This window comes from Pseudomonas sp. GV047 (assembly GCF_003058245.1).
Taxonomy (GTDB): domain Bacteria; phylum Pseudomonadota; class Gammaproteobacteria; order Pseudomonadales; family Pseudomonadaceae; genus Aquipseudomonas; species Aquipseudomonas marginalis.
On the sequence record NZ_QCWA01000003.1, the window covers coordinates 230,687 to 346,029 of the forward strand.

Annotated in this window: 94 protein-coding genes and 2 pseudogenes (2 of these 96 running past the window's edge); 55 read left to right on the forward strand and 41 right to left on the reverse strand. The window is 61.9% G+C overall.

Features of this window, described 5'->3' with window-relative positions:
• Nucleotides 1–504, forward strand: partial view of a TonB-dependent receptor gene (locus C8K58_RS09445; protein WP_108573637.1) — the final stretch only. The gene continues 1,596 nt to the left of window position 1, outside the view; the window shows 504 of its 2,100 coding nt (coding positions 1,597–2,100); its start codon lies off the left edge, out of view; it ends in the stop codon at nt 502–504.
• 180 nt (nt 505–684) lie between these two features.
• Here C8K58_RS09445 and C8K58_RS09450 read toward each other — a convergent pair whose 3' ends face one another.
• The 13 genes from C8K58_RS09450 to glnE form a co-directional block, all read right to left on the reverse strand.
• Nucleotides 685–1,611 (reverse strand): ABC transporter permease, encoded by a 927-nt coding sequence (locus tag C8K58_RS09450; protein WP_108573638.1) that lies wholly within the window; start codon nt 1,609–1,611, stop codon nt 685–687.
• Nucleotides 1,608–2,594, reverse strand: coding sequence for an ABC transporter permease (locus C8K58_RS09455; RefSeq protein WP_108573639.1), 987 nt, complete (start codon nt 2,592–2,594; stop codon nt 1,608–1,610). Before C8K58_RS09455 ends, C8K58_RS09450 begins: the two co-directional genes overlap by 4 nt.
• Complete coding sequence (locus C8K58_RS09460; RefSeq protein ID WP_108573640.1) at nt 2,587–4,110, reverse strand: sugar ABC transporter ATP-binding protein; 1,524 nt, start codon at nt 4,108–4,110, stop codon at nt 2,587–2,589. Before C8K58_RS09460 ends, C8K58_RS09455 begins: the two co-directional genes overlap by 8 nt.
• Nucleotides 4,110–5,096, reverse strand: coding sequence for a sugar ABC transporter substrate-binding protein (locus tag C8K58_RS09465; protein WP_092359401.1), 987 nt, complete (start codon nt 5,094–5,096; stop codon nt 4,110–4,112). The genes C8K58_RS09460 and C8K58_RS09465 overlap by 1 nt, the downstream gene beginning before the upstream one ends.
• A gap of 307 nt (nt 5,097–5,403) precedes the next feature.
• Nucleotides 5,404–6,282 carry a DUF3800 domain-containing protein gene (locus tag C8K58_RS09470; RefSeq protein ID WP_098480491.1) on the reverse strand — a complete coding sequence of 293 codons (879 nt, stop codon included), beginning with the start codon at nt 6,280–6,282 and terminating at the stop codon, nt 5,404–5,406.
• 72 nt (nt 6,283–6,354) lie between these two features.
• Nucleotides 6,355–7,812 (reverse strand): lipopolysaccharide kinase InaA family protein, encoded by a 1,458-nt coding sequence (locus tag C8K58_RS09475; RefSeq protein ID WP_108573641.1) that lies wholly within the window; start codon nt 7,810–7,812, stop codon nt 6,355–6,357.
• A complete protein-coding gene (locus C8K58_RS09480; RefSeq protein ID WP_027604951.1) occupies nt 7,812–8,564 on the reverse strand; it encodes a lipopolysaccharide kinase InaA family protein in 753 nt (250 codons plus the stop codon). The genes C8K58_RS09475 and C8K58_RS09480 overlap by 1 nt, the downstream gene beginning before the upstream one ends.
• Entirely contained in the window at nt 8,561–9,295 is a 735-nt protein-coding gene (locus C8K58_RS09485) for a lipopolysaccharide kinase InaA family protein (protein WP_027604952.1), read from the reverse strand. Before C8K58_RS09485 ends, C8K58_RS09480 begins: the two co-directional genes overlap by 4 nt.
• A complete protein-coding gene (gene rfaP, locus C8K58_RS09490) occupies nt 9,295–10,101 on the reverse strand; it encodes a lipopolysaccharide core heptose(I) kinase RfaP (RefSeq protein WP_092359403.1) in 807 nt (268 codons plus the stop codon). The genes C8K58_RS09485 and rfaP overlap by 1 nt, the downstream gene beginning before the upstream one ends.
• Nucleotides 10,098–11,222, reverse strand: coding sequence for a glycosyltransferase family 4 protein (locus C8K58_RS09495; protein WP_108573642.1), 1,125 nt, complete (start codon nt 11,220–11,222; stop codon nt 10,098–10,100). Before C8K58_RS09495 ends, rfaP begins: the two co-directional genes overlap by 4 nt.
• The gene (gene waaC / locus C8K58_RS09500; RefSeq protein WP_027604955.1) at nt 11,222–12,283 is read right to left on the reverse strand and encodes a lipopolysaccharide heptosyltransferase I; all 1,062 of its coding nucleotides are present in this window, start codon (nt 12,281–12,283) and stop codon (nt 11,222–11,224) included. The genes C8K58_RS09495 and waaC overlap by 1 nt, the downstream gene beginning before the upstream one ends.
• A 1-nt stretch (nt 12,284) precedes the next feature.
• Nucleotides 12,285–13,319, reverse strand: coding sequence for a lipopolysaccharide heptosyltransferase II (waaF, locus tag C8K58_RS09505; RefSeq protein ID WP_108573643.1), 1,035 nt, complete (start codon nt 13,317–13,319; stop codon nt 12,285–12,287).
• A gap of 54 nt (nt 13,320–13,373) precedes the next feature.
• Entirely contained in the window at nt 13,374–16,313 is a 2,940-nt protein-coding gene (glnE, locus tag C8K58_RS09510; protein ID WP_108573644.1) for a bifunctional [glutamate--ammonia ligase]-adenylyl-L-tyrosine phosphorylase/[glutamate--ammonia-ligase] adenylyltransferase, read from the reverse strand.
• A gap of 383 nt (nt 16,314–16,696) precedes the next feature.
• On the opposite strand from glnE, the gene aceE reads away from it, so the two are divergent.
• The 4 genes from aceE to msrA all read left to right on the forward strand — a co-directional run bounded on the left by aceE (nt 16,697) and on the right by msrA (nt 24,719).
• A complete protein-coding gene (aceE, locus tag C8K58_RS09515; RefSeq protein WP_065940828.1) occupies nt 16,697–19,342 on the forward strand; it encodes a pyruvate dehydrogenase (acetyl-transferring), homodimeric type in 2,646 nt (881 codons plus the stop codon).
• 11 nt (nt 19,343–19,353) lie between these two features.
• Nucleotides 19,354–21,003: a dihydrolipoyllysine-residue acetyltransferase gene (gene aceF / locus C8K58_RS09520; protein WP_108573645.1), complete on the forward strand. Its 1,650-nt coding sequence runs from the start codon at nt 19,354–19,356 to the stop codon at nt 21,001–21,003.
• Nucleotides 21,004–21,305: 302 nt separating this feature from the next.
• Complete coding sequence (locus tag C8K58_RS09525; RefSeq protein ID WP_108573646.1) at nt 21,306–23,999, forward strand: bifunctional diguanylate cyclase/phosphodiesterase; 2,694 nt, start codon at nt 21,306–21,308, stop codon at nt 23,997–23,999.
• 72 nt (nt 24,000–24,071) lie between these two features.
• Nucleotides 24,072–24,719, forward strand: a complete 648-nt coding sequence (gene msrA, locus C8K58_RS09530) for a peptide-methionine (S)-S-oxide reductase MsrA (protein WP_108573647.1) — start codon at nt 24,072–24,074, stop codon at nt 24,717–24,719.
• Between the two features lie 76 nt (nt 24,720–24,795).
• Here the strand turns inward: msrA and C8K58_RS09535 are convergent, their stop codons facing one another.
• The gene (locus tag C8K58_RS09535) at nt 24,796–25,632 is read right to left on the reverse strand and encodes a 23S rRNA (adenine(2030)-N(6))-methyltransferase RlmJ (RefSeq protein ID WP_108573648.1); all 837 of its coding nucleotides are present in this window, start codon (nt 25,630–25,632) and stop codon (nt 24,796–24,798) included.
• Between the two features lie 175 nt (nt 25,633–25,807).
• On the opposite strand from C8K58_RS09535, the gene C8K58_RS09540 reads away from it, so the two are divergent.
• A complete protein-coding gene (locus C8K58_RS09540) occupies nt 25,808–27,085 on the forward strand; it encodes an O-acetylhomoserine aminocarboxypropyltransferase/cysteine synthase family protein (protein ID WP_108573649.1) in 1,278 nt (425 codons plus the stop codon).
• Here C8K58_RS09540 and C8K58_RS09545 read toward each other — a convergent pair.
• The 3 genes from C8K58_RS09545 to putP form a co-directional block, all read right to left on the reverse strand.
• Entirely contained in the window at nt 27,071–27,796 is a 726-nt protein-coding gene (locus C8K58_RS09545) for a DUF4123 domain-containing protein (RefSeq protein WP_108573650.1), read from the reverse strand. The genes C8K58_RS09540 and C8K58_RS09545 overlap by 15 nt on opposite strands.
• Nucleotides 27,771–29,825 (reverse strand): type VI secretion system tip protein VgrG, encoded by a 2,055-nt coding sequence (locus C8K58_RS09550; protein WP_098480496.1) that lies wholly within the window; start codon nt 29,823–29,825, stop codon nt 27,771–27,773. Before C8K58_RS09550 ends, C8K58_RS09545 begins: the two co-directional genes overlap by 26 nt.
• Nucleotides 29,826–30,028: 203 nt before the next feature.
• The gene (putP, locus tag C8K58_RS09555; RefSeq protein ID WP_027604965.1) at nt 30,029–31,513 is read right to left on the reverse strand and encodes a sodium/proline symporter PutP; all 1,485 of its coding nucleotides are present in this window, start codon (nt 31,511–31,513) and stop codon (nt 30,029–30,031) included.
• Between the two features lie 460 nt (nt 31,514–31,973).
• On the opposite strand from putP, the gene putA reads away from it, so the two are divergent.
• Both putA and C8K58_RS09565 read left to right on the forward strand, forming a co-directional pair.
• Nucleotides 31,974–35,927 carry a trifunctional transcriptional regulator/proline dehydrogenase/L-glutamate gamma-semialdehyde dehydrogenase gene (putA, locus tag C8K58_RS09560; protein ID WP_098480497.1) on the forward strand — a complete coding sequence of 1,318 codons (3,954 nt, stop codon included), beginning with the start codon at nt 31,974–31,976 and terminating at the stop codon, nt 35,925–35,927.
• A gap of 153 nt (nt 35,928–36,080) precedes the next feature.
• Nucleotides 36,081–37,883, forward strand: coding sequence for an acyl-CoA dehydrogenase (locus C8K58_RS09565; protein WP_098480498.1), 1,803 nt, complete (start codon nt 36,081–36,083; stop codon nt 37,881–37,883).
• On the opposite strand, the gene C8K58_RS09570 is transcribed toward C8K58_RS09565, so the two are convergent.
• Together C8K58_RS09570 and C8K58_RS09575 are read right to left on the reverse strand one after the other, a co-directional pair.
• A complete protein-coding gene (locus C8K58_RS09570) occupies nt 37,880–38,170 on the reverse strand; it encodes a cell division protein ZapA (protein WP_017526490.1) in 291 nt (96 codons plus the stop codon). The genes C8K58_RS09565 and C8K58_RS09570 overlap by 4 nt on opposite strands.
• Entirely contained in the window at nt 38,167–38,397 is a 231-nt protein-coding gene (locus C8K58_RS09575) for a hypothetical protein (protein ID WP_003187970.1), read from the reverse strand. Before C8K58_RS09575 ends, C8K58_RS09570 begins: the two co-directional genes overlap by 4 nt.
• 290 nt (nt 38,398–38,687) lie before the next feature.
• Here C8K58_RS09575 and C8K58_RS33055 point away from each other — a divergent pair.
• The 5 genes and pseudogenes from C8K58_RS33055 to selO form a co-directional block, all read left to right on the forward strand.
• Nucleotides 38,688–39,443, forward strand: a pseudogene (locus C8K58_RS33055) (MCP four helix bundle domain-containing protein); the annotation flags it as partial.
• Nucleotides 39,435–40,298, forward strand: a complete 864-nt coding sequence (locus C8K58_RS33060) for a methyl-accepting chemotaxis protein (protein WP_370671258.1) — start codon at nt 39,435–39,437, stop codon at nt 40,296–40,298. The pseudogene C8K58_RS33055 and the gene C8K58_RS33060, both read left to right, overlap by 9 nt.
• A gap of 233 nt (nt 40,299–40,531) precedes the next feature.
• Nucleotides 40,532–42,274, forward strand: a complete 1,743-nt coding sequence (locus C8K58_RS09585; RefSeq protein WP_027604969.1) for a potassium/proton antiporter — start codon at nt 40,532–40,534, stop codon at nt 42,272–42,274.
• Nucleotides 42,275–42,326: 52 nt separating this feature from the next.
• The gene (gene mscK, locus C8K58_RS09590) at nt 42,327–45,710 is read left to right on the forward strand and encodes a mechanosensitive channel MscK (RefSeq protein WP_027604970.1); all 3,384 of its coding nucleotides are present in this window, start codon (nt 42,327–42,329) and stop codon (nt 45,708–45,710) included.
• Nucleotides 45,711–45,758: 48 nt separating this feature from the next.
• A complete protein-coding gene (selO, locus tag C8K58_RS09595) occupies nt 45,759–47,222 on the forward strand; it encodes a protein adenylyltransferase SelO (protein ID WP_108573651.1) in 1,464 nt (487 codons plus the stop codon).
• Nucleotides 47,223–47,240: 18 nt separating this feature from the next.
• Here selO and C8K58_RS09600 read toward each other — a convergent pair whose 3' ends face one another.
• Both C8K58_RS09600 and C8K58_RS09605 read right to left on the reverse strand, forming a co-directional pair.
• On the reverse strand, nt 47,241–47,642 hold the full coding sequence (locus C8K58_RS09600) for a type II toxin-antitoxin system HigA family antitoxin (RefSeq protein WP_027604972.1): 402 nt from the start codon (nt 47,640–47,642) through the stop codon (nt 47,241–47,243).
• A 6-nt stretch (nt 47,643–47,648) separates the two neighbouring features.
• The gene (locus tag C8K58_RS09605) at nt 47,649–47,936 is read right to left on the reverse strand and encodes a type II toxin-antitoxin system HigB family toxin (RefSeq protein ID WP_027604973.1); all 288 of its coding nucleotides are present in this window, start codon (nt 47,934–47,936) and stop codon (nt 47,649–47,651) included.
• A 235-nt stretch (nt 47,937–48,171) separates the two neighbouring features.
• Here C8K58_RS09605 and trxC point away from each other — a divergent pair, with 235 nt between their 5' ends.
• A complete protein-coding gene (gene trxC, locus C8K58_RS09610; RefSeq protein ID WP_027604974.1) occupies nt 48,172–48,606 on the forward strand; it encodes a thioredoxin TrxC in 435 nt (144 codons plus the stop codon).
• Nucleotides 48,607–48,683: 77 nt separating this feature from the next.
• Here trxC and C8K58_RS09615 read toward each other — a convergent pair whose 3' ends face one another.
• A complete protein-coding gene (locus C8K58_RS09615) occupies nt 48,684–49,454 on the reverse strand; it encodes a ParA family protein (protein ID WP_027604975.1) in 771 nt (256 codons plus the stop codon).
• A gap of 337 nt (nt 49,455–49,791) precedes the next feature.
• Between C8K58_RS09615 and C8K58_RS09620 the strand changes: the two genes are divergently transcribed.
• From C8K58_RS09620 to C8K58_RS09715, 20 genes are all read left to right on the forward strand, one after another.
• Nucleotides 49,792–50,511, forward strand: a complete 720-nt coding sequence (locus C8K58_RS09620; protein WP_027604976.1) for a beta-ketoacyl synthase chain length factor — start codon at nt 49,792–49,794, stop codon at nt 50,509–50,511.
• The gene (locus tag C8K58_RS09625) at nt 50,487–51,299 is read left to right on the forward strand and encodes a 1-acyl-sn-glycerol-3-phosphate acyltransferase (protein WP_027604977.1); all 813 of its coding nucleotides are present in this window, start codon (nt 50,487–50,489) and stop codon (nt 51,297–51,299) included. The genes C8K58_RS09620 and C8K58_RS09625 overlap by 25 nt, the downstream gene beginning before the upstream one ends.
• Complete coding sequence (locus tag C8K58_RS09630; RefSeq protein WP_027604978.1) at nt 51,277–51,546, forward strand: phosphopantetheine-binding protein; 270 nt, start codon at nt 51,277–51,279, stop codon at nt 51,544–51,546. Before C8K58_RS09625 ends, C8K58_RS09630 begins: the two co-directional genes overlap by 23 nt.
• 9 nt (nt 51,547–51,555) lie before the next feature.
• Nucleotides 51,556–51,810, forward strand: a complete 255-nt coding sequence (locus tag C8K58_RS09635) for an acyl carrier protein (protein ID WP_003187949.1) — start codon at nt 51,556–51,558, stop codon at nt 51,808–51,810.
• Nucleotides 51,807–52,352 (forward strand): hypothetical protein, encoded by a 546-nt coding sequence (locus tag C8K58_RS09640; RefSeq protein ID WP_065925689.1) that lies wholly within the window; start codon nt 51,807–51,809, stop codon nt 52,350–52,352. The genes C8K58_RS09635 and C8K58_RS09640 overlap by 4 nt, the downstream gene beginning before the upstream one ends.
• Nucleotides 52,349–54,019 (forward strand): acyl-CoA synthetase family protein, encoded by a 1,671-nt coding sequence (locus tag C8K58_RS09645; RefSeq protein ID WP_108573652.1) that lies wholly within the window; start codon nt 52,349–52,351, stop codon nt 54,017–54,019. Before C8K58_RS09640 ends, C8K58_RS09645 begins: the two co-directional genes overlap by 4 nt.
• A gap of 185 nt (nt 54,020–54,204) precedes the next feature.
• A complete protein-coding gene (locus C8K58_RS09650) occupies nt 54,205–54,939 on the forward strand; it encodes a glycosyltransferase family 2 protein (protein WP_065925691.1) in 735 nt (244 codons plus the stop codon).
• Nucleotides 54,936–55,871 (forward strand): glycosyl transferase, encoded by a 936-nt coding sequence (locus tag C8K58_RS09655; protein WP_027604982.1) that lies wholly within the window; start codon nt 54,936–54,938, stop codon nt 55,869–55,871. The genes C8K58_RS09650 and C8K58_RS09655 overlap by 4 nt, the downstream gene beginning before the upstream one ends.
• On the forward strand, nt 55,855–57,396 hold the full coding sequence (gene hutH / locus C8K58_RS09660) for a histidine ammonia-lyase (protein ID WP_027604983.1): 1,542 nt from the start codon (nt 55,855–55,857) through the stop codon (nt 57,394–57,396). The genes C8K58_RS09655 and hutH overlap by 17 nt, the downstream gene beginning before the upstream one ends.
• Nucleotides 57,389–57,814, forward strand: coding sequence for a thioesterase family protein (locus C8K58_RS09665; RefSeq protein ID WP_027604984.1), 426 nt, complete (start codon nt 57,389–57,391; stop codon nt 57,812–57,814). The genes hutH and C8K58_RS09665 overlap by 8 nt, the downstream gene beginning before the upstream one ends.
• Entirely contained in the window at nt 57,811–58,401 is a 591-nt protein-coding gene (locus tag C8K58_RS09670; RefSeq protein WP_027604985.1) for an outer membrane lipoprotein carrier protein LolA, read from the forward strand. Before C8K58_RS09665 ends, C8K58_RS09670 begins: the two co-directional genes overlap by 4 nt.
• Entirely contained in the window at nt 58,391–60,703 is a 2,313-nt protein-coding gene (locus tag C8K58_RS09675; RefSeq protein ID WP_027604986.1) for an MMPL family transporter, read from the forward strand. Before C8K58_RS09670 ends, C8K58_RS09675 begins: the two co-directional genes overlap by 11 nt.
• 33 nt (nt 60,704–60,736) lie before the next feature.
• Nucleotides 60,737–61,984 carry an NAD(P)/FAD-dependent oxidoreductase gene (locus C8K58_RS09680; RefSeq protein ID WP_098480506.1) on the forward strand — a complete coding sequence of 416 codons (1,248 nt, stop codon included), beginning with the start codon at nt 60,737–60,739 and terminating at the stop codon, nt 61,982–61,984.
• Nucleotides 61,981–62,715: a class I SAM-dependent methyltransferase gene (locus C8K58_RS09685; protein WP_108573653.1), complete on the forward strand. Its 735-nt coding sequence runs from the start codon at nt 61,981–61,983 to the stop codon at nt 62,713–62,715. Before C8K58_RS09680 ends, C8K58_RS09685 begins: the two co-directional genes overlap by 4 nt.
• Nucleotides 62,712–63,194, forward strand: a complete 483-nt coding sequence (locus C8K58_RS09690; RefSeq protein ID WP_108573654.1) for a hypothetical protein — start codon at nt 62,712–62,714, stop codon at nt 63,192–63,194. Before C8K58_RS09685 ends, C8K58_RS09690 begins: the two co-directional genes overlap by 4 nt.
• Entirely contained in the window at nt 63,191–64,357 is a 1,167-nt protein-coding gene (locus C8K58_RS09695) for a beta-ketoacyl-[acyl-carrier-protein] synthase family protein (RefSeq protein WP_108573655.1), read from the forward strand. Before C8K58_RS09690 ends, C8K58_RS09695 begins: the two co-directional genes overlap by 4 nt.
• On the forward strand, nt 64,354–64,815 hold the full coding sequence (locus tag C8K58_RS09700; RefSeq protein WP_065940800.1) for a hotdog family protein: 462 nt from the start codon (nt 64,354–64,356) through the stop codon (nt 64,813–64,815). The genes C8K58_RS09695 and C8K58_RS09700 overlap by 4 nt, the downstream gene beginning before the upstream one ends.
• The gene (gene fabG, locus C8K58_RS09705) at nt 64,812–65,540 is read left to right on the forward strand and encodes a 3-oxoacyl-ACP reductase FabG (RefSeq protein WP_027604992.1); all 729 of its coding nucleotides are present in this window, start codon (nt 64,812–64,814) and stop codon (nt 65,538–65,540) included. Before C8K58_RS09700 ends, fabG begins: the two co-directional genes overlap by 4 nt.
• Entirely contained in the window at nt 65,540–66,766 is a 1,227-nt protein-coding gene (locus C8K58_RS09710; RefSeq protein ID WP_027604993.1) for a beta-ketoacyl-ACP synthase, read from the forward strand. The genes fabG and C8K58_RS09710 overlap by 1 nt, the downstream gene beginning before the upstream one ends.
• 26 nt (nt 66,767–66,792) lie before the next feature.
• The gene (locus C8K58_RS09715) at nt 66,793–67,239 is read left to right on the forward strand and encodes a hypothetical protein (protein WP_065946649.1); all 447 of its coding nucleotides are present in this window, start codon (nt 66,793–66,795) and stop codon (nt 67,237–67,239) included.
• Nucleotides 67,240–67,303: 64 nt separating this feature from the next.
• On the opposite strand, the gene C8K58_RS09720 is transcribed toward C8K58_RS09715, so the two are convergent.
• A complete protein-coding gene (locus C8K58_RS09720) occupies nt 67,304–68,197 on the reverse strand; it encodes a LysR family transcriptional regulator (protein ID WP_108573656.1) in 894 nt (297 codons plus the stop codon).
• A gap of 172 nt (nt 68,198–68,369) precedes the next feature.
• Here C8K58_RS09720 and C8K58_RS09725 point away from each other — a divergent pair, with 172 nt between their 5' ends.
• The 3 genes from C8K58_RS09725 (at nt 68,370) to C8K58_RS09735 (ending at nt 71,582) form a co-directional block, all read left to right on the forward strand.
• Nucleotides 68,370–69,599: an MFS transporter gene (locus C8K58_RS09725; protein WP_371914546.1), complete on the forward strand. Its 1,230-nt coding sequence runs from the start codon at nt 68,370–68,372 to the stop codon at nt 69,597–69,599.
• Between the two features lie 76 nt (nt 69,600–69,675).
• Nucleotides 69,676–70,941 carry an AAA family ATPase gene (locus C8K58_RS09730; protein WP_027604997.1) on the forward strand — a complete coding sequence of 422 codons (1,266 nt, stop codon included), beginning with the start codon at nt 69,676–69,678 and terminating at the stop codon, nt 70,939–70,941.
• The gene (locus tag C8K58_RS09735; protein ID WP_081744406.1) at nt 70,938–71,582 is read left to right on the forward strand and encodes a retron system putative HNH endonuclease; all 645 of its coding nucleotides are present in this window, start codon (nt 70,938–70,940) and stop codon (nt 71,580–71,582) included. Before C8K58_RS09730 ends, C8K58_RS09735 begins: the two co-directional genes overlap by 4 nt.
• Here C8K58_RS09735 and C8K58_RS09740 read toward each other — a convergent pair.
• The 11 genes and pseudogenes from C8K58_RS09740 to pilM all read right to left on the reverse strand — a co-directional run bounded on the left by C8K58_RS09740 (nt 71,540) and on the right by pilM (nt 86,743).
• Nucleotides 71,540–72,118, reverse strand: a complete 579-nt coding sequence (locus C8K58_RS09740; RefSeq protein WP_098480511.1) for a cytochrome b/b6 domain-containing protein — start codon at nt 72,116–72,118, stop codon at nt 71,540–71,542. The two genes, C8K58_RS09735 and C8K58_RS09740, sit on opposite strands and share 43 nt — an antisense overlap.
• Before the next feature lie 195 nt (nt 72,119–72,313).
• Nucleotides 72,314–73,381 (reverse strand): uroporphyrinogen decarboxylase, encoded by a 1,068-nt coding sequence (gene hemE, locus C8K58_RS09745; RefSeq protein ID WP_027604999.1) that lies wholly within the window; start codon nt 73,379–73,381, stop codon nt 72,314–72,316.
• 242 nt (nt 73,382–73,623) lie between these two features.
• Entirely contained in the window at nt 73,624–75,042 is a 1,419-nt protein-coding gene (locus C8K58_RS09750) for an FAD-dependent oxidoreductase (RefSeq protein ID WP_027605000.1), read from the reverse strand.
• Between the two features lie 32 nt (nt 75,043–75,074).
• Nucleotides 75,075–79,520 carry a glutamate synthase large subunit gene (gene gltB, locus C8K58_RS09755; protein ID WP_108573657.1) on the reverse strand — a complete coding sequence of 1,482 codons (4,446 nt, stop codon included), beginning with the start codon at nt 79,518–79,520 and terminating at the stop codon, nt 75,075–75,077.
• A 351-nt stretch (nt 79,521–79,871) separates the two neighbouring features.
• The gene (locus C8K58_RS09765; RefSeq protein WP_027605003.1) at nt 79,872–81,416 is read right to left on the reverse strand and encodes an SPOR domain-containing protein; all 1,545 of its coding nucleotides are present in this window, start codon (nt 81,414–81,416) and stop codon (nt 79,872–79,874) included.
• Nucleotides 81,417–81,426: 10 nt separating this feature from the next.
• A complete protein-coding gene (gene aroB, locus C8K58_RS09770) occupies nt 81,427–82,527 on the reverse strand; it encodes a 3-dehydroquinate synthase (protein ID WP_027605004.1) in 1,101 nt (366 codons plus the stop codon).
• A gap of 125 nt (nt 82,528–82,652) precedes the next feature.
• A complete protein-coding gene (gene aroK / locus C8K58_RS09775; protein ID WP_003171222.1) occupies nt 82,653–83,171 on the reverse strand; it encodes a shikimate kinase AroK in 519 nt (172 codons plus the stop codon).
• 4 nt (nt 83,172–83,175) lie between these two features.
• Nucleotides 83,176–84,441 (reverse strand): annotated as a pseudogene (locus tag C8K58_RS09780) (type IV pilus secretin PilQ); the annotation flags it as partial.
• Nucleotides 84,442–84,570: 129 nt separating this feature from the next.
• Nucleotides 84,571–85,542, reverse strand: coding sequence for a pilus assembly protein PilP (locus tag C8K58_RS09785; protein ID WP_108573658.1), 972 nt, complete (start codon nt 85,540–85,542; stop codon nt 84,571–84,573).
• Nucleotides 85,539–86,090, reverse strand: coding sequence for a PilN domain-containing protein (locus C8K58_RS09790; RefSeq protein ID WP_027605007.1), 552 nt, complete (start codon nt 86,088–86,090; stop codon nt 85,539–85,541). Before C8K58_RS09790 ends, C8K58_RS09785 begins: the two co-directional genes overlap by 4 nt.
• On the reverse strand, nt 86,087–86,743 hold the full coding sequence (pilM, locus tag C8K58_RS09795; protein WP_108573722.1) for a type IV pilus biogenesis protein PilM: 657 nt from the start codon (nt 86,741–86,743) through the stop codon (nt 86,087–86,089). Before pilM ends, C8K58_RS09790 begins: the two co-directional genes overlap by 4 nt.
• A gap of 221 nt (nt 86,744–86,964) precedes the next feature.
• On the opposite strand from pilM, the gene C8K58_RS09800 reads away from it, so the two are divergent.
• Nucleotides 86,965–89,424, forward strand: a complete 2,460-nt coding sequence (locus C8K58_RS09800) for a penicillin-binding protein 1A (RefSeq protein ID WP_371921650.1) — start codon at nt 86,965–86,967, stop codon at nt 89,422–89,424.
• A 200-nt stretch (nt 89,425–89,624) separates the two neighbouring features.
• On the opposite strand, the gene C8K58_RS09805 is transcribed toward C8K58_RS09800, so the two are convergent.
• The 3 genes from C8K58_RS09805 to rpmE all read right to left on the reverse strand — a co-directional run bounded on the left by C8K58_RS09805 (nt 89,625) and on the right by rpmE (nt 92,129).
• A complete protein-coding gene (locus tag C8K58_RS09805) occupies nt 89,625–90,893 on the reverse strand; it encodes a malic enzyme-like NAD(P)-binding protein (RefSeq protein WP_027605010.1) in 1,269 nt (422 codons plus the stop codon).
• A 181-nt stretch (nt 90,894–91,074) separates the two neighbouring features.
• The gene (locus tag C8K58_RS09810) at nt 91,075–91,881 is read right to left on the reverse strand and encodes a thermonuclease family protein (RefSeq protein ID WP_108573660.1); all 807 of its coding nucleotides are present in this window, start codon (nt 91,879–91,881) and stop codon (nt 91,075–91,077) included.
• 14 nt (nt 91,882–91,895) lie between these two features.
• The gene (gene rpmE / locus C8K58_RS09815) at nt 91,896–92,129 is read right to left on the reverse strand and encodes a 50S ribosomal protein L31 (protein ID WP_005784030.1); all 234 of its coding nucleotides are present in this window, start codon (nt 92,127–92,129) and stop codon (nt 91,896–91,898) included.
• 235 nt (nt 92,130–92,364) lie between these two features.
• Here rpmE and C8K58_RS09820 point away from each other — a divergent pair, with 235 nt between their 5' ends.
• From C8K58_RS09820 to C8K58_RS09865, 10 genes are all read left to right on the forward strand, one after another.
• Nucleotides 92,365–94,584, forward strand: coding sequence for a primosomal protein N' (locus C8K58_RS09820; RefSeq protein ID WP_108573661.1), 2,220 nt, complete (start codon nt 92,365–92,367; stop codon nt 94,582–94,584).
• 110 nt (nt 94,585–94,694) lie between these two features.
• Complete coding sequence (gene argS, locus C8K58_RS09825; RefSeq protein WP_027605013.1) at nt 94,695–96,431, forward strand: arginine--tRNA ligase; 1,737 nt, start codon at nt 94,695–94,697, stop codon at nt 96,429–96,431.
• 1 nt (nt 96,432) lies between these two features.
• The gene (locus C8K58_RS09830; protein WP_027605014.1) at nt 96,433–97,134 is read left to right on the forward strand and encodes an SPOR domain-containing protein; all 702 of its coding nucleotides are present in this window, start codon (nt 96,433–96,435) and stop codon (nt 97,132–97,134) included.
• 258 nt (nt 97,135–97,392) lie between these two features.
• The gene (hslV, locus tag C8K58_RS09835; protein WP_010563201.1) at nt 97,393–97,923 is read left to right on the forward strand and encodes an ATP-dependent protease subunit HslV; all 531 of its coding nucleotides are present in this window, start codon (nt 97,393–97,395) and stop codon (nt 97,921–97,923) included.
• A 37-nt stretch (nt 97,924–97,960) separates the two neighbouring features.
• The gene (gene hslU, locus C8K58_RS09840) at nt 97,961–99,298 is read left to right on the forward strand and encodes an ATP-dependent protease ATPase subunit HslU (protein WP_027605015.1); all 1,338 of its coding nucleotides are present in this window, start codon (nt 97,961–97,963) and stop codon (nt 99,296–99,298) included.
• 149 nt (nt 99,299–99,447) lie between these two features.
• Nucleotides 99,448–99,825, forward strand: a complete 378-nt coding sequence (locus tag C8K58_RS09845) for a gamma-butyrobetaine hydroxylase-like domain-containing protein (protein WP_027605016.1) — start codon at nt 99,448–99,450, stop codon at nt 99,823–99,825.
• A gap of 249 nt (nt 99,826–100,074) precedes the next feature.
• A complete protein-coding gene (gene phaC, locus C8K58_RS09850) occupies nt 100,075–101,754 on the forward strand; it encodes a class II poly(R)-hydroxyalkanoic acid synthase (RefSeq protein ID WP_108573662.1) in 1,680 nt (559 codons plus the stop codon).
• 141 nt (nt 101,755–101,895) lie between these two features.
• Complete coding sequence (gene phaZ / locus C8K58_RS09855) at nt 101,896–102,741, forward strand: poly(3-hydroxyalkanoate) depolymerase (protein ID WP_027605018.1); 846 nt, start codon at nt 101,896–101,898, stop codon at nt 102,739–102,741.
• 88 nt (nt 102,742–102,829) lie between these two features.
• Nucleotides 102,830–104,512 (forward strand): class II poly(R)-hydroxyalkanoic acid synthase, encoded by a 1,683-nt coding sequence (gene phaC, locus C8K58_RS09860; RefSeq protein WP_108573663.1) that lies wholly within the window; start codon nt 102,830–102,832, stop codon nt 104,510–104,512.
• A 27-nt stretch (nt 104,513–104,539) separates the two neighbouring features.
• Nucleotides 104,540–105,160, forward strand: a complete 621-nt coding sequence (locus C8K58_RS09865; RefSeq protein ID WP_027605020.1) for a TetR/AcrR family transcriptional regulator — start codon at nt 104,540–104,542, stop codon at nt 105,158–105,160.
• Nucleotides 105,161–105,198: 38 nt separating this feature from the next.
• On the opposite strand, the gene C8K58_RS09870 is transcribed toward C8K58_RS09865, so the two are convergent.
• Entirely contained in the window at nt 105,199–105,861 is a 663-nt protein-coding gene (locus tag C8K58_RS09870) for a response regulator transcription factor (protein WP_043293466.1), read from the reverse strand.
• A gap of 370 nt (nt 105,862–106,231) precedes the next feature.
• On the opposite strand from C8K58_RS09870, the gene C8K58_RS09875 reads away from it, so the two are divergent.
• From C8K58_RS09875 to C8K58_RS09900, 6 genes are all read left to right on the forward strand, one after another.
• Nucleotides 106,232–106,813, forward strand: coding sequence for a fimbrial protein (locus tag C8K58_RS09875; RefSeq protein WP_027605022.1), 582 nt, complete (start codon nt 106,232–106,234; stop codon nt 106,811–106,813).
• Nucleotides 106,814–106,912: 99 nt separating this feature from the next.
• Entirely contained in the window at nt 106,913–107,680 is a 768-nt protein-coding gene (locus C8K58_RS09880) for a molecular chaperone (protein WP_098480518.1), read from the forward strand.
• Nucleotides 107,681–107,688: 8 nt separating this feature from the next.
• The gene (locus C8K58_RS09885; RefSeq protein ID WP_098480519.1) at nt 107,689–108,456 is read left to right on the forward strand and encodes a molecular chaperone; all 768 of its coding nucleotides are present in this window, start codon (nt 107,689–107,691) and stop codon (nt 108,454–108,456) included.
• A gap of 158 nt (nt 108,457–108,614) precedes the next feature.
• The gene (locus tag C8K58_RS09890) at nt 108,615–111,200 is read left to right on the forward strand and encodes a fimbria/pilus outer membrane usher protein (RefSeq protein ID WP_043293457.1); all 2,586 of its coding nucleotides are present in this window, start codon (nt 108,615–108,617) and stop codon (nt 111,198–111,200) included.
• On the forward strand, nt 111,187–112,206 hold the full coding sequence (locus C8K58_RS09895) for a fimbrial protein (protein ID WP_315899008.1): 1,020 nt from the start codon (nt 111,187–111,189) through the stop codon (nt 112,204–112,206). Before C8K58_RS09890 ends, C8K58_RS09895 begins: the two co-directional genes overlap by 14 nt.
• Nucleotides 112,207–112,224: 18 nt before the next feature.
• Nucleotides 112,225–112,746 carry a fimbrial protein gene (locus tag C8K58_RS09900; RefSeq protein WP_108573664.1) on the forward strand — a complete coding sequence of 174 codons (522 nt, stop codon included), beginning with the start codon at nt 112,225–112,227 and terminating at the stop codon, nt 112,744–112,746.
• A 69-nt stretch (nt 112,747–112,815) separates the two neighbouring features.
• On the opposite strand, the gene C8K58_RS09905 is transcribed toward C8K58_RS09900, so the two are convergent.
• The 3 genes from C8K58_RS09905 to C8K58_RS09915 form a co-directional block, all read right to left on the reverse strand.
• Nucleotides 112,816–113,796 carry a phasin family protein gene (locus C8K58_RS09905; RefSeq protein ID WP_027605027.1) on the reverse strand — a complete coding sequence of 327 codons (981 nt, stop codon included), beginning with the start codon at nt 113,794–113,796 and terminating at the stop codon, nt 112,816–112,818.
• 12 nt (nt 113,797–113,808) lie between these two features.
• Nucleotides 113,809–114,231: a phasin family protein gene (locus C8K58_RS09910; RefSeq protein ID WP_108573665.1), complete on the reverse strand. Its 423-nt coding sequence runs from the start codon at nt 114,229–114,231 to the stop codon at nt 113,809–113,811.
• Between the two features lie 105 nt (nt 114,232–114,336).
• Complete coding sequence (locus tag C8K58_RS09915; protein ID WP_027605029.1) at nt 114,337–114,612, reverse strand: polyhydroxyalkanoic acid system family protein; 276 nt, start codon at nt 114,610–114,612, stop codon at nt 114,337–114,339.
• A gap of 144 nt (nt 114,613–114,756) precedes the next feature.
• On the opposite strand from C8K58_RS09915, the gene ubiE reads away from it, so the two are divergent.
• Nucleotides 114,757–115,343, forward strand: partial view of a bifunctional demethylmenaquinone methyltransferase/2-methoxy-6-polyprenyl-1,4-benzoquinol methylase UbiE gene (gene ubiE / locus C8K58_RS09920; RefSeq protein ID WP_003171186.1) — the 5' portion only. Its footprint extends 184 nt past the window's final position; 587 of the gene's 771 nt are visible here — the first part of the coding sequence; the start codon lies at nt 114,757–114,759; the stop codon falls past the right edge of the window.

Sequence of the window (115,343 nt, forward strand, 5' to 3'; positions counted from 1 at the left end):
CGCACCACTTACCAAAACGCCGGCCGCACCCTGCGTCGCGGCTTCGAACTGGGCATCGAAAGCCAACTCGCCGAACACTGGAGCACCAACCTCGCCTACACGCGCCTGCAAGCCACCTACGACAGCGACTTCACCAGTGGCACAACTGCCGTGGACAAAGGCAACTACCTCCCCGGCGTGCCGCAAACCACGCTGTTCGCCGAGCTGAACTGGAAACCCCGGGACTGGCTCAGTACCGCTGTCGAAGGCCTGTACCGCAGCAAGGTCTACGTCGAAGACACCAACAGCCAACACGCCGCGCCGGGCTACAGCGTGTTCAACTGGCGCGCACGGTTCGAGCAGAAGGTCGAACACTGGACCTTCCACCAGACCCTGCGCCTGGATAACCTGCTGGACCGCCAGTACGTCGGTTCGGTGATCGTCGGCGACGGCAATGGCCGCTACTACGAAGCGGCGCCCGGGCGCTCCTGGTACGCCGGGGCGGGTGCCGAGTATCAATTCTGAACGCACCACACCTTCAATGTGGGAGGCCCCGCGCTGTCGCGCAGCAAACCGGAACCCCTGTGGCGAGCGGGCTTGTCCCCCTCACCACAGGAATGCGGTCGCCTGAAATTGTTTATGCAATAAGGGGAGTTTGCTCATGCCCCCAAGCGTCGGATGGAGTCCAGCTTTCGGGGTGCAACACTAGACGCGCTCCAGCATCCGCCGGCTGGCGAAACTGAAGCTCAGCACGATAAAGATCAGCACCCCGGTCGCCACCTGCTGCCAGTAGAAATTCCAGCCGATCAGCAGCAGCCCGTTGGCGATCACGTTGATAAACAGCACTCCGAGCAGCGTCCCGGGAATATTTGCCCGGCCCTGTCGGCTCAAGGTGGTGCCGATAAACACCGCGCCAATCGCATTGAGCAAAAACGCGTTCCCGGACAGCGGCACATAGGCGCTGACTGTCGAGCTGAGCAACACACCGGCCACCCCACAGGCCAGGGCGGTAGCCAGGGCCACGACGGTGACGATGCGCCGCACCGACAACCCCGAGTAATACGCCAGCAGCGGCTGGGTGCCCTGGGCCAGCAACTCACGGCCCAGGCGTCCGCGCGCCAGGGCCAGGCCGTAGAACAGCGCCAGCCCCACTACCACCAGCAGCGGTGTCAGCCCAGTGAGCTCAGGCTTCAAGCCTTGGCTGATATAGATCGGCTGGCCGCCGTCCGAGAGCAGTTGCTGGGCGCTGGTGCCGATAAACAGGGTGCCCAGGGTGGCCAGGAACGGACTGATGCGCAGCCCGGCAATCAGGCCGGCGTTGACCTGCCCCACCAGCAGCGCCGCCGCCAGCGCGCCCGTGGCCGCCACCGCCCAGCCATGGCCGCCATTGAGCAGCACCACAAAGCTGAAACTGGCAAAGTCCAGCGCCGTGCCCACCGACAGGTCGATGCCACCGGCCGCCACCGCGTAGGTCATGCCGATAGCGACAATCGCCAGCAGCACGAAGTTGTTCAGCACCAGGCTTTGCAGGTTGCCTGCACTGAGGAAGCCCGGCGCTTGCAGCGCAAACACCACGACAATCAGGGTGAATACCAGTGGCAATGTCAGCGGCAATACGGCGCGTGCGTTCATGCCGTCGCCCCTCGGTTCACTGCACTGGAGGCTGCGACGACCAGCAGGATCAACACGCCCTGCACACCATTGACCCAGAAGCTGGAGAGGTTAAGCAGTTGAAAGCCATTGATCAGAAAACCAATCAACAGCGCCGCCAGCAACGTCCCAGGAATGCTCGCCACCAGCCGGCGGGAAAACACCACGCCGAGAAAGGCGATCGCCACCACCGACAGCAGCATGTCACCGGAGCCGGTGGTGCTGCCGCTGAAGAACGCCGCCGAACACAGCGCAGCCACCGCGGCACATAGACCGGACAGCAGATAGCTCGACAATACGTAGACGGGCACTCCAATGCCCGCCGCTTCGGCCGCCTGGGGGTATTCGCCCACCGCATGCAGGCGCAGCCCATAGGCCGAGTGCTGGATAAGCAGCGTCAACACGCCCGCCGTCACCAGCAGCACCCAGGCCAGGGCCGGTACGCCCAACCAGGTGCCACCACTGAGCAGGTCCAGCAGCGGCGAGTCCGTGGAGACCACCGTGTTCTCCGTCAACACCAACTCCAGCCCCGCCAATACATTCATGCTCGCCAGGGTCGCCAGCAACGGCGGCAAACGCAGCACCACCACGGCCAGCCCATTCAGCAAGCCGACCGCCAAACCGCAGCCCAGAGTCAGCAGCAACGTCAACCCGAGATCCAGGCCGGCATTATTGAGGCGGCTGAATACCGCCGCGCACAAGCCCAGGTTGGCCGCCAGCGACAGGTCCAGCCCTCCAGCCACCACGTTCGAGCCGCCGCCGATAATCACGCAGGTGAGCCCGAAGGCCAGCACGCCGAGGATCGCCGACTGGCTGAACACATTGGCCAGATTGCCTACCGACAGAAAATTCGGCGCAGCCACGGCAAACCCCAGCAGGATCGCCACAAACACGCCCACCGACCCACGGCGCAGCACCAGCACCCACAACCGCTGCGATAACCCAGGCGTCGCCGTTTCAAGCATGTTCCACCTCTCGAGCGCTTAAAGCCGCCGCAGCCACGGCTCCCGTCGCACAGGCCAGCAACTGATCGCTGTCCGCCTCCCCGGCACGGAATTCACCGGCGATCTCACCCCGATGCAGCACCAGGATTCGGTCACTGATCCCCAACAACTCCGGCAAATCCGACGACAGCACCAACACCGCCGCCCCCTCTTCCACCAAGCGCCCGATCAAGCGGTAGATCTCCACCTTGGCCCCCACATCCACGCCCACGCAGGGCTCATCCAGCAGGTACACCGCCGAGCGGCGGCTCAGCCACTTCCCCAGGGCGACCTTCTGCTGGTTGCCGCCACTGAGCTGGCTGACCGCCGCTTGGGGCCCCGGCGCCTTGATCGCCAATTCGTCGATCAGCCGCAGGCTTTCCGCCTGCTCCTTGCGGCGGCTCAACAAGCCCCAGCGGCTGAACCGTCCGAGCCCCGCCAGCGTGAGGTTTTCCAGCACCGAAAGCACCGGCGAGATCCCCTGGCTGCGCCGCTCTTCCGGCACCAGCGCAAGGCCCTCGGCAATCGCCTGGGCCGGCGAACGCAGGCGCAGTAAACGCCCGCCCAGATGCACACTGCCGCTGTCGGCGCGCTCGACACCGAAGAGTGTCTTGAACAACTCCTTGGCTCCCGAGCCGACCAGCCCGGTCAGGCCGACGATTTCTCCGCGCCGCACCTCCAGATCGATCTGCCGATAGCGCCGCGCCAGGCTCAACCCGCGTACCTGCAACAGCGGCGCTCCCGGTGCAACCTTGGCCTTGGGGTACATCTCCTGCACCTCGCGATTTACCATCAGCCGCGCAATCTCGGCGCTGGACGTATGCCGGGGCTGCACCACCGCTACGTCCCGACCATTGCGCAGCACCGTGACTTCATCGCAGAGGCTGTCGATTTCCTGCAGGTAATGGGAGATGTACAGGATGGATAAACCCTGGTCGCGCAGGCGCTTGACGATGCGCAGCAACTGGTCGACTTCACGCTTGACCAAGGCCACGCTGGGCTCGTCGAACACCAGGATCTTGGGCTGGCGAATCAACGCCCGGGTGATTTGCAGCACCTGGCGTTCGGCGCTGTTCAGCTCGCTCACCAGCGCACCGGCGGGCAATTGCAGATCAAAATATTCCGCCAGCAAGCGCTCGGCTTCACGTTGCTGTCGGCGTCGATCCACAAAGGGCCCGCGCCGCAATTCATGCCCGAAAAACAGCGCCTCGCCCACGGTAAAACTGGCGGGCAACAGACGCTCCTGATGGATGAACTGCACGCCCAGCGCATCCACCTGGCGCGGTGACAAGGCGGCGTACGACTGGCCATCGATACTCACCTGCCCCGCGTCCGCCTTGTGGATGCCGGCCAGGATCTTGATCAAGGTCGACTTGCCCGCACCGTTCTCCCCCACCAGGCCGTGGATGCTGCCGCGTTCGACTTTAAGGCTTGCGTCATCCAGCGCCAGGGTGGCGCCAAAGCGTTTATGCAAGTGTTGCAGGTGCAATGCCGGCATCAGTCACCCCGCAGTTGCTGAACCTGGTCCAGGTTGGCCGCGGTGGTCAGCAGCGTGGCCACATGGGTTTCCTTGGGCAGGTCTCGTTGCCCGGCCAGGTAGCGCGCCACGTTCTGCACAGCGGTCTTGCCGATCAACGCCGGTTGCTGCGCCACCACCGCCCCCACCGGCGAATTTGCCTGGCCGAGCAGCGCCAGCACTTCCGGCGTACCGTCGACGCCGTAAGTCTTGATCTCGGTGCGCCCGGCATCGATCAGCGCCTTGCTCGCGCCCAACTGCGGAATGTCCCACGCCGACCAGATCGCCGAGACGCTGCCCGCCGGGTATTTGTTGAGCAGCGCCGAGACTTGTGAATAAGCATCCTGCACGGTGTTGGGGATCACGTCGCGAAGTTCCGGCTGGATGATTTCCAGCTGGGGGTAATCCTTGAGCGCCAGCTTCAACTGGTCATAACGGATCGCACACACCGGCACGCCGTAGAAACCGTTGAACACCAGGATCTTGCCTTTGCCGCCGGCGTCCTTGATCAACTGATCGGCCAACGCCTTGCCGGTGGCGACGTTGTCGGAGGTGGTGTTGTTGAGGCTGTACTGGGACGGTGCATCGATGGTGAACAGCGGGATGCCGGCCTTGCTGATGCGCTTGAGCCAGGGATCGATCACGCTGAGGGTGCCGAGGGTCTGGATCACGGCGTCGGGTTTCTGGGTGACCACGGTTTGCAGCTGGGTCACCAGGTTCTTGTCGTTACGCCCGGCATCGAGGGTGATCGGCGTGCCGCCCAGGCGCTTGATCTCATCGACCTGGGCCTGGAACGCCTTGATATCGAAATAGTGGCTGGTGCCGGTCATGCTCACGGCAATGCGCTTGCCGGCCAGGGACGGCACGGCCTCATCGCCCTCGGCAGCCTGGACACTGACGACATGGCCCAGCAACAGCGCGGCGCCAAGGCAGATCAAACGGGAAAGCGAGGAAAGGCTGGAAGGCATACAGGGCTCCGCTGCGACCGGTGAAAGGGTTCACCAGGAGGCGTTGCAGAGCCCGTGCCAGGATTTTTATTACGTCAAATCAAGGGGATAACGTTTGCGGGTTAAGGCGGGCTGTCGTTCTGGGCCAACAACTGTCTGATAACTGTTGCTCAGGCAACAGCTCTTACTATTGAGCGCGTCAGTAGACTCGCACAACCACGGCCGTCGGTTACTCAGGTGCTGCGCGTTGACACTCTAAAATCGCGGACATAGAATTTGCCGCAAATGGACTGGGGGATCCCGGTCGGCGTTATAGCCTCGGTGAGTCTCACCGGGGCTTTTCGCTTTCAGCAGTAGGGAAAATTTTCAGCCCCCAATTTTCAAAGCCCTCTCCCACCTTGCTCCGCCCTCCACTGCAATAAAACTTGCGTTTGAGCACGTCAAAGGCACGATTTTCCTGGCCCGGTCGTAAAACGCTCATGCCGATGGGGCGCGCAACAAGATCCGCAAGCTGCAACCCCGTAGAGTTGACCTGCTTCGTGGCAAACACGATGTCAAATGGTAGGCGGATACCTGGACGGTTGGCTCCATCGCACATCCGACGAAACTCCAACTCAAGCTCGTTATCCTCTTTACGACCTCGACGCTCGAAAATCACATGCGTCAGTGCGCTCTGCTGATTTTTCTCATGTAAAAACTCGTGAAGCGTCTCAAGACAGAAGCCCAAAGCCAGATGGTAGGGGTTGTGTATTGGGCCTTGCTGCTCTCTAAGCGTAGCTTTATCAATCACACAACTGATCAAGACGAAATTGCTCGACTCAATGATGCTGGTCAGCTCCTCCAGGAAAACATGCTTGTGTTGGCGAGAGACAAACATACTGGAGAACGCCCCTTTTTCCTTACGGATTTCCAGCTCATGCAAGCCAACAAGGTCATGCCCCATATGATTGAACTTGAACTTTTGAAGGGCAGGGATGACCTTTTCGCAATAGTGCCTCTTATGGAAAACACAGAAAGCTAAAACAAACATGGGGTAGTTGACATCAAGTGTCTGCATCCCATGATCGCCACTTTCATCCACATAGACGATGAAGTCGCTGAACTCCCCTTTTGGCGGTTTCGCTGCCACAACTTCTGCAACACGCTCCGCCTCACTCTCACTTTCAAAAAGCAGAAACTGCGGAGAGGTTGGTTTTTCATCTGCCATTGGATAGTTAATCCTGGGGTTTCAAGTGTTTTCTAGGTCGCCCACCTACACCCATATTGCCCCGAAGCTCTGCTACAGAGGGCCACCAGTCTGAACCCCTTTCGGCAAACGCTGATCAATCATCTGATACAACGCACTACTCTCAGGCCAGTTCCGCATAAACCGCGCACGGTCCCTGGCATACGCCGGGGCGAAGCTGGCGGCAGAGCTGTGTTGGCACATCGCGTCGAGGTCGATCAGTGACCAGCGATCCTTATCCCAGAACAGGTTATGGCCCTTGAAGTCGCCATGGCTGATGCGCTCGCGAATCAGCTCGGCGAACAACTGGTCCAGCGCCAGCAGTTCGTTTTCCGGCGCGTCACCGTGTTCGATATAGGGCGCGAAACGCTCGATGATGTCCGGGCCCGGCAGGTATTCGGTAACCAGGTAAGCGCGGCTGCGCAGCCAGAAACAGCGCTTTTCCAGGACGGCCAATGGCTTGGGCGTGGCGATGCCGAGGAACGCCAGGCGATTGCCTTCGCGCCAGGAATGCCAGGCGCGGCTCGGGCGCCAGAAGCGCTTGAGCCAATGGGCGAAGCCCTTGATGTTGTAGCGCTTGATCACCAATGGCCGGCCGGCCACATCGACCTTGGCCACGCTGGCCGCACCACCGGTCTTGTACAGGTGGCCCTGGTCGAGCAACGCATCCGCCTGCTCCAGCACCGGCAGCATCGCCGGCTCTTCCTCGCGACGGATCGCGCGCAAGGCAAAGGCGCCACGCACCACGCTGAACAGCGTGCAGTCGCGCCCCACTTTGTTCAACAAGTCCTTCAAACGCCAGGCGCTGACCTTGCGCACCTGTTTTTCCAGGGCTTGCAGGGGCAAGGCGTGCTCGCCGTTGCTCAGCAGGTAGTACACCAGCAGTTCTTCGGTAAACGGCTCGAGGTTTTTCGGCAACTGGGCGAAAAACACCCCGAGGTTTTCCAGCACACGGTCGCGCGACAGGGGCTTGCCCGCCTCTTCAACACGAATGCCGGCGCCATCGATCAAGTACAGCTTGCCGTCCCGGCGCAGCAGGTTGTCCAGGTGCAGGTCTTCCTGCCACAGGCCCTTGGCATGCATCTGGCCGATCGCACCCAGGGCCTCGGCCAGCACGGCGGTTTGCTCGTCGGCCAGTGGCGGTAGCGCTTCAACGGCGTGCCAGGCATCGGCCAGGCTCTCGGCACCTTCGATAAACTCGAACAGCAGCCAGCCGCCCTCGCCGTCCTGCAAGCCATCGGCGAGCAACAGCGGGGTGGTCAGGCCTTGCTCGGCCAGCAGGCGTACGCCGCTGAGTTCACGCTGGAAATGCCGCGCGGCCTTGCCGCCCACCAATAACTTGGCCAGCACCGGACGCCCGCGCCAGATCGCCGCGCCCACGTAACGCTCGCCCGGCAACACCCGCAACAGGCTCAGCAGTTGCAGTTGGCCAGGGCCGGCGGCATCCGCCAGGTCGATAGTGAGGGGCAGGCTCGGCGTGCGGCCGGCGTTTTTCAACTCGGACAGGCGCATCAGCGGTTCTCCTTGTGGCTACGCCGCTTCGTCAGGCGTTGCAGCCAGGTGGTGACGAGCGCGCTGCCTTCGGGCTGATCGAGGTAAGCCGCCAGCAATTGACGCACCTGTGCGTCCGACCACTGCGGTGCCCGGCGCAACAACGGCTCCAGGTCCTTGACCCGGTCACGCCAGCCGAACAGCAGCGGGCGGGTTTTCTCCAGGTCGATCAACTGCGCGGCGTAGCCGTCCCCGGTGGCCTGCAGGAAAATATGCTTGGGGTAGAAACAGCCATGCACCTGGCCGACGCTGTGCAACCGGCGCGCCAGTTGACCGCAGGCCAGCAGGATCGCGCGGTGCTGGGCATCGCTGAGTTGCGCCCATTGCTCCAGCAACGAATCCAGGTCATTCCAGCCGTCCAGGGCACGGGTCAGCAGCATCGCGCGGTGCTCACCGGCGACTTTGCGCTCGCCGTAGAACGCCGCCTGCAGCGCCGGGATCCCGAGCTTGCGGTAACGGCTGATGTTGCGGAACTCGCGGGAGAAACTGGGCTCGCCCAATGGCCGGTGCAAGCTGCGCGTGAGGTAGTTGCTCTGGCGCTTGAGGTAATAGCCGTGGCCGTCGAGCTCCAGGCGAAACACGCTGCTCCAGCCGCCACGGCTGGTGTTCGGCTCGTCCACCGCGTCCAGTTGCCGGGCCCACAGGGCGTCGAATGTCGCGAGGCCGTGGCGCTCCAGCAGGGCGCGATCTTCAGCCGCCAGGAAATCACTCATTCACGTCCCTCGAAAAACTTCACTACGTGGCGAATCCGCCGTTTGTCCGACTCACTCAGGTGCCGACACCCACGGTACTGCATGTAGAAGCGCAGGCGCTGAGTGGCCGACAAGTGATACTTGGCCACCTTGTCCAGGCAGGCCAGGTCCTTGGTAATGCGATACTTGAGCCAGAAACCGCGCCAGAAATCGCCGTTGGGGCAATCGATCAGGTACAGGGTGGCCTGGTCGTCGATCAGCAGGTTGCGCCACTTCAAGTCGTTATGGGTAAAGCGATGATCGTGCATGGTGCGCGTGTATTCGGCGAGCTGGCGGCTGACCGCGTTGACCCACTTGGGGTCGCGCAGGCGCGCATCCTTACGTTCGGCCAGGACCGAGAGATCTTCGGTCCTCGGCAACTCGCGGGTGATCATTGCGCCACGATCATAGGCCAGGCCGCTGCGCTCAAGGCCCCAGGCAACCACATCGGCGGTGGGAATGCCCCACTTGGCGAAGCGCTTGAGGTTCTGCCATTCGGACTTGACCCGCGGCTTGCCCAGGTAACGCCGCAGGCCCTTGCCGGCGCCGGTGTAGCGTTTGACGTAGTAGTTGACCCCGCCACGCTCCACCCGGATCACTTCCGACAGCGGGTCGCGGGTCAGCCGCTCGCCTTGCAGGGCAAACACCGCTTCGAGGCTTCCAAAATCATCCGCCAGTGCGGCGTAGGCAGGCTCCAGGTTCCAACCCGCCATCAGATCGCATCCCCATAACGTTGCTTGCGCGCGTAGAGCTTGTCGGCCTTGCGCTGCATCAGGCTCAGGGACGCCGATTGCTCGGCCAGGACCTGGCGCAGCGGCTGGCGGAAGTAGCCCTTGAGGAAGCGCAATTTATCGCGCCGGGTCAGGCCGATGTCCAACGCTGAGTAATACAGCGCGGAGAGGTCCTTGTCGCGCCAGCGCAGCGGCAGATGGGCGCGCATTTGCGCCCGATGCAGGTCGATCACCGAGAGCTTGATGTTGCGTGGGTCGATCGGCCTGGACGTGTCCAGCAGGAAGTGGCACAGGTAGCAGTCGCGGTGATTCACGCCGCCCCGGTGCATGTCGCCGACCATGCGCGCCAGTTCGGCCGTGAGCGCATGGCGCAGTGCAGGTGTGGGCGGTTCGGCGACCCAGTTGATGGTCAGGTCTTCAAGGCTGATGGTCGGCGCCAGCTCTTCGGTGATGATGAACGAGTGCTGGTCCGCCGGGTTGCTGCCTTTTTCGCCGAAGGCCACGCCGGTCATGGTCGGCACGCCGATCGCCTGCAAGCGGTGAATGGCATCCCATTCCAGGCCGGCGCCGAGCACCGGCAGCTTGGCGGTGATCAGGTTCTTGAAGATTTCCGCCCAGCCGATGCCGCGGTGGATTTTGACGAAATACGGGCGGCCATCCACCTCGGTGCGCAGCGTGCGACGCGCCGCCAGTTCACGGAATACCTGGCCTTGCAGTTTCTCGACTTCGGCGAAGGCGTCACGCCCGGCCCATAACGTCTTGAACGGTTCGGCAAGAATCAACTTCATCGTTTTGGCTCCGCCAGAATCACATCCGCAGCGTGCTGCGGCATGCTGTAGAGGTCGGCCGTCTCGGCGAAGGCCAACCCATTGCGGCCCCAGGCCGCGCGCTGTGCAGAATCGGTCAACATCTGCGCCAGGTACTGGTTCAACTGAGCCTGTTCAAACGGCTCGTCCAGCACCAGGCCGCTGTCGGCTTCGGCGATGTAATGGGCATAACCACATACGGCCGAGACCAGCACCGGCAACCCGGCCACCAGGGCTTCGAGCAACACGGTGCCGGTGTTTTCGTTGTACGCCGGGTGGATCAACAGGTCGGCGCCCAGCAGGAAGCGCGGAATATCGCTGCGCCCCTTGAGGAACTGCACGTTATCGCCCAGCCCGAGGGTGGCGCTTTGCAGTTGGAATACCTTGGGGTCGTCCTGGCCGATGACAAACAGGCGCGTGCGTTTTTTCAGCTCAGCCGGCAATGCGGCCAGCGCTTTCAGGCTGCGGTCGACGCCCTTGGTCTTGAAGCCGGAACCGATCTGCACCAGCAGCAGGTCGTCATCGCCCAGGTTGAACTCCTTGCGGAAGCCTTCACGAATCTCGGCCGCATTCGGCGGCGCTCGGCGGTCCTGGGCAATGCCCGGTGGCAGCAGGTGGAAACGCTCCAGCGGCGTGTCGTAATGCTTGATGAACAGCGGCTGCTGCACTTCGGAAATCATCAAGATTTCGGTCTTGGCGTCCTTGGCAAACACCGCGCGCTCGTACTGGGCAAAGTGGCGATAGCGGCCAAAACTGCGGTACAGCGAATGGCGCAGGTTTTGTGCCTTGTCTTCGAAGCAGCCATCGGCCGCGTAGTACACGTCCAGGCCGGGCATCTTGTTGAAGCCGATCAGGCGGTCCACCGGGCGCTTGGCCAGGTCGGCCTCCATCCAGGCGCTGAGCTTCTCGTTGCGCCGATGGTTGAAGAACGCCTTGACCGGCGCCACCAGCACTTCGAAGCCGGGCGGGATGTCGCCCTCCCAGATCAGCGTGTAGACACGAATCTGATGGCCGCGCTGCTGGCACTCCAGGGCGATGCGCATGAAATCGCGCTGCAGGCCGCCGAAGGGGAAATATTTGTACAGAACAAAAGCCAGTTGCATCAGTGCAGCTCCTCAGCCAGTAACAACGTGCTCAGCCGGGTTGCCACACGCTCAGGGTTCAGGCGCGTGAAACACAGGGGCGACTCGCGCTTGATGTCGAACCGACGCAGGTCGTCGGCCGTCGGTTGATAGGTACATTGTTTTTGCAGGCACGGCGCACAGGCAAAGTCGCTGGCCAGGTGAATCTGGCCCTTGCCGTAGGCGCCGGTCAGGCCGGGATTGGTGGGGCCGAACAGGGAAATGGTCGGCACATCCAATGCCGCCGCCAAATGCCCGAGTCCGGTATCCACCGCCACACAGGCGCGGGCGCCGGCCAATACCCGGGCCACGCCGGCCAGGTTCAGCTTGGGCAGCACTTCGGCGTTGTTCAGGCCTTGGGCCAGGCGCTCAGCCCGGGCCTTTTCGGCGGCGTTGCCCCACGGCAACTTCACGTCCACCCCCAGGCGGCCCATGCGTTCAGCCAATTCGCGCCAGTAGGCTTCGGGCCAATGCTTGGTGTCCCAGGTGGTGCCGTGCAGCAGCAGGACGAAGGGCTTTTTCGGCGGCAGGCCGAGCAGTTTTTCGGTGCTGAGGCCGTAGTCGCCCAAGCCTTTGGGCAAGTCATAGCCGAGGGCCACGGCGAACAGTTGGCGCAAACGCTCCACCGCATGCTGCCCACGGGCCACGGCCAGGCGCCGCGAGTAGAAGCGCGCCGCAATCGGCTCACGGGCCGAGTGTTTGTCGAATCCGGCCACCGGAGCTCGCACGTAGCGGGTCAGCCAGGCGCTTTTGAACAGGCCTTGGGCATCGATCACCAGATCGTACTTGGTCGACTGGACTTGCTGCTTGAAGCGCCGCCACTCGCCGCTCTTGAAGGTTTGCCAGAGGTTCTTGCGCCAGCGGCGGATCGCCACCGGGATCACCTTGTCCACCGCCGGATGCCAGGTGGGGATTTCAGCAAAGCCTTCTTCCACCACCCAGTCGAAGCGAATGCCGGGGATCGCCCGTGCCGCGTCAGTCAGTGCCGGCAAGGCGTGGATCACGTCGCCCAGGGATGAGGTCTTGATTACCAGTACCCGCAACTCAGTGAACCTCGACCACGTCGCCCTGCAACCGCTGCAAGGCATCGGTTACCGGCTGCGGCAGCAATTGGCGCAGGCAGTTGTAATGGCCGAAGCGGCAGGTGCGATCAAAGCACGGGCTGCACTCCAGCCCCAGGCGCACCACTTCGACCTGGTCGGCCAGCGGCGGGGTGAAGCCCGGCGAGGTGGAGCCGTACACCGCCACCAACGGGCGGTTCAGCGCAGCGGCCACATGCATCAGGCCGGAGTCGTTGGACACCACGGCGTCCGCACAGGACAGCAAGTCGATGGCCTCGGCCAGGGACGTGTCGCCACTGAGGTTGACGGCCTCTTCGCGCAGGCCCGGGATCAGGCGCTGGCGAATGTCTTCACCCACCGAGTGATCGTTTTTCGAACCGAACAACCACACCTGCCAGCCTTCGCGAATCTTCATCTCGGCGACTTTGGCGTAGTGGTCCGACGGCCAGCGCTTGGACTCGCCAAACTCCGCCCCGGGGCACAGGGCCAACACCGGACGATCCAGGGCCAGGCCGAACTTGGCCAGTGCCGCATCGCGGGTCACCGGGTCGATCTGCAGGCTGGGGCGCGGGTACGGCTTGGGCAGCTCGGCGCCCGGCGCATAGGCCAGGGCCATGAAGCGTTCGATCATCAGCGGGTAGCGCGCCTTGTCCAGCGTGCGTACATCATTAAGCAGCACATAGCGAAACTCGCCGCGCCAGCCGGTGCGCTTGGGGATACCGGCAAAATACGGCACCAGCGCCGATTTGAGCGAGTTGGGCAGCAGGATCGCCTGGTCGTACTGGCCCGCCAAGGATTTGCCGATGCGACGGCGGGTCGCCAATTCCAGGGCACCGTGGCCGAGCGGAAAGCTCAAGGCCTTGTGCACTTCGGGCATGCGCTCGAGGATCGGCCGGCTCCACTCGGGGGCGAGCACGTCGATCTGGCAATCTGGATAGCGCACGCGCAGGCTCTGGAACAGTGTCTGCGCCATCACCATGTCACCGACCCAACTGGGCCCAACGATCAGAATATTCATGTAGTTTCCACAAACGATGCGGGGAGGCTTATGCCTCCCCGCCCTAATAGTGTTTCAACCCAACCCCAGCGCCTGCCAGATTCGCATCACCTGGCGCCGTTCGTCAGCGAACTGATCACCGGGTACCGTACCGGCCTCGTTCTGCAAGGCCTGGCGATGCGCGGCGGAACGGTAGGCCTTATACACCTCGCGCAGCAGATGGGCATCGGCGGCGGGCATCAAACCCACCTGCTCCAGGCCTTCCAGAATGCGGATATTGTCGGTATAGCGCAGCAACGATGGATGTTGCGCAGACCACGCCAAAGCCGCGTATTGCACCATAAATTCAATATCGACGATACCTCCGGCGTCCTGCTTGAGGTCGAACAGCACCGTGGCGTCGAAGGCATTGGCGCCGGTGCCGGCCGCCGTGGCCTTGGTGCCCAGGTTGTCACGCATCTTGGCGCGCATCTCGCTGACCTCGTGGCGCAACTTCGCCAAGTCGCGCTCACGCCCCAGCACTTTAGCCCGTACCTGCTCGAATGCCTGGCCCACATCCTGGCTGCCCACCAGCACCCGCGCGCGGATCAGGGCCTGATGCTCCCAGGTCCATGCTTCATTTTGTTGATAGCGGTCAAACGCCCCGAGGGAACTGACCAGCAACCCGGATGCGCCGGAAGGTCGCAGGCGCATGTCGACTTCATACAATTGGCCGGAGTTGGTCTGGGTGGTCAGCAGGTGAATGATCCGCTGGCCCAGGCGCGTGAAGAACTGCGCGCCGTCGATCGGCTTGGCGCCGTCGGTCTCGGCCTGCGGGTCGCCATCGTGGATAAACACCAGGTCCAGGTCCGAACCATGCCCCAGTTCGATGCCGCCGACTTTCCCATAACCGACAATGATGAACCCAGGATCGCACAAGGTACCATCCAAGCGCTGCGGCGAGCCGTGGCGGGCCACCGTCTGGCGCCAGGCCAGGGCCAGCACTTGTTCGAGGATGGCTTCGGCGAGCCAGGTCAGGTAGTCGCTGACTTTCATCAACGGCAGGCTGCCGGCGATTTCCGAGGCGGCCACGCGCAGGCGGTGGGCCAGCTTGAAGTGCCGCAGGGCTTCCATCTGCTGCTCTAGGTCATCCTCGGGGATGCGCGTGAGCCGTTCGCGCAACTCGGCGGCGAGTTCCGGCGCCAGCGGTGGCTTGAACAGGCGGCCTTCGTTGAGCAACTCATCCAGCAGCAGCGGGAAGCGCGTGATCTGCTCGGCGATCCACGGGCTGGCGGCGCACAGGGTCAGCAGGCGGCGCAGGGCGTCGGGGTTTTCCGTCAGCAGCACCAAGTAGGCGGAACGCCGGGCGACGGCCTCCACCAGCGGCAGTACACGCTCCAGCACCAGGTCCGGGTTGGCGTGCTCGACAGCCTGGGCCAGCAAGCGCGGGATAAAGGCATCCAGGCGTTCACGCCCCAGGCGCTGCATGGCCCGCAGTTGCGGGCTGTTGCGCAGGCTGGCCAAGGCTTTAAGGGCCTTGGTGGCGTCGGTGAAGCCGCCTTCAGCCAATTGACGGCAAGCGGCCTCTTCATCCTGGGACTCTTCCCACAGCGGCAGCCATTCCCCGCCCACGACCAACTCGCTTTCCGCGCCTTCTTCTTCATCAGGATCCGCAATCACCTGGCGGAAGTGCCAGTCCACACGGCCACGCCAATACATCAGGCGCTCGTGGAACGCCGCCCAGTCGGCAAACCCGAGCATAAAGGCAATGCGCGCCTGGTCTTCAGGGCTGTCCGGCAGCATTTGGGTCTGGCGGTCGGCAATCGCCTGGATCGCATGTTCGGTGTAACGCAGGAATTCATAGCCATTGCGCAACTCGGCGATCACCGCCGGCGGCAGGTAGCCCTGGCCTTCCAGGGTGCCGAGCACCTTGAGCAGCGGCCGCTGCTGCAGGCTGAGGTCGCGGCCGCCATGGATCAGCTGGAACGCCTGGGCGATAAATTCCACTTCGCGGATGCCGCCCGAGCCCAGCTTGATATTGTCGGCCATGCCTTTGCGTCGGACTTCCTGCTGGATCAGCTGCTTCATGGTGCGCAGCGCCTCGATGGCGGAAAAGTCCAGGTAACGGCGGTACACGAACGGCCGCAGCATATCGAGCAGTTGCGCACCGGCCACCTGGTCACCGGCGACCACCCGCGCCTTGATCATGGCGTAGCGTTCCCAGTCGCGACCCTGGTCCTGGTAGTACTGCTCCAGCGCATTGAAGCTGAGCACCAGGGCACCGGCCGAACCGTAGGGGCGCAGGCGCATGTCGACACGGAACACAAAGCCGTCGACGGTCATCGGGTCGAGGGCCTTGATCAATTTTTGACCAAGACGGATAAAGAACTCCTGGTTATCCAGGGAGCGCTTTACGCCGACGGTTTCGCCGCCCTCGGGGTAGGCGAAGATCAGGTCGATATCCGACGACAGGTTCAGCTCCACCGCACCGAGCTTGCCCATGCCGAGGATGACCATATGCTGCGGCTCGCCGCTGCGCCGCCCGGTCGGTGTGCCGAACTGCACGCAGTGGCGCTGGTACAGCCATTGGTAGGCCTGGTCGATGCTGGCGTCGGCCATGTCGGAGAGGTCACGACAGGTTTGCACCAGGTCGGCCTGGCGGGTCAGGTCGCGCCAGATAATGCGCACTTGCTGGCGGGTACGCTGACGACGCAGTACGCGGCCCAGCTCATCTTCTGTTTCGGCCTGTTGCACCGCACCGGCAATCTGCCCGCACAGCTCGCCCGGCGCAAAGCCGCGGTCCAGCTCGCCCCAGGCGGCCAGCTCGAGCAACATCAAAGGGTCACGAACACTCTGTTCAATGACAAAATCACTGGCGGCACACACGCGGGCGAAGTCGGCCCACCGTTGCGGCGTCCACGCAGAAAGGCCATGATCATCGTCCAGCGCGGCCACGGCGTCACGAAATGACTGCTCGGCCCGCTGGGCTTTCGGCAACAGAATGGCCGGCAGTTCGGCCAGCGTTGGAAGGCTCATGGTCTATCCTTGGTCGGCGTGTAAATGGCCTGCTGCTGTGAAGGCAAGCACCGCGCTCGATGAAGGACTGTCGAACAAAGGTGATAAATAGCTGAAAATATGTAATTTTTGGCAGGCAACATTAAACTTCTACCTTTTCTTGTTCGCAAAAGATCAACAATAACGATTATGCTCACCAGCCAGACCGAGCAATCCGCTCGGTCTTGTGTAGTTTTACTACTCGTATATACATTCGAAAGGCTGAAATGGCCGACGATTTGTAGTAAAACTACAGGACGCCGAAGCAACCTTCGGCCATCCAAGAATTTATGTCGTCTGCCCACAAGGCCAGTCGCAAACTTCAGGCAACCGATTCTGGTAGCCTTTCCGCCCTGGAGCAAGCCATGCAAGACCTCGATCCCGTCGAAACCCAGGAATGGCTGGACGCCCTGGAATCGGTTCTCGACAAAGAAGGCGAAGACCGTGCTCACTACCTGATGACCCGTATGGGCGAACTCGCGACCCGCAGCGGCTCGCAACTGCCCTACGCCATCACCACGCCATACCGCAACACCATCCCCGTTACCCACGAAGCACGCATGCCTGGCGACCTGTTCATGGAACGCCGCATTCGCTCGCTGGTACGTTGGAACGCAATGGCGATGGTAATGCGCACGAACTTGAAAGATTCTGACCTGGGCGGTCACATCTCCAGCTTCGCTTCCAGCGCAACCCTGTATGACATCGGCTTCAACTACTTCTTCCAGGCCCCGACCGAAGAACACGGCGGCGACCTGATCTACTTCCAGGGCCACACCTCGCCAGGCGTCTACGCCCGTGCGTTCATGGAAGGCCGCATCAGCGAAGAGCAAATGAACAACTTCCGCCAGGAAGTCGACGGTCAGGGCCTGTCGTCCTACCCGCACCCTTGGCTGATGCCTGATTTCTGGCAGTTCCCGACGGTATCCATGGGCCTGGGCCCGATCCAGGCGATCTACCAGGCACGTTTCATGAAGTACCTGGAAGCCCGTGGCTTCATCCCGGAAGGCAAGCAGAAAGTCTGGTGCTTCCTGGGCGACGGCGAGTGCGACGAGCCGGAATCCCTGGGCGCCATCTCCCTGGCCGGCCGCGAGAAGCTGGACAACCTGATCTTCGTCATCAACTGCAACCTGCAGCGCCTCGACGGCCCGGTTCGCGGCAACGGCAAGATCATCCAGGAACTCGAAGGCGTGTTCCGCGGTGCCCAGTGGAACGTGACCAAGGTCATCTGGGGCCGTTTCTGGGACCCACTGCTGGCCAAGGACGTCGACGGTATCCTGCAACGTCGCATGGACGAAGTCATCGACGGCGAGTACCAGAACTACAAGGCCAAAGACGGCGCGTTCGTGCGTGAACATTTCTTCAACACGCCTGAACTCAAGGCGATGGTTGCCGACCTGTCCGACGACGAGATCTGGAAACTCAACCGTGGCGGCCACGACCCGTACAAGGTCTATGCGGCGTACCACGAAGCGGTCAACCACAAAGAACAACCGACCGTCATCCTGGCCAAGACCATCAAGGGTTATGGCACCGGTGCCGGCGAAGCGAAAAACACTGCGCACAACACCAAGAAGGTTGATGTTGAAAGCCTGAAGCTGTTCCGCGACCGCTTCGACATCCCGGTCAAGGACGAAGAGCTGGAGAACCTGCCGTTCTTCAAGCCTGAGGCGAACAGCGCCGAAGCCCGCTACCTGAGCGAGCGTCGTACCGCACTGGGCGGTTTCGTGCCACAGCGCCGCGCCAAGAGCTTCAACATCCCGACACCTCCGCTGGATACCCTCAAGGCGATCCTGGACGGCTCGGGCGACCGTGAAATCTCCACCACCATGGCCTTCGTGCGGATCCTCGCGCAGCTGGTCAAGGACAAGGAAATCGGCTCGCGCATCGTGCCGATCATCCCGGACGAAGCCCGTACCTTCGGTATGGAAGGCATGTTCCGCCAGTTGGGCATCTACTCCTCCGTCGGCCAGCTCTACGAGCCAGTCGATAAAGACCAGGTGATGTTCTACAAGGAAGACAAGAAGGGCCAGATCCTCGAAGAAGGCATTAACGAAGCAGGCGCCATGAGCTCCTTCATCGCTGCCGGTACTTCGTACTCCAGCCACAACCAGCCGATGCTGCCGTTCTACATCTTCTACTCGATGTTCGGTTTCCAGCGTATCGGCGACCTGGCTTGGGCAGCGGGCGACAGCCGTACCCGTGGTTTCCTGATCGGCGGTACCGCCGGCCGTACCACACTGAACGGCGAAGGCCTGCAACACGAAGACGGTCACAGCCACATCCTGGCTGCCACCATCCCGAACTGCCGCACCTTTGATCCAACCTACGGCTATGAGCTGGCGGTGATCATCCAGGACGGCATGAAGAAGATGACCGAAGAGCAGCAGGACGTTTTCTACTACATCACCGTGATGAACGAGTCCTACCAGCAGCCAGCCATGCCGGCCGGTGTTGAGGAAGGCATCATCAAGGGCATGTACCTGCTCGAAGAAGACACCAAGGAAGCGGCGCACCACGTGCAGCTGATGGGCTCCGGCACCATCCTGCGTGAAGTCCGTGAAGCGGCGAAGATCCTGCGTGAAGAGTTCAACGTCGGCGCCGACGTATGGAGCGTTACCAGCTTCAACGAACTGCGTCGCGACGGCCTGGCCGTAGAGCGCAACAACCGCCTGCACCCGGGTCAGAAGCCTGCGCAGAGCTATGTCGAAGAGTGCCTGGCCGGCCGTAAAGGTCCAGTCATTGCCTCTACCGACTACATGAAACTGTTTGCTGAACAAATTCGCCAGTGGGTCCCGTCCAAGGAATTCAAAGTCTTGGGCACCGACGGTTTCGGCCGCAGTGACAGCCGCAAGAAGCTGCGTCATTTCTTCGAAGTCGACCGTCACTTTGTGGTGTTGGCAGCCCTGGAAGCCTTGGCTGACCGTGGTGAGATCGAACCCAAGGTGGTAGCTGACGCTATCGTCAAGTTCGGGATCAACCCGGAAAAACGCAACCCACTGGACTGCTGAGGAGACTTTTTGTGAGCGAACTCATTCGCGTACCTGACATCGGCAGCGGTGAAGGTGAAGTAATCGAGCTGTTTGTGAAGGTCGGCGACACCGTCGAAGCCGACCAGAGCATCCTGACCCTGGAATCGGACAAGGCGAGCATGGAAATCCCTGCTCCCAAGGCCGGCGTGGTCAAGAGCCTGAAAGTGAAGCTGGGCGACCGCCTGAAAGAAGGCGACGAACTGCTGGAACTGGAAATCGAAGGTGCCGCTGATGCGGCCCCTGCGGCGGCTCCTGCTGCCGCTGCTGCACCGGCGCCTGCCGCGGAAAAACCTGCCGCTGCTGCCGAGGCTCCTGCAGCCCCGGCTGCTGCTCCAGCCGCAGCGACTGTCCAGGACATTCATGTTCCGGACATCGGCTCGTCGGGCAAGGCCAAGATCATCGAGCTGCTGGTCAAGGTCGGCGACACCGTCGAAGCCGACCAGTCGCTGATCACCCTGGAGTCCGACAAGGCTTCCATGGAAATCCCATCGCCGGCTGCCGGCGTTGTGGAAAGCATCGCGGTCAAGCTGGAAGACGAAGTCGGCACTGGCGACTTCATCCTCAAGCTGAAAGTACAAGGCGCTGCGCCTGCCGCTGCTCCAGCACCGGCTGCTGCTCCGGCGGCCAAGGCTGAAGCGGCTCCGGCCGCTGCCGCCCCGGCACCGGCTGCAAAAGCCGAGGCCGCACCGGCCCCTGCGGCTGCAGCACCGGCGCCAAGCGGTGCCAAGGTTCACGCAGGCCCGGCGGTTCGCCAACTGGCGCGTGAATTCGGCGTCGAGCTGAACGCCGTGTCGGCCACCGGCCCCCACGGTCGCGTACTGAAGGAAGACGTGCAGGTCTACGTCAAAGCCATGATGCAGAAAGCCAAGGACGCTCCGGCTGCCGGCACTGCTACTGGCGGCGCGGGGATTCCACCGATCCCGGTGGTGGACTTCAGCCGCTTCGGCGAGACCGAAGAAGTGCCGATGACCCGCCTGATGCAAATCGGCGCGTCGAGCCTGCACCGCAGCTGGCTTAACATTCCGCACGTGACCCAGTTCGACCAGGCCGACATCACCGACCTGGAAGCTTTCCGCGTTGCGCAGAAAGCCGTGGCCGAGAAGGCCGGCGTGAAACTGACCGTGCTGCCGCTGCTGCTCAAGGCCTGCGCGCACCTGCTCAAGGAGCTGCCGGACTTCAACAGTTCGCTGGCGCCAAGCGGCAAGGCGATCATTCGCAAGAAGTACGTGCACATTGGTTTTGCCGTCGACACGCCGGATGGCCTGCTGGTACCGGTCATCAAGAACGTCGACCAGAAGAGCCTGCTGCAACTCGCTGCCGAAGCGGCTGCACTGGCGGCCAAGGCCCGTGACAAGAAGCTCACCGCAGACGACATGCAAGGCGCGTGCTTCACCATCTCCAGCCTCGGTCACATTGGCGGTACGGGCTTCACGCCAATCGTCAACGCGCCGGAAGTGGCGATCCTGGGTGTTTCCAAGGCCACCATCCAGCCAGTCTGGGACGGTAAAGCGTTCCAGCCGAAGCTGATGCTGCCACTGTCGCTGTCCTACGATCACCGTGTGATCAACGGCGCGGCCGCTGCACGCTTCACCCAGCGTCTGAGCCAGTTGCTGAACGACATCCGCACCATCCTGCTGTAAGTCACAGCGGCCTCCCTTTCATCGGGGAGGCCTGGTTGCACCGATTTCCGAGCGCCACGCTCGTACCTCAACCCCGTCAATTTGGCGGGGCTTTTTTTGCTTTTCTCTACAGACAGAACAGGGTTGTACACCTTCTGTCATCCTGACTGAAGAATTCCTCCGCCTGGCCGATAACCCCCTTATAGCACTTAGCCTTCATCCTCTCTTGTCAGCCCGCGCCGCATGATGCAACCTTGCCGCAGGCAACAGTAAAGAGGGCGTGAGCCCGGCGCCGTGCGCGTTATTTGAAGTGAGTTCCCCCCATGAAAAGCCAACCCGATGTCGCCCGTATGGCGGCCGAGGTAGTGACGCAGTTACCGGTGCCTTCGCGCCTCGGTATGCTGCGTTTCGAGCGGCTTAATGAGGCAAGCTGGGCCCTTCTGTACCTCGACCCTAACTGCGAGCGCCAATTCGGCCTGTCGGCGGTCGAGCTGTGTGCGCTGCTCGGCACCCCCTTCGCCAGCCTGATGGAGCCTCAGGCGCGCTACCAACTGCACGACACCATCCAACAGCAACTGAGCGACAGCCCTCACTACCTGGTGCGCTACACCCTGCACACCAACGATGGCCCCCTGAGCCTGCTGGAAATGGGCGAAGCCTACAAACAACACAATCGCCATCTGCTGCGCGGCTACCTGATGGTGGTCGACGGCCTATTCAACGAAGTCTCCCTGCCCGCCCCGACGGAGGACCTGGAAAGCCAGAACAGCCGCCTGCAGATCGCCCTGGAGCTCAACCAGCGCGCCCAGCAGGAACAACTGCAGCACCTGGAGCGGGTGCGCGCCCAGCAGGAGCTGATCCTGTTGCTGGCCCGCCAGCGCTACACCGCCAACAATTCGCTGCAGGAAGCCGCAGAGCTGATCACCCGCAGCGCCTGTGACATCTACCAGATCGACTGCGCCAGCATCTGGAACCTCGAAGGCCAGCGCCTGGTACCGATCTCGGCCTACCACCGCGATGACCAGCAGCACCACCTGCCTGAGCCCATCGACGCCAGTTGCTTTCCGGATTACCTGGAGGCCCTGCACACCAGCCGGGCAATCGACGCAACCAACGCGATGCGCGACCCGCGCACCCGGGAAATGGTCGAAAACCTGCGCGCCAGGGACGTCCACGCCATGCTCGATGCGAGTATCCGCGTCGACGGCCAGGTGGTGGGCGTATTGTGCCTGGAACAGGGCGGCAGCCCGCGTGCCTGGCAGGCCGATGAGATTGCCTTTGCCGGCGAACTGGCCGACCAGTTCGCGCAAGTGATCAACAACCACAACCGGCGTACCGCCACCAGCGCCCTGCACCTGTTCCAGCGTGCCGTGGAGCAAAGCGCCAATGCCTTTTTGCTGGTCAACTGCGACGGCGTGGTGGAATACGTCAACCCAAGCTTTACCGCGATCACCCAATACAGCGCCGAAGAAGTCCACGGCCACCGCCTGGCCCAACTGCCGGCCCTGGAAAACCTCAGCGAGCTGCTGTTCGACGCACCGTCGAGCCTGGCCAAGAGCAACAGCTGGCAGGGCGAGTTCAAGAGCCGACGTAAAAACCTCGAGCCCTACTGGGGCCAGCTGTCGATTTCCAAGGTGTATGGCGACAACCGCGAGCTGACTCACTACATCGGCATCTACGAAGACATCACCCAGAACAAGCTGGCCCAGCAGCGCATCGAACGCCTGGCCTACACTGATAATCTGACCAACCTGGGCAACCGTCCGGCATTTATCCGCAATCTGGATGAGCGCTTTGCCCGCGACAGCGACAGCCCGATCAGCCTGTTGCTGGTGGACATCGACAATTTCAAGCGCATCAACGACAGCCTCGGCCACCAGACCGGCGACAAGCTGCTGATCAGCCTGGCCCGCCGCCTGCGCAACAGCCTGAGTGCCGGCGGCAGCCTGGCGCGTTTTGCCAGTAACGAATTCGCGGTGCTGCTGGACGACACTGACCTGGAAACCGGCCAGCAGGTGGCCAGCCAGTTGCTGGCGACCCTCGACAAACCGATGTTCGTCGACAACCAACTGATCAGCGTCACCGGCTCGGTGGGCCTGGCCTGTGCGCCGCTGCACGGCCGCGACCCGCAGACCCTGATGCGCAACGCCGGCCTGGCCCTGCACAAGGCGAAGGCCAACGGCAAACACCAGGTACAGGTGTTCACTGAAGCCTTGAATGCCGAGGCCAGCTACAAGCTGTTTGTGGAGAACAACCTGCGTCGTGCCCTGACCCAGAACGAACTGGACGTGTTCTACCAGCCCAAGCTGTGCCTGCGCAGCGGCCGCTTGCTGGGCATGGAAGCGCTGTTGCGCTGGAACCATCCGGAAAAGGGCATGATCCGCCCCGATCAGTTCATCAGCGTCGCCGAAGAGACCGGTTTGATCATCCCAATCGGCAAATGGATCGCGCGCCAGGCCTGCCGCATGAGCAGGCAACTGAGCGCCGCTGGCATGGGCAATTTGCAGGTAGCGATCAACCTGTCGCCCAAGCAATTTTCCGACCCGGACCTGGTGGCCTCGATCGCCACGATCCTCAAGGAAGAACAGCTGCCGGCCAACCTGCTGGAACTGGAGCTGACCGAAGGCCTGCTGCTGGAAGCGACCGAAGACACGCGCCTGCAACTGGACCAGCTCAAGAGCTTCGGCCTGACCCTGGCCATGGACGACTTCGGCACCGGTTACTCGTCGCTGAGCTACCTGAAAAAATTCCCCATCGACATCATCAAGATCGACCGCAGCTTTATCCACGAAATCCCGGACAACCAGGACGACATGGAAATCACCTCGGCCGTGATCGCCATGGCCCACAATCTCAAGCTCAAGGTGGTGGCCGAAGGCATCGAGACCGCCGAGCAACTGGCGTTCCTGCGTCGGCACCGTTGCGACGTTGGCCAGGGCTACCTGTTCGACCGGCCGATCCCCGGTGCAGAGCTGCTCGAGAAGCTTAGACGCTACCCGCGCGGGCCAATCGCCTGACAGCGCTGTAACACTCGGGCACACTGGCTGTCTGAAATTTACCGCTAACCCAACCTGACGAGAGGACTGCTCATGGTCTTGCGCTCGGAAATTCTGGTGAACAAAAACGTGCTGCCTACTCAAGAACAAGCGTTGCCCGGTCGTGAAACCCCGATGAACCTGCCGCAGACGCACTTCGTCAACGGCAACCCGCTGCTGGGCCCATTCGTCGACGACGTCGGCTTCGCGATCTTCGGCCTGGGTTGTTTCTGGGGCGCCGAGCGCAGGTTCTGGCAGCGCGATGGCGTGGTCAGCACCGTGGTCGGCTATGCCGGTGGTTTCACGCCGAACCCGACGTATGAAGAAGTCTGCTCGGGCCTGACCGGCCACAGCGAAGTGGTGCTGGTGGTGTATGACCAGGCCAAGGTGAAATACGAAGACCTGCTGAAGATGTTCTGGGAACTGCACAACCCGACCCAGGGCATGCGCCAGGGCAACGACATCGGCACCCAGTACCGCTCGGTGATCTATGCGACCACGCCTGAGCAACTGGCGGCGGCGCAGGCCAGTGCCGAGGGCTATCAGGCCGAATTGACCAAGGCCGGCCTGGGCACCATCACCACCGAAATCGAAGAGGCGCCGACGGTGTACTTCGCCGAGGCGTATCACCAGCAGTACCTGGCGAAGAATCCACAGGGCTACTGTGGGATCGGCGGTACCGGGGTGACTTGCCCGATCTGAAGATCGGAGCTGCAAGTTTCAAGCTGCATGTGGTGTTTTCTGCTCTCATTTGCAGCTTGAGGCTTGAGGCTTACAACTACTCAGCTATGAGCCAATCCATCTGCCACCCACCCTGGGTCTGGCCAAGCTGCTTGGACAGCCACGGCAGCAGCTCGCGCAACTCCTCTTCCAGGCCCCACGGCGGGTTGGCAATCGCCAGGCCCGAGCCGGTCAGGGTGTTGGGCGTGTCCAGCGGATGCACCAGCAATTCCACGCGCAGCAACTTCGGCGCACCGGTGCCGGCCAGGTCCTGGTAGAAGCGGCGCAGCATGCGCTGGTCCTTCACCGGGTACCAGATCGCCGCGACGGTCTGGCGCATACGGCTGACGGCTTCCTTGAGGGAGGCAGCGCAGCGCTGCATTTCTTCGAGTTTTTCAAACGGCGGATCGATCAGCATCAACGCACGCTTTTCCGGCACCGGTAACAGCGCGCGCGGCACATGCCAGCCTTCGCCCAAATGAACCTTGACCCGACGATCGCCCTTCATGTTGTCCTTGAGCAGCACGCCGTCTTCCGGGTGCTTTTCATTGAGCAGCACGCGGTCCTGGGGGCGCGTAAGGCGGCGCGCCAGCTCCGGCGAGCCCGGGTAGTAGCGCAACTGGCCATCGGGGTTCATCTCGTGCAGCACGCGCACGTAGTCGGCGGTCAACGCTGGTAGATCGTCGGCGCCCCACAAACGCGCGATACCTTCCAGGTACTCACCCGTGCGATTGGCCTGGTCACCTTGCAGGTCGTACAGGCCAATCCCGGCATGGGTGTCGAGGTAGGCGAACGGCTGCTCCTTGCGCGACATCAGGGCAATGAGGCGGGTCAAGGTCAGGTGTTTGAAGACATCGGCGTGGTTGCCGGCGTGAAAGGCGTGACGATAATTCATGGTTGCTCCTGCGCAGGGGGCGAAGTTTACCTTCTACGGGCGCAAAGGTGCAGGGCCGCATGCCGGGCGGTGCTTATGCCGCAAACGCAGGCAGCCCGTTGAAAAAAATCTAAATGCCGACGGCGAGGCGGATTTATTGTGGCCATCCACCACTCCAGGGAGGTCAATAACAATCATGAAAGACGCCACCATCGCGCTGCACCACGGTTTCAAGTCGGACCCGACCACCAAGGCCGTCGCCGTGCCGATCTACCAGAACGTCGCCTTCGAATTCGATAACGCCCAACACGGCGCCGACCTGTTCAACCTGGACGTACCCGGCAATATCTACACGCGCATCATGAACCCCACCAACGATGTGCTGGAGCAGCGCATCGCCGCCCTTGAAGGCGGTATCGCGGCGCTGGCCGTCTCGGCCGGCAGCGCGGCTATCCACTATGCCATCCAGACCTTGACCCGTGCGGGTGACAATATCGTCACCACACCGCAACTCTACGGTGGCACCTACACGCTGTTCGCCCACCTGCTGCCGAGCTTTGGCGTGGAGGTGCGTTTCGCCCGGGACGACAGCGCCGCCGCCATCGCCGAACTGATCGACGACAACACCAAGCTGGTGTACTGCGAAAGCATCGGCAACCCGGCGGGCAATATCATCGACATCGAAGCCCTGGCCGACGTCGCCCATGCCCGCGGCGTGCCGCTGGTAGTGGACAACACCGTGGCCACGCCGATCCTGTGCAAGCCGATCCAGTTCGGCGCCGACATTGTGGTGCACTCGGTGACCAAATACGTCGGCGGCCATGGCAACTCCCTGGGCGGTGTAATTGTCGACAGTGGCACGTTCCCGTGGACGAAATACGCGGATAAATTCCCCGGCCTCAACCAGCCCGAGCCGGCCTATCACGGCGTGGTCTATACCGAAAAATTCGGCCCCGCCGCCTTCATCGCCCGTGCTCGTACCGTGCCACTGCGCAACACCGGTGCAGCGTTGGCGCCGATGAATGCCTTCCTGTTGCTGCAAGGCCTGGAAACACTGGCATTGCGCATGGAGCGCCACACCGAAAACGCCCTGAAAATCGCGCAATTCCTGCAAGGCCACGCCGAGGTGGAGTGGGTCAGCTACGCCGGCCTGCCGGACCACCCGCACCACGCATTGGCGCAAAAATACATGCAGGGCAAACCGTCGGCGATCCTGTCCTTCGGTTTGAAAGGCGGCTTTGATGCCGGTGTGCGCTTCTACGACGCCCTGCAAATCTTCAAGCGCCTGGTCAACATCGGCGACGCCAAGTCCCTGGCCTGCCACCCGGCTTCCACCACTCACCGACAGATGAACGAGGAGGAACAGGCCAAGGCCGGTGTAAAGCCGGAGATGATTCGCCTGTCGGTGGGTATCGAAGCGGTCGAAGACCTGATCGACGACCTGCAACAGGCGCTGGCTTCAACTCAACTCTGAGTCCAGGTAGCCCGCCAGCGCTTCAGCGCTGATGTCCGCACTGCGCGCGAAGTAGGCGACCTTGTGCCGCAAGGTCGCCGGCGTGAAAGCGGAATACAGGTCGGGCCGCTGCTCTTCCAGCCACTGCAGCAGGTTGTCGATCAGGGTCTGCGGCGACTGCGCGGCCAAGTGCGCCAATAACGCGTCAGGCACGCGCCACCAAGGGCTGGCCTTGGCCGCAGTGACCGATGGCGTCGCCACGCTCAACGGCTGGCCATTGATCAGATAGCGCTGGAACACAGGCAGTACTGCGCCGATTTCATCGCCCAGTTTCTGCACAATCGGCAGAAACTGGGCGCCATCCCAGAAGCGCAGGAATACGCTCCGCTCATCGGGAAGCACTATCTTGGTCAGGCCTTGCAGGTGAGCAACGACGACTTCCAGCGGGCTGGACGATACCGCCAGCCAACCCCAGTCCGAAGCGTCAGTGGCTGCGATCCAATCGAGGAAGGCACTGTCGGGTTCGACAATCCCTGCGTAGGGCATCACCTCATCCCACCCGGCATAGGCCGTGCCCGCCCAGAGCACTTGAGGCAGCGTCCCTTCGGCCGAGACTGGCCACGCAGCCAGCGGCTTCGCGTCGCTGGCACTGCTCAGTACCACGTAAAGCCGCTCATTGGGGAGTAGAGGGCATTGTGCCAGCCAGTCATCGGGGCTCAAGGGTTGGGACATCAGGGTAAATTCCTTTTAAGGTTGAATGGAATGGGAGAGCGCACTGCCCGTCACTGCAGCGTTGGCACTCTTCACAAAACGGCGCGCTCCGTTTCAGGCTGGCGACCTGTATCCGGCTCAGCGGTGCAGGTATAACCGCCAGCAACGCCGCTTTCACCCCAGGCATCAATGGCGACGCCGCCGGAGCAGGCGCGCCTCCCAGTTGAATGGGCGTGCTGCTGAAAATCCCCTCTGCCGACAGCGTGATCGACTGCCCACCGGCCTGGATTGTCACGCTCGCGCCCGCATCAATGACAACACTCTGCCCGGCACCCATCCGGATGGCCCGCCCGGCCCGCATCTGCTGCGAACCGCCGACCACCAGATGGTCGTCCTGCTTGAGTTCCGTCAAACGGTTGCCATGGGTGATGCGCTGCTCTTCGCCTTGTACTTCATGGTGCGACTCACCGCCCACCCTGATGCGGCGCTGATGGTCGATCTGCACCTGCTGGTCATGCAGCACATGCTGGGTCCAATCCCGCTGGGCGCGCAGGTAGATCTCCTCGGCGCCCTTGCGGTCTTCGATGCGCAGTTCGTTGTAGCCACCGCCACCGGGGCTGCTCTGGCTACGGAAGATACTGCGGGTCTTGTCTGCCGGCAGGTCGAGGGGGACCGGGGTCGCCGCGTTCGGCAGGCAGGCCATCACCAGCGGCATGTCCATATCCCCATTGGCGAACCCCACCAGTACTTCCATGCCCACTCGCGGGATAAGTACCGAGCCATAGCGGTCATGGGCCCAACCGCTGGCCACCCGCAGCCAGCAGCTGGAATGATCGTCATGCGCCCCAGCGCGATCCCAGGCCAACTGCACCTTGACCCGGCCGTATTCGTCGCAGTGGATTTCACTGTCGACGGGGCCGGTGACCACCGCGCTTTGATAACCCGACAACGCCGGCCGCGCCTGCTCCGGCAAGGGCGGGCGGAAGATCACGTCCCACGGAGTCGCCACACATTCATTGCGATACCCCTGAAGAAAATCTCCACCGCCAACCTCGGTGACAGCCTCCTCCAGAACCTGGGGCTGCCTGCCTTCGTGGGTCACTTGCGTCACCAGCCACACGTCATTCCATTCGTCCCGCGGATGCCCGGTCAACTTGAAGAACCGGCCGCTGCTCAATGCAGGGTCATCGCCGCTGGCACGGGCTATTCGATAGTCGCTACGGTGCCGCTCCAGGCCACGTTGCGCGAGGTATTTGCCGTGGGGGCGATCGGAAAAATGACCGGGGTAGGCCTGCGCCTCAAACCGTGGAAGCTGTTCGCCGACCACGCCACTCTCCAGCACCAGGCTCGGCTTGAGAAAGTCGTAGTCACGCAGGTTGACCGCGGTGGTGCGGGTTTCCAACCGCAGCGCAAAGCGCTTGATGGCCGGCGTATCCGCCACCATCCCGGAGCCCGGCATGTAGGACGTAGGCTGATCGGGCGGGGCGAAAACGGTCTGGTCATCGCCAAACACCAGCAGGTGTCCTTCGGGCGAATGCTGGAAGTGATAGTGAATCCCCTGTTCGGCACACAGGCGCTGAATGAAGGCCAGGTCGCTCTCGCCAAACTGTACGCAATACTCGCGCTCGGGATAGGCGCCACTGAGGTGAAATTCGAATTGGTCGGCATGGAGCTGCTGCTCCGCCAGCACCTGCGCAATGATCTGCGGCACCGTCTTGTGCTGGAAGATCCGCTGGCGACTGCTGTGCGCGAGATAGGCCAACTGCGGCACAAGGCTGATCTGGTAACGCGTCAGCCGCCGCCCGGAATCGCCCTGCGCGACCCGATAAACCAGGCCGTGGACACCACGGCCGTGAGCGTCGAAGCCCAGGTATGCCGGGCGATGCAGCAGGCTTTCCAGGTCCAGGTCGGGCTGTTCGCTGACCAGTTCAAGATCAAAACGATACGGCTGGCTGATGGCTTCGCTACCCCGGAACTCAAACACCTTGAGTTCACTCGACACACCGTCGAGGGTCAGGGTAAAGGCACTTTGATTGGCAGGAGCGAACATCCGGTGTTTCTCTGCGAGGGGTAGGCGGGAGATTCTGCACCACTGCCTCACCCTGCCGGGCACAGCCCAAATAAATCAGTAAAACCCTACATGTGTACGTAGGAGTCCTACTCAGTCCAGCTCGAATCGCACGCAAAAAAAGACCCGCCATCCGTAGGACGCGGGCCTTCTTTTAATTCATCGAGCGCTCAGCGCCCGGCAAATCACTTGTTGAGGTTGTAGTCTTTTTCCGCCGCATCAAAGCGCTCGACCATACCGGCTGTCGGTGCGCCCAGCTTGCTCACGACGTAGATCGCCAGGCTGGCGAAGATGAAGCCTGGGATGATTTCGTACAGACCCAGCAGTTCGAAGTGCTTCCACACGATCACGGTGATCGCGCCGACCAGGATCCCGGCCAGTGCGCCGTTGCGGGTCATGTTCTTCCAGATCACCGAGATCAGCACCACAGGGCCGAACGCAGCACCGAAACCGGCCCAGGCGTAGCTCACCAGGCCCAGGACGCGGTTGTTCGGGTTGGCGGCCATGGCGATAGCGATCAAGGCCACCAGCAGTACCATCAGACGGCCGACCCACACCAGTTCAAGCTGGGAAGCGCTTTTGCGCAGGAAGGTCTTGTAGAAGTCTTCGGTCAGGGCGCTGGAGCACACCAGCAACTGGCAGCTCAGGGTGCTCATGACCGCAGCCAGGATGGCCGACAGCAGCACGCCCGCGATCCATGGGTTGAACAGCAACTTGGCCAGTTCGATGAACACGCGCTCGTGGTTCTCGTTGACCGGGCCCGCCACTTCCGGGTGCGCCGAGAAGTAGGCGATGCCGAAGAAGCCCACGGCCACGGTGCCGCCCAGGCACAGGATCATCCAGGTCATGGAGATGCGACGCGCGTTGGCGATCGACTTCACTGAATCCGCCGCCATGAAGCGCGCGAGGATGTGTGGTTGGCCGAAGTACCCCAGGCCCCAGCCCATCAGCGAGATAATGCCGATGAAGGTGGTGTTTTTCAGCATGTTGAAGTTGTCGGGGTTCTTGGCTTCGATGGCCAGGAACGTGGTGTCGACGCCACCGGTGGCCAGCAGCACGATGATCGGCGTAAGGATCAGCGCGAAAATCATCAGCGTGGCTTGTACGGTGTCGGTCCAGCTGACGGCCAGGAAACCACCCACGAAGGTGTAGGCAATCGTCGCCGCAGCGCCGGCCCACAGCGCGGTCTCGTAGGACATGCCGAAGGTGCTTTCGAACAGGCGGGCACCGGCCACGATGCCGGACGCGCAGTAGATAGTGAAGAACACCAGGATCACGACCGCAGAGATGATCCGCAGCAGGCCGCTTTTATCTTCGAAACGGCTGGAGAAGTAGTCCGGCAGGGTCAGGGCGTCGCCGTTGTGCTCGGTCTGTACCCGCAGGCGACCGGCCACGAACAGCCAGTTGAGGTAGGCACCGACGATCAGGCCGATGGCGATCCAGCTTTCCGACAGGCCGGACATATAGATCGCGCCCGGCAGTCCCATCAACAACCAGCCGCTCATGTCGGAAGCACCGGCTGACAAGGCAGTCACCACGCTCCCAAGGCTGCGACCGCCGAGGATGTAATCGGAAAGGTTGTTGGTGGAGCGATAGGCCATGAAGCCGATCAGCACCATTGCTGCGATGTAGATCACGAACGTGATCAGGGTTGGATTACTAACGCTCATAGGAGTGACGCCCTGGCTTTGTTTTTATGTAGCGGCGGTCTGTCAGACGGCCACCTACTGGAAGTAGGTAAACGTAACTGCGTGCCGCGCATTTATGACTGACGTTTCCCCAGGAAAGCCGCCAGCCGATGAACCAAACCCTAAAGCCGGTTGCACCTTGGGCGCGAATGCTATTCAACAAAGCAAATAAGGTGCAACCAGTTTCTTGGGAATAAGTTGCACCCAAGTGTAAAACCCGCAAAACGCTCCTTTTTTGCTCCTTTTCGGAGCAAGAACAGCCGATCTCAGAAGCAAATGCACCAAGCCGAAGCGGATTCCGTCGCCGGCCAATTTTTTTCCGATCAAGCGACGAAAAATTCATCGACAAAATGGGTTGCACCCGGTTGCACCTCTCCCTGAGCAAAGCTAATCTTGCCGCCAGCTGATGCCACTCGGTAGTGGCACCCATGAGGATAAGAAAATGGCTACGACCACCCTTGGGGTCAAACTCGACGACCCGACCCGCGAACGCCTCAAGGCGGCCGCGACCTCCATTGATCGCACGCCGCACTGGCTGATCAAGCAGGCGATTTTCAATTACCTGGAGAAACTCGAGGGTGGTGCAACCCTGACCGAGCTCAACGGCTTGAGCAGCAAGGACGCTGACGACGCAGGCGAAGTCCAGAGCGACCACGCCCATCAGTGCTTCCTTGAGTTCGCCGAGAGCATCCTGCCGCAATCCGTACTGCGCGCTTCGATCACCGCCGCTTACCGTCGCCCCGAGCCGGAAGTGGTGCCGATGCTGATCGAACAGGCCCGCCTGCCGGTGCAAATGGCCGAAGCCACCAACAAGCTCGCCGCTTCGATTGCGGAAAAACTGCGCAATCAGAAGAGTGCCGGCGGCCGTGCCGGGATTGTCCAGGGCCTGCTGCAGGAATTCTCGCTGTCGTCCCAGGAAGGCGTAGCCCTGATGTGCCTGGCCGAAGCATTGCTGCGGATCCCGGACAAAGGCACCCGCGACGCGCTGATCCGCGACAAGATCAGCACCGGCAACTGGCATCCGCACCTGGGCAACAGCCCGTCGCTGTTCGTCAACGCCGCCACCTGGGGCCTGCTGCTGACCGGCAAACTGGTCGCTACCCATAACGAAGCCGGCCTCACCTCATCCCTGAGCCGCATCATCGGCAAGAGCGGCGAGCCGATGATCCGCAAGGGCGTCGACATGGCCATGCGCCTGATGGGCGAGCAGTTCGTGACCGGCGAAACCATCGCCGAAGCCCTGGCCAACGCGAGCAAATTCGAAGCCAAGGGTTTCCGCTACTCCTACGACATGCTCGGTGAAGCCGCCCTCACCGAACACGACGCGCAGAAATACCTGGCCTCGTACGAGCAAGCCATTCACTCCATCGGCAAAGCCTCCCACGGCCGTGGGATTTATGAAGGCCCGGGCATCTCCATCAAGCTGTCGGCCCTGCACCCGCGTTACAGCCGTGCGCAGTACGAACGTGTGATGGATGAGCTGTACCCGCGCCTGCTGTCCCTGACCCTGCTGGCCAAGCAATACGATATCGGCCTGAACATCGACGCCGAAGAAGCCGACCGCCTGGAACTGTCGCTGGATCTGCTCGAGCGCCTGTGCTTCGAGCCGCAGCTGACCGGCTGGAACGGCATTGGCTTCGTGATCCAGGCCTACCAGAAGCGTTGCCCGTATGTGATCGACTACGTCATCGACCTGGCACGCCGCAGCCGCCATCGCCTGATGATCCGCCTGGTAAAAGGCGCGTACTGGGACAGCGAGATCAAGCGCGCCCAGGTCGAAGGCCTGGAAGGCTACCCGGTGTATACCCGCAAGGTGTACACCGACGTTTCCTACATTGCCTGTGCACGCAAGCTGCTGTCGGTACCGGAAGTCATCTACCCGCAGTTCGCTACGCACAACGCCCATACCTTGTCGGCGATTTACCATATCGCCGGTCAGAACTATTACCCCGGCCAGTATGAATTCCAATGCCTGCACGGCATGGGTGAACCGCTGTACGAGCAGGTAGTAGGCAAGGTTTCCGAAGGCAAGCTGAACCGTCCGTGCCGCGTGTACGCACCGGTCGGCACTCACGAAACACTGCTGGCTTACCTGGTGCGTCGCCTGCTGGAAAACGGCGCCAACACCTCGTTCGTCAACCGCATCGCCGACCAGTCCATCTCGATCCAGGAGCTGGTGGCCGATCCAGTGGCCAGCATCGAGCAGATGGCGACGCTGGAAGGCGGCTTCGGCCTGCCGCACCCGCGTATCCCGCTGCCCCGTGACCTGTACGGCAGCGACCGTGCCAACTCGGCCGGTATCGACCTGGCCAACGAACACCGCCTGGCATCGCTGTCCTGCGCCCTGCTGGCCACCGCGCACAACAACTGGAAGGCCGCGCCGATGCTCGGTTGCGCCGCCAGCGATCAAGCGGCGGCACCGGTATTGAACCCGTCCGACCTGCGTGACGTGGTCGGTCACGTGCAAGAAGCCACCGTCGAAGACGTCGACAACGCGATCCAGTGCGCCATCAGCGCCGGCCCGATCTGGCAGGCCACCCCGCCCGCCGAACGCGCCGCGATCCTGGAACGTGCCGCCGACCTGATGGAAGGCGAGATCCAGCCGCTGATGGGCCTGCTGGCCCGCGAAGCCGGCAAGACCTTCGCCAACGCCATCGCCGAAGTACGTGAGGCCGTGGACTTCCTGCGCTACTACGCGGTACAGGCGCGCAACGACTTCACCAATGACGCCCACCGCCCACTGGGTCCGGTGGTGTGCATCAGCCCGTGGAACTTCCCGCTGGCGATTTTCAGTGGGCAAGTGGCTGCCGCACTGGCCGCCGGTAACCCGGTACTGGCCAAGCCAGCCGAACAAACCCCGCTGGTGGCTGCACAAGCCGTGCGCATCCTGCTCGAAGCCGGTATTCCCCAAGGCGTGCTGCAATTGCTGCCGGGCCAGGGCGAAAGCGTCGGTGCCCGTCTGGTGGGTGATGATCGCGTCAAGGGCGTGATGTTCACCGGCTCCACAGAAGTCGCGCGGCTGCTGCAACGCAATGTCGCCGGGCGCCTGGATGCCCAGGGCCGTCCGATTCCGCTGATCGCCGAGACCGGCGGCCAGAACGCAATGATCGTCGACTCCTCGGCACTCACCGAACAGGTGGTCATCGACGTGGTGTCCTCGGCCTTCGACAGCGCCGGTCAACGTTGCTCGGCCCTGCGTGTGTTGTGCCTGCAGGAAGATTCGGCAGACCGCGTGATCGAAATGCTCAAGGGCGCCATGGCTGAATGCCGCCTGGGCAACCCGGAGCGCCTGTCGGTGGACATCGGCCCGGTGATCGACGCCGAAGCCAAGGCCGGCATCGAGAAACACATCCAGGCCATGCGCGACAAAGGCCGCAATGTGTACCAGGTGGCGATTGCCGACGGTGAAGAAATCAAGCGCGGTACCTTCGTGATGCCCACCCTGATCGAGCTGGAAAGCTTCGACGAGCTGCAACGGGAGATCTTCGGCCCGGTGCTGCACGTGGTGCGCTACAAGCGCAAGGAGATCGACCAGCTTATCGGCCAGATCAACGCATCCGGCTATGGCCTGACCCTGGGCGTACACACCCGTATCGACGAGACCATCGCCAAGGTGATCGACAACGTCAATGCCGGTAACGTCTACGTCAACCGCAACATTGTCGGTGCCGTGGTCGGCGTGCAGCCGTTCGGCGGCGAAGGCCTGTCGGGCACAGGCCCGAAAGCCGGTGGCCCGCTGTACCTGTACCGCTTGCTGTCGACCCGTCCTACCGATGCGATCGAGCAATCCTTCGTACGTGGCGACAAGCTGGCGGCACCGGACGTACGTCTGCGTGATGCCATGAGCCAACCGCTGACCGCCCTGAAAACCTGGGCCGACAGCAATAAGTTCAGCGAGCTGAGTGCGCTGTGCAGCCAGTTCGCCGCGCAGTCCCAAAGCGGAATCACCCGTCAGTTGGCCGGCCCGACCGGCGAGCGCAACAGCTACGCCATCCTGCCCCGCGAGCACGTACTGTGCCTGGCGGACGTGGAAGGCGATCTGTTGACTCAACTGGCGGCGGTATTGGCCGTCGGCGGTTCGGCGGTGTGGCCGGAAACCGACCTGACCAAGGCCGTGTTCCCACGGTTGCCGAAGGAGATTCAGGCGAAAATCAAGCGCGTGGCCGACTGGACCAAGGACGAGGTGGTGTTTGACGCCGTCCTGCACCACGGCGATTCCGACCAACTGCGTGGGGTGTGCCAGCAAGTGGCGCAGCGTGGCGGGGCGATTGTCGGGGTACATGGTTTGTCTCAGGGCGAAACATCCATTGCCTTGGAGCGCCTGGTGATCGAGCGTGCGTTGAGCGTTAACACCGCGGCTGCCGGCGGTAATGCCAGCCTGATGACCATCGGCTAACTGAATGTGGGAGGGGGCTTGCCCCCTCCCACATTTGATCGCATTTCAATTCCCCTCCCCGCGTTCTGCCTCTTCATCACCCAGATCAATCTTGCTATCCAGTCTTTATTCGCGCACTTAGACTCAGGCCAATTCCTCCAAAGGTAAGCCGCCATGTCCGAGACGCTGCTCAGTTCCCGCAATCTGGCTTTCGAGCTGTACGAAGTCCTCGATGCCGAGGGCCTGACCCAGCGCGAGCGGTTTGCCGAGCACAATCGCGAAACGTTCGATGCCGCGATCAGCACGGCGCGCAGCATCGCCGAAAAGCACTTCGCCCCCCACAACCGTAAGAACGACGAAAACGAACCGCGCTACGAAAACGGCGCAGCCATCCTGATTCCGGAAGTCAAACCGGCGGTGGATGCGTTCCTGGAAGCCGGCTTCCTCAATGCGGCCCGCAGCTTCGAAGCCGGTGGCATGCAGTTGCCGACCCTGCTGTCCCAGGCCTGCTTCGCTCACTTCCAATCCGCCAACGCGGCCTCGACGTCCTACCCGTTCCTGACCATGGGCGCCGCCAACCTGATCGAAAGCTTCGGCACCGAGGAGCAAAAACAGCGCTTCCTGCAACCGATGATCGAAGGCCGCTTCTTCGGCACCATGGCCCTGACCGAGCCCCACGCCGGCTCATCGCTGTCGGATATTCGTACCCGCGCCGAGCCCGCGGCTGACGGCAGCTATCGCCTCAAAGGCAACAAGATCTTCATCTCCGGCGGCGACCACCCGCTGTCGGAAAACATCGTGCACATGGTGCTGGCCAAGCTGCCGGACGCGCCCGCTGGGGTGAAGGGCATTTCGCTGTTTATCGTGCCCAAGTTCCTGGTCAACGACGACGGCAGCCTCGGCGCGCGCAACGACGTGCTGCTGGCCGGGCTGTTTCATAAGATGGGCTGGCGTGGCACCACGTCCACGGCACTGAATTTCGGCGATAACGGCAACTGCGTCGGCTATCTGGTGGGTAAACCGCACCAAGGCCTGAGCTGCATGTTCCAGATGATGAACGAGGCACGCATCGGTGTCGGCATGGGCGCGGTGATGCTCGGTTACGCCGGCTATCTCTATTCGCTGGAATACGCCCGCGAACGCCCGCAAGGCCGCTTGCCCGACAGCAAGGACCCAGGCACCGCGCCGGTCTCGATCATCCAGCACGCCGATATCAAGCGCATGCTGCTGACGCAAAAAGCCTACGTCGAAGGTGCCTTTGACCTGGGCCTGTACGCCGCGCGGCTGTTCGATGACACCACCACACTGGAAACCGAGGCCGAACGCAAACAGGCCCATGAACTGCTGGACCTGCTCACCCCCATCGTCAAATCCTGGCCCTCGGAGTTCTGCCTCAAGGCCAACGAACTGGCGATCCAGATCCTCGGCGGCCACGGTTATACCCGCGAATACCCGGTGGAGCAGTACTACCGCGACAACCGCCTGAACCCGATCCACGAGGGCACCCATGGCATCCAGTCCCTGGACCTGCTGGGGCGCAAGCTGGCGCAGAACGGCGGCGCGGGCCTGAAGCAACTGATCCGGCTGATCGCCGACACGGGCGCACGGGCACAGGAATATCCAGGCCTGACGGCATTGAGAGAGCCGCTGGAGCACCTGGTCAGCCGCCTGCAAAGCGTGACCATCGGCCTGCTGACGGATCTCGCCCAGGGCAAGGTCAACAGCAGCCTGGCGAACTCGGCGCTGTACCTGAAGGTATTCGGACATACGGTGATTGGCTGGCGCTGGCTGGAACAGGCGATTCGCGCCGAAGAAGGGCTGACCAAGGGCAATGGGGCCGATGTCGCCTTCTATAAAGGCAAGCTCCAGGCCGCCCGGTACTTCCTGACTTGGGAGATTCCGGGCTGCCATCATGAACTGGTGATTCTGGAGGCACGGGATGATACGTGCCTGGGGATGCAGGATGAGTGGTTCTAGGGCTGGATCGCCTTGGAAATCACCTCGACCGTGGCGCTGACTTGCTCTTGGTAACGGTCGAGTTCCTGCTGGTGAGCCTGCTGCATTTCGATCTGCTCGGCGCACAGGTTCAGCGCCGCCAGCACCAGTAGCTTGTCACCGATCAGGGTCGGGTACTTTTTCTTGGTGGTGGCCAGGGAGGCCTTGAGCATGGTCACGGCGTGCATCAGAGTTTTATCTTCCCCGGCCGGGGCCTTGATCGAGTAATCCTCTCCGAGAATCGAAACGACCTTTATCCCTTCATTCATGCGCTGACAGGGCCTGCGCTCACGCGCTCAACCAGCGCCTGGATCCGGGCTGCGGTGGCGCCGTGCTTTTCTTCCTGCTCCATCAGGTTCAGTTGCAGGCTGTCGTTCTCATCCTTGGCGCGAGCCAGTTCGGCCTTGAGGGATTCGTTGCTGCCCAGTAGCTCCTGATTCTGCTGTACCAGGTCGCTGACCAGTTGTTCCAGTTGGCTGAGGGATGCTTCTAACATTTTGATTTCTCGGGCTTTTTCAAAGGGCGGTGACGATAAAGAAAATTCACCTCGGATGCCAGGGTTATCCCTGGCGCGCAGCCCGTTTTCAAGGGCCGGGCCACGCTTTCGAGCCTTAGTGACTGCATTTCCCCCATCTGGTTCCTGAATCCGCGCAACCCCTCGTCAGATGCGACAAAAACGCACAGCCCCCTCTAGACTTTAGTCGTACGCCCGATAGAGAGGCACACCCCGTCTCATGACCGCACGGATTGCGCCTCTCCCAGGATTTCCGCATGTCGCTTCGTAATATGAATATCGCTCCGAGGGCCTTCCTCGGCTTCGCGTTTATTGGCGCGTTGATGTTGTTTCTAGGCGTGTTCGCCCTGAACCAGATGAGCAAGATCCGTGGCGCCACCGAAGACATCACCTTGTCCAGCGTGCCAAGCATCCGCGCCCTGGATGAGTTCACCCAACTGACCCTGCGCCTGCGCGTGTTGTCTTATCGCTTGCTGACCAACCGCGAGCCGGATGTGCAGCAAAAGACCCTGGAAGCCTTCGAACTGCGCAACCAGCAGATCCGCACCGCCCAGGGCGTCTACGAGAAACTGATTGAAAGCAGCGAAGAACGTAGCACCTACAACGAATATGTAAGCCTGCTGGGCCAGTACCATCAGATTGAAGAGCGCATGAAGAGCCTGTCACGGGCCAACCAGGTGGATGAGCTGCGCAGCCTGCTTAACACCGAATTGCTGAGCAACTCCGAGCAGGTCAACGCCGTGCTGACGCGCCTGCTGGACCTCAATAACAAGATGGCCCTGGCCACCAATCAGGAGGCCGAAGACCAGTACAACGCGGCCTTCAACCTGGTCGTGGGCCTGCTGGTGATCGCCACGCTGCTGACCCTGCTGTTTGCCTGGCTGCTGACCCGCAGCATCACCCTGCCGATTTCACAGGCACTGGAAGCGGCGGAAGAAGTCGCCGAAGGCAACCTGACACGGCCGATCAAAGTCGACGGCAACGATGAAGCCGGGCGCCTGCTCGCCGCCATGGCCAAGATGCAGGACAAACTGCGCGACACCCTGCAACGCATCGCGGGTTCCGCCACCCAACTGGCTTCCGCCGCCGAGGAACTGAACGCCGTCACCGACGAAAGTGCCCGTGGCCTGACCCGGCAAAACAACGAAATCGAGCAAGCCGCCACCGCCGTCAACGAGATGACCAGCGCCGTGGAAGAAGTCGCACGCAATGCGGTGAGCACCTCGGAAGCCTCGCGCAACGCCACCACGTCTGCTGGCGACGGCCGCGACCTGGTGCAGGAAACCGTCAGCGCCATCGAGCGCATGAGCGGCGATGTGCAGGCTACCGCCACCCTGATCGGCGAACTGGCCAATGAGTCGCGCGATATCGGCAAAGTGCTGGACGTGATTCGCGGCCTGGCCGACCAGACCAATTTGCTGGCCCTGAACGCGGCGATTGAAGCCGCACGCGCCGGTGAAGCCGGTCGCGGGTTCGCGGTGGTCGCCGATGAAGTGCGGGCCCTGGCCCATCGCACCCAGCAGTCCACCAGCGAGATCGAGCGGATGATCGGCAGTATCCAGGCCGGCACCGAGCACGCGGTGGACTCGATGCGCAACAGTACCGAACGGGCGGAGTCGACGCTGAACATCGCCAAAGGCGCCGGGATGTCGCTGGACACCATCAACACGGCGATTGTCGAGATCAACGAGCGCAACCTGGTGATCGCCAGCGCGGCGGAAGAACAGGCGCAGGTGGCGCGGGAAGTGGACCGCAACCTGGTGAACATTCGTGATCTGTCGGTGCAATCCGCTACGGGCGCCAGTCAGACCAGCGCCGCGAGCAGCGAATTGTCACGCCTGGCGGTAGACCTGAACGGGATGGTAGGCCGCTTCCGCCTCTAACGCCCTGCACTGGCTTGAAATGTGGGAGGGGGCTTGCTCCCGATAGCGGTGGATCAGTTAAAGACAAGCTGACTGACATACCGCCATCGAGGGCAAGCCCCCTCCCACATTCAGATCTGCGCCCGACGTTAAAAGCTTTTTGACAGCACCGCAATTCAACAGGTTAGAATCCCTGGCACGCAGACTGCATGGTCAGTTTGCGTCCCGTCTTGTTTGCCCATGGAGTACTGCCTTTGAATGCGACGACCATCAACAGCCTGTTCTTGATCGGCGCGTTGCTGGTGAGTGCGAGCATTCTGGTGAGTTCTCTTTCCTCGCGCCTGGGTATCCCGATCCTGGTGATCATCCTGGCCGTGGGCATGGTGGCCGGCGTCGATGGCGGCGGCATCATTTTCGACAATTACCCGACTGCCTACCTGGTGGGCAACCTCGCGCTGGCAGTGATCCTGCTCGACGGCGGTTTGCGTACACGGGTGGCGAGTTTCCGCGTGGCACTCTGGCCGGCATTGTCCCTGGCCACCGTGGGGGTGTTGATTACCACCGGCCTCACCGGCATGGCGGCGGCCTGGCTGTTTGACCTGAATATTATCCAGGGCCTGCTGATCGGTGCGATTGTCGGCTCGACCGACGCCGCAGCGGTGTTCTCGCTGCTGGGCGGCAAGGGCCTGAACGAACGGGTGACCGCCAGCCTCGAGATCGAATCCGGCAGTAACGACCCGATGGCGGTGTTCCTCACCGTCACCCTGATCGACATGCTCGCCAGCGGCCAGACCGGCCTGCACTGGAGCCTGCTGACCCACCTGGTGCGCGAGTTCGGCATCGGTGGCATCGTCGGCCTCGGCGGCGGCTGGCTGATGCTGCAGATGGTCAACCGCATCAACCTGGCCACCGGCCTGTACCCGATCCTGGTGATCGCCGGCGGCCTGTTCGTGTTCGCCCTGACCAACGCCTTCCATGGCAGCGGCTTCCTCGCCGTGTACCTGTGCGGCCTGGTGATCGGCAATCGCCCGGTGCGTAGCCGTCATGGCATTTTGCATATGCTCGACGGCATGGCCTGGCTCGCGCAGATCGGTATGTTCCTGGTGCTGGGCCTGCTGGTCACGCCCCATGATTTGCTGCCGATTGCCCTGCCGGCCCTGGGCCTGGCGCTGTGGATGATCCTGTTTGCGCGGCCGCTGTCGGTGATGGTCGGCCTGCTGCCGTTCAAAGCCTTCCATGGCCGCGAAAAGGCCTTTATCGCCTGGGTCGGCCTGCGCGGCGCGGTGCCGATCATCCTGGCAGTGTTCCCGTTGATGGCCGGCCTGCCCCATGCGCAGCTGTACTTCAACCTGGCGTTCTTTATCGTGCTGGTGTCGCTGCTGGTACAGGGCACCAGCCTGCCGTGGGTGGCCAAGCTGCTCAAAGTGACCGTTCCGCCGGACCCGGCGCCGATCTCCCGCGCAGCCCTGGAAGTGCACGTCACCAGCGAGTGGGAGCTGTTCGTCTACCGCCTCGGCGCAGAAAAATGGTGCATCGGCGCGGCCCTGCGTGAGCTGAAAATGCCCGAAGGCACGCGCATCGCGGCCCTGTTCCGTGGCCAGCAACTGCTCCATCCGTCGGGTAGTACGGTGCTGGAAGTCGGCGATCTGCTCTGTGTGATCGGCCATGAACACAACCTGCCGGCCCTGGGCAAACTGTTCAGCCAGGCACCGCAACGCGGCCTCGATTTGCGCTTCTTCGGCGACTTCGTCCTCGAAGGCGACGCCCAGCTGGGCGCGGTTTCGGCGCTGTATGGCCTCAAGCTCGAAGGGATCGACCCGGACATGCCGCTGAGCCGCTTCATCACCCAGAAAGTCGGCGGCGCGCCGGTAGTGGGCGACCAGGTGGAGTGGAACAACACCATCTGGACCGTCGCGGTCATGGACGGGAACAAGATTGGCAAAGTCGGCGTCAGATTCCCCGAAGGAAGTCGCCCGGGCCCCGGACTCTTCCTCTAAACTGCGGGGCGACAGCACGCCCCCGATTCTTCACCTTGCTCGATCGGTCTCTATGCCAACCCTGCGCACTTTTCTCGCCACTGCCCTGCTGGGCCTGACCCTTTGTGTCGGCAGCGTCTACGCCGCCGACCCGCCCAGCGCCGACGCCATCCAGCAAACCCTGGACAAGCTGCCGGATCGCAAACTGCCCGACGCCGACATGAAGGCGCTGCAGTCGATCCTGCAACAGACCCTGACCTACCTGGGCAACAAGCAGGATTACGAGCAGCGCCTGGTCGACCTCAAGCGCCAGCTGGAAGACGCGCCGCGCCAGACCAGCGAGAACCAGCGCGAACTGACCCGACTCAAGGCCACCAAGGTCATTCCGGTGGCCCAACGCTACGCCACCCTGCCGGTGCCGCAGCTTGAGCAACTGCTGGTGCAGCGCAGCACCCAGCAAGGCGACCTGCAAAAGGAACTGGCCGACGCCAACAGCCTGACCATCGCCGCCCAGACCCGTCCCGAGCGCGCCCAGACCGAAATCAGCAGCAGCCAGACGCGTATCCAGCAGATCAATGCCACCCTCAAGGCCGGCAAGGACAATGGCAAAGCCCTCAGCGGCGACCAGCGCAACCAACTGAATGCCGAACTGGCCTCCCTGAATGCCCTGATCCCCCTGCGCCGCCAGGAGCTGGCCGGCAACAGCCAGCTGCAGGACCTGGGCAACAGCCAGCACGACCTGATCCAGGAAAAAACCGCGCGCCTGGAACAGGAGATCCAGGACCTGCAAACCCTGATCAACCAGAAGCGCCTGGCCCAGTCCCAGCAGACCGTCACCCAACAGTCCATCGAAGCGCAGAAAGCCGGCGGCAGCAGCCTGCTGGCCACGGAAAGCGCGGCCAACCTGAAGCTGTCCGACTACCTGCTCAAGAGCACCGACCGCCTCAACGACCTGACCCAGAAGAACCTGCAGACCAAGCAACAGCTGGACACCGTGACCCAGAGCGATTCGGCCCTGGACGAGCAGATCAATGTGCTCAAGGGCAGCCTGCTCCTGTCGAAGATTCTGTATAAGCAGAAACAAGCGTTGCCCCGCCTGACGGTGGACCGCGACCTGGCGGACGATATCGCCAACATTCGCCTGTACCAGTTCGAGGTCAACCAACAGCGCGAGCTGATCAGCTCCCCCAGCACCTATGTGGATAACCTGCTGGCCAACCAGCCGCCGGCCGACGTCACCCCGCAACTGCGGCGCACCCTGCTGGAACTGGCGATCACCCGCAGCGACCTGCTGGAGCGCCTGAGCCGCGAGCTGAGCGCGCTGCTCAACGAATCCATCACCCTGCAACTGAACCAGAAACAACTGCTCAGCACCGCCACCACCCTGCGCGCGACGCTCGATGAACAGATGTTCTGGATCCCCAGCAACAAGCCGCTGGACACCGAGTGGCTGGAAACCGTGCCGGCGCACCTGAGCAAGCAGGTCACCACCCTGCCCTGGGCCTCCAGCGTCAGCGAGCTGTACGACGGCCTGACCCAGCGTCCGCTGCTGTTTTTGCCGTTGCTGCTGCTGATCGGTGCCCTGTTGTGGCGCCGCAACGCGCTGTACGCGCGCCTGAAAAGAGTCCATCTGGACATCGGCCACTTCAAACGCGACAGCCAATGGCACACGCCCCAGGCGATCCTGGTGAATATCCTGTTGGCGATGCCGGTAGCACTGGGCCTGGCGCTGTGCGGCTACGCACTGCAAATAGATGCCCGTGGACAAAACGCCAACCTCGGCGCGGCCCTGTTGCAGATTGCCCAGGCGTGGCTGGTGTTTTACACCGCCTACCGCATCCTGGCGCCGGGTGGCGTGGCCGAGTTGCACTTCCGCTGGGAAAAGCCCCAGGTCGAATTCCTCCAGGGCTGGGTGCGCAAGCTCGGGCTGGTGGTGCTGGCCCTGGTGGCCGTGGTGGCGATTGCCGAGCATCAACCGGCGGCGCTGGCCGACGACGTGCTGGGCATTGGGGTGGTCCTGACCTGCTACGCCCTGATGGCCTGGCTGCTGGGACGCCTGCTGCTGCACAGCCCGACCCACGAAAAAGCCTCGCTGTTCCGCAAAGCCGTGGGCCTGCTGTTTACCGCCCTGCCTATCGCGCTGTTCATTGCCGTGTGCTTTGGCTACTACTACACCGCCCTCAAGCTCAGCGACCGGCTGATCAACACCCTGTACCTGCTGATGTTCTGGCTGGTCATCGAAGCCACCTTCGTCCGCGGCCTGGGCGTTGCCGCCCGACGCCTGGCCTATTCCCGCGCCCTGGCCAAACGCCAGGCCGCCAAGGAAGCCGGCGAAGGCGAAGCGGTGATCGAAGAGCCGACCCTGGATATCGAACAGGTCAACGAACAATCGATGCGCCTGATCCGCCTGGCGCTGCTCGGCGGCTTTATCGCGGCGCTGTACTGGGTATGGTCGGACCTGATCTCGGTATTTTCCTACCTGGACAACGTCACCCTGTACGAATACACCAGCGGCACCGGTGCCAATATCAGCATGGTGCCGATCAGCATCGGCGACCTGCTCGGCGCGCTGATTATCATCGGCATCACCTTTGCCCTGGCGCGCAACCTGCCCGGCCTGCTGGAAGTGCTGGTGCTGTCCAAGCTTGACCTGGCCCAGGGCAGTGCCTACGCCACGACCACCTTGCTGTCCTACATCATTGCCGGCGTGGGCTTTGTCTCGACCCTGTCCACCCTCGGCGTGAGCTGGGACAAGTTGCAATGGCTGGTGGCCGCGCTGTCGGTGGGGTTGGGCTTCGGCATGCAGGAGATCTTCGCCAACTTTATCTCCGGCATCATGATCCTGTTCGAGCGCCCGGTGCGCATCGGCGACACCATCACGATCGGCAACCTGTCGGGCACGGTGAGCAAGATCCGCATCCGCGCCACCACCATCACCGACTTCGACCGCAAGGACATCATCGTCCCGAACAAGACGTTCATCACCGGGCAACTGATCAACTGGTCCCTGACCGACACCATCACCCGCGTGACCCTCAAGCTGGGCGTGGACTACGGCTCCGACCTGGACCTGGTGAAGGAATTGTTGCTCAAGGCTGCGCGAGAAAACCCAAGGGTGTTGAAGGAACCGGAACCCCATGTGTACTTCCTCAACTTCGGCGAAAGTACGCTGGACCACGAACTGCGCATGCACGTGCGCGACCTCGGTGACCGCAACCCGGTGATCGACGAAGTGAACCGCTTTATCAACCGCGAGTTCAAGAACCACCACATCAACATCTCGTTCCGGCAGATGGAGGTGTACCTGAAAAACCTCCACGGCCAGGAGTACAAGCTGGTGCCGGTGGAGGACGAGAAGAGAACCATCGTCGGACCGACCGAGGCGCCAGATGTGCCGGAGCCGCCGGACGGCAAAGTGGCGGATGCACCCGAGCCACCGCCCAGCAAACTCGACTAAACGCCCTATCCCCAGCAGAATGCTCGGACATTCTGCTGGAGATGGCCGGTGAAAGCCCTCGACGAACTGACCTTCGACAACCGCTTCGCACGCCTGGGCGACGCGTTCTCAACCCACGTATTGCCCGAGCCCCTCGACGAACCGCGCCTGGTGGTGGCAAGCAATGCCGCCATGGCCCTGCTCGACCTCGACCCTGCCGTGGCGCAAACGCCGGTGTTCGCCGAGCTGTTCAGCGGCCATAAGCTGTGGGCCGAAGCCGAGCCGCGGGCAATGGTCTACTCCGGGCACCAGTTCGGCGGCTACACCCCGCAGCTGGGCGATGGTCGGGGATTGCTGCTGGGCGAGGTATACAACGAGGCCGGCGAGCATTGGGACCTGCACCTCAAGGGTGCCGGGATGACGCCCTACTCGCGCATGGGCGATGGCCGCGCGGTGCTGCGCTCGTCGATTCGGGAGTTCCTGGCCTCCGAAGCGCTGCATGCACTGGGTATCCCCAGCAGCCGTGCGTTGTGCGTGATTGGCTCCAGCACCCCGGTCTGGCGTGAGAAGCAGGAACGTGGGGCGATGGTGCTGCGCCTGGCGCCCAGCCATATCCGTTTTGGTCATTTCGAATATTTCTACTACACCAAGAAGCCCGAACAGCAGGCCGAGCTGGCCGAACACGTGTTGAACCTGCATTACCCCGAGTGCCGCGAACAGCCCGAGCCCTACCTGGCGATGTTCCGCGAAATCGTCGAGCGCAATGCCGAGATGATCGCCAAATGGCAGGCCTATGGTTTCTGCCACGGCGTGATGAACACCGACAACATGTCGATCCTCGGCATCACCTTCGACTTCGGGCCGTTTGCGTTTCTCGACGACTTTGACGCGCACTTCATCTGCAATCACTCGGACCATGAAGGACGTTACTCCTTCAGCAACCAGGTGCCCATCGGCCAGTGGAACCTCAGCGCGCTGGCCCAGGCGCTCACGCCATTTATCAGCGTCGATGCCTTGAAAGAAGCCCTTGGCCTGTACCTGCCGCTGTACCAGGCCCACTACCTGGACCTGATGCGCCGCCGACTGGGGCTGACCACTGCCGAAGACGACGACCAGAAGCTGGTGGAACGGTTGCTGAAGCTGATGCAGAACAGCGGCGTGGATTACACGCTGTTCTTCCGGCGACTTGGGGATGAATCGGCAGCGCTGGCGGTGGCGAAGCTGCGCGATGACTTTGTCGACCTCGCCGGGTTCGATGCCTGGGCCGAGCTGTACACGGCCCGTGTTGCGCGGGATGGGGATTACAGCGAAGAGCAGCGCCGTGAGCGGATGCATGCAGTGAACCCGCTGTACATCCTGCGCAACTACCTCGCACAGAACGCTATCGCCGCCGCCGAATCAGGCGACTACAGCGAAGTGCAGCGACTGCATGAGGTGCTTTCCAAGCCGTTCGAGGAGCAAGCGGGGATGGAACAGTACGCGCAACGACCGCCGGATTGGGGCAAGCATTTGGAGATCAGTTGTTCGTCGTGATACGCGCCATGCCCACGGTTAGATGAACAGGTCGACCGGCACCTTGAAAAAATCCGCCAGCCAACGAATCTGTCGCACGTTCAGCTGGCGTTTTCCACTGAGGATTTCCGAGACCACCGATTGAGCGCCAACACCCGGCAAATCACTCTGAGTCAGGCCATGCTCCTGCATCATTGATCGCAGTACGTCGACACCGCTCGCCTCAGGCATCGGCCAATGCTCCAGGTCATAAGCCTCGACCCAGTCACCGATGATATCGACAACGCCCATCAACGGATGGGCTTCGTCATCCCCGACGATATCCAGTAATTCGTCGAGCGCCTCCACCAGCACATCGTAGTCAGCCTCGGTTTTGGGCTTGCGCAGCAGCGGTGATACGAATTGCCAATGCTCGGCCACCTGCTCAATCAGCACACTCATTTTCAATCACTCCTTCCATTTACCCTTGTCGTATTCCCGATGGTCCAGCACATGCCGAATATAAAGCCGCTGCATTCGGTAGCGCACAATCGCAATGAGCCGTAGCTTGTTACCACCGATGTTGAAGACGTGTAATGCCCCCACCTTATCCACTGCAGGAAAAATCAACTTCAACGCCGCGAAGTCTTCGGGATTGAGGACTTTGACTTTCCGATACCACTCATCCAAAGCAGTGGCTGAATGAGGCCACTTCAACTTGGCACTTCTGATTTGTTTCGCACTGATTACACGCATGCAACATCCCTATCGCATATTGCTATGAAGGTTAAACCCGAACGCCGACTATCGCAATTTGCTATGGCGTCGAACGGACCGATGGTGCTATTTCGAACAAGCACTTCCAGCCTAGATAGGCATGCGCCAATCGACATTTGCGAATCTGTTAGCACATGCGTCGCCACCCCCGAGCTTGATAAAGCTGATGCCTGACTCCAGATAGGGAGCATTGGCCACATCCACGGAGCCCACCATGTCCGAACCTCTCGTTATCCCCTGCCCCCATTGCAACGGCCTCAACCGCATCCCCGCAGAACGCCTGGGTGATACGCCCAAGTGCGGGCGCTGCAAGCAACCGGTTCTACTGGGCAAGCCTTTCGAGCTGAAACAAGGTGACTACGCCAGTCAGATCAAGGGCGACCTGCCGCTGCTGGTGGACGTGTGGGCCGATTGGTGTGGACCATGCAAGTCGTTTGCGCCGGTGTTTGAACAGGCGGCCGGGCAGCTGGAAGGCAAGTGCAGGCTGGCCAAGCTGGACAGCGAGGCCAATCAGCAGCTGTCGGCACAATTGGGGATTCGTTCGATCCCCAGTCTGATTCTGTTCAAGAACGGCCGCGAAGTGGCGCGCCAGAGCGGAGCGTTTCCGTTGCCGCAGCTGATGAGCTGGTTGCGTAGCCAGGGGGTGTAATCGGACCTGGAGAACAATGCTGGACAGTGTGGGAGGGGCTTGTCCCCTCCCACAGAGGTTTTGTGTCGCCAGCAAAATCAGGCGTTTTCCAGCAGGTTATGCAGCTCCACAAATTGCAGTGTGAGCTTGTGCCGTGGATCCAGGTGGATCAGCGGCTTGTTCTCCTGATGCGACTCGCGCATGCGCACCGAGCTGGCCAGGTACACCGGCAACACCGGCAAGCCCTCGGCAATCAACTCATCGAGCATTTGCTGCGGCAAGCTCGCCCGCGCCTGGAACTGGTTGACCACGATGCCTTCCACTTCGAGGCCTTCGTTGTGGTCTTCCTTCAATTCTTCGATTTCAGCCAGCAGGCCATACAGGGCCTGGCGCGAGAAGCTGTCGCAATCGAAGGGGATCAGCACACGATCAGCGGCAATCAGCGCAGAAACCGCATAAAAGTTCAGGGCTGGCGGGGTATCCAGGTAGATCCGGTCGTAATCTTCGCCCAGCTCATCGAGCAGCTTTCGCAGCTTGTTGATCTTGTGCTTGGCCTCAAGCTTGGGCTGCAGGTCCGCGAGTTCGGCGGTGGCGGTAATGACGTGCAGGTTGTCGAAGGGGGTTTCGTAGATATCGACCTTGTTCTTCTTCGAAAACGGCCCGGAAGACAGGGTTTGCTTGAAAAAGTCCGCGATCCCCATGGGGATGTCGTCGCCAGTCAGCCCCGTCAGGTATTGGGTTGAATTGGCCTGTGCATCGAGGTCCACCAACAGGGTTCGATAGCCTTCGCTGGCGCTGACCGCCGCCAGGTTGCAGGCGATGCTCGACTTGCCAACACCGCCTTTTTGATTGAACACCACGCGCCGCATGGAAAAACCTCCGTGTATCAATGAATGTCCGAGTGTAGAGGGCAAAAGCGCCTGTTAGCTACCTCGTTCATCGATGCATTGCTGCATTGCATCGGGTCTGTCATGTGTCGCGTACAAATGAAAAGGAAGTGTCCGACGATCCAAGTTGCCCCTCGTTGAAGGACAATCTGTAAACCTTCCCGACTTATTTGTAATCGGCCTTGCACAATTCTTTACCAAAGTTTGCTAGAACCCCGCAGCACCGGGATAATGCGCGCCACTCGGCGATTGCTCCTTGTCCCGGTATTCGGGGCCAAAAGCCGCACATGGAAGCCCGCAGGGGCGGGATAACTTCTCAGTGATCAACTTCAACATCGCCCAATGGCGCGCCTGGGCCCCCGGCCTGGAAAGCGCGGACGACTGGCACGCCTGGTGCCAGGCCCCGGTGTTGCTGCCTGCCAGCGATGCCTCGCCCGACGTGTCGTTCCTGCCGGCCATGCAGCGCCGCCGCCTGAGCCGCCTGGCGCGCATGGCGTTCAGCGTAGGCTGGCCGCTGGCCGACGGCCTGCAAGACCTGCCGCTGGTGTTTGTTTCCCGGCATGGCGAAACCCCGCGCACCCTCGACATCCTCAGCGACCTGGCCAACGACCAGCCGCTGTCGCCGACCCAATTCAGCCTGTCGGTGCACAACGCGGTGATTGGCCTGTGGTCGATCCTGCGCAATGAAACCAGCGAAATGACAGCCCTCGCCGCCGCCGGCGATGGCCTGGAGCACGGCATGCTCGAAGCCGCGGCCCTGCTCAACGAAGGCGCTCCGGCGGTATTGCTGGTCATCACCGAAGAACAGCCGCCCGAGGCCTACGCCAGTTGGATCGTTGACGTGCCGTTTCCCTACGCCCTCGGCCTGCTGCTGACGCCAGGCGACGAGTGGCAACTGGAACTCAGCGCCGGCACTGTCCAACCCACTCAAACCCAGTGGCCCCACGCCCTGAACCTGCTGCGCACCCTGCTTACCGAACAGGGCGCCTGCCAACATGCCTGGAAGAACCGTGTATGGAACTGGCAACGCAAGTCGTGAACGATAAGCCACGGGATGCCTACTACTGGCGCCTGTTCGCCACTGCCGCGAGCTTCTTCGTGTTCGGCGTCGGCGGGTTGTGCCTGCGTTTGCTGGTCTTTCCCCTGCTCAGCTGCCTGCCGGGCAACGTAGAAAGGCACCAGCGCCGCGCCCGCCATACCATCAGCAAGCTGTTCTGGTTCTTTATCCGCCTGATGCAACGCGCCGGCGTGCTGACCTACAGCGTCGAAGGCGCCGAAAGGCTCGGCCAGCCGGGCCAGATGATCATCGCCAACCACCCTTCGCTGATCGACGTGGTGTTCCTGATCGGCCTGATGCGCCAGACCAATTGCGTGATCAAGCAGAGCCTGTTTCAAAACCCGTTCACCCGTGGCCCGGTGCGCGACGCGGGTTACATAAGCAACGACGGCAGCGCAGACATGCTCGACGCCGCCGCTGACGCCCTGCGCAACGGCCAGACGCTGATCATCTTTCCCGAAGGCACCCGCACCACCCCCGGCGTGGCGCCCGCCTTTCATCGCGGGGCCGCCGCCATTGCCCTGCGCGGTGCGACAATCATCACCCCGGTAGTGATCAAGGTCAGCCCCACCACTCTGACCAAGGCAGAACCCTGGTATCGCATCCCTAAATGCCGTTTTCACTTCAGTTTGCGCGTGGGGGCCGATATAGAACCACAGGCGTTCGCAACACTGGGGCCCGCGCCCCAGGCCTCACGCAAGCTCAACGATTACCTGCACCATTATTTCATTAAGGAGCTCGCCGAAGATGAGCGACCAACACCGCCTTGAGCACGATATAAAGCTGTTGATCATCGAGGCCCTGGGCCTGGAAGACATCAGCGCCGACGACATCGGCAGCGACCAAACCCTGTTCGGCGAAGGCCTGGGCCTGGATTCGGTAGACGCCCTGGAATTGGGCCTGGCGATCCAGAAAACGTACGGTATCAAGATCGATGCCGACGCCAAGGACACCCGCAATCACTTCACCAACGTGGCCAGCCTTGCGGCGTTCGTCACGGCCAGACAGGCAGCTTGAGACCGGACCATGCAAACTCGTGACGATATTTTCAACACCCTGCGCGATGCCTTGGTGGAACTGTTTGAACTGCCCCCGGAGCGCGTCACCCTCGACGCCAACCTGTATCAGGACCTGGAGATCGACAGCATCGATGCCGTGGACCTGATCGACCATATCAAGCGCCAGACCGGCAAGAAGATCGCCGCCGAAGAGTTCAAGGCCGTGCGCACCGTCAACGACGTGGTTGAGGCGGTGTACCGTCTGGTCCAGCCTGCCGCATGAGCCGGCTGATCGGCCTTGGCCTGTTATTGGCGGGGCTGTTGTACCCGTTTGCGGTGTATTACGGCACCGAGCACTTTGCGCCCTGGCAATTCGGCCTGCTGCTGGGCAGCCTGTGGCTGCTGCGCGCGGTCACGGGTGCGGCGCGCCCCGGCAGCCGCTGGATGGCGTTGGCGGTGATCGTGTTTTGCCTGGCCCTGGCCTGGTTCGACAACCCGCACCTGTTGCGCTGGTACCCGAGCCTGGTCAGTGCGTTCATGTTGGCGCTGTTCGGCCTGAGCCTGAAATACGGCCCGCCGATGGTGGAGCGTCTGGCGCGCATGACCGACCCGGTGCTGCCGCCGCACGCGATCGTGTATACGCGCCAGGTCACCGTGGTGTGGTGCGTGTTTTTTCTGTGTAATGGCCTGCTCGCCGCCGCCCTCACCCTATGGGCGCCGTTGAGCTGGTGGACGTTGTACAACGGCTTGATTGCCTACGGGCTGATGGGGCTGTTGTTTGCCGTGGAATGGCTGGTACGACAAAGGGTTCGAGGCCGCGTATGAATGGGTTGAATCTTGAGCACCTGTTGCTCGAGCCGCTGGAACAGCGTTTGGTGACCACCGAACCTGCGATGAATCACGCCCAGCTGTGGGAGCACTCCCTGAGCCTGGCCGCCGGGCTGCAAGCCCGTGGCATCCAGCGCCTGGCCCTGCACCTGGAAGACGCCGGCCTGCTGGCGATTGCACTGCTGGGCGCCTGGCGCGCCGGGGCCAGCGTACTGCTGCCCGCCGATCTGCAACCCCAGACCCGCCAACGCTGGGACGCGGTTGTCGACGCCTGGCTGACTGAAGCGGCAGACCTGGACGCGCTGTATCAAGCACCGTTGAGCCCGGCCGCCCTCGACCTGGACACCTGCCAACTGAGCCTGTGCACCTCCGGCTCCAGCGGCGAACCCAAGCGTATCGACAAGACCCTGCGCCAGTTGGCCAATGAGGTCCAGGCCCTGGAAGCGCTGTGGGGTTCAGACCTGAAGGACGCCTGCATCATCGGCAGTGTCGCCACCCAGCACATCTACGGTTTGCTGTTCCGCGTGCTGTGGCCGCTGTGCGCCGGGCGCAGCTTTGTGCGCCGCCAGCTGGCGTTTCCGGAAGACATGCAACGCGCCAGCCGCGAACACCCGCAATTCGCCTGGGTCGCCAGCCCGGCGCTGCTCAAGCGCATGGGCGACAACCTCGACTGGCCGGCGCTGAGCCAGGTATCGCGGGTATTTTCGTCGGGTGGTGCCCTGCCCATCGAGGCGGCCGGCAGTCTTTACGAGCGCTTGCAGCAATGGCCGACCGAGATCCTCGGCAGCTCGGAAACCGGCGGTATCGCCTGGCGCCAGGGTGCGCAACCCTGGCAGCCGTTCGCCGATGTACACCTGAGCCAGGACGCCGACGGTGCCCTGCGCATCGCCTCGCCATACTTGCCCGTCGGGCACATAGAACAAACCGCTGACGCGGCGCGCATCCATGCCGATGGTCGCTTCGAGCTGCTCGGGCGCCTGGACCGTATCGTCAAGCTGGAAGAAAAACGCATCTCCCTGCCCATGCTTGAGCAGGCGCTGATGGCCCACCCGTGGGTCGCCGAAACGCGCCTGGGGGTGGTGCAGGAAAACCGCGCCTCCCTCGGCGCGCTGGTGGTGCTCAGTGCCGACGGCCTGCACGCCTTGCGCAACCAGGGCCGACGGACTGTCACCCAGACCCTGCGCCAGCATTTGAGCCAGCATTGCGAAGCCCTGGCGCTGCCACGTCGCTGGCGGCTGCTGCGCCAGCTGCCGCTGAATGCCCAGGGCAAACTGCCCCAGGCCGATGTGGCCGCGCTGCTGCTGGCGCCCCGGCCCAAGGCGCCGGAAGTGCTGGAGCACGTCGAAGTCGATGGCGAATGGACCTTGCAACTGAGCGTGCCGCCGGACCTGGCCTATTTCAGCGGCCACTTCCCGGTCACTCCGGTATTGCCCGGCGTGGTCCAGGTGGAGTGGGCGTTCAACCTCGGCCAACAACTGCTCGATCTGCCCGCGACCTTTGCCGGCATGGAAGTGCTCAAGTTCCAGCAACTGGTGCGCCCCGGCGACCGTATCGAACTGCACCTGCGCTTTGACCAGGAACGCGGCAAGTTGTATTTCGCCTACCGCAACGGCGTCGCCGCCTGCTCCAGCGGCCGCATCCAATTGGAAGCGGCCCATGCATAAGCTTTTGTGGCGAGCGGGCTTGCCCCGCGTTGGGCTGCGTAGCGGCCCCAAAACCTGCGCCGGAGGTCTGTCTGACACGTCTCGGTTACCTTACTGGGGCCGCTCCGCGGCCCAACGCGGGGCAAGCCCGCTCACCACAACAAGCCCGCTCGCCACAGGTTATTTACCAGACGCTGAGGGACACCATGCATAACCCCTGCGCCCTGATCCCGGTCTACAACCACGAAGCCGCCGTGCCCGCCGTGGTCCACAGCCTGTTGAACAGTGGCCTGCCGTGCCTGTTGGTGGACGATGGCAGCAGCCCGGCCTGCGCAGCGGTGCTGGCGCAACTGGCGCGGCTGGACAATGTCACCCTGCTGACCCTGCCGACCAATCAGGGCAAGGGCGGCGCAGTGATGGCGGGCTTTCGCGAAGCGGCGCGCCTGGGCTTCAGCCACGCCTTGCAGGTCGATGCCGACGGCCAGCACGACCTGCGTGAAGTCGAAACGTTTATCGACGCGTCCCGCAGGCAGCCCAACGCAATCATCTGCGGCTACCCCGAATACGACGAAAGCGTGCCCAAGGGCCGTTTGTATGCGCGTTACCTGACCCATGTGTGGGTGTGGATCAACACCCTGTCACTGCAGATCCGCGACTCGATGTGCGGCTTTCGCGTGTACCCGCTGGCACCGGTGCTGGCGCTGATGGACTCGGCCTATATCGGCACGCACATGGACTTCGACTCCGACATCCTGGTGCGCCTTGCCTGGCGCAACCAGCCGATGCGCTGGCTGCCGACCCAGGTGCATTACCCCGCCGACGGCCTGTCGCACTTCCGCCTGTTCCGCGACAACGTACGCATCAGTGCCATGCACACCCGCCTGTTCTTCGGCATGTTGGTGCGTGCGCCGCTGATCCTGTGGCGACGGTGGCAGGCATGAGCGACAGCACCAAGCACTGGGCCGACCGCGAAGAACGCGGCAGCTACTGGCTGATGAAATTCACCGCCCTCGCCGCCAAGGTCCTCGGCCGCCGCCTGCTGAGCCCGGTGCTGTACGGCATCGTGCTGTACTTCTTCCTGTTCGGCCGCACCGCGCGCCAGAGCGCCTGGCAATACCAGCAGCGCCTGGCCGACTGGAGCGGGCGCGATGAACTGCGCCCCAGCCAGCGCAGAGTCTTTGCCCAGTTCATGGCCTTCGCCGATGCCCTGCTCGACAAACTCGACGTGTGGAACGGCAAGCTGCGCCTGGAACAGATCGAGATCAACGACCCGGCGAAACTGCGCGGGCAACTGCGCGCCGGGCGCGGGCAGATGCTGGTGGGCGCCCACCTGGGCAACCTCGAAGTGTGCCGCGCGCTGGCGGAAATCGGCGAACAGGTCACCATGAACGTGCTGGTGCACACCAAGCACGCCGAACGCTTCAACCGCCTGCTGGGCGAAGCCGGTGCCACCCACTTGCGCCTGATCCAGGTCAGCGAGCTGGACCCGGCCACCATGCTGCTGCTCAGCCAGCGCCTGGACGACGGCGAGTGGCTGGCGATTGCCGGCGACCGCGTGCCCTTGCATGGCGGGCGCACGGTGCGCGTGGATTTCCTCGGCCATGACGCCGCGTTCCCCCAAGGCCCGTGGCTGCTGGCGGGCCTGCTGAAGTGCCCGGTCAACCTGCTGATGTGCCTGAAACACCAGGGCCGCTATCGCCTGACCATCGAGCCCTTCGCGCAATTGATCGAATGGAAACGCAGCACCCGCGAGCAGGTCATCGCCCTGTGGACCGCGCGCTACGCCGCACGCCTGGGCCGGTTCTGCCTGGAAGCGCCCCAACAATGGTTCAACTTTTACCCTTTCTGGAAGACCGATGACGACGCATCTTGAGCCGGTAACCTTTGGCGAACGCCCCCTGCGCATCGAAGACGTGCTGGCCCTGGCCAACCGTCAGGTGCCTACCCAGCTGCAAGGCGATGCCGCGTATCGCCAGCGCATCGCCAAGGGCGCACAGTTCCTCGACTCGCTGCTGGACAAGGAAGGCGTGATCTACGGCGTGACCACCGGCTACGGTGACTCCTGCGTGGTCGCGGTGCCGTTGCAACACGTGGAGGCCCTGCCCCGTCACCTGTACACCTTCCACGGTTGCGGCCTGGGCAAGTTGCTCGACGCCCAGGCCACCCGTGCGGTGCTGGCGGCGCGCTTGCAGTCGCTGTGCCACGGTGTCTCCGGGGTGCGCGTGGAACTGCTGGAGCGCCTGCATGGGTTCCTCGAACACGACGTGCTGCCGCTGATCCCGGAAGAAGGCTCGGTGGGCGCCAGCGGTGACCTGACCCCGCTGTCCTACGTGGCCGCGACCCTGTCCGGCGAGCGTGAAGTGCTGTTCCGTGGCGAGCGTCGCCAGGCAGCCGACGTGCATCGCGAACTCGGCTGGGAGCCGCTGGTACTGCGCCCCAAGGAAGCCCTGGCACTGATGAACGGCACCGCGGTGATGACCGGCATCGCTTGCCTGGCCTTCGCCCGCGCCGATTACCTGCTGCAACTGGCCACCCGTATCACCGCGCTGAACGTGGTGGCGCTGCAAGGCAACCCGGAACACTTCGACGAGCGCCTGTTCGCCGCCAAGCCACATCCGGGGCAGATGCAAGTCGCAGCCTGGCTACGCGAGGATCTGGCGATCGACGCGCCGACCGCGCCGCTGCATCGCCTGCAGGATCGCTACTCGCTGCGCTGCGCGCCCCACGTCCTCGGCGTGCTGGCCGACAGCCTGAACTGGCTGCGTTCGTTTATCGAGATCGAGCTGAACAGCGCCAACGACAACCCGATCATCGACGCCGAAGAAGAACGCGTGCTGCATGGCGGGCACTTCTACGGCGGGCATATCGCCTTTGCCATGGACAGCCTCAAGACCCTGGTGGCCAACGTCGCCGACCTGCTTGACCGCCAGCTCGCCCTGCTGGTGGACGTGCGCTACAACCACGGCCTGCCGAGCAACCTGTCCGGCGCACCGGCGGACCGCGCGATGATCAACCACGGTTTCAAGGCGGTGCAGATCGGCACCAGCGCCTGGACCGCCGAAGCACTGAAAAACACCATGCCGGCCAGCGTGTTCTCGCGCTCCACCGAGTGCCACAACCAGGACAAGGTGAGCATGGGCACCATCGCCGCCCGCGATGCGATCCGCGTGCTGGAGCTGACCGAACAGGTCGCCGCCGCCACCCTGCTCGCCGCCAACCAGGGTGTGTGGCTGCGCGCCCAGGCCGACGACGCACGCCCGTTGCCGCCGGCGCTGGCGGCCATGCATGCAGAGCTGGCCCAGGACTTCCCGCCGGTCATCGAAGACCGTGCTCTCGAAGGCGAACTGCGCCTGTGCCTGCAACGCATCGCCGAGCAACACTGGAGGCTGCATGCGTAGCCCTGGCGTATTGCACAGCGACACCGAAATCCTGGTGCCGTTTTTTGACGTCGACACCATGCACGTCGTCTGGCACGGGCATTACGTGAAGTACCTGGAAGTCGCACGCTGCGCGCTGCTGGACAAGATCGGCCATAACTACACGGCGATGCTCGAAGCCGGCTACGCCTGGCCGGTGATCGACATGCAACTGCGCTATGTGCGCGGTGCGGTGTTCGGCCAGACGATCAACGTGCGCGCCAGCCTGGTGGAGTGGGAGAACCGCTTGAAGGTCAATTACCTGATCACCGACCTGGCCAGCGGCGAGCGCCTGACCCGCGCCAGCACTGTGCAGGTGGCGGTGGACATCGCCACTCGCGAGATGCAGCTGGCGTCCCCCAAAGTATTCACCGACGCCGTCGACAGGGCCTTGTCATGAAACTGATCACCTTCCTTGGCGCGTTGCTGCTGTCGCTTCAAGCCCAGGCCTTCGACCTGCAACAACTCAGCGACCAGTTGGCCAAACCCTCTGTGATCCACGGCAGCTTTATCCAGGAAAAACACCTGCGTGCGCTGCCGCAGCCGTTGGTCAGCAAGGGCACCTTCGTCCTGGCCAAGGACCACGGCCTGCTGTGGCTGCTGAAAACCCCGCTGCAACAGGACTACCGCATCAGCGCCCAAGGCATTGCCCGGCGTGACGCCAACGGCTGGCAACTGCTGCCGAACAAGAGCGCCGGCGCCGAACAGAACCGTCTGTTCCTCGCCGTGCTCCAGGGCGACAGCAGCGGCTTGCAGCGCGACTTCGAGCTGCAACTGCAAGGCGAAGCCCGGCAATGGAAGCTCACGCTGATCCCGCGTTCACTGCTGCTCAAGCAGGTATTCACCCAGATCAATATCGACGGCGGTGAACTGGTGCAGAAGATCGAACTGCTGGAAACCCAGGGCGACAGCACCGTGCTGCGCATGCAGGACAGCAGCGCCGGCCAGCCATTGAGCGACGCGGAGCAACACGATTTTGCCCAGTGAGCGCCTGCTGCCCCGCCTGTTCCTGATCCTGCTGGTGGCCGTGCTGGCCCTGGCCGGCTGGCAGTGGCGCGATGGTGCACCGCTGTCGGCCAACCTGATGGAGCTGGTGCCGGGCAGTACGCCGGACGCCCTGGAACTGCAAGCCGAACAGCGCATGCAGGAGCCGCTCAACCGCGAAATGCTGGTGTTGGTGGGGCACGCCGATCGCCAGCAAGCGGTGGCCGTCGCCCAGCAATTGGGCGAGCGCTGGCAGGCCAGCGGCTTGTTCGAGAAGGTCCAATGGAACCTGCAAGCCGACCTGCCGGCACTGCGTGAACAGTTGCTGCGCGGGCGGCTGGCGATGCTCTCGACCAAGGACCGCGAACAACTGATCGACCACCCGGACGCGTTCATCCAGCAACGGGTGCAGTCGCTGTTCGACCCCTTCACCGGCTTCAGCCTAGTGCCGAGCCAGGACGACTGGCTGGGCCTGACCGGGCGCATCCAGAACAGCCAGCCGCAACGCGGCTCGGTGCAACTGGACATCGGCAGCGGCGCCTTGATCGCCGATGCCGACGGCAAGAGCTGGGTGCTGCTGCGGGCGCGCACCACCGGCAATGCCTTCGACATGAAACTGCCGCTGCAGGTGGCGGATCTGCTCCAGGCCAGCCGCACGCAGGCCGGCGAACACGGCGCGCAATTGCTCGCCGCCAGCGGTTTGCTTTACGCCGCCAATGGCCAGCAGCAGGCCACGCGGGAAATCACCTGGGTCGGCGGCGGCGCCACCGTCGGCATTCTGCTGCTGCTGTTGCTGGCGTTCCGCCGCTGGCGAGTGCTGCTGGCGTTTGTACCGGTGCTGGTGGGCATGCTGTTTGGTGCCGTCGCTTGCGTGGCGCTGTTCGGCCATATGCATGTGATGACCCTGGTGCTCGGCTCCAGCCTGATCGGCGTCGCGGTGGATTACCCGCTGCACTACCTGTCGAAAAGCTGGAGCATGAACCCCTGGCGCAGTTGGCCGGCATTGCGCCTGACGCTGCCAGGGCTGAGCCTGAGCCTGGCCACCAGCTGCATCGGCTACCTGGCGCTGGCCTGGACGCCCTTCCCGGCCTTGACGCAAATCGCGGTGTTCTCCGCCGCGGGCCTGGTCGGCGCCTACCTGTCAGCGGTGTGCCTGCTGCCGGCACTGCTCAAGGGTGTCGAACTGCGCCCGGCCCAATGGCCGCTGCGCGTCGCCGAATGCCTGTGGCGGGTGCGGGCCACCTTGCTCAAGCGTGTGCCCAGTCCGGTGCTGCTGGTGTGGGTGCTGCTGTTCTGCGCCGGCGGCCTTTGGCAGCTGGACAGCAAAAACGATATTCGCCAGTGGATCGGTGCGCCGCCGCAACTGCTGCAAGAGGCACAGGCCGTGGCGCGCATTACCGGTTTCCAGCCCACCAGCCAGTTTTTCCTGATACGGGCCGACAACCAGCCGCAGTTGCTGGAGCGGCAAGCCGCCCTGGGCCAACGCCTGGACCAACTGGTGAATATGGACAAGCTCCAGGGTTACCTGGCGCTCAACCAACTGGTCAGCCTGCCCGCCGAACAGCAGCAACTGCGCGATGCCCTGAGCACACTTCCACAGCATTGGCAGCCGCTGCTGGACCTCGGCGTGCCCGCCGGCGCCCTGCACGCCGAAGTCGCGCAACTGCAAGCGCTGCCCACCGAAGACATCGACGCTGCGCTGGTGGGCCCCTTGGCCGAACCCTGGCGCACGCTGTGGCTGGGCCCGGTGGACGGCGGCGTGGCGGCCATGGTCAGCCTGCAGGGCTTGAACAACCCGGCGCTGCTGCGGGTGCAGGCCGTGGACCTGCCCGGCGTGCAGTTGGTGGATCGTCTCGGGGATTTGAACCGTGTATTCGCCGACACGCAGATCAGCGCCGCCGAATTGAAGTTGATGTCGTGCGTGCTGATCGTGCTGTTACTGATCCTGCCGTTCGGTTTCGGCGGGGCCTTGCGCATCGTCGCCCTGCCGTTGCTGGCTGCACTGTGCAGCCTGGCCAGCCTGGGTTGGCTGGGCCAGCCGCTGACCCTGTTCAGCCTGTTCGGGTTGCTGCTGGTCACGGCCATCAGTGTCGACTATGCGATTTTGATGCGCGAACAGATCGGCGGCCCCGCTGTCAGCCTTTTAGGGACGCTGCTGGCAGCGCTGACGACCTGGTTGTCGTTCGGCCTGCTGGCGGTGTCCAGTACCCCGGCAGTGAGTAATTTCGGCCTGTCGGTCAGCCTGGGCCTGGCATTCAGCTTTATGCTGGCCCCCTGGGCCGGCCAACGGAAACACGCCTCATGAATGTAGTTATCGCCAAAGCGGCAAGGAGCCCTCGTGCCCATAGTTGAAATGGAACGTCGCCAGGTGGTGGTGATTGGTGCCGGGCCATCCGGCGCGATTGCCGCCGCACTGCTCAAACGCAAAGGGCATGATGTATTGATCATCGAGCGCCAGCATTTCCCGCGCTTCTCGATCGGAGAAAGCCTGCTGTCGCACTGCATCGATTTCATCGAAGAGGCCGGCATGCTCGACGCCGTGCAAGCGGCGGGATTCCAGGTAAAAACCGGTGCCGCGTTTGCCTGGGGCGAGCGTTACAGCGCGTTCGATTTCGGTGACACCTTCAGCAACGGCAAGCCCACTACCTTCCAGGTGCAGCGCGGCGAGTTCGACAAGTTGCTGGCCGATCAGGCCGCCCAGCAAGGCGTCGACATCCGCTACGGCGAAACCATCGTCGGCGTGGATTTCTCCGGTGAGTGCCGCTACCTGCATGTGCGCCGCGAGAACGGCAGCGAGTACCACATCAAGGCCAAGTTCGTGCTCGATGCCAGCGGCTACGGCCGCGTGCTGCCGCGCCTGCTCGACCTGGAGGCGCCGTCGAATTTCCCGCTGCGCCAGGCGGTGTTCACCCACGTTGAAGACCGCATCGAACACCCAGGCTTCGACCGCACCAAGATCCTGGTCACCACGCACCCTACGAAGCGCGATATCTGGTTCTGGACCATCCCGTTCAGCAACGGTCGCTGCTCGGTGGGCGTGGTCGCGGCCAAGGCGCATTTCGACGCGCGCGACGCGGACCTCGACGCCTGCCTGCGCGGTTTTATCGACGAAACCCCGAGTTTGTCCGGCGTGCTGGACAACGCCGTATGGGATACGCCGGCGCGCACCATCGGCGGCTACTCGGCCAACGTCAAAACCCTGCACGGCCCCGGCTTTGCGCTGCTGGGCAATGCGGCGGAATTCCTCGACCCGGTGTTCTCCTCCGGTGTGACCATCGCCATGCGCTCGGCGAGCATGGCCGCCGGCGTGCTGCATCGTCAGCTCAAAGGCGAGACCGTGGACTGGCAAACCGAGTTTGCCGAGCCGCTCAAGCGCGGTGTCGACACCTTCCGCTGCTATGTCGAAGGCTGGTATGCAGGCACCTTCCAGGATGTGATTTTCCACCCCGGCAGCTCACCGGACATTCGCCGGATGATCAGTTCGATCCTCGCAGGTTACGCGTGGGACGAACGCAACCCGTTTGTCAGCGAGCCCAAGCGACGTTTGCGGATGTTGTCGGAAATTTGTGCGAGTGAACCGGTATGACGTCTCAATACCTGAGTAAAAACTACGTCGAAGAAACCCGCTTCGGCTTCTGGTTCCTGCGCAGCCATACCTGGCAGCACCATGTATTGCGCGTGGCAATCAACGACCTGCGCAGCCTGTTCACCGACCCGTTGCCCGAGGCGCCGGTGCTGCTGGACGCCGGTTGCGGCCAGGGCAAGTCATTCCAGTACTTGCAACAGGTGTTTGCCCCCGCGCGCCTGATCGGCCTGGATGCCGACCCCCACAGCCTGGAGCTGAGCAAGGCCGAAGCCGCGCGCCAGGGCCTGGCCATCGAATTGATCGGCAGTGACTGCGCCACCCTCGATGTGCCGGACGCCAGCGTCGACATCCTGTTCTGCCACCAGACCTTCCATCACCTGGTTGAACAGCATCGCGCACTCAAGGAGTTCTACCGGGTGCTCAAGCCGGGCGGTTACTTGCTGTTTGCCGAATCCACCGAAGCCTATATCGACACCTGGGTCATTCGCTGGTTGTTCCGCCATCCCATGCATGTGCAGAAAAGCGCCGAAGAGTACCTGCAGATGCTCCGCGAGCAGGGCTTTGAGTTCGGCCCGCAGAACGTTTCGTACCCCTACCTGTGGTGGAGCCGTTCCCGCGACTTCGGCCTGCTGGAGCGATGGGGCCTGCGTACCCCGCCGCCGGTGGGCCAGCGTGAGGAAACCCTGGTCAACTGCGTGGCGCGCAAACCCCTGGCGAGCGCCGCACCATGATGCGCAGCCTGTTGATCGGTTGCCTGTTGCTGCTGAGCGCCTGCGCCAACCAGGCGCCGCTGCCTGAAAAAACCCCGGCCCTGGCCTTGCCGCTACAGCTGCATGTGCAGCGCCTGGCGGACGGCCAGAGCCAGGACTGGCTGCTGGTGATCCAACGCGAAGGCGGCGCAATCCGCTGGTCGATGATGGACCCCCTGGGCATTCCCCAGGCCCGGCAGAAACTGATCGATGGCCAGTGGCAGGCCGACGGTCTGTTGCCGCCCAATCCCCAGGCGCGCGAGCTGTTTGCCGCACTGTTGTTTGCCTTGGCCTCGGCCGATGACGTACGCGCGCTCTACCCCGGCGCCCAGGCGATGGACCTCACGCGGACCCTGCCGGGCCATTGGCAGATCGTCTACCAATCGTCAGAAGTCTTCAGTGTGAACATGAGCGACCAGCCCTTGAGCTACCGCATCACGCCACTCGGTGCCGCCCGATGAGCGCCTACCTCAATGCCCTCGGCGTGATTTGCGCCCTCGGCCGTGGCCAGGCCGCCGTCAGTCGCAGCCTGTTTGCCGGCGACTGCTCGGGGATGCGTGCCGAAAGCGGCTGGGTGCCGGAGCGCACGCTGCCGGTAGGCAGTGTGCACGGCGAGCTGGCGACCATTCCGACAGAGCTCGGCCAGCAAAGCAGCCGCAATAACCAACTGCTGCTGGAGGCGGCGCTGCAGATCGAGGGCGAGATTCGCCAGGCGATCCACCGCTATGGCGCCTCGCGGGTCGGGGTGGTGCTCGGCACCAGCACCTCCGGCATCGACGAAGCCAGCCGTGGAATCGCCCAGTACCTGCGCGATCAGCACTTCCCCAGCGACTACGACTACCAGCAACAGGAACTCAGCGCCCCGGCGAATTTTCTCGCCGACTGGCTGCAACTGAGCGGCCCGGCCTATGTGATTTCCACCGCCTGCACCTCCAGCGCCCGGGCCTTGATGAGCGCACAACGCCTGCTCGACCTGGGAGTGTGCGACGCGGTGCTCTGCGGCGGCGTCGACAGCCTGTGCAAGCTGACCCTCAATGGGTTCGGCGCGTTGGAAGCCGTGTCCAATGAACGCTGCAACCCGTTTTCGGTGAACCGCAACGGCATCAATATCGGCGAAGCGGCGGTGCTGTTCCTGATGACTAAAGCGCCTGCGGCGATCGCCCTGCTGGGCAGCGGTGCGAGTTGCGATGCGCACCATATCTCCGCGCCGGAACCCACCGGCAAAGGCGCGTTGCAGGCGATGCGCAAGGCCCTGGCCAGTGCGAACGTGCAGCCCGGGCAGATCGGCTACCTGAACCTGCACGGCACCGCCACCCAACACAACGACGCCATGGAAAGCCTGGCCGTCGCCAGCCTGTTCCCCGACGGCGTGGTCTGCTCGTCGACCAAACCCATGAGCGGCCACACCCTGGGCGCGGCCGGCGCGCTGGAAGCCGCGTTCTGCTGGCTGAGCCTGGCCCATGGCCGGGTGCCGCCCCATGTGTGGGACGGCCAGGCCGACCCCGCGCTGCCCGCCCTGCAATGGGCGCAGGCGGGGGACACCTTGGAAAAACGCTGCCTGATGAGCAACTCGTTTGCCTTCGGCGGCAACAATGTCAGCCTGATAATCGGAGAGGCCCCATGACCGATTGGCCACTCGCCGAACTGCTGCCCCACGCCGGCGACATGATCCTGATCGACCAGGTGCTGTCGTTCGATGAAGAGCAGATTCACACCCGCCTCACCGTCAAGCCCGGCGGCCTGTTCAACCGCCCTGACGGCAGCCTGCCGGCCTGGGTCGGCATCGAGTTGATGGCGCAGAGCGTCGCCGCCTACGCCGGCTGCCGCGCCCGTCAAAAGGGTGAAGCGGTGGAACTGGGCTTCCTGCTCGGCACACGCAAGTTCGAGTGCAACGTGGAACACTTCCCGGCCGGCGCCGAGTTGAACATCCACGGCCTGCGTTCCCTGGAAGACGACAACGGCATGGGTGTGTTCGAATGCCACCTCACCGGTAGCGGTATCCAGGCCAGTGCGCGCCTGAATGTATTTCGACCGCCCCAGGCGGCCAACTATTTAGATGAATCGAAGGACGAAACGCCATGACTGAACCCGTACTGGTCACCGGCTCCAGCCGTGGCATCGGCCGCGCCATTGCCCTGCGCCTGGCCCAGGCCGGGCATGACATCGTGCTGCATTGCCGCAGCGGTCACGCCGAAGCCTGCGCGGTACAGGTCGAGATCGAGGCCTTGGGCCGCCAGGCGCGGGTGCTGCAATTCGATGTGGCGGACCGCGCCGCGTGCAAGCAGATCCTTGAAGCCGATGTTGAGCAACACGGTGCTTATTACGGCGTGGTGCTCAACGCCGGCCTGACCCGCGACGGTGCCTTCCCGGCCCTGTCGGAAGACGATTGGGACGTGGTGATGCGCACCAACCTGGATGGTTTCTACAACGTGCTGCACCCGGTGATGATGCCGATGATTCGTCGTCGCGCAGCCGGGCGTATCGTGTGCATCACCTCGGTCTCCGGGTTGATCGGCAACCGTGGCCAGGTCAACTACAGCGCCTCCAAGGCCGGCCTGATCGGTGCGGCCAAGGCCCTCGCCATCGAACTGGGCAAGCGCAGGATCACCGTCAACTGCGTCGCCCCCGGTTTGATCGACACCGCCATGCTGGATGAAAACGTACCGGTGGAAGAACTGATGAAGATGATCCCGGCGCAACGCATGGGCACCCCGGAAGAAGTCGCCGGTGCGGTGAATTTCCTGATGTCGGCCGAAGCCGGCTATATCACGCGCCAGGTCCTGGCCGTGAATGGAGGCCTGTGCTGATGAAACGCGTCGTCGTCACCGGCATGGCCGGCGTGACCTCCCTGGGCAGCGACTGGGACACCATCGCCGCCAACTTCCGCGCCAACCGCAGCGGCATCCGACGCATGGACGAGTGGGAGCGTTTTACCGAGTTGAACACGCGCTTGGCCGGGCCGGTCGATGATTTCGTCGTGCCCGCCCATTGGACGCGCAAGCAGCTGCGCAGCATGGGCCGCGTCTCGCGCCTGGCGGTGTGGGCGGCGGAGCAGGCGTTGCAGGACGCGGGCTTGCTCGGTGACGAGTCGATCAAGGACGGGCGCATGGGCGTGGCCTGTGGCTCGTCCACCGGCAGTACCGATGAGATCAAGGCCTTCGGCAATATGTTGCTGAACTCGGTGGCCGAGGGGCTGAACGCCAACTCCTACGTGCGCATGATGCCCCACACCACAGCGGCGAATATCAGCATCTTCTTTGGCCTCACCGGGCGGCTGATCCCCACGTCCAGCGCGTGTACCAGCGGCAGCCAGGGCATCGGCTATGCCTATGAAGCGATCAAGTTCGGCCGCCTGCCGTTGATGCTCGCCGGCGGCGCCGAGGAGCTGTGCCCCACCGAAGCCATGGTGTTCGACGCGCTGTATGCCACCAGCCTGAAGAACGATGCGCCGCAGACCAGTCCACGTCCCTACGACAGCGGCCGCGATGGCTTGGTGATCGGCGAAGGCGGCGGCATGCTGGTGCTCGAAGAGCTGGAACACGCACTGGCGCGGGGGGCGCATATCCATGCCGAGATCGTCGGTTTCGGCAGCAATGCCGACGGCCAGCACACCACGCGCCCGGAACAGAAAACCATGCGCCGCGCCATGGAGCTGGCCCTGGAAGATGCGGGCCTGGAGCCGGCCGCCATCGGCTACGTCAACGGCCACGGCACCGCCACCGACCAGGGCGATATCGCCGAGACCCAGGCTACCAGCAGCCTGTTCGGCAGCCGCATGCCCATCAGCTCGCAGAAAAGCTTCCTCGGCCACACCTTGGGCGCCTGCGGTGCGCTGGAATCGTGGTTCAGCATCGAGATGATGAACCGCGACCAATACGTGCACACCTTCAACCTGGACTCCGTCGACCCGCAATGCGGCGAGCTGGATTACCTGCAGGGTGAATTCCGCGAGATGCACCACGACTACGTGATGAACAACAACTTTGCCTTTGGCGGCGTCAATACTTCGTTGATCTTCCGCCGCTGGTCCTGACTTTTTAATCGATTGGAGAATACGGAATGTCTTCCTTGCTACGCGTCACCCTGATCACCCTGGCTCTGCTGGTCACCGCCGGCTGCACCAGCAAGCCGGTCCTCAACACCCAGCACGACCTGCCGGCCGACGCCCAGGTCAGCGAAGAAAAGATGAAAAAGGTGATCGTCAACGCCCTGCAAAAACGCGATTGGACAGTGCAACGCCTGAGCCCGCAACTGGTACAGGCCGAAATCATCGTGCGCAACCAGTACTACGCGGCCATCGACATCCGCTACACCCGCAACAGCTACGCCATCACCTACCGCGACAGCCGCCAACTGGGCTACAAGGACGGCAAGATCCATCGCAACTACAACCGTTGGGTGAACAACCTGGACAGCGACATCATGGCGGGACTGCGCAGCAATGGCGTGAGTGGTGAGGCAGGGTCGGCAGCGCAGTTGTTTGAGCAGACGGGAACGTCGAAGTAAAACCAAGGCCGGGCACATCCTCTGTGGCGAGCGGGCTTGCCACAGAGAGCCCGTTGGCGGTGAGTTATTGCACCGCCTTGCGCGTCAACAACTCCACAAACGCCTGCGCCATCGGCGTTTGTGCGCCTTTGCGCTGCACCAGCCATACCGCCGTCACCGCCTCCTGATCCAACAAGGTGCGATAGACCACGCCATCGATGCGTATCCGTTGGTACGACGCCGGCAGCACCGACACGCCCAAGCCCGCCGCCACCAACCCGATGATGGTCATCGCCTCCCCCGCTTCCTGGGCGAAGTGCGGGCTGAAGCCGGCATCACGGGCCAGGTTGAGCAGTTGGGCGTACAGGCCACTGCCGTAGGTGCGAGGGAAAAATACAAAGGGTTCCTCCGCCAGTTGCGCAAGGTGCAGGCCACGCTCACTGCCCTCCACTAAGGGGTGGTCAGCGTTTAATACGGCAACCAGCGGTTCGCGCATCAGCTCAATCACACTCAATGAGTCCGGCAACGGCAGCGGACGCATCAGCCCAACCTGGATCGACTCATCCACCAGCGATTCGGCCACTTCGGTGCTGCTCATTTCCTGCAGGTTCAGGTGCACCGCCGGGAAGGCTTGGCGAAACGCGAAGATCGCCTGCGGGATGCTGGAGTTGAACGGCGCCGACGAGGTGAAGCCGATCTTCAACTCGCCCAGCTCCCCCAACTGCGCACGGCGGGCCACGTCCGCCGCCTTGTCGACCTGGGCCAGCACCAACCGCGCCTCGTGCAGGAACAAGCGCCCGGCCTCGCTCAGTTCGACCCGACGATTGGTACGCTCAAACAAGCGCGCGCCCACCTCCTGCTCCAGTGCCTGGATCTGCTGGCTCAATGGCGGTTGCGAGATGCCCAGCACCTGCGCGGCACGGCCAAAGTGCAGTTCTTCGGCAACGGCAATGAAGTACCGCAGGTGACGTAGTTCCATGCCAGCCTCATTAGGTCGTAAAAGCTATCAAACGGGTCGAACAATATATTGGAAAGAATCATTAGCCAGCTATATTCTTTTTTGCATTGCCAGTCCTGGCAGGCTTTTCCTCCCCGAGGTCTCCGTGAAATCTGCTGTCGCTCCATTCGCCCAAGACGTCCCGCCCACCGCCCTGGATGAGGTGGTGGCGCAGCTCAATGACGCATACATCGAAAAAGGCACGCCGATGTTCATGCGCACGGTGCTGGCGCTGTTCTCCGGCGGCTTCGCCACGTTCGCCCTGCTGTATTGCGTACAGCCGATGATGCCGGCGCTGTCCCACGAGTTCTCGATCAATGCGGCACAAAGCAGCCTGATCCTCTCAGTGGCGACGGCGATGCTGGCGCTGGGCTTGCTGATTACCGGGCCGATTTCCGACACCCTGGGCCGCAAACCGGTGATGGTCGCCGCGTTGTTTTGCGCCGCGCTGGCGACCATCGCCAGCGGCCTGATGCCGTCCTGGGAAGGGATTCTGCTGATGCGTGCGCTGGTGGGCCTGTCCTTGAGCGGACTGGCTGCCGTGGCGATGACGTACCTGAGCGAAGAAATCCACCCCCAGCACATTGGCCTGGCCATGGGCCTGTACATCGGCGGCAACGCCATCGGGGGCATGAGCGGACGCCTGATCATCGGTGTACTGATCGACTTCGTCAGCTGGCACACCGCAATGCTGATCATCGGCGCCCTGGCGCTGATTGCCGCCACGGTGTTCTGGAAGATCCTCCCCGAATCGCGCAACTTCCGCGCCAGCAGCCTCAAGCCGCGCAGCCTGGTGGATGGCTTCGTCATGCATTTCAAGGATGCCGGCCTGCCGTGGCTGTTCCTTGAAGCCTTCCTGCTGATGGGCGCATTCGTGACGATGTTCAACTACATCGGCTATCGCCTGCTGGCCGACCCGTATGGCCTGAGCCAGGCCTTGGTGGGCCTGCTGTCGCTGGTGTACCTCTCGGGCATCTACAGCTCGGCGAAAATCGGCTCCCTGGCCGACCGCCTCGGCCGCCGCCGCGTGCTCTGGGCCACCATCGTGCTGATGCTCGGCGGCATGGCCCTGACCCTGTTCACCCCACTGTGGCTGGTGGTGCCGGGCATGCTGATCTTCACCTTCGGCTTCTTTGGCGCCCACTCGGTGGCCAGCAGTTGGATCGGGCGCCGCGCGGTGAAAGCCAAGGGGCAGGCGTCGTCGCTGTATCTTTTTTGCTATTACGTAGGCTCAAGCATCGCCGGGACAGCGGGCGGCTTCTTCTGGCACTTCGGCGGATGGAACGGCATCGGCGCGTTTATCGTGGCGCTGTTGATGGGTGCGTTGCTGGTGGCGTTGAAACTGGCGAAGTTGCCGCCGTTGGGGAGCGCAAAAAGCGCGTAACACCTGCACCTCTGGCGGTTCCGACGAGCCAAGGTACACTGTCGGCATTCGTCAGTCTTGGTAAAGGAAAGCCAGAATGCGCCTGGACCAGCTTCATATTCAGAATTTTCGTTGCTACGAAGATGCCACTTTTGACTTTCAGCCGGGTTTTAACCTGGTGGTGGGGGTGAATGGGAGCGGTAAGACTTCGTTGTTGCAGGCGGTGGCGGCAAGCCTGTATTCGTTTTCATCGTCATTGGGGGGAGCGGCTCTTCAGATATCAAACCAAGATGCAAGGTTCGAAATCCAAGAGTTCGAGGGTCGCTATAGGTTTGAACGTATATATCCCGTGACACTGGATGCTGTCGGCTCCGCTTTCGGCCGCGCGGCTTGGAATGAATCGTTGGTACGTGAAGGTCAACTCAAGGTCTTTGATATCCCAGTACTCAACAGTTCAATTGATATCCTCAACCCATCATCAAAAAACATTGTTGATCTCCCGCTCATGGCTTTTTATCGAGCTGACCGCCGATGGAATTCGTCTGATATATCTGTTGAATTCGCAGCACGCCAACAACCCTCAAGACTAGACGCCTACAAAGACTGGTTTGATGCCTCTGCAAATCTAGAAACATTTGAAAGCTGGCTTATTGGAAAAACCTTAGAACGCCTTCAGAAAATGTCTCGTTCCACAGCATCACCCAAGTTCAATGACGAGCTCCAACTGATAAATTCAGCGCTGACCCACGCTCTACCTGACGCAAAAGGGATTGAGTACGACCTTGGTATTCGCAGCTTACTGGTGCATTTTGAAAACAACAGAAGCTTAACTTTTAACAGTTTGAGCGATGGACAGCGCGGCATGCTGGCAATGGTTTCTGACATAGCTCGGCGAATGTGCCTACTCAATCCACACTTAAAAAATAAAGTTTTAGAAGAGACAACTGGAATTGTCATAATCGACGAACTGGACATCCACTTGCACCCTGGATGGCAGCGGACAATAGCTTCGACTTTGAAAAAACTATTCCCTAAAATCCAATTCATCGCAGCCAGTCACTCGCCTCAAATTATTGGTAGTCTCAGGCCAGGAGAAGTCATTCTCTTAACTAATGAATCCCCCTCTCATCCCCGCGTTACTTATGGGTTAGACTCCAGCCGAATCCTTGAAGAAGTCATGGGTGTCTCCGAGCGCGAGCCAAAAGTAGAAGTACTTCTAAGCGAACTATTCAGCACCATCGAAGATAACGAACTGGAAAAGGCCAAAACCCAGCTCCAAGCACTTAAAAAACTAGCGCCAGACCTACCCGAATTTGCTGGTGCCCAAGCGCTGATTCGCCGCAAGGAGATACTCGGAAAATGAAACAAGTGTTCAAAGGAACTGAACCTGCTTCTTTTAGTCAGTGGAAAGCTTCAATCAACGACGAATGGGTACCCACATACTCTACGCTGCAGAATCCCGAAAAACGTGAACTGCATGTCAGCTTATTGCTGGAACAAGGTGGCTTTTGTTGTTACTGCGGCAGAGATATTGATGCTGCATCCAGCCACATCGAACACTTCCGTCCCCAGGAGCATTTCGAAGAGCTGGCGCTTGAATACCAAAACCTTCATGCCTCCTGCATCAGGGAAACCAAGCCCGGTTCGCCTTTGCATTGCGGGCACGTCAAAGGCAATTGGTTTGATGAAGCTGAACATATCTCGCCCACCGAGGACGGTTGTGAACTGCGCTTCCGCTATCTATTGACGGGGCAAATCCAAGCGACAGATACCAATGACTCGCCAGCAACAAAAATGATCGAAGTCCTAGCCTTGGATATCGCCTATCTGAACAACCGCCGACAAGATGCCTTAGAGCGCGTATTCGATCCGGCATTTGTTGCCCAGGCCACTGACGAGGACTTCAAAACCATTACGACTGCATTACGCGCGACAGAACTCGGTAATCAGCAAGCCTTCGATCATGTGGTTGCACGATTTGCAGAACAAATTCTGACACCCTGATCCCCGAGCACAGCACCGGATGTCTTCTCAAAAGACATCCGCGCCATCACCCGCTTGCCCCGGCGCTCATGCATGACTACGGCGCCGATATGCAGGACCAGCATCAGCAGCAACCCCACACACGAGAGCACATGCACACGGGTATACAGGGCGATGCGGGCCGGGTCGTGGTCGAGGGGGGCGATGGAGAGCAGGTTAAAGATATTGATCGGGCGATCCATCATCAGCACGCCGGTCGCCAACACCACGGCGAGCACCAGGTACATGGCCTTGTGAACCAGCAACGCCAGGTATTCCTGCGGTGTTCGCTTGACGGAAAAGTCCAGGCCGTGGGCAAAGGAACAATAGACCCGCAAGACAAACACCGGAATATAGACAGTGGTCAGCGACACATTGAAGAACGCCACCCACGCCTTGACCGAGGCGGGCACGCTGAATACAGCCACGAAAAAACCCGACAATAACGCCCACACAATAATGACAGCCGAAACCCAATGCAGCAGTTTCTGGCTCGTTGAATACGCTGAAGTGTTCATCCTGAGATCACCTGACAATGAACGCCATGCACTGGCGAGAGGAAGAGTCGGGTAGGATTTTTACCGAGGCAAGTTACCGGAGGCTGTAGGAGAAATCCCAAAGCATCCACATTACCAAGGCAGGACTTAACGAACGCTGAAACGCAGCGAATCCCCCTTCGCCAGGCAAAGGGGGATCCGATTCAGGCGGGAGTATTACGGGTGGTATTGCGCTGACAGCTCGTGCACGGCCTGCAGGAAGGCACCCGCATGGTCCGGGTTCACTTCCGGAGTGATGCCATGGCCGAGGTTGAACACGTGGCCACTGCCTGTACCGTAGCTGGCCAGGATGCGGCCGACTTCGGTGCGGATCGCTTCCGGCTTGGCGTACAGCACGGTCGGGTCCATGTTGCCTTGCAGCGCGACCTTGCCACCGACACGACGACGGGCTTCGCCGATATCGCAGGTCCAATCCAGGCCCAGTGCATCCGCGCCAGCGTCGGCGATGCTTTCAAGCCACAGGCCACCGCCCTTGGTGAACAGGATGACCGGCACTTTACGGCCTTCGTGTTCACGGATCAGGCCGCTGACGATCTTGCGCATGTAGGCCAGGGAGAATTCCTGGTACGCCGCCGCCGACAGGTTGCCACCCCAGGTATCGAAGATCTGCACGGCTTGCGCACCGGCCATGATCTGGCCGTTGAGGTAGGAGGTGACCGACTGGGCCAGCTTGTCCAGCAACAGGTGCATGGCTTGCGGGTTGTCGTAGAGCATGGCCTTGGTCTTGCGGAAGTCTTTCGACGAGCCGCCTTCGACCATGTAGGTGGCCAGGGTCCATGGGCTGCCGGAGAAGCCGATCAGCGGCACGCGGCCGTTCAGCTCGCGGCGGATGGTGCTGACGGCGTCCATCACGTAGCCGAGGTCTTTGTGCGGGTCGGGGATCGGTAGGGCTTCGATATCGGCCAGGGTGCTGATGACTTTCTTGAAACGCGGGCCTTCACCGGTCTCGAAGTACAGGCCTTGGCCCATGGCGTCGGGGATGGTGAGGATGTCGGAGAAGAGGATGGCCGCATCCAGTTGCGGGTAGCGATCCAGTGGCTGCAGCGTGACTTCGCAGGCGAACTCCGGGTTCATGCACAGGCTCATGAAGTCGCCAGCGTGGGCGCGACTGGCGCGGTATTCCGGCAGGTAGCGACCGGCCTGGCGCATCATCCACACAGGGGTGACGTCCACGGGTTGCTTGAGCAGGGCACGAAGGAAACGGTCGTTCTTGAGGGCAGTCATGTCGGCATCCGCAAAAAAAGTGCGGGCATTTTCTCAGAGCGCGACGCAAAAGGCACGGCAAGAGCGGTGCCTTTTGTCTATCGGGTCAATTTGTCGCGGTAGCTAGCTGTGGTGAGGGGGCTTGCCCCCCGTCGGGTTCACCGCAGATCAAAGGGGCTGCTTCGCAGCCCGGCGCGGGACAAGCCCGCTCACCACAGCAAGCCCCTCCCACATTTTGATCCCCTTTCAACCTGGGATCAGGGTCAGACTTGCAGGTAGTCCAGGATCCCTTCGGCGGCATTGCGGCCTTCGAAGATCGCCGTCACCACCAGGTCAGAGCCGCGCACCATGTCGCCACCGGCGAAGATTTTCGGGTTGCTGGTCTGGTGCTTGTACTGGCCTTGTTCCGGGGCGACAACGCGGCCCTGGCTGTCGGTCTGGATCTCGAACTGCTCGAACCACGGCGCCGGGCTTGGACGGAAGCCGAAGGCGATGACCACGGCGTCGGCCGGGATGATTTCTTCGGAGCCCGGGATCGGCTCGGGGCTGCGACGGCCACGGGCGTCCGGTTCGCCGAGACGGGTCTCGACCACCTTCACGCCTTCGACGCGGTCTTCACCGACGATGGCGATCGGCTGACGGTTGTAGAGGAACTTCACACCTTCTTCCTTGGCGTTCTTCACCTCTTTGCGCGAGCCGGGCATGTTGGCTTCGTCACGACGATACGCACAGGTCACCGACTTGGCGCCCTGGCGGATCGAGGTACGGTTGCAGTCCATCGCGGTGTCGCCGCCGCCGAGGACCACGACCTTCTTGCCTTTCATGTCGACGAAATCTTCCGGCGACTTTTCAAAGCCCAGGTTGCGGTTGACGTTGGCGATCAGGAAGTCCAACGCGTCGTAAACGCCCGGCAGGTCCTCACCGGCAAAGCCGCCCTTCATATAGGTGTAGGTGCCCATGCCCATGAACACGGCATCGTATTCGGCGAGCAGCTGCTCCATGGTCACGTCTTTGCCGATTTCGGTGTTCAGGCGGAACTCGATGCCCATGCCGGTGAAGACTTCGCGGCGATTGCTCAACACGGTCTTTTCCAGCTTGAACTCGGGGATACCGAAGGTCAGCAGGCCGCCGATTTCCGGGTTCTTGTCGAACACCACCGGGGTCACGCCGCCGCGCACCAGCACGTCGGCACAGCCCAGGCCCGCCGGGCCCGCACCGATGATCGCGACACGCTTGCCGGTCGGCTTGACCTTGGACATGTCCGGACGCCAGCCCATGGCGAACGCGGTATCGGTGATGTACTTCTCCACCGAACCGATGGTCACCGCGCCGAAACCGTCGTTCAGGGTGCAGGCACCCTCGCACAGACGGTCCTGCGGGCACACCCGGCCGCAGACTTCCGGCAGGGTGTTGGTCTGGTGGGACAGCTCGGCGGCGGCGAGGATGTTGCCCTCGGCCACCAGCTTGAGCCAGTTGGGAATGAAGTTGTGCACCGGGCACTTCCATTCGCAATACGGGTTACCGCAACCCAGGCAGCGGTGGGCCTGATCGGCCGAATGCTGGGGTTTGAAGGGTTCGTAGATTTCCACGAACTCTTTCTTGCGTTGACGCAACAGTTTCTTCTTCGGATCTTTGCGCCCGACATCGATGAACTGGAAGTCGTTATTCAGACGTTCAGCCATGTTAAAACCTCATCAAACTCTTCAGGCGCATATCACTGCGGGTTGGCACGGATGCTGGAAAGCAACGATTTCAGGTTGGCAGCCTTGGGCTTGACCAGCCAGAAACGACGCAGGTAATCATCGAGGTTTTCAGCGAGGTTACGCCCCCATTCGCTGCCGGTCTCCTCGACGTACTCGTCCAGCACGTGCTGCAAGTGGTTCCGGTAGGATTCCATGGCTTCGCCGCTGATCCGCTGGATCTCGACCAACTCGTGGTTGACCCTGTCGACGAAGGTGTTGTCCTGGTCGAGCACGTAGGCGAAACCGCCGGTCATGCCCGAACCGAAGTTGTAACCGGTCTTGCCCAGTACCGCGACAAAGCCACCGGTCATGTACTCGCAGCAGTGATCGCCCGTGCCTTCCACCACGGTGTGGGCACCGGAGTTACGCACGGCGAAACGCTCACCGGCCGTACCGGCGGCGAACAGCTTGCCACCGGTGGCGCCGTACAGGCAGGTGTTGCCGATGATGGCACTGTCCTGAGTCTTGTAGACGCTGCCTTTGGGCGGAACGATGACCAGCTTGCCGCCGGTCATGCCCTTGCCTACGTAGTCGTTGGCGTCGCCTTCCAGGTACATGTGCAGGCCGCCGGCGTTCCAGACGCCGAAGCTCTGGCCCGCAGTGCCTTTGAAGCGGAAGGTGATCGGCGCCTTGGCCATGCCCTGGTTGCCGTGCTTGCGCGCGATTTCGCCGGAGATGCGTGCGCCGATGGAACGGTCGCAGTTGCAGATATCCAGGGCGAATTCGCCACCAATGGCGTCGTTGATCGAGGAACCGGCCATTTCGACCATTTTCTCGGCCAGCAGGCCTTTGTCGAACGGCGGGTTGCGATCCACCTGGCAGAATTGTGGCTTGTCTGCAGGGATGTGATCGCTGCCCAACAACGGCGTCAGGTCCAGGTGCTGTTGCTTGGCGGTCTGGCCTTCGAGGATGTCCAGCAGGTCGGTGCGACCGATCAGCTCTTCCAGGGAACGCACGCCCAGCTTGGCCAGCCACTCACGGGTTTCTTCGGCGACGTAAGTGAAGAAATTCACCACCATGTCGACGGTGCCGATGTAGTGATCCTTGCGCAGCTTTTCGTTCTGAGTGGCGACGCCGGTGGCGCAGTTGTTCAGGTGGCAGATGCGCAGGTATTTGCAGCCCAGGGCGATCATCGGCGCGGTGCCGAAGCCGAAGCTCTCGGCGCCGAGGATGGCGGCCTTGATCACGTCGAGGCCGGTTTTCAGGCCACCGTCGGTCTGCACCCGCACTTTGCCGCGCAGATCGTTGCCGCGCAGGGTCTGGTGGGTTTCCGCCAGGCCCAGTTCCCACGGTGCGCCGGCGTACTTGATCGAGGTCAGCGGCGATGCGCCGGTGCCGCCGTCGTAGCCGGAGATGGTGATCAGGTCGGCATAGGCCTTGGCCACGCCGGCGGCGATGGTACCGACGCCCGCTTCTGCGACCAGTTTCACCGAGACCAGGGCCTGCGGGTTGACTTGTTTCAGGTCGAAAATCAGCTGCGACAAATCTTCAATCGAGTAGATGTCGTGGTGCGGCGGGGGCGAGATCAGGGTCACGCCCGGTACCGCATAACGCAGCTTGGCGATCAGGCCATTGACCTTGCCGCCCGGCAGCTGGCCGCCCTCACCGGGCTTGGCGCCCTGGGCCACCTTGATCTGCAGCACTTCGGCATTGACCAGGTATTCCGGGGTCACACCGAAACGGCCAGTGGCAACCTGCTTGATTTTCGAGCTCTTGATCGTGCCGTAGCGCGCCGGGTCTTCACCGCCTTCACCGGAGTTGGAACGCGCGCCCAGGCGGTTCATGGCTTCGGCCAGGGCTTCGTGGGCCTCAGGGGACAAGGCACCGAGGGAAATACCGGCAGAGTCGAAGCGCTTGAGGATCGATTCCAGCGGTTCGATTTCGCTGATGGCCAGCGGCGTATCCAGGGTCTTCACCTTGAACAGGTCGCGGATCATCGACACCGGGCGGTTATCCACCAGCGCGGTGTATTCCTTGAACTTGGCGTAGTCGCCCTGCTGCACGGCGGCTTGCAGGGTGCTCACCACGTCCGGGTTGTAGGCGTGGTATTCGCCACCGTGCACGAACTTGAGCAGGCCACCTTGCTGGATCGGCTTGCGCGCGCTCCAGGCTTCGGCGGCCAGGGCTTTCTGTTCGGCTTCGATGTCGACGAACCGCGCACCCTTGATGCGGCTCGGCACGCCACGGAAGCTCAGCTCGCAAACTTCTTCCGACAGGCCGATGGCTTCGAACAGCTGCGCGCCACGGTAGGAGGTGACGGTGGAGATACCCATCTTCGACAGGATCTTCAGCAGGCCCTTGGTGATGCCCTTGCGGTAGTTCTTGAACACCTCGTAGAGGTCGCCCAGTACTTCGCCGGTACGGATCAGGTCACCCAGCACTTCATAAGCGAGGAACGGGTACACCGCCGAGGCGCCGAAGCCGATCAACACCGCAAAGTGGTGCGGGTCGCGGGCGGTGGCGGTTTCCACGAGGATGTTGGAGTCGCAGCGCAGGCCTTTTTCGGTCAGGCGGTGGTGCACCGCGCCGGTGGCCAGCGAAGCGTGGATCGGCAACTTGCCTGGAGCGATATGACGGTCGGTCAGCACGATCTGGGTACGCCCGGCGCGCACGGCTTCTTCGGCCTGGTCGGCGACGTTGCGCACAGCGGCTTCAAGGCCGAGGCTCTCGTCGTAGTTCAGGTCGATGATCTGGCGGTCGAACCCCGGGCGCTCCAGGGTCATCAGCGAACGCCACTTGGCCGGGGAAACGACCGGCGAGCTGAGGATCACGCGGGAGGCGTGCTCAGGCGACTCCTGGAAGATGTTGCGCTCGGCACCGAGGCAGACTTCCAGGGACATCACGATGGCTTCGCGCAGCGGGTCGATCGGTGGGTTGGTCACCTGGGCGAACTGCTGGCGGAAATAGTCGTACGGCGTGCGCACGCGCTGGGACAGCACGGCCATCGGCGTGTCATCGCCCATGGAGCCGACCGCCTCGTAGCCTTGCTCGCCGAGCGGGCGCAGCACCTGGTCGCGCTCTTCGAACGTGACCTGGTACATCTTCATGTACTGCTTGAGCTGGTCGATGTCGTAGAACGCCGAACCGTGGTCGTTGTCTTCCATGGTCGCCTGGATGCGCAGGGCGTTCTTGCGCAGCCATTGCTTGTACGGGTGACGGGACTTCAAGCGGTTGTCGATGGCATCGGTGTCGAGGATCTGGCCGGTTTCGGTGTCCACGGCGAGGATCTGCCCAGGGCCTACACGGCCTTTGGCGATCACGTCTTCCGGCTTGTAGTCCCACACGCCGATTTCCGAGGCCAGGGTGATGAAACCGTTGGTGGTCGTGACCCAGCGGGCCGGGCGCAGACCGTTACGGTCGAGCAGGCACACCGCGTAGCGACCGTCGGTCATGACCACGCCGGCCGGGCCGTCCCACGGTTCCATGTGCATCGAGTTGTACTCGTAGAATGCACGCAGGTCCGGGTCCATGGTCTCGACGTTCTGCCACGCAGGCGGAATGATCATGCGCACGCCACGGAACAGGTCGATGCCGCCGGTGACCATCAGTTCGAGCATGTTGTCCATGCTGGAGGAGTCGGAACCCACACGGTTGACCAGCGGGCCGAGTTCTTCCAGGTCCATCAAATCGTTGGCGAACTTGGTGCGACGGGCCACGGCCCAGTTGCGGTTGCCGGTGATGGTGTTGATCTCGCCGTTGTGGGCGAGGAAGCGGAATGGCTGGGCCAGCGGCCATTTCGGCAGGGTGTTGGTGGAGAAGCGCTGGTGGAACACGCAAATGGCGGTTTGCAGGCGCTCATCGCTCAGGTCTGGATAGAAGGCGGTCAAGTCCGCCGGCATCATCAGGCCTTTATAAATGATGGTCTTGTGGGAAAAACTGCAGATGTAGTGGTCGGCATCGGCGGCGTTGGCCACGGACGAGCGACGACGGGAGGTGAACAGCTTGATCGCCATGTCCTGGTCGCTCAGGCCGTCGCCTGCGATGAACACTTGTTCGATCTGCGGCAGGCGCTCCAGGGCCAGGCGGCCGAGCACGCTGGTGTCGATCGGCACTTTGCGCCAGCCCACCAGCTGCAGGCCGGCAGCGACGATCTCGCGGTTCATGTTCTCGCGAGCGGCTTCGGCTTTGGCCGGGTCCTGGTTGAAAAACACCATGCCCACGGCGTACTGCTTGGGCAGGTCGACCGCGAAATGCTCTTTGGCGACCGCGCGCAGGAACTGGTCGGGCTTTTGAATCAGCAAGCCGCAACCGTCACCGGTCTTGCCGTCGGCGTTGATCCCACCGCGGTGGGTCATGCAGGTCAGGGCCTCGATGGCCGTTTGCAAAAGGGTATGACTGGGCTCGCCCTGCATATGGGCTATCAGGCCGAAACCGCAGTTATCCTTGAATTCATCGGGTTGGTACAGACCTGCTTTCATAGACACTTTCTCACCAGGCTGCCTCTTATATCGAGGCAAATTTCTTTTCAATTCAACCGGTTACCTTCCACGCCGAACGTACGCCGGCTTAGCGGGGGCAAAAGGGAGGTCATTGTACACACCGACACGAACGCTCACAAATTTAGCGACGAAATGTCGCAAATCTATGTCGCATTTATGAAAGGTTTAAAGCGATATGCTGTGCTAGTCAAAACTTTTTTAATTCTGACCGCTACGACTCAAAAGCTACTGTAACGCAGACACCACAAAGCGCGCGGCCTGGAGGGGCTGCACGCCTTGCGATCTTTTTTGAGGTGCCGGGAGGGCGGCCTGGGTAAGGCCGCCGGATCTTCAGCGAGTTGCTGCCAGTTCTTGTTGAACGCTGGCGACAGTGCGAGGCCAAGGTTTACCAGCCTGAACCTTCGCTGGCAAGGCTTTGATGGCGGAATCAGCTGCGGCACGGCTTGGGAAGCTGCCGTAGGTGATCACGTAGAGAGGCTTGCCGTTGAGCACTTTCTTGAAATAACGGTATTCGCCGCCCTGCTCTTTCACGAACGCCTGGGCGTTCGCTTCGGAGCTGGTGCCGAGGATCTGCACGACGAAGTTGCCGGTGGGCTGGCTGCTGTACCAGCTGCTGCCGGCCTTGGCGACGGTGGCTGCCGGCTTTTCAGCCGGTTTGGCGGCTGGCGCCGGAGCCGGCTTCGCCACTGGCGCCGCAGGCTTGGCAGTGGCAACGGTCGGTGCCGGGGTCGGCTTGGCGGCGGGCGCCACAGGGGTCGCTGGCGTACCTGCGGGAACGCCCGCAGGTGGCGCAGTAGTGGTCACGGTCGGCGGTGTGGCGCTGGAGCCTTCCACCGGCACACCGTCGTCGCCTTCGGAGATACCACCGGCTTCTTCGGCGAGCGGGCCACGCATCACCGGCTGGCCCACCATCGGCAGGTTGGTCGGCTGACCGGAATTGGCGAACTCGACATTCGGCGTGGGCTTGCCCAGTGGCAACTGCGCCTGTTCGGTTGGCGCACCGGCGGTGGTCGGTGCCTTGCTGCGACCCGGAATCAACCAGGCGGCGGCAACCGCAACCACGACAACGGCGGAAATTGCCAATACGTGCTTCTTAGGCATAGTGAACCCCATCTTTGGACGCTTGACCGCAGAGCGGCTGGCAATCATGGCTTCGATCATGGCATCGCGGGCGACCTGGTTGATGGTGCCAGGCCAGCCGTCGGAGCTTTCGTGAATATCAGAGATCTGCGCAGCGGAGAAAAGTTCGATGCCCTGCCCTGCGCCTTCGAGGCGTTGAGCCAGGTATTCCCGGGTTTCGTCCTCTTCGTACGGCTGCAGTTCGATAACGTGGAACAGCTCCTGATCACCGCTGATCTGCTCCAGATCGGCGATCAACGACGATTCACCGAACAGGAACACATGGGGGCGACCTTCCGGCGTGCCCGCCGCCAGCGCCAGCAGCGCTTCCAGGGCGGATTCGTCGAGCTGCTCGGCGTCATCCACCAGCAGGTAGACTTCCTGGCCGGTCAGACCCAGTTGCACCACCTGCTTGAGGATCGCATTCGGCTCGGCAGTGGCGACGTCCAGCGCCTGGGCTACCTGACGCAGCACGCCCGCCGCATCACCGGCACCACGGGCCGACACCACCACGCTCTGTACGGACTGTTTGTTGGTGCTGGCCACCAGGGCCTGGCGCAGCAAGGTCTTGCCGCTGCCCAACGGGCCCGTGACGACCAGCAGCAGTTGGCTGTAGCGCGCGAGATGGTGCAGTTGCCCCAGCACCGGCTTGCGCTGGGCCGGGAAAAATTTGAAACCAGGCACCCGTGGAGCAAAAGGGTCGTGGCTTAACTGGTAATGGCCGAGGAACGCCTCGTCGGCATGCAAACTAGTCATCGGGATCTTATTAACCTTTCAGCTGAGCCAGGGCGCGGTAATCCGCTCCCAGCGTGGCCTGTAAAATCTCTTTCGGATAATCGTCGGTCACTACCGCTTCGCCCATATGGCGCAACAGCACCAGTCGCAGGCGACCGTCGATCACTTTCTTGTCTATTGCCATATGTTCGAGGAAATCCGCCTCGGTCATCTCTTCCGGCGGGATAACCGGCAAACCGGCACGCTGGAACAGGCGAATACCGCGATCACGCTCCTGGGCGCTGATCCAGCCCAGACGTTGCGACATCTCCAATGCCATCACTGTGCCAGCCGCTACGGCCTCTCCATGCAACCACACACCATAGCCCATGTGGGTTTCGATCGCATGGCCGAAGGTGTGGCCCAGGTTCAAGGTGGCCCGTACACCGGACTCCCGTTCGTCGGCGTTCACCACCAACGCCTTGGCGGCGCAGGAGCGGGAAATCGCCTCGGTGAGCGCCACCTGGTCGAGTGCGCGCAGGGCGTCCACATGTTCTTCCAGCCAGGCCAGGAAGGGTTCGTCGCAGATCAACCCGTACTTGATGACTTCCGCCAGGCCCGCCGACAGTTCCCGCGGTGGCAAGGTGTTGAGGGTCGCGGTGTCGATCAGCACGGCCTGGGGCTGGTAGAACGCGCCGACCATGTTTTTGCCCAGGGGGTGATTGATGCCGGTCTTGCCGCCCACCGACGAATCGACCTGGGACAACAGGGTGGTCGGCACCTGGATAAAGTCCACGCCGCGCTGGTAGCAGGCCGCTGCAAAGCCGGCCATGTCGCCGATCACACCGCCGCCCAGGGCAATCACGGTGGTTCGGCGGTCATGGCGCGCGGTCAGCAGGCCGTCAAAGATCAGTTGCAGGGTTTCCCAGTTCTTGTGGGCTTCGCCATCGGGCAGAATCACGGAGATCACTGAGTACGCCGCCAGGCTGCGGCTCAGACGCTCAAGATACAGCGGCGCGACCGTCTCGTTGGAGATGATTGCCACCTGCCGCCCGGCAATGTGCGGGGCCAGCAATTCGGGCTGGTCCAGCAGACCTTCGCCAATATGGATCGGGTAGCTGCGCTCGCCTAGATCGACCTTAAGTGTCTGCATGTGTCCCCGCGTTGAAGATGTATTGACGACCGGTAACGTCGAGATCTGACGTTGCCTGATGGCTCTACGCCACACCCCGCAGGGTGATAGCGCGCCGCCGAGAATAGCGCATTTCGGGCCTGGCTTTAACGGGGTGGCAGCCGTTGCAGGCGCTCGAGAATGTCGAGAACCACCATCCGAGGCGGCCGCTCATCGGTTTCCACCACCAGATCGGCGATTTCCCGATACAGCGGATCGCGCAGCGCGAGCAGGTCGCGCAAGGTTTTTTCCGGGTTTGCCGTGCGCAGCAAAGGACGATTGCGATCACGGGCGGTACGCCCCACCTGCTGCTCGACTGACGCATGCAAATAGACCACCCGACCACCGGCATGCAGCGCCCGCCGATTTTCATCGCGCATCACCGCGCCGCCGCCGGTGGCCAATACCACGCCATCGCAGCCGCACAGCTCGGCAATCATCGCCTGCTCGCGGTCGCGAAAGCCCAGCTCGCCTTCCTTATCGAAGATCCATGGGATATTGGCACCCGTGCGCAATTCAATTTCCTTGTCGGAATCTTTGAATGGCAGGCGCAGCTCTTTGGCCAGCAATCGGCCGATGGTGCTTTTTCCAGCCCCCATCGGTCCTACAAGAATCAAATTTCGCACAGAATCAACGACTCACAGCAATCGCCTGGTTATTCATAATACGCGGAGTCAGGAATACCAGCAGCTCGGATTTTTTCTCCGCCAGCACATCGCGCCGGAAAAGGCGGCCAAGATACGGCACATCGCCCAAAAATGGCACTTTATCTACCACTTTGCTTTGGGTATTGGAGAAAACCCCGCCGATGACGATGGTCTCGCCATCCTTGACCAGCACCTTGGCATTCACCTCGTTTTTCTTGATCGGCGGTACGTCATTGAGTTTGTTGAGATAGTCGGGCTCGTCCTTGGTGACCTTGACCACCATGATCACATGGTCATCGGGGGTGATCTGCGGCGTGACCTCCAACGACAGGGACGCCTCCTTGAACGACACCGAGGTAGCACCCTGGGAGGTGGATTCCTGATAGGGAATTTCGGTGCCCTTCAGAATGCGCGCGGTTTCCTTGTCGGAAGTGACCACCTTGGGCTGCGAGACGATTTCGCCATTGCCGGTTTTCTCCATGGCGGTCAGTTCCAGGTCCAGCAGGAGGTTATCGGTGATAAAGGCGATGCCCAGTCCCGATGTACCCGTGAGTGAACCCAGGTCGACAAATGGCGAGCCGGGCACGTTTTCCGGCGCCTGGGCACCGTCCGGCAAAGGCTTCTGGATCCCCCCGGCAGCCCAATTCCCGCGAGTGAGCCGCCCACCCCAGCGCGCGCCCAGGCTTTTGTCGTAGTCGACATTGGCCTCGACAATCCGCGCTTCGATCATCACCTGGCGCACCGGCACATCCAGTTGCGCCACGATCCGCCGCAACTCTTCCAGGCGCTCGCCGGTCTGGAAGGCAATGATGTTATTGGTGCGGTCATCCACTGCGACTGAACCACGCTCATCGGTCGTGCCTTCAAAGCCGCTCACCGACTGAAACAGCTTGGCCAGGTCTGCCGCCTTGGCATGGTTGACTTGCAGTAGCTCACGGCGCAGCGGCGCCAGGTCGGCCATCTGCTTGCGCGACTCCAGCGCCAGCAGTTCCCGTGCAGCCAACTCCTCGGCCGGCGCCACCAGCAGGACACCAGCCTTTATCCGTTTATCCAAGCCTTTGGTTTGCAGCACCAGGTCCAGCGCCTGATCCCAGGGCACGCCTTTGAGCCGCAGGGTGATAGAGCCCTGTACGTCATCGCCGACCACCAGATTGAGGCCCGCCACGTCGGCAATTTGCTGCAAGGCAGCACGTAGTCCGATGTCCTGGAAGTTGAGGTTCAACTTTTCACCGCTATAGACGCCCGAATCCGCGCTGCCGGGAGGCGGTAGCTGGATCAGGTCCACACGATTGGGCACAGCAGCAGCCATCGGTGCCGTGAACGCTATCCATAGCGCCACACCGAAGGACGAGAAAGTCCTTTTCATTGTTTGATTCCGTTATGAGTTGACGTTTAGCACGAGGGTTCGCGGACGCTCCAGCCATCCCCCCTGTTCATCGGGAAACAACTCGACCAGTTCGATATGGCCGTCATGAATCGCTGTAACTCGACCATGGTCCGGCCCCAGATAGTCACCGACTGCCAGGCGATGCACGGTCGAGGCCTGGCGCAGCAAGGCGAAGGTCTGCGCCCCACGGGACAACGTGCCGACCATCTCGAACTGATCCATTGGGTGGCCTTCCAAGGCTTCCCGCGGGCGAGCGAGGTCCGGCGCAGCGGCCGTCCGCCCTGGCGCGCGGTCGACTTGCAGGGCAATGGGCTGGAACGGATCGCGAATACCAGAAGCACCGTATACAAACGGTTGCCCTTGCATGACAGCCGCGTCCCGCTTGATGCCTCGTCGCTCATGCCAGTACGTCTTGGTCAGCAGATCAAGGCGCAGCAGCTTGCCATCCCGCCTTATGGCAATGTCGTGCGCCGTGGCGATTCGCGAAAGGCCGCCCAGGGCACTCACAAACGTCGCCAGGTCGTGATAGGTACCGGTGGCGCCGATGCGAACGGGCTGTTCGTGATAGAACGGCCTAGACAGCTTATCCAGCGGAGTGACGCTCTCAATCACCAAACCGTTGGCCAGCGCCATCCTGGCGATGTCCTCAAGAAAGCCGGGCATTTCGGACTCTTCGGGCATTTGCTGCAAAAGCCCGCTGACCTTTTCCTGCATAAGCTGGACCTGGCGAGCCCGCTCTTCAAGGTCCGCAGCCAGGACGGCTTTTTCCGCAAGTTGCTGCTGCAAGCTCACTTCCTGCACCTCGACCTCGCGCAAGCGCTCCCGCGACGGGCTGAGGTACACAAGGTCGCCCACCAACAGCACCACGCCGGCCAGCGCACAGCCCAGCAAGATCCTGCCAGGTAAGGGCCATTTGGCAGCATTGTGAGTCAGCGCGGAAAATTCGAGCCAGGACCGGCTCATGGCTGGGCCTCGGAAGATTCTCCCTGGCGCACCATCAACTGGAATTCATTGTTGCCGCGAGCGCCTTCGGTTCGTACATGCTGCAGGCGAGTGGCGTGGGCGCCTTCGGATGCCTCCAGGCGACGCATCAGTTGGGCAATATCCTGGCTGGATTCAGCACTGCCGCTGATACTCACCGTATCGCCCTTCGCCACGACCTCATGCAAATGCACACCGTCGGGCACCGCACGGGCCAACTGATCCAGCAGCTGTGCACCGGCGGAGCGATTATCGTGCAGGTCCTGCACGACTTTCATGCGCTCCGCCAGTTGCTGGCTTTGCACCTGGAGGTCGTCAATGGTCTGGATACGCGAGTCCAGGACGCCGACGTCCTTGCGCACATGATCGTTTCGCGTCACCTGCCGGTCGATCGCCTGGTCGATCACCTGGTCCGCCAGCCACACCGTCGCGAGCGCGACACAGGCAAACGCCACCAGCAGTATCAGGAAATATTTACGCCTGCGCTCCGCCAGCGCCTGGCGCCAAGGCAAAAGATTGATTCGTGTCATCCAGCGAAACTCCTCAGGGCCAACCCGCAAGCGACTCCCATCCCAGGGGCATCCACGATCCACTGGGCACCATCGACTCGATGACCCGGCGTGAAGCTGGCGAAATCCTGACGGCAAGCGCGCGCCAATGCAAACCCTTCGACATCCACCACCCTGGGCACCAGCCCCGCCAGGGCCAACACGGCTTCACGGACCTCGACGTGCTCCTTCAGACACGCGGCCAGCAACACCTCGACCCGCGCGGGATCCAGCGTCGACGGCCCCTGGACCTGAAAGTCCAGCGCCACCTCGTCCAGCGGGTAGGGAATGTATTGCTCTGCCTCCACCTGGATCCTCCGGGCCATTTCGTCGTCGCCAAGCCCCACCTGCATTTCAATGACCCGTGTAATGACCGAAGGACCGGAAACGGCGACTGCCGCCTGCCTGGCCGACGTGCGCAGCCGGGACAGCGCCGTGTACAGCGCATGGCCTATGCCTTCCAGGTCCAGCCAGACGCCGTCGACCACCGCCTGGGCCGGCAGCGCCTGTATGGCGTAGCCCTGCACGGTGTAACGGTTGGCTGAACAGCTCAGCTCTACCAGCCTGATCCCTGCCTCATTGATGTCGACGCCAAGGACGGTGTCGACTTTGCGCCTGAAAAATCCCTTTCCCATAAAACTCCCCAAAGCTTTGCCTGTCTTAACGCCTGATTGCCGCCGGAAGCCCTGCATTCGGTCGACTTGTTGAGCCGGCGCGAATGACGCCCCAAGGCGAAAAATGCTTTAATGCCCAGCGTTTTTCCCCGCTTTTTATCTGCAGCTCGGGTCGATCCATCGTTTGCCATGCATGCCCCGACGCGTAACCCATTCTTTTCTCTGGAAATCCAAAAGCCTTGATCCGTCTGCTGAAGTTTTTCGGGTACTCCATTGTCGCGATCGTCTGCGGGCTGCTGCTCGTACTCAGCGGGGCCTACCTCTACCTTAGTCCGGGTTTACCCTCCGTAGAGGCCCTCAGAAGTATCCAGTTGCAGATTCCTTTGCGGGTCTACAGCAGCGATGAAAAGCTGATCGCGGAGTTCGGCGAAATGCGCCGCACACCGATCCGTTTTGCCGACATTCCACCTAATTTCATCAGCGCATTGCTGTCGGCCGAAGACGATAATTTTGCCAACCACTATGGCGTCGACCCCAGCAGCCTGGTACGTGCGGCCACGCAACTGGTAAAAAGCGGACACATTCAATCCGGCGGCAGCACCATCACCATGCAGGTGGCGAAGAACTTCTTCCTCACCAGCGAGCGCAGTTTTTCGCGCAAAGCCACTGAAATCCTGCTGGCATTGCAGATCGAACGTCAGCTGACCAAGGACGAGATCCTCGAGCTGTACGTCAACAAGATCTACCTGGGCAACCGTGCCTACGGGATCGAGGCGGCCTCCCAGGTCTACTACGGCAAGTCGATTCGTGACGCCAGCCTGGCGCAGATGGCGATGATTGCCGGCCTGCCCAAGGCCCCTTCGCGCTTCAACCCCCTGGCCAACCCGGCGCGCAGCAAGGAGCGCCGCGACTGGATCCTGGGGCGCATGTACAAGTTGGGCAAGATCGACCAGGCCGCCTATGAAAGTGCGGTGGCCGAGCCGTTGAACGCCAGCTACCACGTGCCGACGCCGGAAGTGAATGCCCCGTATATCGCCGAAATGGCGCGTGCCGAGATGGTCGGTCGTTACGGCAGCGAGGCCTACACCGAAGGCTTCCGCGTGACCACGACGGTTCCGAGCGACTTGCAGGAGATCGCCAATGACTCCGTGCATTCCGGCCTGATCACCTACGACCAGCGCCACGGCTACCGAGGCCCTGAGTCGCGCCTGCCAGGCAAGACCCTGAGCGCCTGGACGGCCGAGCTGGGCAAACAGCGCGCGATCAGTGGCCTGGAACCGGCCATCGTCACCCAGGTGAAGAAAGATGGTGTGCAGGTACTGACCCGCACCGGCGAAGCCCACGTGGCCTGGGACAGCATGAAATGGGCGCGCCCGTTCCTGAACACCAACAGCATGGGCCCGATGCCGAAGCAACCGTCGGATGTCGCGCAAGTGGGCGACCTGATCCGCGTGCAACGCCAGAAGGACGACAGCCTGAAATTCAGCCAGGTGCCGCTGGCCCAGGGCGCACTGGTATCGCTGGACCCGCAGAACGGTGCAATCCGCGCCCTGGTGGGTGGCTTCGCGTTCGAACAGAGCAACTACAACCGGGCCACCCAGGCCAAACGCCAGCCAGGCTCGAGCTTCAAGCCGTTCATCTACAGCGCCGCCCTGGATAACGGCTACACCGCCGCCAGCCTGGTCAACGATGCACCCATCGTGTTCGTCGACGAGTACCTGGACAAAGTCTGGCGCCCGAAGAACGACACCAACACTTTCCTTGGCCCTATCCGTATCCGTGAGGCGCTGTACAAGTCACGCAACCTGGTGTCGATCCGCCTGCTGCAGGCGATGGGTGTCGGCAAGACCATCGACTACATCACGCGCTTTGGCTTCAACAAATCGGACCTGCCGCCGAACCTGTCCCTGGCCTTGGGTACCGCGACCCTCACGCCGATGGAAATCGCCACCGGCTGGAGCACCTTTGCCAACGGCGGCTACAAGATCGCGCCGTACCTGATCGACAAGATCGAAAGCCGCAACGGCGACACCCTGTTCACCGCCAACCCGCCACGCGTGCCGGGTGATGTGGTCAACGGCATCGCTGCGACGGATGGCCTGGCGGCGCCAGGCAATGGCGGTATCACCATCGAGCCGACCCCAGGAACCGCGCCAACTACCCCCCCCGCTGCAACCGAACCGCAGGCACCCGCCGTGGCCGAGCGCATTGTGGATGGCCGTACCACCTATATCCTCAACAGCATCCTGGAAGACGTAATCAAGAAAGGCACCGGCCGTCGTGCCCTGGCCTTGGGGCGCGCGGACATCGCGGGCAAGACCGGTACCACCAACGAATCCAAGGATGCCTGGTTCTCCGGCTACAACGCCGACTACGTGACCACTGTGTGGACCGGCTATGACCAGCCGGAAAGCCTTGGCCGCCGCGAGTTCGGCGGTACCGTCGCGCTGCCGATCTGGATGAGCTACATGGGCGCGGCCTTGAAGGATAAGCCGCTGCACACCCAACCGGAGCCGGAAGGCATCCTCAGCCTGCGGATCGACCCGGTCAGTGGCCGTGCGGCCTCCCCGAGCACGCCGAATGCGTACTTCGAACTGTTCAAGAGCGAAGATACGCCGCCGTCGGTCAATGAACTGGGCAACGGCGTCGTACCGGGCAGCCCGCTGCCGGCGGATGAAGCGGCGCCGATCGATCTGTTCTGACAGAGCCTGTGTTTAAACACAGATCCAATGTGGGAGGGGGCTTGCCCCCGATAGCGGTGGACCAGCCAGTTTATCTGTAGCTGACCCACTGCAATCGGGGGCAAGCCCCCTCCCACATTCGGTTCTCCGAGTTAATTACCACACAGCAAAAAGCCCCGGCTCGCTAGAGCCGGGGCTTTTTGTTGGTGCGCTACAGCGGCTTAGCCGTTGAACACATCATCCACGCTTTGCAGCGGGTAGTTTTTCGGATACGGCAGGGTGGCCACACCGGTCTCGATCGCGGCCTTGGCCACGGCATCGGAGATCAGGGTGATCAGGCGCTTATCCATTGGTTTCGGGATGATGTACTCACGACCGAATTCCAGCTTGGCGCCACCGTAGGCATCGCACACGTCCTGAGGCACGGGCAGCTTGGCCAGTTCACGCAGGGCGTTGGCGGCAGCCACTTTCATCTCTTCGTTGATGCGCTTGGCGCGAACGTCCAGGGCACCACGGAAGATGAACGGGAAGCCCAGCACGTTGTTGACCTGGTTCGGGTAGTCCGAACGACCGGTGGCCATGATCACGTCGTCACGGGTGGCGTGGGCCAGTTCCGGGGCGATTTCAGGATCAGGGTTGGAGCAGGCGAACACGATCGGGTTGGCCGCCATGGACTTCAGGCCTTCAGCGCTCAGCAGGTTCGGGCCGGACAGGCCGACGAACACGTCGGCACCGTTCAGGGCGTCAGCCAGGGTACGCTTGGAGGACGGGTGGGCAAACATCGCCTTGTACTGGTTCAGGTCGGTACGCTCGGACTGGATCACGCCCTTGCTGTCGACCATATAGATGTTTTCCAGCTTGGCGCCCATGCTGACGATCAGCTTCATGCAGGAGATGGCCGCAGCGCCGGCGCCCAGGCAGACGATCTTGGCGTCAGCCAGGGTCTTGCCGGCGATTTCCAGGGCGTTGATCATGCCGGCCGCGGTGACGATCGCGGTGCCGTGCTGGTCATCGTGGAATACCGGAATGTCGCACTGCTCGATCAGGGCCTTTTCGATCTCGAAGCACTCAGGTGCCTTGATGTCTTCCAGATTGATGCCACCGAAGGTGATGGAAATGCGCTTGACCGTGTCGATGAAAGCCTGCGGGCTCTCGGAGTCGACTTCGATATCGAAAACGTCGATGCCGGCGAAGCGCTTGAACAGCACGCCCTTACCTTCCATGACTGGCTTGGAGGCCAGTGGGCCGAGGTTACCCAGGCCGAGAATCGCGGTGCCATCGGAAATCACTGCAACCAGGTTGCCTTTGCCGGTGTACTTGTACGCCAGTTCGGGGTCGCGGGCGATTTCACGTACGGGCTCGGCCACGCCAGGGCTGTAGGCCAGCGACAGGTCGCGGGCGGTGGCGGTGGCTTTGGTGAGCTCTACACTCAGCTTTCCTGGACGAGGATGGGCATGATATTCGAGAGCGGCAGTTTTCAAATCAGACATATCGGCATTCCGCTTTTACTGTTGGTCGACGGACCGCCGAGGATACTCGTGTCGTAAAGTCCCTACAAGACTGGGCAGTCACAGGTGTCAAGGGCCCTGCACTAAGACTTTCGGCCAAGAGCCACGGGATACAAGGGCTCAACTGTTCACAATCGACTTAAAAAATGTCTACAATTTTTTCTCAAGGCGTCGATTTGAGCATGCCCGGATCGGTCAACGGCAGAAGCCAGCGCGCCTGACCTTTTTTCAGCCCGCCGCGTCGCGAGCGATCCTGTACCCAGCCCCGCGCCTCAACAGTGCGGCCTTGCAGACCATTGAGCGTGGCAGCATCGAATTGGCTGACCAGAACAGGGGCGATGCGTAATACCAGTGATCCCTGCATTTCAATCCAGATACCGCCACGATTGCGCTTTACCTGGCTGACCCGGCCGCTGACCACGGCAAACCCGGAGCGTTTGAGCTGCGCCACAGACTGTACCGGCGATTGGCGCCACAGGCCCAGGCGCGCTTTACGGGCGCTGTTTTCAGCCGCCTGCTGACAGGCGACGAGATCGACATTCGGCGCCACGCCGACCTGGAACCCCAGGCCCTCGGCCAACAGTTGCGCCTCCAGGTTCTCACCGTCGGCACCATAGAGGTGGGCCAGGGTGCGGCCGTAATGATCCTTGCGCTCACGCCCCGGCACCAGGCCGACACGACCACCGCTGGCAGCCACCAGCGCCTGCAGGCGCTGACGAGCCGCGACTGCAAATGGCTCGTCGGCGCGCCCCTTCTTGCCGGTTTCCGGGGCATTGATACCGATCATCCGCACACTGCGGCCATCCTTGAGGCGCACCGTGTCGCCATCCACTACCCGCTGCACTTCCACGCGGGCCAGGGCCATCGGCGCGGGGCAGAATACCTCGGCCTGCACGGCCGTCACCCAAATCGCAGGCACAAAAAAGGCGCCCGCAAGGGACGCCTTTTTCAACAGCTGGCAAAAGCCCATAAGGCTTTTGAGCCTTACTCTGCTGGAGTAGCAGCAGGCTTCTTGCCGAAAGCACCAAAGCGATCTGCGAAGCGCTGTACACGGCCGCCGGTGTCCAGAGTTTTCTGCTTACCGGTGTAGAACGGGTGGCACTCGTTGCATACGTCAGTACCCAGTGGCTTGCACAGGTTCGAGCGAGTTTCGAACTTGTTGCCGCAGCTGCAGGTTACTTCGATGGTTTCGTACGCTGGATGGATATCGGCTTTCATGGTGACTTCCTCGGGCTAGCGTGCCGCCACTCGACACTATTGTCGAATACCGCACGTAATTAGGCCGCGGATTCTACCAGACCTTTTTAAACGCGCAAGCGGCGACACCCATTGCGTGTCAACATAAAAGCACCTTTCATCAGAAAACTGGCGGCTACCCCAAGCCTCCCCCGGTCTGCTAGGCTCCCGCCCCTGCGCCACCGCCTGCCTTTCCTTTATAGATGAGACCTCTCGCGTGCCCGACGCCATTTTGCGCCTAGCCCTGCCCTCGCCCCTGCGCCGCCTGTTCGACTACCGGGCCCCGGCCGGTGTGCTGCGCGCGCAGTTGCAGCCGGGCATGCGCGTGCGTGTGCCGTTTGGCCGTCGAGAGATGATCGGCATCCTGGTGGAAGTCGCCGACCACAGTGACGTGCCGGCCGAGAAGCTCAAGCCGGCCATCGCCCTGCTCGATGCCACGCCGCCGTTGCCGCCCGCATTGTTCAAGCTGTGCCTGTGGACCGCCCAGTATTACCAGCACAGCCTCGGTGACACGCTGAGCTGGGCACTGCCGGTGCTGTTGCGCCAGGGCGAACTGGCCGAAACGCGCCAGGAGCGCTTCTGGTCGACGGTGCCCGGCGCACGCCTCGACGACCCGCGCATCGCCCGCGCCCCGCGCCAGCGTGAAGCCCTGGCGACCCTGGCCCAGCATCCCCACGGCGTCGCCCATCAGCTATTGAGCAAGCTGATGCTGAGCAAGGACAGCCTCGACCTGTTGCTGGCCAAGGGCCTGGTTCAGGTGGAAATCCGCAGGCACGCCCCCGACCCGCGCCACGAACACTGGCTGGCCCAGCCCGAACTGCCGCTGAACCCTGAACAACGCGCCGCCTATGAAGCGATTCGCGCAGGTTTCGACAGCTTCCATGCGTTCCTGCTGGCGGGCGTCACCGGCAGCGGCAAGACCGAAGTCTATTTGCAGCTGATCCGCGAAACCCTGCAGGCCGGCAAACAGGCACTGGTGCTGATCCCCGAGATCAACCTGGGCCCGCAGACCCTGGCGCGCTTCGAACAGCGTTTCAACGCACGCATTGCCCTGGTGCACTCGGCGGTCAATGACCGTGAGCGCCTGGAGTCGTGGCTGGCGGCGCGGGATGGCGAAGCCGACATTATTATCGGCACCCGTTCGGCGCTGTTCACGCCGATGAAAAACCCCGGGCTGATCATCATCGACGAGGAACACGACGGCTCCTATAAACAGCAGGAAGGCCTGCGCTACCACGCCCGCGACCTGGCGCTGGTGCGCGCGCGCCAGGAAGACATCCCGATTGTGCTGGGCTCGGCCACACCCTCCCTGGAAAGCCTGCACAATGCCTACACCGGTCGTTACGGGCTGCTGCGCCTGAACGAGCGCGCTGGCGGCGCCAAGCAACCCCGTTTCCTGCGTCTGGACGTAAAAAGCCGGCCGCTGGACAGCGGCATTTCCGGGCCGATGCAACAAGCTATCGGCCAGACCCTGGCGGCCGGCCAGCAGGTCTTGGTGTTTCTCAACCGCCGGGGCTTTGCGCCGACCCTGCTGTGCCATGACTGCGGCTGGATGTCCGAGTGCGAGCGTTGCGATGCGCGCATGACCGTGCACCAGCGCCATGGCGAACTGCGTTGCCACCATTGCGGCCATGTGGAGCGTGTACCGCGCCATTGCCCGCAGTGCGGCAAGGTCGACCTGCGTCCGGTGGGCGCAGGCACCGAGCGCGCCGAGGAGCGCCTGGGCATTCTGTTCCCGGACTACCCGGTTTTGCGGGTCGACCGCGACAGCACCTCGCGCAAGGACGCGATGAACCAGCTGTTCGCCACCATCCAGAAGGGCCAGCCCTGCATCCTCGTGGGTACGCAAATGCTCGCCAAAGGGCACCACTTCCCCCGGGTGACCCTGGTGTCGATCCTGGATGCCGACGGCGGCCTGTTTTCCGGCGACTTTCGCGCCAGCGAGCGCATGGCGCAGCTGATCGTGCAGGTCGCCGGGCGTGCCGGGCGCGCCGAGGAACCGGGCAAGGTGATTATCCAGACCCACCTGGCCGACCATCCGCTGCTGATTCAACTGACCGAACAAGGCTACTTTGCCTTCGCCGAACAAGCGCTGAGCGAACGCCGCTCCGCCGGCCTGCCGCCCTTTGCACACCTGGCGCTGTTGCGCGCCGAAGCCCATAAACCGGGGCAGGCCGAGGGTTTTCTGGATGAAGCCTGCAGCGCCGCCGAACGCTTGCTCGGCGAGCTGGGGCTGAGCGGCATCGAATTGCTCGGCCCGGTGCCCGCGCCCATGGAGCGTCGTGCCGGGCGTTATCGTGCCCAGCTACTCTTGCAGGCCACGTCCCGCGCACCGCTGCATCGGCTATTAAGTAGCTGGTTACTTGCGCTGGAGCAAATGCCCAGTGGCCGCCAGGTGCGATGGTCGTTGGATGTAGACCCGGTAGATTTGTATTAAGCCTGGCCATAGGTCCTGCGAAGGTTGGCAAGCCCGCCCTCGCCACGGATAATGCCCAGTTTTTCCACCTGCGCATCGCGCGCCGCCGCTTGCGGTCGAAAGAGAACACCATGAAAGACACCATTCGCCAGCTGATCCAACAAGCCCTCACCCAACTCGTCAACGAAGGTGTGTTGCCTGAAGGCCTGACGCCGGCGATCCAGGTGGAAAACACCCGCGACAAGACCCACGGCGACTTCGCCAGCAACATCGCGATGATGCTGTCCAAGCCGGCCGGCATGAAGCCGCGCGACCTGGCGGAAAAAATCATCGCCGCGCTGCCTGCCGACGAGAGCGTTACCAAGGCCGAAATCGCCGGCCCGGGCTTTATCAACTTCTTCCAGAACACCCAGGCCCTGGCTTCACGCCTGGATGCGGCCCTGGCCGACGCCAGGATCGGCGTACGCAAGGCCGGCCCGGCTCAGCGCGTGGCCATCGACCTGTCGGCGCCCAACCTGGCCAAGGAGATGCATGTCGGTCACCTGCGCTCGACCATCATCGGCGACGGCGTGGCCCGGGTCCTGGAGTTTCTCGGCGACACCGTGATCCGCCAGAACCACGTAGGCGACTGGGGCACTCAGTTCGGCATGCTGATGGCCTACCTGCAGGAAAACCCGATCACCAGCAACGAGCTGTCGGACCTGGAGAACTTCTACCGCGCCGCCAAGAAGCGTTTCGACGAATCCGAAGAGTTCGCCGATCGCGCCCGCGGTCTGGTGGTCAAGCTGCAAGCCGGCGACAAGGAATGCCTGGAACTGTGGGGCCGCTTCCGCGAGATCTCGCTGTCCCACTGCCAGGAAATCTACGAGTTGCTCAACGTCAAGCTGACCATGGCCGACGTGATGGGCGAAAGCGCCTACAACGACGACCTGATCAACGTGGTCAACGACCTCAAGGCCAAGGGCCTGCTGGTGGAGAGCAACGGCGCGCAGTGCGTGTTCCTCGAAGAATTCAAGACCGCCGACGGCGAGCCGCTGCCGGTGATCATCGTCAAGGCCGATGGCGGCTACCTCTACGCCACCACCGACCTCGCGGCCGTGCGCTACCGCAGCGGCGTGCTCAAGGCCGACCGTGCGCTGTATTTCGTCGACCAGCGCCAGGCCCTGCACTTCCAGCAGGTGTTCGAAGTGGCACGTCGCGCCGGTTTCGTCACCCATCCGATGCACATGGAGCACATGGGCTTCGGCACCATGAACGGCGCCGATGGCCGCCCGTTCAAGACCCGCGATGGCGGCACCGTCAAGCTGATCGACCTGCTCAACGAAGCCCAGGACCGCGCCTACAACCTGGTGAAGGAAAAGAACCCGGAGCTGGCCGAGGCCGACCTGCGCAATATTGCCCGCGTGGTGGGGATTGGCGCGGTGAAATACGCCGACCTGTCCAAGCACCGCACCAGCGACTACAGCTTCAACTTCGAACTGATGCTCAACTTCGAGGGCAACACCGCGCCGTACCTGCTGTACGCCTACACCCGCGTGGCCGGTGTGTTCCGCAAGCTGGGCAAGGACTTCAGCGAAGTCGAAGGCCGCATCGTGCTGGACGCGCCCCATGAACAGGAGCTGGCCGCCAAGCTGGCGCAATTCGGCGAAGTACTGAACAGCGTCGGCGAGAAAGGCACGCCGCATATCCTGTGCACCTACCTGTACGAAGTCGCCGGGTTGTTCTCCAGCTTCTACGAGAACTGCCCGATCCTCACCGCCGACGACGAAGCCCAGAAGCAAAGTCGCCTGCGCCTCGCCGCACTGGCTGGACGGACCCTCAAGCAAGGCCTGGAACTGTTGGGCCTGGAAACTCTGGAGCGTATGTAAGTTGGCTGCCAAGAAAAAACCTGCACCCAAGCGCGGCGCCAGCCGCTACCAGGCCCCGGCGAAGAAGCCGATCCCAGGCTGGTTGTGGATGGCCATCGGCCTCACGGTCGGCGCGTTTATCGTGTTCCTGATGAAGCTGGACCCAGGCCAGGGCGATGACGTCAAACGGGTCAAGCAGGAGCAGCAGAAGGCCACGAAAATGGCCGAAGCCAACAAGACTGCACCGAGCCCGACAGCACCGGTAAAGCCGAAGTACGACTTCTATACGCTGCTGCCGGAATCGGAAGTGATCGTGCCGCCTGACGCCGTGCCGGAGAAAACCCTGCCGACGCCGCAAGTGCCGACCACCCCGGTAACCCCGGCAGAAGCCGCGAAAATCGATACCGCCCGGGCCCAGGCGGCGTTGGCCGGGATTACTCCGCCGCCAGCACCACCGGTTGCCGAAACCAAGGCCGCGCCGGTGACCAAGTTCTTCCTGCAGGCGGGCTCGTTCCCGAAGCAGGCCGATGCGGATCGCGTGCGTGCGCAGATCATTCTGTTGGGCCAGACGGTGACGGTGGAGTCCGGCACGGTGAAGGACGCGACTTGGTATCGCGTGCTGGTGGGGCCGTTCAGCAACCGCGAACAGCTCACCGTGGCGCAGAAGCAATTGGCCGGCGCCGGGTTTAGCAACCTGTTGTTACAACAGCGCCAGAGCCGCTGATTCGGGCTCAACTTCGATAAAAATGTGGGCGGGGGCTTGCCCCCGATGGCGGTGTATCAGTCGCCGAAAATATTGACTGATCTACCGCTATCGGGGGCAAGCCCCCTCACACAGTTGGTTTTGCAGCGCTCTGAAATGGGTGTCAGACCGATAAACACCACTCGTCCGCCATAAACCCCCATGGTTGAAATCCCCCCCGCCACCCCCATATGAGTTTCCATCAGGGCATTTTCGCCCCGCTGCGTGGAGACTCTCCCCTTGACCACCATCGTTTCAGTACGTCGCCACGGCAAAGTCGTCATGGGCGGCGACGGCCAGGTTTCCCTGGGCAATACCGTGATGAAAGGCAATGCGAAAAAAGTGCGTCGCCTGTATCACGGCCAGGTCCTCGCCGGTTTTGCCGGTGCAACCGCCGACGCCTTCACCCTCTTCGAGCGTTTCGAAGGCCAGCTGGAAAAACACCAGGGCCACCTCGTACGCGCCGCGGTCGAACTCGCCAAGGAATGGCGCACCGACCGCTCCCTCAGCCGCCTGGAAGCCATGCTGGCCGTCGCCAACAAAGATGCGTCCCTGATCATCACCGGTAACGGCGATGTGGTTGAACCTGAACATGGCCTGATCGCCATGGGCTCCGGCGGCGGGTATGCACAAGCCGCAGCCAGCGCACTGTTGAAGAAAACCGACCTGTCGGCCCGCGAAATCGTCGAGACCGCCCTGGGCATCGCCGGCGATATCTGCGTGTTCACCAACCACAACTTCACCATTGAGGAGCAGGACCTCGCCGAGTAAGCCACAGGCTTATTCCCGCTTGAGGCCGCCAAACACTATGTCCATGACTCCCCGCGAAATCGTCCATGAACTCAATCGCCATATCATCGGCCAGGACGATGCCAAGCGCGCCGTTGCCATCGCGCTGCGTAACCGCTGGCGCCGGATGCAACTGCCCGAAGAATTGCGCGTTGAAGTAACACCGAAGAACATCCTGATGATCGGCCCGACCGGCGTCGGTAAAACCGAGATCGCGCGACGCCTGGCCAAGCTGGCCAACGCGCCGTTCATCAAGGTCGAAGCGACCAAGTTCACCGAAGTCGGCTATGTGGGCCGCGATGTCGAGTCGATCATTCGTGATCTGGCCGACGCTGCCCTGAAGCTGCTGCGCGAGCAGGAAATGACCAAGGTCAGCCACCGCGCCGAAGACGCCGCCGAAGAACGCATCCTCGACGCCCTGCTGCCACCCGCGCGCATGGGCTTCAACGAAGATGCCGCACCGGCCTCGGATTCCAACACCCGCCAGCTGTTCCGCAAGCGCCTGCGTGAAGGCCAGTTGGACGACAAGGAAATCGAGATCGAAGTCGCTGAAGTCTCTGGCGTCGACATCTCCGCACCGCCTGGCATGGAAGAAATGACCAGCCAGTTGCAGAATCTGTTCGCCAACATGGGCAAGGGCAAGAAGAAAAGCCGCAAGCTCAAGGTCAAGGACGCGCTGAAGCTGGTACGCGATGAAGAAGCGGGACGCCTGGTCAACGACGAAGAGCTCAAGGCCAAGGCCCTGGAAGCCGTTGAGCAGCATGGCATCGTGTTTATCGACGAGATCGACAAGGTCGCCAAGCGCGGCAACTCCGGCGGCGTCGATGTATCCCGCGAAGGTGTTCAGCGCGACCTGCTGCCGCTGATCGAAGGCTGCACCGTCAATACCAAGCTGGGCATGGTCAAGACCGACCACATCCTGTTTATCGCTTCGGGTGCGTTCCACCTGAGCAAGCCAAGCGACCTGGTGCCCGAGCTGCAAGGCCGGCTGCCGATTCGCGTAGAGCTGAAGGCGCTGACCCCCGGCGACTTCGAGCGCATCCTCAGCGAACCCCATGCGTCGCTCACCGAGCAGTACCGTGAGCTGCTGAAAACCGAAGGGCTGGGCATCGAGTTCCTGCCGGACGGTATCAAGCGCCTGGCGGAGATTGCCTGGCAGGTCAACGAGAAGACCGAGAACATCGGTGCGCGCCGCCTGCACACCTTGCTTGAGCGCCTGCTTGAGGAAGTGTCCTTCAGCGCCGGCGACATGGCCGGGGCGCAGAATGGCGTAGCGATCAAGATCGACGCCGACTACGTCAACAGCCACCTGGGCGAATTGGCGCAGAACGAGGACTTGTCGCGGTATATTCTGTAAGCCTCACACAGAACTGCTTTGCTTCAAATGTGGGAGGGGGCTTGCCCCCGATAGCGGTGGATCAGTCAGCTTATCTATAGCTGACCCACTGCAATCGGGGGCAAGCCCCCTCCCACATTTTTAAGCCGGTTTATTCAAGAGCACCTCATATGGCCAAGTTTCCTACCGCTGTAAACCTGCACAAAACCTCCAACACCCTCGGCCTCACCTATGGGCCCGACGAGGTCTACCAGTTGCCCGCCGAACTGCTGCGGGTGCATTCGCCTTCCGCCGAGGTCCAGGGCCACGGCAAGCCCATCCTGCAATTCGGCAAGCTCAACGTGCGCCTGACCAAGATCGAACCAGCCGGCCAGTACGCACTGAAATTGACCTTCGACGACGGACATGACAGCGGACTGTTCACCTGGGACTACCTCTACCAATTGGCCGTGCGTCAGGACGCGTTGTGGGCCGATTATCTCGCCGAGCTCAAGGCAGCCGGCAAAACCCGTGATCCGAGCGAGTCGGTCGTGCGGCTGATGCTCTAGTCCAGGCTTCTTGCTCTTTAGAGGGCATTTTCTAATTTCATCTGCTTGAATGCCCTGTCGCGTGGCCAACGATTGGCCCGCTTGCGAAAAAAATTAAACTCGGGTAACCAATGGAACTGGCAAGTTCCCTGCATTTGACGATGCGGTATCAACGGTCACCCGAGTCGCAGTACCTGGCTTGTGTTGTGTATCGAAACCTGGTGCGCAGCGGTACCCGGTACTCGTCTTTCGGACAATGGAGCGTCGTAGATGAGTAACAAGAACAACGATGACTTGAAACGCCAGGCCTCGGAAAACACCCTGGGGCTCAACCCGATCATCGCGTTACGTAAAAAGGATTTACTGGCCTCGGCCAAGATGGTGCTGACCCAAGCCATCAAGCAACCGTTGCACAGCGTCAAGCACGTCGCCCATTTTGGCGTTGAATTGAAGAACGTGATGTTCGGCAAATCGCAGCTGCAGCCCGAAAGCGATGACCGTCGCTTCCACGACCCAGCCTGGAGCCAGAACCCGCTCTACAAACGCTACCTGCAAACCTACCTGGCGTGGCGCAAGGAACTGCACGACTGGATCGGCCACAGTAACCTGTCGGAACAGGACATCAGCCGCGGCCACTTCGTAATCAACCTGATGACCGAAGCCATGGCCCCTACCAACAGCGCGGCCAACCCGGCGGCGGTCAAACGCTTCTTTGAAACCGGCGGCAAGAGCCTGCTCGACGGCCTGTCACACCTGGCCAAGGACATGGTGCACAACGGCGGCATGCCGAGCCAGGTCAACATGGGCGCGTTTGAAGTGGGCAAGACCCTGGGCATCACCGAAGGGGCGGTGGTATTTCGCAACGACGTGCTGGAGTTGATCCAGTACAAGCCGATCACCGAACAGGTGCACGAACGCCCGTTGCTGGTGGTACCGCCGCAGATCAACAAATTCTATGTATTCGACCTGAGCCCGGAAAAGAGCCTGGCGCGCTTCTGCCTGCGCAATGGGCAGCAGACCTTTATCGTCAGTTGGCGCAACCCGACCAAGGCCCAGCGCGAATGGGGCCTGTCGACCTATATCGAGGCGCTCAAGGAAGCGGTCGACGTGGTCACCGCGATCACCGGCAGCAAAGACGTGAATATGCTCGGCGCCTGCTCCGGCGGCATCACCTGCACCGCCCTGCTGGGCCACTACGCGGCGCTGGGGGAGAAGAAGGTCAACGCCCTGACCCTGCTGGTGAGCGTGCTGGACACCACCCTGGACACCCAGGTCGCGCTGTTCGTGGATGAGCAGACCCTGGAAGCGGCCAAGCGCCACTCCTACCAGGCCGGTGTACTGGAAGGCCGCGACATGGCCAAGGTGTTCGCCTGGATGCGCCCCAACGACCTGATCTGGAACTACTGGGTCAACAACTACCTGCTGGGCAATGAGCCGCCGGTGTTCGACATCCTGTTCTGGAACAACGACACCACGCGCTTGCCGGCTGCCTTCCACGGCGACCTGATCGAACTGTTCAAAAACAACCCACTCGTGCGCGCCAATGCTCTGGAAGTGTGCGGCACGCCCATCGACCTCAAGCAGGTCACGGCCGATATCTATTCACTGGCCGGCACCAACGACCACATCACGCCCTGGCAGTCGTGCTACAAGTCGGCACAGTTGTTTGGCGGCAAGGTGGAATTCGTACTCTCCAGCAGCGGGCATATCCAGAGCATCCTCAACCCGCCCGGCAACCCCAAGGCGCGCTACCAGACCAGCGACAGCCTGGCGGGCAAGCCACTGGAGTGGCAGGAGAATGCGACCAAGCATACTGACTCGTGGTGGCTGCATTGGCAGGCGTGGCAAGCGGAACGGGCGGGCAAGCTGAAGAAGGCACCGACGACTTTGGGTAACAAGACCTATGCCGCAGCGGAAGCAGCCCCCGGGACTTACGTACACGAACGCTGAATTGAAATGCGTTCAAATGTGGGAGGGGGTTTGCTCCCGATGGCCGTGTGTCAGCCATCTGATCAATTGCAATCGGGGGCAAGCCCCCTCCCTCCCACCGTTGGCCTGCATTCCAACCGTCACATCTCACAGGGCTTGAGCATGCCGCAACCGTTCATCTTTCGTACCATCGACCTGGATGGCCAGACCATCCGCACGGCGGTACGCCCGGGCAAGCCCCACTTGACGCCGTTGCTGATCTTCAACGGTATCGGCGCCAACCTTGAGCTGGTGTTTCCGTTCGTCCAGGCCCTGGACCCGGACCTGGAAGTGATCGCCTTCGATGTGCCGGGCGTGGGTGGCTCCTCGACGCCCAACCGGCCTTATCGTTTTCCCGGCCTGGCCAAGCTCACTGCGCGCATGCTGGACTACCTGGACTATGGCCAGGTGAATGCGGTGGGCGTGTCCTGGGGCGGCGCCTTGGCGCAGCAGTTTGCCTACGACTACCCGGAACGCTGCAAGAAACTGATCCTGGCGGCGACCGCGGCCGGTGCCTTTATGGTGCCAGGCAAGCCGAAGGTGCTGTGGCTGATGGCCAGCCCCCGGCGCTATATCCAACCGTCCCACGTGGTGCGCATCGCACCGATGATCTATGGCGGTTCGTTCCGCCGCGATTCGAAACTGGCGGCCGAGCACGCGAGCAAAGTGCGCTCGGCCGGCAAGCTGGGCTACTACTGGCAACTCTTCGCGGGGTTGGGCTGGACCAGCATCCACTGGCTGCACAAGATCCGCCAGCCGACCCTGGTGCTGGCCGGGGACGACGACCCGCTGATCCCGCTGGTCAACATGCGCATGCTGGCCTGGCGCATTCCCAACGCACAGTTGCACATCATCGATGACGGCCACCTGTTCCTGATCACCCGGGCTGAAGCCGTGGCGCCGATCATCATGAAGTTTCTCGAGGAGGAGCGCATGCGGGCCGTGATTCACCCGCGACCTGCGGTGTAAGGACCACACCGCCGCGCAACTTGCCGAGAACCGACTATGGTTCTGAATTGGCGTGCCTGTTGATGGCTTGACGAAGGAGTGTTGGCTCATGCGAGAAAGACCCGTGACGAACCCGGCGCCCACCCCTGCCGCGTTCATCAACGCACAAAACGCGATCACCGGCCTGCGCGGTCGGGATTTGCTGTCGACCTTACGCAGCGTTGCCGCCCACGGCTGGCGCAACCCGGTGCATACCGCCCGTCACGCCCTGGCCCTGGGCGGTCAACTGGGTCGTGTGCTGCTGGGTGAGAGCGTGCACGAGCCCAACCCACGGGACAGCCGCTTCAGCGACCCGACCTGGACGCTCAACCCGTTCTACCGACGCAGCCTGCAAGCCTATTTGAGCTGGCAGAAGCAGACCCGCCAGTGGATCGATGACAGCTCACTGAGTGACGACGACCGCGCCCGCGCGCACTTTGCCTTCGCCTTGATCAACGACGCCGTGTCGCCCTCCAACACCCTGCTCAACCCGCTGGCCGTCAAGGAGCTGCTCAACTCCGGCGGCAACAGTGTGGTGCGCGGCGTGAGCAACCTGTTCGACGACCTGCTGCACAACAACGGCCTGCCGCGCCAAGTGAGCAAACAGGCCTTTGAAGTCGGCAAGACCGTGGCCACCACCCCAGGCTCGGTGGTATTTCGCAATGAGCTGCTTGAGTTGATCCAATACAAGCCCATGAGCGAAAAACAGTACGCCAGGCCGCTGCTGATCGTGCCGCCGCAAATCAACAAGTACTACATCTTCGACTTGAGCCCGGCCAACAGCTTCGTGCAGTACGCCCTCAAGAACGGCCTGCAGACCTTCATGGTCAGTTGGCGCAACCCGGACGTGCGCCACCGCGAATGGGGCCTGTCCACCTATGTGGCGGCGCTGGAGGAAGCACTCAACGTCTGCCGGGCCATCACCGGTGCCCGCGAGGTCAACCTGATGGGCGCCTGCGCCGGTGGCCTGACCATCGCCGCCCTGCAAGGCCACTTGCAAGCCAAGCGCCAGCTGCGCCGCATCTCCAGCGCCAGCTACCTGGTGAGCCTGCTGGACAGCCAGATCGACAGCCCCGCCATGCTGTTCGCCGATGAGCAAACCCTGGAAGCCGCCAAGCGTCGTTCCTACCAGCAAGGCGTGCTGGACGGCCGCGACATGGCCAAGGTGTTCGCCTGGATGCGTCCCAACGACCTGATCTGGAACTACTGGATCAACAATTACCTGCTGGGCAAGGAACCGCCGGCCTTCGACATTTTGTACTGGAACAACGACAACACGCGCCTGCCCGCCGCACTGCATGGCGACCTGCTCGATTTCTTCAAGCACAACCCGCTGAGCCATCCCGGCGGCCTGGAAGTGTGCGGCACGCCCATCGACCTGCAGAAGGTCACGGTGGACAGCTTCAGCGTGGCCGGGATCAACGACCACATCACGCCGTGGGACGCGGTGTATCGCTCCACGCAATTGCTCGGTGGCGAGCGGCGCTTCGTGCTGTCCAACAGCGGGCATATCCAGAGCATCCTCAACCCGCCGGGCAACCCCAAGGCCAACTACGTCGAAAATCCCAAGCTGAGCAGCGACCCGCGTGCCTGGTACTACGACGCCAACCACGTCGAGGGCAGTTGGTGGCCGCAGTGGCTGGCGTGGATCCAGCAGCGCTCGGGCGTACAGCGCGAAACCCTCACCGCCCTGGGCAACCAGAATTACCCACCCATGGAAGCGGCGCCCGGCACCTATGTGCGAGTGCGCTGAGCTCAACGATCAGATTAAGAAGACTGGATGAAGACCCGCGACCGTATCCTTGAATGTGCCTTGCAGTTGTTCAACCAGAAGGGCGAGCCGAACGTGTCGACCATGGAGGTGGCCAATGAAATGGGGATCAGCCCCGGCAACCTCTACTACCACTTCCATGGCAAGGAACCGCTGGTGCTGGGGTTGTTCGAGCGCTTCCAGGGCGAATTGGCGCCGCTGCTCGACCCGCCGGCGGACGCGCAACTGCAGGCCCAGGATTACTGGCTGTTCCTGCACCTGATCATCGAACGCATGGCCCAATACCGGTTTTTGTTCCAGGACCTGTCGAACCTGGCGGGGCGCCTGCCGAAACTGGCCAAGGGCATTCGCAACCTGCTGACCGCACTCAAGCGCACCCTCGCGTCCTTGCTGGCGCGCCTGAAGGCGGACGGGCAACTGGTCAGTGACACCCAGGCGCTGGGCCAGTTGGTGGAGCAGATCACCATGACCCTGCTGTTCTCCCTGGACTACCAACGCATTCTCGACCGTGAGGGCGAGGTGCGGGTGGTGGTGTATCAGGTCATGATGCTGGTGGCGCCGCATCTGCTACCTGCGGCGCGGCAGGCCACGGAGCGATTGGCGCTGCGCTATCTGGACGATCATGTTTAAGCATTATCCGGAAATCTGCGGCTGACAGTTGAGCCGAATCATTCAAACTCCCCGAATTGCTGGGTAAACTTGAATAACTCACTGTCATTCTTGATTCCCAATTTTCTATAAGCCGATTGTTTCTGCGTACTGATCGTACTCGCACTGCGTGAAAACTTTGCGGCAATCGAATTCACCGACATTCCATCCAGAAAACATCGCAGCACCTCCTGTTCTTTAGGCGTAAGACAGGCGTTCAAGCGCAACGGCGTTGCATAGTCCATTTTCGACTTCATACTCACGACTTCCAGCATTGATTGCATGCCCTGCAAAGCAGGCACCATGCAAGGCTGCAGATAAATTCGACCTTGGGCGACGGTTCGAATAGCCGTGATCAACTCCGTCAGGTTCTGGGTTTTACCCAGGATTCCCCAACAGCCAGCCTTCAGCGACAGTGATACGGTAGCGGGCGTGTAATGCGAACAGACAATCAACGGCCGGCACTGGCTGAAGCGCCGGTTCAGCGCTTGTATAAGACTCAGGCCATCGTTGTCCGAAGGGGCCAGGATGAAGTCCATTACCACCACATCCGCCGGGCGCCGCGCAAGGGCTTCCAGTAATTCCTTGGCCGTCCCGAAAGAGCCGACCACATGGAGGTCGGCCTCGTTGCTCAACCCCAACTCGATCCCCTGCCGAAGCATCGCATGGTCATCTAGCAGCATGACGGTATACGTAGTGGATATTGAAGTAGGCATAAATAAACCCGCATAAGTAAATACAACACCGCAACATTATTCGCTGCTGCGAGCACGGTATACCCTGCCCCATCAAGGGATCAACATAGCGGGGCAATAAGCGTTACCCCTTCAGCAACATCCTACAGATAATTCCCAGTACTACAGACAATTCCTAAGTTAACCCGATTATTTTTCGAACTATCACGAGATAAAACTCGCCACTTCACTATAGATGCCATCTGGCACTGCACGCCAAATTATATAACCGCCATTAGAGACTAGTTCGAAACGAACTACAGGTGCTGCTTTTTACCTGTGGCGGCTCTCGTTTATTAAAATCACGACCGGAATCATCATGAAATTTACCGCTATCTCCACCGCTGCAACACTTCTTGCCCTGACAGCTGCGTTATCACGGCCCGCATTCGCCACCAACGACGGGGTCATCAACTTCACGGGGTTGGTGACCGATGTGACCTGCACCGTCGAGGGTGCCGCACCTGGCACAGGCGCAGTGGTCAAGGACGTCAACCTGGGCGGCGTCTCTGCTTCACGCCTGGCAACCGCTGGCAGTCGCGCCAACCTCACCGGTTTCACCATTCGCATTGGCGGGCCCGGCGAAGGCAGTTGCACCAACGGCCGCACCGCCATGGTGGCGTTCGACCCAACCAGCCCGGCCATTGACGTGGCGACCGGGCGCTTGAACATCGACGGCTACGACGACCCTTCCGACACTACCAATGCCAAGAACGTACAGGTCGAAGTCACTAACCGCGACGGCTCCCCGATCAACGTCTACACCGATAAATCCGAGGGCGTCGTGATCGCCGATAACCAGGCCATTATCCCGCTGGCAGCCCAAATGTACGCCAGCGGCGCCGCAACCGAAGGCACGGTGAAAACACGCGTCGGCTTCCTGGTCGAATACGCCGAGTAAGGGACAACACGTCTGCATACGCAGACCTCGAAGCCCGGGACCTGCAATTGCATTGCGGGTCCGCCCCCAGACTCGAAGAGACTTCAAATGATTAAAAGAATGGCCTGCCGTGCTCTCGCCACCTTTGCCCTCGGGCTGCTATCGCTGCACGCGCTCAACGCCCATGCCGGCATCATTGTCCATGGCACACGCGTGATCTACCCCGCTGAGCAGCAGGAAGTGGTTGTGCGCCTGGAAAATAAAGGCGATCGCCCGGCACTGGTACAGACCTGGCTGGATACGGGCGACCGAAACTCGACACCAGCGACTGCGCAGACTCCGTTCACCCTCTCACCGCCGATGTTTCGCATCGAACCGCACCAACAACAGGCATTGCGCCTGCGTTATTCCGGCGCCCCGTTGCCTACTGATCGCGAAAGCCTGTTCTGGTTGAACATATTCGAAGTGCCGCCGACTTCCGCCGACGCCGCGCAAAACAACCAGATCGAATTGTCGTTTCGCACTCGCTTGCGGGTGTTCCTGCGCCCACAAGGGTTGCCATACCCCGTCAGCAGCGCGGCAACCAGACTGCAGTGGAAACTGGTCCCCCATGACAATGGGTTCGCCCTGCAAGCGACCAACCCCACGCCCTACCATATTTCGCTGGCATCGGTCGCGTTGCTGAGCGAAGGCAAACGGTTCAACAAGGCGCCGAGCCAGGCGGCCAATGACGGTCTGTTATTGCCGGCCGGAGACATGAAACTGTTTGCATTGCCCCAGTTGCGTATTCGTCCCAACGGCAACCCCAAGGTCGAGTTCGTTTCCGTCAGCGATTTTGGCGCCCGCGTGCAGCACACGACGGCTGTCACCCTTTCGTCCGCAGGATAACCCGCAGCATGAACGCGACTTTGATCTCACATTGGCTAACCAGACTCAGCCTGTTGACGCTTGCACTGATCTGTCCCGTCATGGCGCAGGCAAGCGTTGTGATCAGCAGCACACGGATCATCTATCCGCAACAGGACAAGGAAGTCACAGTAAGGCTGGAAAGCAAGAATCAGGTACCCGTCCTGATGCAGGCATGGCTGGACAAGGGTGACGAGCACTCTACCCCGGACGCCGGCGGAATCCCCTTTGTTGTCACGCCGCCGATCTTTCGTATCGAGCCAGGCCGGCAACACGTCGTGCGCCTGGCATACACCGGCGAAACGCTGCCGTCTGCGCAGGAAAGCCTGTACTGGTTCAACTTACTCGAAGTGCCTTCGCAGGCCGAAGATGCCGCCCAGGGCAACCAGTTGCAACTTGCCTTCCGCTCCAGGATCAAGGTGTTTCTCCGACCGCCCAGCCTGCCCTTTGCGGCCGAAGCCGCGCCGGCCAAATTGCAGTGGCGCAGCGTAACCACCGAGCACGGCCCGTCACTGGAGGTCTATAACCCGACCCCCTATTACGTGAATTTCGACAAGATCGAAGTGGTCGCGAAGGGGCAGCGCCATGCGCGCAAATCCGCTGCATCGAGCGGAGACAATATGGTGGCGCCCGATAGCCGCAACCACTTCCAGATTGCAGGGCTTGCGTCGTTGCGTACGGCCGAGATGACCGTGGAGTTCCAGACGCTCGACGACTTCGGGCTCACGATCCAGCACAGCGCCAAGGTGTCGCCATGATCGCCCCACCCTGAGTTCATCAGGGTCCAGTCCCTGCCTCTCGAGGTTGATTGACCCGCCGCAGCACAAATCAAACACGTCCGTTCAGTACTTGTTCGTCAGGACAGGGCCGCGCTTTGTCGCAATTCGGACCACAACTTTCCCCGGGAACGGTATCCATGAGTTCGAAAACACCGGCCAGACCCGAAAACGGGTTTATATCGCCTTTCAGGTTGACGCTTGTAGCTCAAGGTCTATTGCTGTTGGGTGGCGCCCACACTGCAGCGGCCCAAGACGCCACGCATTCTGTATTCAACCCGGCCTTTTTTCCCGGCGGGGCAGCGGGCTTGCAGGTCGACATTTCAAAGTTCAACCAAGGCAACGTCGTGCTACCCGGCAGCTACCGTGCGGAGGTTTATCTCAACGGCCAATGGATAGGCAGAGAGACGCTATCGTTCAAAGCGATGGACGGACAAGACACTGCGCAGATGTGCCTTGAGCGTGACGCGCTCTTCAGGTTCGGCATCGACATGGAGGCGGTCGACAGGCAATCGACCGACGCCGTATTTTCCGCATGCGCCGATATTGCCAGCTACCTGCCAGGCGCCAGCGGCCGGTTCGATTCCGGTGAAAATCGCCTTGACCTGCAGATTCCGCAGATTTACCTCGCACGCAAGGCTCGGGGTTATATCGATCCCAAACACTGGGACAGTGGCATCGACGCTGCCTTCGTGCGTTACAACGCCAACACCTTTGCCACCCAAACCAGGCATCAGTCGCTCAACTCCAACTACGTCGGCCTGAACACCGGGCTCAACCTGGGCGACTGGCATTGGCGCCACAACGGCAGCTACAGCCAATCAAAGGTGGGCACTGGCTACCAAAGCAGCAGCACCTACGTTCAGCGTGAAATGAGCTCGCTGCAGTCTCAATTGATGGTCGGCGAAATCTACACGCCGGGCGAGCTGTTCGACAGCGTCCGCCTGCGGGGTGCGAGCCTGTTCAGCGATGACCGGATGCTGCCTGATTCCCAGACCGGTTTTGCCCCCGTGGTGCGCGGCGTTGCCGAGACCAACGCGCGGGTTACCGTGCGCCAGCGCGGGGTACTGCTGGATGAGGTGTCGGTGGCGCCTGGGCCGTTTGTACTCAATGATTTATTCCCTACCGGATATGGCGGCGACCTGACCGTCACGATCACCGAGGCGGATGGCCGTCAGCGGGAGTTCATCGTCCCCTTTGCGGCCAACGCCAACCTCCTGCGACCCGGCCACCACCGCTATTCGCTGAGCATCGGCCAGCTCGACGAGCTTGGCCTTCGGCACCCACCCACACTGATGCAGGCGACCTACCAGCATGGCCTCAGCAATCTACTGACCGGCTATACCGGTGCGGTCGTGGGCCAAGACTACAACTCACAATTATTGGGAACGGCACTCAACACGCCATTGGGTGCGGTGTCATTTGACTTGACCCACTCCAATGCCCATGTACCTGGACACGGTTCGCGTGAGGGACAAAGCCTGCAACTGCGCTACAGCAAGAATTTCGCAGACACCGGCACTCACTTCGCATTGGGGGCCTACCGCTATTCCACTGAAGGGTTCCTGAGCGTGGGCGATGCCGCACGGGTTCGCGACCTTGCCATCGACGGACTCAGCCTCGACAGCGTCTCGCGCCTGCGCGACAGAATGGACATAAGCCTCAACCAGAGCCTGGGCAACGGCTCGGTTTACCTGACCGGTTCTTCGCAAAACTATTGGAACCGCACAAGTGGCAACCTGACCTTTACCGCGGGATACAGCGGCACCTGGAAGGGCCTTCACTATACCGTCAGTGCACAGCGCACCCGTGACCTGTTGAGCGACCGAGTCGACAAGCAGGTGGATCTGACCTTGAGCCTGCCACTGGGCAGCGGCGCGCGTTCGCCGACCCTGACCACCACGGTCTATCACGGCGACCAAAACAGTGGCGAGCGCGTGAACGTCGGCGGCAGCCTTGGCGAACGCAGCGAATTCAGCTATGGCCTTGGTGCCAGTCGAACCCGAGGCAGTGGCAACGCCGCGAGTGCCGATATGAAATACCAGGCCAGCCACGGCGTGCTGTCTGCCGGTTACGGGCAGAGCAGCGACTACCGCTCGGTATCGCTGGGGATGACCGGCGGCATCGTTGCCCACGCCGGCGGCGTGACCTTCGCCCCGGAGTTGGGCGACACCATCGGCATCGTCCAGGCGCCCGACGCCCAGGGTGCGCGGATCAACGGTAACCACAGCGCGCAAGTCGGTAACAGCGGCTACGCCGTGGTACCCCACCTGACCCCGTATCGCCAGAACGTCGTGGAGCTGGACCCGAAGGACCTTTCGGTCGATGTGGAACTCAAGACCGCCGCCCAGAACGTAGCGCCCCGTGCCGGTTCGGTGGTGAAGCTTAAGTTCGAGACGGTCAGCGGCCAGGCCATATTGATCACGGCACTGCGCGAGGATGGCAGCCCGCTGCCGTTTGGTGCGGATGTGTTCGATGAGGACGGCGCGAGCGTCGGGGTGGTCGGGCAGGGTGGTCAAGCCTTTGTTCGAGTGTCTCGTACACAGGGACCATTGACGATCAAGTGGGGCCCCCATGCCGGCGCCGCATGCCAGTTGCATTACGACTTGGGTCCACAGTCGAACATTGCCGGCACCCAACGCTTGCTTAATCTCGACGCGGGCACCTGCCGGCTCGATACAGCACAGCACATGCCACCGTCGAGCGAGCGCAATGCAAGCAGTTGATCCGGCGCAGGCGAGCACGCCCAGCGCACTGCTTGCCTGCAACCGCCCTATTTCTTTTGCGGGACTGAAGATGAAACGCGCCATACAACTCATGTCAACAGTGCTGGTCCTTGGCTCGCCGATTGCGGCTCAAGCGGCGTGTGACAGGTATCAGAACGACACATTCACACTCACCCTTCCGTCCACAATCGTCGTGCCGGACAGCCTCCCGGTGGAGTCTGAAATTGTCATTAAGGAATTCACTGGTACGGCACCCTCTTACACCATGAATTGCGGCCACACTTTATTAACGATTACCGGGCGCTACAACGCAAGGTCTCACTCAAAGTACTACGAGACCGAGGTTCCTGGCGTGGGCGTGCACATGCGCATCCGACATTCCGGCTCGCTTTACCCTTTCTTTGGCATGCATAACCAACAACGCACATTCAGCGGCCCCCTCACCAGCTTCATGGCCGCGGAGTTGAGGTTCTATAAAGCCGGGCCTGTAACAGACGGGACAGTGCCTGCCGGTAACATTTGGGTGCAGAGACTGGATAACCGTCCGGAGAGTTTTACCTTGAGGCTCGGCAACGCAGTGCGCTTTGTCAGGCCCGCCGCCACCTGCGACCTGGCAACCGGCGACGTCAACCGCACGATCTCGCTCGACCCGGTGCAAGTCGGCGCATTCAACAACGCAACGACCGCGGGCCCACGCAACTTCGAGTTAACCGCAAACTGCACCAACGCTTCCAACGTGACCTTCCGCTTTTCCGGTACCCCCGCACCTGGCAATGATCGGCTCTTCGCCAATACGGGCACTGCCGGTGGCGTCGCCCTGTGGCTGTATTCGCGCATTGGCGGCGGTATCCAGAACATCCTCGCCAACGGCACCGAAAACACCCGCACGGTGCCGGTCTCCGGGGGGCGCGCGGTGCTGCCGCTGGGTGCGGCCTATCACAAGAACGGCACGGTCAGCCAAGGCAGGCTCGAAACGACCGCGACCGTCAACATCACCTATAACTAAAAACCTGAGGAGTATGTAATGAGGATTCGAGCCCTGCCCCTGCTGCTGGCTATCATCGCGAGCCTGGCCGCCACTGCGGTCCAGGCCGCAACCACGGGCACCTTGCGCTTTACCGGCCAGGTCAACGCCGGCACCTGCAACCTGGCCGCCGGTGATGTGACCCGCACCATCACCCTGCCCTCGATCAAAGTATCGGATTTTGATTCATCCGAAGAAGTGGGTACGACAAATTTCGACATTACCGCCGAGTGCGAATCGGACATTCAAAATGTGTTCTTTCTGTTCGCGGGCACTCCGTCCAGCGGCAATGGCGCATTGTTCGCCAACACCGGAACCTCAGCCGGGACGGCGCTCTCGCTTTCCCACCGAAACGTCGCTGACATTCCCGCCAATGGTTCTGTCGCCGAGCGCACTCGCCAGATCGCCACAAGCGGCGCAAGAGCGTTGTTACCGATGAATGCGTCGTATCGGAAAACCGGCACCCCAATTACCGCGGGTACCCTGGACAGCACTGTCACCGTTTCCATTACTTACAATTGATGGGGAACCGCGCACGAAAAAAATGCCCAGCCTTTGCAGGCCGGGCATTTTTTTCGCGTCCCGGAAAAATCAGGACTGACTGGTTGGCGTCGGGGTGACCGGCGTTGCAGTCGGGGTGGCGGCAGGCGTGGGTGCCGACACCGAGTTGGCTGTCGAAGCAGCCGGTGCCGTGGTTGCCGGCTTGGCGGCAACAGCAGGCTTAGGCGCTGCCGGTTTTTTCGCTGCAGCTGGCTTCTTCGCCGCAGCAGGTTTGGCGGCTGGCTTGGCCACCGGTTTCGCGGCAGCTGGCTTGGCCGCAGGTTTAGCAGCGGCAGGCTTGGCCGCGGGTTTGGCGGCTGCGGTTTTGGCTGCGGGCTTAGCGGCCGGTTTTGCGGCGGCCTTGACTGCTGGCTTAGCCGCAGGTTTGGCAGTTGCTTTCGCAGCCACGGGTTTAGCGGTGGCCTTGGCAGCCGGTTTGGCCGCTGCGGTTTTGGCAGCCGGTTTAGCGACTGCTTTTACAGCTGCCTTGGCCGCGGGTTTTGCAGCTGGCTTGGCGGCAGCTTTCACCAGAGGTTTGGCAGCCGTTTTAGCCGCTGGTTTGGCAGCGGCCGTTTTTGCAGCAGGCTTGGCAGCCGGTTTAGCGGCGGCCGCTTTCACTGGAGCCACTTTGGCACCGGTCAGTTTTTCGATTTGCTTTGTCAGGGTATCGACCTTGCTGTGCAGGGTCTTCAGCTCAGCTTTACTCGGCACGCCCAGGCGCGAAATAGCACTGTTGAGGCGCTTGTCCAGAGCCCCTTCGAGTTCGCCCCAAGTACCCAATACCTGTTTCTTCGCATCACTGATGCGCGAACCGGCAGTGGCTTTAGCAGCACCTACTTGTTTACCCACTGCGCTCTTGGTCAACTTCTCGGCTTTCTCGCCGTCCTTAACCAACGTCTCGAAGAGTTTACTGCCGTCACTGTCGATCTTCGAGTAAACGCCTAAACCAGCCAGCCAGATCTTGCGGGAATACTCTTCAACTTTCCCGACCCACGAGCTGCCTTCTTTCTGAGTAGTCTTTTTAACAGCCATCCCGATGTCTCCTTAGTGTTTACGCGCGACACGTTCGAGCAATGCCGTCAGCTCTTCGAGCTTAGCAGAGAGTGTCTCCACGTCATGTTTAGACGCAATGCCAATTCGATTCAAGGCACTGGCAACGCGAGTATCAAAAGCTTTTTCAACTTTATCCAGCTGAACTTCTACCAGACCTTTGACCGCGGAGACATTACTCTTTACTTGATCAATCTGACTGTTGGCTGCATCAAGTTGTTCCACTGCAACTTTTTTGCCTTTACTTTCAATATGTTGACCGGTTTTAACCAGCTCTTTGAAGTAGTCGCCGCCCTCGCTGCCGACCTTCGCGTAGGCACCAAGACCCGCCAACCAGATCTTGCGGGCGTAGGTTTTAACGTCACTCAACGCGCCGGTCTGAGCATCGATTTTTTTCTTCAGGATAACTTTGGCCATGGTGCACCTCACGCAGAAAAGGGGGGAGGAACGGCCCGCAGGAGTTGAGGACCTGGGCACAAAGTAGGCTGGAAAATTAGAATCGGCACCCTAAGTACTCGCGGATCAGGCCAAGGCTTTATCCAGGGCTTTCTCGATTTCGGACTTGATGGTGCCACTCATGGCCGACATCAACAGGCCCAGTTCCACATCAATGCGCAGCGAATCATCCGCCACCAACACGGTGCCTTTAACCCCCGAACGCTTGAGGTTCAAGGTATCGCCGGACCACGAGGGCTCCAGGCCATATTGCTCCTGGAGTTTATGCGCCAACTTCTCGGCCTTTGCGCGTGCCCCTTCTTTACCCAGGGAATGTGCACGCTCAACGGTTATACGGGCCATTACGATGACTCCTCTTTATAGGGATTTGAATACCTTGAATGCGGCAAAAGGTCTCGGTGCCTGCCTATCTTACCTGCAGCCTTGCCAAGACAAAGCAGGCCTTGGGGATTATCATGTCCCGCATTCTCTTTTGGTGACAGCGATATGACTGATCAGCGCAAAGGCAGCGATGCCGAACCCACCACTCACTTCGGTTTCAAGAACGTCCCGGAAAGCCAGAAGGCGGAAAAAGTCGCTGAGGTGTTCCACTCCGTGGCAGCCAAGTACGACCTGATGAACGACGTGCTCTCCGGCGGCATGCACCGCCTGTGGAAACGCTTCACCATCGAGCTGTCGGGGGTACGCACCGGCAACCGCGTGCTGGACATCGCCGGCGGTACGGGTGACCTGGCGGCCAAGTTTTCCAAGCTTGTCGGCCCTACCGGCCAGGTGGTGCTGGCGGATATCAACGGCTCGATGCTCAAGGTCGGCCGTGATCGCCTGCTCGACAAAGGCGTGGCCGGCAATATCGAATTCGTCCAGGCCGACGCTGAAAAGCTGCCGTTCCCCGACAACCATTTCGACTGCGTGACCATCGCCTTCGGCCTGCGCAACGTGACCCACAAGGAAGACGCGATCCGCTCGATGCTGCGCGTCCTCAAGCCGGGTGGCCGCCTGTTGGTACTGGAGTTCTCCAAGCCGACCAACGCGCTGATGTCCAAGGTCTACGACACCTACTCCTTCGCCTTCAT

Coding starts and splice junctions, on each gene's coding strand:
- C8K58_RS09450 (WP_108573638.1), bottom strand. CDS start 1,611: ATGAACGCACGCGCCGTATTGCCGCTGACATTGCCACTGGTATTCACC.
- C8K58_RS09455 (WP_108573639.1), bottom strand. CDS start 2,594: ATGCTTGAAACGGCGACGCCTGGGTTATCGCAGCGGTTGTGGGTGCTG.
- C8K58_RS09460 (WP_108573640.1), bottom strand. CDS start 4,110: ATGCCGGCATTGCACCTGCAACACTTGCATAAACGCTTTGGCGCCACC.
- C8K58_RS09465 (WP_092359401.1), bottom strand. CDS start 5,096: ATGCCTTCCAGCCTTTCCTCGCTTTCCCGTTTGATCTGCCTTGGCGCC.
- C8K58_RS09470 (WP_098480491.1), bottom strand. CDS start 6,282: ATGGCAGATGAAAAACCAACCTCTCCGCAGTTTCTGCTTTTTGAAAGT.
- C8K58_RS09475 (WP_108573641.1), bottom strand. CDS start 7,812: ATGCGCCTGTCCGAGTTGAAAAACGCCGGCCGCACGCCGAGCCTGCCC.
- C8K58_RS09480 (WP_027604951.1), bottom strand. CDS start 8,564: ATGAGTGATTTCCTGGCGGCTGAAGATCGCGCCCTGCTGGAGCGCCAC.
- C8K58_RS09485 (WP_027604952.1), bottom strand. CDS start 9,295: ATGGCGGGTTGGAACCTGGAGCCTGCCTACGCCGCACTGGCGGATGAT.
- rfaP (WP_092359403.1), bottom strand. CDS start 10,101: ATGAAGTTGATTCTTGCCGAACCGTTCAAGACGTTATGGGCCGGGCGT.
- C8K58_RS09495 (WP_108573642.1), bottom strand. CDS start 11,222: ATGCAACTGGCTTTTGTTCTGTACAAATATTTCCCCTTCGGCGGCCTG.
- waaF (WP_108573643.1), bottom strand. CDS start 13,319: ATGAATATTCTGATCGTTGGGCCCAGTTGGGTCGGTGACATGGTGATG.
- glnE (WP_108573644.1), bottom strand. CDS start 16,313: ATGAGCCTTCCAACGCTGGCCGAACTGCCGGCCATTCTGTTGCCGAAA.
- aceE (WP_065940828.1), top strand. CDS start 16,697: ATGCAAGACCTCGATCCCGTCGAAACCCAGGAATGGCTGGACGCCCTG.
- C8K58_RS09525 (WP_108573646.1), top strand. CDS start 21,306: ATGAAAAGCCAACCCGATGTCGCCCGTATGGCGGCCGAGGTAGTGACG.
- msrA (WP_108573647.1), top strand. CDS start 24,072: ATGGTCTTGCGCTCGGAAATTCTGGTGAACAAAAACGTGCTGCCTACT.
- C8K58_RS09535 (WP_108573648.1), bottom strand. CDS start 25,632: ATGAATTATCGTCACGCCTTTCACGCCGGCAACCACGCCGATGTCTTC.
- C8K58_RS09540 (WP_108573649.1), top strand. CDS start 25,808: ATGAAAGACGCCACCATCGCGCTGCACCACGGTTTCAAGTCGGACCCG.
- C8K58_RS09545 (WP_108573650.1), bottom strand. CDS start 27,796: ATGTCCCAACCCTTGAGCCCCGATGACTGGCTGGCACAATGCCCTCTA.
- C8K58_RS09550 (WP_098480496.1), bottom strand. CDS start 29,825: ATGTTCGCTCCTGCCAATCAAAGTGCCTTTACCCTGACCCTCGACGGT.
- putP (WP_027604965.1), bottom strand. CDS start 31,513: ATGAGCGTTAGTAATCCAACCCTGATCACGTTCGTGATCTACATCGCA.
- putA (WP_098480497.1), top strand. CDS start 31,974: ATGGCTACGACCACCCTTGGGGTCAAACTCGACGACCCGACCCGCGAA.
- C8K58_RS09565 (WP_098480498.1), top strand. CDS start 36,081: ATGTCCGAGACGCTGCTCAGTTCCCGCAATCTGGCTTTCGAGCTGTAC.
- C8K58_RS09570 (WP_017526490.1), bottom strand. CDS start 38,170: ATGAATGAAGGGATAAAGGTCGTTTCGATTCTCGGAGAGGATTACTCG.
- C8K58_RS09575 (WP_003187970.1), bottom strand. CDS start 38,397: ATGTTAGAAGCATCCCTCAGCCAACTGGAACAACTGGTCAGCGACCTG.
- C8K58_RS33060 (WP_370671258.1), top strand. CDS start 39,435: ATGCAGGACAAACTGCGCGACACCCTGCAACGCATCGCGGGTTCCGCC.
- mscK (WP_027604970.1), top strand. CDS start 42,327: ATGCCAACCCTGCGCACTTTTCTCGCCACTGCCCTGCTGGGCCTGACC.
- C8K58_RS09600 (WP_027604972.1), bottom strand. CDS start 47,642: ATGAGTGTGCTGATTGAGCAGGTGGCCGAGCATTGGCAATTCGTATCA.
- C8K58_RS09605 (WP_027604973.1), bottom strand. CDS start 47,936: ATGCGTGTAATCAGTGCGAAACAAATCAGAAGTGCCAAGTTGAAGTGG.
- trxC (WP_027604974.1), top strand. CDS start 48,172: ATGTCCGAACCTCTCGTTATCCCCTGCCCCCATTGCAACGGCCTCAAC.
- C8K58_RS09615 (WP_027604975.1), bottom strand. CDS start 49,454: ATGCGGCGCGTGGTGTTCAATCAAAAAGGCGGTGTTGGCAAGTCGAGC.
- C8K58_RS09625 (WP_027604977.1), top strand. CDS start 50,487: ATGGAACTGGCAACGCAAGTCGTGAACGATAAGCCACGGGATGCCTAC.
- C8K58_RS09630 (WP_027604978.1), top strand. CDS start 51,277: ATGAGCGACCAACACCGCCTTGAGCACGATATAAAGCTGTTGATCATC.
- C8K58_RS09635 (WP_003187949.1), top strand. CDS start 51,556: ATGCAAACTCGTGACGATATTTTCAACACCCTGCGCGATGCCTTGGTG.
- C8K58_RS09640 (WP_065925689.1), top strand. CDS start 51,807: ATGAGCCGGCTGATCGGCCTTGGCCTGTTATTGGCGGGGCTGTTGTAC.
- C8K58_RS09645 (WP_108573652.1), top strand. CDS start 52,349: ATGAATGGGTTGAATCTTGAGCACCTGTTGCTCGAGCCGCTGGAACAG.
- C8K58_RS09650 (WP_065925691.1), top strand. CDS start 54,205: ATGCATAACCCCTGCGCCCTGATCCCGGTCTACAACCACGAAGCCGCC.
- C8K58_RS09655 (WP_027604982.1), top strand. CDS start 54,936: ATGAGCGACAGCACCAAGCACTGGGCCGACCGCGAAGAACGCGGCAGC.
- hutH (WP_027604983.1), top strand. CDS start 55,855: ATGACGACGCATCTTGAGCCGGTAACCTTTGGCGAACGCCCCCTGCGC.
- C8K58_RS09665 (WP_027604984.1), top strand. CDS start 57,389: ATGCGTAGCCCTGGCGTATTGCACAGCGACACCGAAATCCTGGTGCCG.
- C8K58_RS09670 (WP_027604985.1), top strand. CDS start 57,811: ATGAAACTGATCACCTTCCTTGGCGCGTTGCTGCTGTCGCTTCAAGCC.
- C8K58_RS09685 (WP_108573653.1), top strand. CDS start 61,981: ATGACGTCTCAATACCTGAGTAAAAACTACGTCGAAGAAACCCGCTTC.
- C8K58_RS09690 (WP_108573654.1), top strand. CDS start 62,712: ATGATGCGCAGCCTGTTGATCGGTTGCCTGTTGCTGCTGAGCGCCTGC.
- C8K58_RS09695 (WP_108573655.1), top strand. CDS start 63,191: ATGAGCGCCTACCTCAATGCCCTCGGCGTGATTTGCGCCCTCGGCCGT.
- C8K58_RS09700 (WP_065940800.1), top strand. CDS start 64,354: ATGACCGATTGGCCACTCGCCGAACTGCTGCCCCACGCCGGCGACATG.
- fabG (WP_027604992.1), top strand. CDS start 64,812: ATGACTGAACCCGTACTGGTCACCGGCTCCAGCCGTGGCATCGGCCGC.
- C8K58_RS09710 (WP_027604993.1), top strand. CDS start 65,540: ATGAAACGCGTCGTCGTCACCGGCATGGCCGGCGTGACCTCCCTGGGC.
- C8K58_RS09715 (WP_065946649.1), top strand. CDS start 66,793: ATGTCTTCCTTGCTACGCGTCACCCTGATCACCCTGGCTCTGCTGGTC.
- C8K58_RS09720 (WP_108573656.1), bottom strand. CDS start 68,197: ATGGAACTACGTCACCTGCGGTACTTCATTGCCGTTGCCGAAGAACTG.
- C8K58_RS09730 (WP_027604997.1), top strand. CDS start 69,676: ATGCGCCTGGACCAGCTTCATATTCAGAATTTTCGTTGCTACGAAGAT.
- C8K58_RS09735 (WP_081744406.1), top strand. CDS start 70,938: ATGAAACAAGTGTTCAAAGGAACTGAACCTGCTTCTTTTAGTCAGTGG.
- C8K58_RS09740 (WP_098480511.1), bottom strand. CDS start 72,118: ATGAACACTTCAGCGTATTCAACGAGCCAGAAACTGCTGCATTGGGTT.
- hemE (WP_027604999.1), bottom strand. CDS start 73,381: ATGACTGCCCTCAAGAACGACCGTTTCCTTCGTGCCCTGCTCAAGCAA.
- C8K58_RS09750 (WP_027605000.1), bottom strand. CDS start 75,042: ATGGCTGAACGTCTGAATAACGACTTCCAGTTCATCGATGTCGGGCGC.
- gltB (WP_108573657.1), bottom strand. CDS start 79,520: ATGAAAGCAGGTCTGTACCAACCCGATGAATTCAAGGATAACTGCGGT.
- C8K58_RS09765 (WP_027605003.1), bottom strand. CDS start 81,416: ATGACTAGTTTGCATGCCGACGAGGCGTTCCTCGGCCATTACCAGTTA.
- aroB (WP_027605004.1), bottom strand. CDS start 82,527: ATGCAGACACTTAAGGTCGATCTAGGCGAGCGCAGCTACCCGATCCAT.
- C8K58_RS09785 (WP_108573658.1), bottom strand. CDS start 85,542: ATGAGCCGGTCCTGGCTCGAATTTTCCGCGCTGACTCACAATGCTGCC.
- C8K58_RS09790 (WP_027605007.1), bottom strand. CDS start 86,090: ATGACACGAATCAATCTTTTGCCTTGGCGCCAGGCGCTGGCGGAGCGC.
- pilM (WP_108573722.1), bottom strand. CDS start 86,743: ATGGGAAAGGGATTTTTCAGGCGCAAAGTCGACACCGTCCTTGGCGTC.
- C8K58_RS09805 (WP_027605010.1), bottom strand. CDS start 90,893: ATGTCTGATTTGAAAACTGCCGCTCTCGAATATCATGCCCATCCTCGT.
- C8K58_RS09810 (WP_108573660.1), bottom strand. CDS start 91,881: ATGGGCTTTTGCCAGCTGTTGAAAAAGGCGTCCCTTGCGGGCGCCTTT.
- rpmE (WP_005784030.1), bottom strand. CDS start 92,129: ATGAAAGCCGATATCCATCCAGCGTACGAAACCATCGAAGTAACCTGC.
- argS (WP_027605013.1), top strand. CDS start 94,695: ATGAAAGACACCATTCGCCAGCTGATCCAACAAGCCCTCACCCAACTC.
- hslU (WP_027605015.1), top strand. CDS start 97,961: ATGTCCATGACTCCCCGCGAAATCGTCCATGAACTCAATCGCCATATC.
- C8K58_RS09845 (WP_027605016.1), top strand. CDS start 99,448: ATGGCCAAGTTTCCTACCGCTGTAAACCTGCACAAAACCTCCAACACC.
- phaC (WP_108573662.1), top strand. CDS start 100,075: ATGAGTAACAAGAACAACGATGACTTGAAACGCCAGGCCTCGGAAAAC.
- phaZ (WP_027605018.1), top strand. CDS start 101,896: ATGCCGCAACCGTTCATCTTTCGTACCATCGACCTGGATGGCCAGACC.
- phaC (WP_108573663.1), top strand. CDS start 102,830: ATGCGAGAAAGACCCGTGACGAACCCGGCGCCCACCCCTGCCGCGTTC.
- C8K58_RS09865 (WP_027605020.1), top strand. CDS start 104,540: ATGAAGACCCGCGACCGTATCCTTGAATGTGCCTTGCAGTTGTTCAAC.
- C8K58_RS09870 (WP_043293466.1), bottom strand. CDS start 105,861: ATGCTGCTAGATGACCATGCGATGCTTCGGCAGGGGATCGAGTTGGGG.
- C8K58_RS09875 (WP_027605022.1), top strand. CDS start 106,232: ATGAAATTTACCGCTATCTCCACCGCTGCAACACTTCTTGCCCTGACA.
- C8K58_RS09880 (WP_098480518.1), top strand. CDS start 106,913: ATGGCCTGCCGTGCTCTCGCCACCTTTGCCCTCGGGCTGCTATCGCTG.
- C8K58_RS09885 (WP_098480519.1), top strand. CDS start 107,689: ATGAACGCGACTTTGATCTCACATTGGCTAACCAGACTCAGCCTGTTG.
- C8K58_RS09890 (WP_043293457.1), top strand. CDS start 108,615: ATGAGTTCGAAAACACCGGCCAGACCCGAAAACGGGTTTATATCGCCT.
- C8K58_RS09895 (WP_315899008.1), top strand. CDS start 111,187: ATGCAAGCAGTTGATCCGGCGCAGGCGAGCACGCCCAGCGCACTGCTT.
- C8K58_RS09900 (WP_108573664.1), top strand. CDS start 112,225: ATGAGGATTCGAGCCCTGCCCCTGCTGCTGGCTATCATCGCGAGCCTG.
- C8K58_RS09905 (WP_027605027.1), bottom strand. CDS start 113,796: ATGGCTGTTAAAAAGACTACTCAGAAAGAAGGCAGCTCGTGGGTCGGG.
- C8K58_RS09910 (WP_108573665.1), bottom strand. CDS start 114,231: ATGGCCAAAGTTATCCTGAAGAAAAAAATCGATGCTCAGACCGGCGCG.
- C8K58_RS09915 (WP_027605029.1), bottom strand. CDS start 114,612: ATGGCCCGTATAACCGTTGAGCGTGCACATTCCCTGGGTAAAGAAGGG.